The sequence below is a fragment of the Arthrobacter sp. 9V genome (assembly GCF_902506065.1).
GTDB lineage: Bacteria > Actinomycetota > Actinomycetes > Actinomycetales > Micrococcaceae > Arthrobacter.
This window is the reverse complement of record NZ_LR732912.1, coordinates 1-112,858: the sequence shown is the minus strand read 5'-3', so window position 1 is coordinate 112,858 and position 112,858 is coordinate 1. Positions and strand designations below refer to the sequence as shown.

At 62.6% G+C, this 112,858-nt stretch carries 110 protein-coding genes and 1 riboswitch; of the genes, 37 read left to right on the top strand and 73 right to left on the bottom strand.

Annotation, left to right across the window (positions count from 1 at the left end):
* Positions 1-80 precede the first annotated feature (80 nt).
* The 4 genes from BACI9J_RS00550 to BACI9J_RS00535 are packed head-to-tail and all read left to right on the top strand — an operon-like array spanning position 81 to position 5,507.
* On the top strand, positions 81-1,883 hold the full coding sequence (locus BACI9J_RS00550) for an SLC13 family permease (protein WP_159732243.1): 1,803 nt from the start codon (positions 81-83) through the stop codon (positions 1,881-1,883).
* A 46-nt stretch (positions 1,884-1,929) separates the two neighbouring features.
* Positions 1,930-3,642: an MFS transporter gene (locus BACI9J_RS00545; RefSeq protein WP_159732240.1), complete on the top strand. Its 1,713-nt coding sequence runs from the start codon at positions 1,930-1,932 to the stop codon at positions 3,640-3,642.
* Positions 3,639-5,165, top strand: coding sequence for a leucyl aminopeptidase (locus tag BACI9J_RS00540; RefSeq protein WP_159732237.1), 1,527 nt, complete (start codon positions 3,639-3,641; stop codon positions 5,163-5,165). Before BACI9J_RS00545 ends, BACI9J_RS00540 begins: the two co-directional genes overlap by 4 nt.
* A 45-nt stretch (positions 5,166-5,210) precedes the next feature.
* Positions 5,211-5,507, top strand: coding sequence for an SHOCT domain-containing protein (locus tag BACI9J_RS00535; protein ID WP_159732234.1), 297 nt, complete (start codon positions 5,211-5,213; stop codon positions 5,505-5,507).
* A 111-nt stretch (positions 5,508-5,618) separates the two neighbouring features.
* On the opposite strand, the gene BACI9J_RS00530 is transcribed toward BACI9J_RS00535, so the two are convergent.
* The 16 genes from BACI9J_RS00530 to BACI9J_RS00455 all read right to left on the bottom strand — a co-directional run bounded on the left by BACI9J_RS00530 (position 5,619) and on the right by BACI9J_RS00455 (position 23,691).
* The gene (locus BACI9J_RS00530; RefSeq protein ID WP_159732232.1) at positions 5,619-5,879 is read right to left on the bottom strand and encodes a GlsB/YeaQ/YmgE family stress response membrane protein; all 261 of its coding nucleotides are present in this window, start codon (positions 5,877-5,879) and stop codon (positions 5,619-5,621) included.
* A 74-nt stretch (positions 5,880-5,953) separates the two neighbouring features.
* Positions 5,954-6,832, bottom strand: a complete 879-nt coding sequence (locus BACI9J_RS00525) for a serine/threonine-protein kinase (RefSeq protein WP_236558261.1) — start codon at positions 6,830-6,832, stop codon at positions 5,954-5,956.
* A gap of 71 nt (positions 6,833-6,903) precedes the next feature.
* Positions 6,904-7,305 carry a hypothetical protein gene (locus BACI9J_RS00520; protein WP_159732226.1) on the bottom strand — a complete coding sequence of 134 codons (402 nt, stop codon included), beginning with the start codon at positions 7,303-7,305 and terminating at the stop codon, positions 6,904-6,906.
* A gap of 79 nt (positions 7,306-7,384) precedes the next feature.
* Positions 7,385-7,882: a MarR family winged helix-turn-helix transcriptional regulator gene (locus BACI9J_RS00515; RefSeq protein WP_236558258.1), complete on the bottom strand. Its 498-nt coding sequence runs from the start codon at positions 7,880-7,882 to the stop codon at positions 7,385-7,387.
* A 145-nt stretch (positions 7,883-8,027) separates the two neighbouring features.
* The gene (locus BACI9J_RS00510; RefSeq protein ID WP_159732220.1) at positions 8,028-9,074 is read right to left on the bottom strand and encodes an FUSC family protein; all 1,047 of its coding nucleotides are present in this window, start codon (positions 9,072-9,074) and stop codon (positions 8,028-8,030) included.
* Between the two features lie 186 nt (positions 9,075-9,260).
* Complete coding sequence (locus BACI9J_RS00505) at positions 9,261-10,529, bottom strand: hypothetical protein (RefSeq protein WP_159732217.1); 1,269 nt, start codon at positions 10,527-10,529, stop codon at positions 9,261-9,263.
* A complete protein-coding gene (locus BACI9J_RS00500; protein WP_159732214.1) occupies positions 10,526-11,041 on the bottom strand; it encodes a hypothetical protein in 516 nt (171 codons plus the stop codon). The genes BACI9J_RS00505 and BACI9J_RS00500 overlap by 4 nt, the downstream gene beginning before the upstream one ends.
* Before the next feature lies 1 nt (position 11,042).
* A complete protein-coding gene (locus BACI9J_RS00495; RefSeq protein WP_159732211.1) occupies positions 11,043-11,912 on the bottom strand; it encodes a COG1470 family protein in 870 nt (289 codons plus the stop codon).
* A gap of 144 nt (positions 11,913-12,056) precedes the next feature.
* Positions 12,057-12,512 (bottom strand): hypothetical protein, encoded by a 456-nt coding sequence (locus BACI9J_RS00490; RefSeq protein WP_159732208.1) that lies wholly within the window; start codon positions 12,510-12,512, stop codon positions 12,057-12,059.
* Positions 12,513-13,085: 573 nt separating this feature from the next.
* Positions 13,086-14,093 (bottom strand): lipoyl synthase, encoded by a 1,008-nt coding sequence (lipA, locus tag BACI9J_RS00485; protein ID WP_159732205.1) that lies wholly within the window; start codon positions 14,091-14,093, stop codon positions 13,086-13,088.
* A gap of 112 nt (positions 14,094-14,205) precedes the next feature.
* Positions 14,206-15,618 (bottom strand): L-serine ammonia-lyase, encoded by a 1,413-nt coding sequence (locus BACI9J_RS00480; protein ID WP_159732202.1) that lies wholly within the window; start codon positions 15,616-15,618, stop codon positions 14,206-14,208.
* 426 nt (positions 15,619-16,044) lie between these two features.
* The gene (gene glyA, locus BACI9J_RS00475) at positions 16,045-17,364 is read right to left on the bottom strand and encodes a serine hydroxymethyltransferase (protein ID WP_159732199.1); all 1,320 of its coding nucleotides are present in this window, start codon (positions 17,362-17,364) and stop codon (positions 16,045-16,047) included.
* On the bottom strand, positions 17,361-17,744 hold the full coding sequence (gcvH, locus tag BACI9J_RS00470; protein ID WP_159732196.1) for a glycine cleavage system protein GcvH: 384 nt from the start codon (positions 17,742-17,744) through the stop codon (positions 17,361-17,363). Before gcvH ends, glyA begins: the two co-directional genes overlap by 4 nt.
* Positions 17,745-17,826: 82 nt before the next feature.
* Positions 17,827-18,975 (bottom strand): glycine cleavage system aminomethyltransferase GcvT, encoded by a 1,149-nt coding sequence (gene gcvT / locus BACI9J_RS00465; RefSeq protein ID WP_159732193.1) that lies wholly within the window; start codon positions 18,973-18,975, stop codon positions 17,827-17,829.
* 11 nt (positions 18,976-18,986) lie between these two features.
* Entirely contained in the window at positions 18,987-21,860 is a 2,874-nt protein-coding gene (gcvP, locus tag BACI9J_RS00460) for an aminomethyl-transferring glycine dehydrogenase (RefSeq protein ID WP_159732190.1), read from the bottom strand.
* Positions 21,861-22,008: 148 nt separating this feature from the next.
* Positions 22,009-22,107, bottom strand: a riboswitch (glycine riboswitch).
* A gap of 75 nt (positions 22,108-22,182) precedes the next feature.
* Positions 22,183-23,691 carry a PucR family transcriptional regulator gene (locus BACI9J_RS00455; RefSeq protein WP_159732187.1) on the bottom strand — a complete coding sequence of 503 codons (1,509 nt, stop codon included), beginning with the start codon at positions 23,689-23,691 and terminating at the stop codon, positions 22,183-22,185.
* A 188-nt stretch (positions 23,692-23,879) separates the two neighbouring features.
* On the opposite strand from BACI9J_RS00455, the gene speB reads away from it, so the two are divergent.
* From speB to BACI9J_RS00425, 6 genes are all read left to right on the top strand, one after another.
* Positions 23,880-24,884 carry an agmatinase gene (gene speB, locus BACI9J_RS00450; RefSeq protein WP_159732184.1) on the top strand — a complete coding sequence of 335 codons (1,005 nt, stop codon included), beginning with the start codon at positions 23,880-23,882 and terminating at the stop codon, positions 24,882-24,884.
* On the top strand, positions 24,881-26,323 hold the full coding sequence (locus tag BACI9J_RS00445) for a purine-cytosine permease family protein (protein WP_159732181.1): 1,443 nt from the start codon (positions 24,881-24,883) through the stop codon (positions 26,321-26,323). The genes speB and BACI9J_RS00445 overlap by 4 nt, the downstream gene beginning before the upstream one ends.
* A gap of 86 nt (positions 26,324-26,409) precedes the next feature.
* A complete protein-coding gene (locus BACI9J_RS00440) occupies positions 26,410-27,921 on the top strand; it encodes an aldehyde dehydrogenase family protein (protein WP_236558253.1) in 1,512 nt (503 codons plus the stop codon).
* A gap of 29 nt (positions 27,922-27,950) precedes the next feature.
* Positions 27,951-29,234, top strand: coding sequence for a D-arabinono-1,4-lactone oxidase (locus BACI9J_RS00435; protein ID WP_159732178.1), 1,284 nt, complete (start codon positions 27,951-27,953; stop codon positions 29,232-29,234).
* 125 nt (positions 29,235-29,359) lie between these two features.
* Positions 29,360-29,836 carry a large conductance mechanosensitive channel protein MscL gene (mscL, locus tag BACI9J_RS00430; protein WP_159732175.1) on the top strand — a complete coding sequence of 159 codons (477 nt, stop codon included), beginning with the start codon at positions 29,360-29,362 and terminating at the stop codon, positions 29,834-29,836.
* 193 nt (positions 29,837-30,029) lie between these two features.
* Positions 30,030-30,944 (top strand): amino acid-binding protein, encoded by a 915-nt coding sequence (locus BACI9J_RS00425; RefSeq protein WP_159732172.1) that lies wholly within the window; start codon positions 30,030-30,032, stop codon positions 30,942-30,944.
* Positions 30,945-31,019: 75 nt separating this feature from the next.
* Here the strand turns inward: BACI9J_RS00425 and BACI9J_RS00420 are convergent, their stop codons facing one another.
* From BACI9J_RS00420 to BACI9J_RS00400, 5 genes are all read right to left on the bottom strand, one after another.
* Entirely contained in the window at positions 31,020-31,367 is a 348-nt protein-coding gene (locus tag BACI9J_RS00420) for a hypothetical protein (protein ID WP_159732169.1), read from the bottom strand.
* A 116-nt stretch (positions 31,368-31,483) separates the two neighbouring features.
* The gene (locus tag BACI9J_RS00415; protein WP_236558251.1) at positions 31,484-31,675 is read right to left on the bottom strand and encodes a hypothetical protein; all 192 of its coding nucleotides are present in this window, start codon (positions 31,673-31,675) and stop codon (positions 31,484-31,486) included.
* A gap of 183 nt (positions 31,676-31,858) precedes the next feature.
* Positions 31,859-33,232, bottom strand: coding sequence for an NAD(P)(+) transhydrogenase (Re/Si-specific) subunit beta (locus tag BACI9J_RS00410; protein WP_159732166.1), 1,374 nt, complete (start codon positions 33,230-33,232; stop codon positions 31,859-31,861).
* Positions 33,229-33,648 (bottom strand): NAD(P) transhydrogenase subunit alpha, encoded by a 420-nt coding sequence (locus tag BACI9J_RS00405; protein WP_159732163.1) that lies wholly within the window; start codon positions 33,646-33,648, stop codon positions 33,229-33,231. The genes BACI9J_RS00410 and BACI9J_RS00405 overlap by 4 nt, the downstream gene beginning before the upstream one ends.
* Positions 33,648-34,898: a Re/Si-specific NAD(P)(+) transhydrogenase subunit alpha gene (locus tag BACI9J_RS00400; protein WP_159732160.1), complete on the bottom strand. Its 1,251-nt coding sequence runs from the start codon at positions 34,896-34,898 to the stop codon at positions 33,648-33,650. The genes BACI9J_RS00405 and BACI9J_RS00400 overlap by 1 nt, the downstream gene beginning before the upstream one ends.
* A 184-nt stretch (positions 34,899-35,082) precedes the next feature.
* On the opposite strand from BACI9J_RS00400, the gene BACI9J_RS00395 reads away from it, so the two are divergent.
* Positions 35,083-35,694, top strand: a complete 612-nt coding sequence (locus BACI9J_RS00395; RefSeq protein WP_159732157.1) for an NADPH-dependent FMN reductase — start codon at positions 35,083-35,085, stop codon at positions 35,692-35,694.
* A gap of 127 nt (positions 35,695-35,821) precedes the next feature.
* Positions 35,822-36,205, top strand: coding sequence for a hypothetical protein (locus BACI9J_RS00390; protein ID WP_159732154.1), 384 nt, complete (start codon positions 35,822-35,824; stop codon positions 36,203-36,205).
* Between the two features lie 27 nt (positions 36,206-36,232).
* On the opposite strand, the gene BACI9J_RS00385 is transcribed toward BACI9J_RS00390, so the two are convergent.
* A complete protein-coding gene (locus tag BACI9J_RS00385; protein ID WP_159732151.1) occupies positions 36,233-36,934 on the bottom strand; it encodes an HAD family hydrolase in 702 nt (233 codons plus the stop codon).
* On the bottom strand, positions 36,924-37,274 hold the full coding sequence (locus BACI9J_RS24200; protein ID WP_236558246.1) for a hypothetical protein: 351 nt from the start codon (positions 37,272-37,274) through the stop codon (positions 36,924-36,926). The genes BACI9J_RS00385 and BACI9J_RS24200 overlap by 11 nt, the downstream gene beginning before the upstream one ends.
* Positions 37,275-37,355: 81 nt before the next feature.
* Here BACI9J_RS24200 and BACI9J_RS00375 point away from each other — a divergent pair, with 81 nt between their 5' ends.
* Positions 37,356-37,997 carry an NADPH-dependent F420 reductase gene (locus BACI9J_RS00375; protein ID WP_159732148.1) on the top strand — a complete coding sequence of 214 codons (642 nt, stop codon included), beginning with the start codon at positions 37,356-37,358 and terminating at the stop codon, positions 37,995-37,997.
* 194 nt (positions 37,998-38,191) lie between these two features.
* A complete protein-coding gene (locus tag BACI9J_RS00370) occupies positions 38,192-38,974 on the top strand; it encodes a VOC family protein (RefSeq protein WP_201296466.1) in 783 nt (260 codons plus the stop codon).
* A 56-nt stretch (positions 38,975-39,030) separates the two neighbouring features.
* Here BACI9J_RS00370 and BACI9J_RS00365 read toward each other — a convergent pair whose 3' ends face one another.
* Positions 39,031-39,915 carry a PaaX family transcriptional regulator gene (locus tag BACI9J_RS00365; RefSeq protein ID WP_159732146.1) on the bottom strand — a complete coding sequence of 295 codons (885 nt, stop codon included), beginning with the start codon at positions 39,913-39,915 and terminating at the stop codon, positions 39,031-39,033.
* A 261-nt stretch (positions 39,916-40,176) separates the two neighbouring features.
* Here BACI9J_RS00365 and BACI9J_RS00360 point away from each other — a divergent pair, with 261 nt between their 5' ends.
* The gene (locus tag BACI9J_RS00360; RefSeq protein ID WP_159732144.1) at positions 40,177-40,710 is read left to right on the top strand and encodes a hypothetical protein; all 534 of its coding nucleotides are present in this window, start codon (positions 40,177-40,179) and stop codon (positions 40,708-40,710) included.
* A 115-nt stretch (positions 40,711-40,825) separates the two neighbouring features.
* Here BACI9J_RS00360 and BACI9J_RS00355 read toward each other — a convergent pair whose 3' ends face one another.
* The 7 genes from BACI9J_RS00355 to BACI9J_RS00325 are packed head-to-tail and all read right to left on the bottom strand — an operon-like array spanning position 40,826 to position 48,978.
* On the bottom strand, positions 40,826-41,230 hold the full coding sequence (locus BACI9J_RS00355) for an acyl-CoA thioesterase (RefSeq protein WP_159732141.1): 405 nt from the start codon (positions 41,228-41,230) through the stop codon (positions 40,826-40,828).
* A 9-nt stretch (positions 41,231-41,239) separates the two neighbouring features.
* Entirely contained in the window at positions 41,240-42,598 is a 1,359-nt protein-coding gene (locus BACI9J_RS00350; protein ID WP_159732138.1) for an MFS transporter, read from the bottom strand.
* 2 nt (positions 42,599-42,600) lie between these two features.
* A complete protein-coding gene (locus tag BACI9J_RS00345; RefSeq protein WP_159732135.1) occupies positions 42,601-44,991 on the bottom strand; it encodes a bifunctional salicylyl-CoA 5-hydroxylase/oxidoreductase in 2,391 nt (796 codons plus the stop codon).
* Between the two features lie 14 nt (positions 44,992-45,005).
* Positions 45,006-46,688, bottom strand: coding sequence for an AMP-binding protein (locus tag BACI9J_RS00340; protein ID WP_159732132.1), 1,683 nt, complete (start codon positions 46,686-46,688; stop codon positions 45,006-45,008).
* Between the two features lie 58 nt (positions 46,689-46,746).
* Positions 46,747-47,619 (bottom strand): acyl-CoA thioesterase, encoded by an 873-nt coding sequence (locus BACI9J_RS00335; protein WP_159732129.1) that lies wholly within the window; start codon positions 47,617-47,619, stop codon positions 46,747-46,749.
* 3 nt (positions 47,620-47,622) lie between these two features.
* Positions 47,623-48,105: a cupin domain-containing protein gene (locus BACI9J_RS00330; RefSeq protein ID WP_026541145.1), complete on the bottom strand. Its 483-nt coding sequence runs from the start codon at positions 48,103-48,105 to the stop codon at positions 47,623-47,625.
* A gap of 18 nt (positions 48,106-48,123) precedes the next feature.
* The gene (locus BACI9J_RS00325) at positions 48,124-48,978 is read right to left on the bottom strand and encodes a fumarylacetoacetate hydrolase family protein (protein WP_159732126.1); all 855 of its coding nucleotides are present in this window, start codon (positions 48,976-48,978) and stop codon (positions 48,124-48,126) included.
* Positions 48,979-49,115: 137 nt separating this feature from the next.
* On the opposite strand from BACI9J_RS00325, the gene BACI9J_RS00320 reads away from it, so the two are divergent.
* A complete protein-coding gene (locus BACI9J_RS00320) occupies positions 49,116-49,514 on the top strand; it encodes a RidA family protein (protein ID WP_159732123.1) in 399 nt (132 codons plus the stop codon).
* 95 nt (positions 49,515-49,609) lie between these two features.
* Positions 49,610-49,957: an iron chaperone gene (locus BACI9J_RS00315; RefSeq protein ID WP_159732120.1), complete on the top strand. Its 348-nt coding sequence runs from the start codon at positions 49,610-49,612 to the stop codon at positions 49,955-49,957.
* An 11-nt stretch (positions 49,958-49,968) separates the two neighbouring features.
* Here BACI9J_RS00315 and BACI9J_RS00310 read toward each other — a convergent pair whose 3' ends face one another.
* The 12 genes from BACI9J_RS00310 to BACI9J_RS00255 all read right to left on the bottom strand — a co-directional run bounded on the left by BACI9J_RS00310 (position 49,969) and on the right by BACI9J_RS00255 (position 61,693).
* A complete protein-coding gene (locus BACI9J_RS00310) occupies positions 49,969-50,772 on the bottom strand; it encodes an IclR family transcriptional regulator domain-containing protein (RefSeq protein ID WP_159732117.1) in 804 nt (267 codons plus the stop codon).
* A 193-nt stretch (positions 50,773-50,965) separates the two neighbouring features.
* Positions 50,966-51,634, bottom strand: coding sequence for a 3-oxoacid CoA-transferase subunit B (locus BACI9J_RS00305; RefSeq protein WP_159732114.1), 669 nt, complete (start codon positions 51,632-51,634; stop codon positions 50,966-50,968).
* Positions 51,635-51,636: 2 nt separating this feature from the next.
* Positions 51,637-52,323: a 3-oxoacid CoA-transferase subunit A gene (locus BACI9J_RS00300; protein ID WP_159732111.1), complete on the bottom strand. Its 687-nt coding sequence runs from the start codon at positions 52,321-52,323 to the stop codon at positions 51,637-51,639.
* A gap of 13 nt (positions 52,324-52,336) precedes the next feature.
* Positions 52,337-53,551 carry a thiolase family protein gene (locus tag BACI9J_RS00295; RefSeq protein WP_159732108.1) on the bottom strand — a complete coding sequence of 405 codons (1,215 nt, stop codon included), beginning with the start codon at positions 53,549-53,551 and terminating at the stop codon, positions 52,337-52,339.
* Between the two features lie 79 nt (positions 53,552-53,630).
* Positions 53,631-54,074 (bottom strand): 4-carboxymuconolactone decarboxylase, encoded by a 444-nt coding sequence (pcaC, locus tag BACI9J_RS00290; protein ID WP_159732105.1) that lies wholly within the window; start codon positions 54,072-54,074, stop codon positions 53,631-53,633.
* Positions 54,071-54,874 (bottom strand): alpha/beta fold hydrolase, encoded by an 804-nt coding sequence (locus tag BACI9J_RS00285; RefSeq protein WP_159732102.1) that lies wholly within the window; start codon positions 54,872-54,874, stop codon positions 54,071-54,073. Before BACI9J_RS00285 ends, pcaC begins: the two co-directional genes overlap by 4 nt.
* Positions 54,867-56,288 carry a lyase family protein gene (locus tag BACI9J_RS00280; protein WP_159732099.1) on the bottom strand — a complete coding sequence of 474 codons (1,422 nt, stop codon included), beginning with the start codon at positions 56,286-56,288 and terminating at the stop codon, positions 54,867-54,869. The genes BACI9J_RS00285 and BACI9J_RS00280 overlap by 8 nt, the downstream gene beginning before the upstream one ends.
* A complete protein-coding gene (gene pcaG / locus BACI9J_RS00275) occupies positions 56,285-56,899 on the bottom strand; it encodes a protocatechuate 3,4-dioxygenase subunit alpha (RefSeq protein WP_159732096.1) in 615 nt (204 codons plus the stop codon). The genes BACI9J_RS00280 and pcaG overlap by 4 nt, the downstream gene beginning before the upstream one ends.
* A gap of 4 nt (positions 56,900-56,903) precedes the next feature.
* The gene (gene pcaH, locus BACI9J_RS00270; RefSeq protein ID WP_159732093.1) at positions 56,904-57,785 is read right to left on the bottom strand and encodes a protocatechuate 3,4-dioxygenase subunit beta; all 882 of its coding nucleotides are present in this window, start codon (positions 57,783-57,785) and stop codon (positions 56,904-56,906) included.
* Positions 57,786-57,838: 53 nt separating this feature from the next.
* Entirely contained in the window at positions 57,839-59,713 is a 1,875-nt protein-coding gene (locus BACI9J_RS00265) for a bifunctional sugar phosphate isomerase/epimerase/4-hydroxyphenylpyruvate dioxygenase family protein (RefSeq protein WP_159732090.1), read from the bottom strand.
* The gene (locus BACI9J_RS00260) at positions 59,713-60,618 is read right to left on the bottom strand and encodes a shikimate dehydrogenase (RefSeq protein WP_159732087.1); all 906 of its coding nucleotides are present in this window, start codon (positions 60,616-60,618) and stop codon (positions 59,713-59,715) included. The genes BACI9J_RS00265 and BACI9J_RS00260 overlap by 1 nt, the downstream gene beginning before the upstream one ends.
* A 304-nt stretch (positions 60,619-60,922) precedes the next feature.
* A complete protein-coding gene (locus tag BACI9J_RS00255) occupies positions 60,923-61,693 on the bottom strand; it encodes an IclR family transcriptional regulator (protein WP_159732084.1) in 771 nt (256 codons plus the stop codon).
* A gap of 205 nt (positions 61,694-61,898) precedes the next feature.
* Here BACI9J_RS00255 and BACI9J_RS00250 point away from each other — a divergent pair, with 205 nt between their 5' ends.
* Entirely contained in the window at positions 61,899-63,236 is a 1,338-nt protein-coding gene (locus tag BACI9J_RS00250) for an MFS transporter (RefSeq protein ID WP_159732082.1), read from the top strand.
* Positions 63,237-63,411: 175 nt separating this feature from the next.
* Here BACI9J_RS00250 and BACI9J_RS00245 read toward each other — a convergent pair whose 3' ends face one another.
* Entirely contained in the window at positions 63,412-66,030 is a 2,619-nt protein-coding gene (locus BACI9J_RS00245) for an FG-GAP-like repeat-containing protein (RefSeq protein ID WP_236558244.1), read from the bottom strand.
* Positions 66,031-66,376: 346 nt separating this feature from the next.
* Here BACI9J_RS00245 and BACI9J_RS00240 point away from each other — a divergent pair, with 346 nt between their 5' ends.
* Complete coding sequence (locus tag BACI9J_RS00240) at positions 66,377-66,613, top strand: hypothetical protein (RefSeq protein ID WP_017197342.1); 237 nt, start codon at positions 66,377-66,379, stop codon at positions 66,611-66,613.
* A gap of 23 nt (positions 66,614-66,636) precedes the next feature.
* Here BACI9J_RS00240 and BACI9J_RS00235 read toward each other — a convergent pair whose 3' ends face one another.
* Both BACI9J_RS00235 and BACI9J_RS00230 read right to left on the bottom strand, forming a co-directional pair.
* On the bottom strand, positions 66,637-66,924 hold the full coding sequence (locus BACI9J_RS00235) for a MoaD/ThiS family protein (protein WP_159732076.1): 288 nt from the start codon (positions 66,922-66,924) through the stop codon (positions 66,637-66,639).
* A 7-nt stretch (positions 66,925-66,931) separates the two neighbouring features.
* Entirely contained in the window at positions 66,932-68,080 is a 1,149-nt protein-coding gene (locus BACI9J_RS00230) for a WD40/YVTN/BNR-like repeat-containing protein (protein ID WP_159736285.1), read from the bottom strand.
* A 308-nt stretch (positions 68,081-68,388) separates the two neighbouring features.
* On the opposite strand from BACI9J_RS00230, the gene BACI9J_RS00225 reads away from it, so the two are divergent.
* On the top strand, positions 68,389-69,591 hold the full coding sequence (locus BACI9J_RS00225; protein ID WP_159732073.1) for a GGDEF domain-containing protein: 1,203 nt from the start codon (positions 68,389-68,391) through the stop codon (positions 69,589-69,591).
* A 35-nt stretch (positions 69,592-69,626) separates the two neighbouring features.
* Here the strand turns inward: BACI9J_RS00225 and BACI9J_RS00220 are convergent, their stop codons facing one another.
* Together BACI9J_RS00220 and BACI9J_RS00215 are read right to left on the bottom strand one after the other, a co-directional pair.
* Complete coding sequence (locus BACI9J_RS00220; protein WP_159732070.1) at positions 69,627-70,028, bottom strand: hypothetical protein; 402 nt, start codon at positions 70,026-70,028, stop codon at positions 69,627-69,629.
* 281 nt (positions 70,029-70,309) lie between these two features.
* Complete coding sequence (locus BACI9J_RS00215; RefSeq protein WP_159732067.1) at positions 70,310-71,233, bottom strand: LysR family transcriptional regulator; 924 nt, start codon at positions 71,231-71,233, stop codon at positions 70,310-70,312.
* Between the two features lie 183 nt (positions 71,234-71,416).
* On the opposite strand from BACI9J_RS00215, the gene BACI9J_RS00210 reads away from it, so the two are divergent.
* The gene (locus tag BACI9J_RS00210) at positions 71,417-71,770 is read left to right on the top strand and encodes a CBU_0592 family membrane protein (protein ID WP_201296465.1); all 354 of its coding nucleotides are present in this window, start codon (positions 71,417-71,419) and stop codon (positions 71,768-71,770) included.
* A gap of 7 nt (positions 71,771-71,777) precedes the next feature.
* On the opposite strand, the gene BACI9J_RS00205 is transcribed toward BACI9J_RS00210, so the two are convergent.
* Entirely contained in the window at positions 71,778-71,978 is a 201-nt protein-coding gene (locus BACI9J_RS00205) for a hypothetical protein (RefSeq protein WP_159736284.1), read from the bottom strand.
* Positions 71,979-72,134: 156 nt separating this feature from the next.
* Here BACI9J_RS00205 and BACI9J_RS00200 point away from each other — a divergent pair, with 156 nt between their 5' ends.
* Positions 72,135-72,641, top strand: a complete 507-nt coding sequence (locus tag BACI9J_RS00200; protein ID WP_159732064.1) for a universal stress protein — start codon at positions 72,135-72,137, stop codon at positions 72,639-72,641.
* A 339-nt stretch (positions 72,642-72,980) separates the two neighbouring features.
* Here BACI9J_RS00200 and BACI9J_RS00195 read toward each other — a convergent pair whose 3' ends face one another.
* From BACI9J_RS00195 to BACI9J_RS00180, 4 genes are read right to left on the bottom strand one after another with little or no spacing between them, the layout of a single operon-like run.
* A complete protein-coding gene (locus tag BACI9J_RS00195; protein ID WP_159732061.1) occupies positions 72,981-74,372 on the bottom strand; it encodes a GntP family permease in 1,392 nt (463 codons plus the stop codon).
* A gap of 23 nt (positions 74,373-74,395) precedes the next feature.
* Entirely contained in the window at positions 74,396-75,031 is a 636-nt protein-coding gene (locus BACI9J_RS00190; RefSeq protein WP_159732058.1) for a bifunctional 4-hydroxy-2-oxoglutarate aldolase/2-dehydro-3-deoxy-phosphogluconate aldolase, read from the bottom strand.
* On the bottom strand, positions 75,028-76,683 hold the full coding sequence (locus BACI9J_RS00185) for an N-acyl-D-amino-acid deacylase family protein (protein ID WP_159732055.1): 1,656 nt from the start codon (positions 76,681-76,683) through the stop codon (positions 75,028-75,030). The genes BACI9J_RS00190 and BACI9J_RS00185 overlap by 4 nt, the downstream gene beginning before the upstream one ends.
* A gap of 8 nt (positions 76,684-76,691) precedes the next feature.
* Complete coding sequence (locus tag BACI9J_RS00180) at positions 76,692-78,002, bottom strand: alanine racemase (RefSeq protein WP_159732052.1); 1,311 nt, start codon at positions 78,000-78,002, stop codon at positions 76,692-76,694.
* 132 nt (positions 78,003-78,134) lie between these two features.
* Between BACI9J_RS00180 and BACI9J_RS00175 the strand changes: the two genes are divergently transcribed.
* Genes BACI9J_RS00175 through BACI9J_RS00165 form a run of 3 tightly spaced genes read left to right on the top strand, consistent with a single transcriptional unit; the run spans position 78,135 to position 80,309 of the window.
* Positions 78,135-79,142, top strand: a complete 1,008-nt coding sequence (locus BACI9J_RS00175) for a sugar kinase (RefSeq protein ID WP_159732049.1) — start codon at positions 78,135-78,137, stop codon at positions 79,140-79,142.
* Positions 79,102-79,908: an IclR family transcriptional regulator gene (locus BACI9J_RS00170; protein ID WP_159732046.1), complete on the top strand. Its 807-nt coding sequence runs from the start codon at positions 79,102-79,104 to the stop codon at positions 79,906-79,908. The genes BACI9J_RS00175 and BACI9J_RS00170 overlap by 41 nt, the downstream gene beginning before the upstream one ends.
* Positions 79,905-80,309, top strand: coding sequence for a RidA family protein (locus tag BACI9J_RS00165; protein ID WP_017197328.1), 405 nt, complete (start codon positions 79,905-79,907; stop codon positions 80,307-80,309). The genes BACI9J_RS00170 and BACI9J_RS00165 overlap by 4 nt, the downstream gene beginning before the upstream one ends.
* Before the next feature lie 215 nt (positions 80,310-80,524).
* On the opposite strand, the gene BACI9J_RS00160 is transcribed toward BACI9J_RS00165, so the two are convergent.
* The 3 genes from BACI9J_RS00160 to BACI9J_RS00150 all read right to left on the bottom strand — a co-directional run bounded on the left by BACI9J_RS00160 (position 80,525) and on the right by BACI9J_RS00150 (position 83,735).
* Complete coding sequence (locus tag BACI9J_RS00160) at positions 80,525-81,253, bottom strand: polyprenol monophosphomannose synthase (RefSeq protein WP_159732043.1); 729 nt, start codon at positions 81,251-81,253, stop codon at positions 80,525-80,527.
* A gap of 138 nt (positions 81,254-81,391) precedes the next feature.
* Entirely contained in the window at positions 81,392-82,705 is a 1,314-nt protein-coding gene (locus tag BACI9J_RS00155; RefSeq protein WP_159732040.1) for an LssY C-terminal domain-containing protein, read from the bottom strand.
* A gap of 22 nt (positions 82,706-82,727) precedes the next feature.
* Positions 82,728-83,735, bottom strand: coding sequence for an NAD-dependent epimerase/dehydratase family protein (locus tag BACI9J_RS00150; RefSeq protein WP_442858624.1), 1,008 nt, complete (start codon positions 83,733-83,735; stop codon positions 82,728-82,730).
* A 220-nt stretch (positions 83,736-83,955) separates the two neighbouring features.
* Here BACI9J_RS00150 and treS point away from each other — a divergent pair, with 220 nt between their 5' ends.
* Positions 83,956-86,247 carry a maltose alpha-D-glucosyltransferase gene (gene treS / locus BACI9J_RS00145; protein WP_159732037.1) on the top strand — a complete coding sequence of 764 codons (2,292 nt, stop codon included), beginning with the start codon at positions 83,956-83,958 and terminating at the stop codon, positions 86,245-86,247.
* 76 nt (positions 86,248-86,323) lie between these two features.
* Here the strand turns inward: treS and BACI9J_RS00140 are convergent, their stop codons facing one another.
* The 6 genes from BACI9J_RS00140 to BACI9J_RS00115 all read right to left on the bottom strand — a co-directional run bounded on the left by BACI9J_RS00140 (position 86,324) and on the right by BACI9J_RS00115 (position 90,555).
* Positions 86,324-87,052: a hypothetical protein gene (locus BACI9J_RS00140; RefSeq protein WP_159732034.1), complete on the bottom strand. Its 729-nt coding sequence runs from the start codon at positions 87,050-87,052 to the stop codon at positions 86,324-86,326.
* A complete protein-coding gene (locus BACI9J_RS00135) occupies positions 87,049-87,564 on the bottom strand; it encodes an RNA polymerase sigma factor (RefSeq protein WP_159732031.1) in 516 nt (171 codons plus the stop codon). The genes BACI9J_RS00140 and BACI9J_RS00135 overlap by 4 nt, the downstream gene beginning before the upstream one ends.
* Before the next feature lie 139 nt (positions 87,565-87,703).
* A complete protein-coding gene (locus BACI9J_RS00130; protein WP_159732028.1) occupies positions 87,704-88,381 on the bottom strand; it encodes a hypothetical protein in 678 nt (225 codons plus the stop codon).
* Entirely contained in the window at positions 88,378-88,836 is a 459-nt protein-coding gene (locus BACI9J_RS00125; RefSeq protein ID WP_159732025.1) for a hypothetical protein, read from the bottom strand. Before BACI9J_RS00125 ends, BACI9J_RS00130 begins: the two co-directional genes overlap by 4 nt.
* Before the next feature lie 53 nt (positions 88,837-88,889).
* Positions 88,890-89,471 carry a GNAT family N-acetyltransferase gene (locus tag BACI9J_RS00120; protein ID WP_159732022.1) on the bottom strand — a complete coding sequence of 194 codons (582 nt, stop codon included), beginning with the start codon at positions 89,469-89,471 and terminating at the stop codon, positions 88,890-88,892.
* 73 nt (positions 89,472-89,544) lie between these two features.
* Positions 89,545-90,555, bottom strand: a complete 1,011-nt coding sequence (locus BACI9J_RS00115; RefSeq protein ID WP_159732019.1) for a YdcF family protein — start codon at positions 90,553-90,555, stop codon at positions 89,545-89,547.
* Between the two features lie 92 nt (positions 90,556-90,647).
* Between BACI9J_RS00115 and BACI9J_RS00110 the strand changes: the two genes are divergently transcribed.
* Entirely contained in the window at positions 90,648-91,328 is a 681-nt protein-coding gene (locus tag BACI9J_RS00110; protein ID WP_159732016.1) for a hypothetical protein, read from the top strand.
* 105 nt (positions 91,329-91,433) lie between these two features.
* Here BACI9J_RS00110 and BACI9J_RS00105 read toward each other — a convergent pair whose 3' ends face one another.
* The 6 genes from BACI9J_RS00105 to BACI9J_RS00080 are packed head-to-tail and all read right to left on the bottom strand — an operon-like array spanning position 91,434 to position 97,521.
* Positions 91,434-91,841, bottom strand: coding sequence for a rhodanese-like domain-containing protein (locus BACI9J_RS00105; protein WP_159732013.1), 408 nt, complete (start codon positions 91,839-91,841; stop codon positions 91,434-91,436).
* Positions 91,838-92,653 (bottom strand): IclR family transcriptional regulator, encoded by an 816-nt coding sequence (locus BACI9J_RS00100; protein WP_159732010.1) that lies wholly within the window; start codon positions 92,651-92,653, stop codon positions 91,838-91,840. Before BACI9J_RS00100 ends, BACI9J_RS00105 begins: the two co-directional genes overlap by 4 nt.
* Positions 92,654-94,291, bottom strand: a complete 1,638-nt coding sequence (locus BACI9J_RS00095) for a beta-N-acetylhexosaminidase (RefSeq protein ID WP_159732007.1) — start codon at positions 94,289-94,291, stop codon at positions 92,654-92,656.
* Positions 94,288-95,199 carry a carbohydrate ABC transporter permease gene (locus BACI9J_RS00090; protein WP_159732004.1) on the bottom strand — a complete coding sequence of 304 codons (912 nt, stop codon included), beginning with the start codon at positions 95,197-95,199 and terminating at the stop codon, positions 94,288-94,290. The genes BACI9J_RS00095 and BACI9J_RS00090 overlap by 4 nt, the downstream gene beginning before the upstream one ends.
* Entirely contained in the window at positions 95,196-96,185 is a 990-nt protein-coding gene (locus tag BACI9J_RS00085; protein WP_159732001.1) for a carbohydrate ABC transporter permease, read from the bottom strand. The genes BACI9J_RS00090 and BACI9J_RS00085 overlap by 4 nt, the downstream gene beginning before the upstream one ends.
* Before the next feature lie 43 nt (positions 96,186-96,228).
* Positions 96,229-97,521: an extracellular solute-binding protein gene (locus BACI9J_RS00080; RefSeq protein ID WP_159731998.1), complete on the bottom strand. Its 1,293-nt coding sequence runs from the start codon at positions 97,519-97,521 to the stop codon at positions 96,229-96,231.
* A gap of 291 nt (positions 97,522-97,812) precedes the next feature.
* Here BACI9J_RS00080 and BACI9J_RS00075 point away from each other — a divergent pair, with 291 nt between their 5' ends.
* Genes BACI9J_RS00075 through BACI9J_RS00065 form a run of 3 tightly spaced genes read left to right on the top strand, consistent with a single transcriptional unit; the run spans position 97,813 to position 100,956 of the window.
* Positions 97,813-98,178, top strand: coding sequence for a metal-sensitive transcriptional regulator (locus tag BACI9J_RS00075; RefSeq protein ID WP_159731995.1), 366 nt, complete (start codon positions 97,813-97,815; stop codon positions 98,176-98,178).
* Positions 98,179-98,227: 49 nt separating this feature from the next.
* Entirely contained in the window at positions 98,228-98,461 is a 234-nt protein-coding gene (locus tag BACI9J_RS00070; protein WP_236558239.1) for a heavy-metal-associated domain-containing protein, read from the top strand.
* An 8-nt stretch (positions 98,462-98,469) separates the two neighbouring features.
* Positions 98,470-100,956 carry a heavy metal translocating P-type ATPase gene (locus tag BACI9J_RS00065; RefSeq protein WP_159731973.1) on the top strand — a complete coding sequence of 829 codons (2,487 nt, stop codon included), beginning with the start codon at positions 98,470-98,472 and terminating at the stop codon, positions 100,954-100,956.
* Positions 100,957-101,094: 138 nt separating this feature from the next.
* On the opposite strand, the gene BACI9J_RS00060 is transcribed toward BACI9J_RS00065, so the two are convergent.
* Positions 101,095-101,367, bottom strand: a complete 273-nt coding sequence (locus tag BACI9J_RS00060) for a DUF2277 domain-containing protein (RefSeq protein WP_024818746.1) — start codon at positions 101,365-101,367, stop codon at positions 101,095-101,097.
* A gap of 157 nt (positions 101,368-101,524) precedes the next feature.
* On the opposite strand from BACI9J_RS00060, the gene BACI9J_RS00055 reads away from it, so the two are divergent.
* On the top strand, positions 101,525-101,788 hold the full coding sequence (locus tag BACI9J_RS00055; RefSeq protein WP_011776688.1) for a WXG100 family type VII secretion target: 264 nt from the start codon (positions 101,525-101,527) through the stop codon (positions 101,786-101,788).
* Between the two features lie 228 nt (positions 101,789-102,016).
* On the opposite strand, the gene BACI9J_RS00050 is transcribed toward BACI9J_RS00055, so the two are convergent.
* Positions 102,017-103,057 carry an EamA family transporter gene (locus BACI9J_RS00050; protein ID WP_159731970.1) on the bottom strand — a complete coding sequence of 347 codons (1,041 nt, stop codon included), beginning with the start codon at positions 103,055-103,057 and terminating at the stop codon, positions 102,017-102,019.
* 71 nt (positions 103,058-103,128) lie between these two features.
* On the opposite strand from BACI9J_RS00050, the gene BACI9J_RS00045 reads away from it, so the two are divergent.
* The 4 genes from BACI9J_RS00045 to BACI9J_RS00030 all read left to right on the top strand — a co-directional run bounded on the left by BACI9J_RS00045 (position 103,129) and on the right by BACI9J_RS00030 (position 109,335).
* Complete coding sequence (locus tag BACI9J_RS00045; RefSeq protein WP_159731968.1) at positions 103,129-103,677, top strand: CGNR zinc finger domain-containing protein; 549 nt, start codon at positions 103,129-103,131, stop codon at positions 103,675-103,677.
* Between the two features lie 282 nt (positions 103,678-103,959).
* Positions 103,960-106,689: a DUF7927 domain-containing protein gene (locus BACI9J_RS00040; RefSeq protein WP_159731965.1), complete on the top strand. Its 2,730-nt coding sequence runs from the start codon at positions 103,960-103,962 to the stop codon at positions 106,687-106,689.
* Between the two features lie 94 nt (positions 106,690-106,783).
* Positions 106,784-108,265: a SpaH/EbpB family LPXTG-anchored major pilin gene (locus tag BACI9J_RS00035; RefSeq protein WP_159731962.1), complete on the top strand. Its 1,482-nt coding sequence runs from the start codon at positions 106,784-106,786 to the stop codon at positions 108,263-108,265.
* 110 nt (positions 108,266-108,375) lie between these two features.
* A complete protein-coding gene (locus tag BACI9J_RS00030) occupies positions 108,376-109,335 on the top strand; it encodes a class C sortase (RefSeq protein ID WP_159731959.1) in 960 nt (319 codons plus the stop codon).
* A gap of 3 nt (positions 109,336-109,338) precedes the next feature.
* Here the strand turns inward: BACI9J_RS00030 and BACI9J_RS00025 are convergent, their stop codons facing one another.
* From BACI9J_RS00025 to BACI9J_RS00015, 3 genes are all read right to left on the bottom strand, one after another.
* On the bottom strand, positions 109,339-109,683 hold the full coding sequence (locus BACI9J_RS00025; RefSeq protein WP_159731956.1) for a hypothetical protein: 345 nt from the start codon (positions 109,681-109,683) through the stop codon (positions 109,339-109,341).
* 68 nt (positions 109,684-109,751) lie between these two features.
* Positions 109,752-110,336 (bottom strand): hypothetical protein, encoded by a 585-nt coding sequence (locus tag BACI9J_RS00020; RefSeq protein ID WP_236558237.1) that lies wholly within the window; start codon positions 110,334-110,336, stop codon positions 109,752-109,754.
* Between the two features lie 9 nt (positions 110,337-110,345).
* The gene (locus BACI9J_RS00015) at positions 110,346-111,686 is read right to left on the bottom strand and encodes an MATE family efflux transporter (protein WP_159731953.1); all 1,341 of its coding nucleotides are present in this window, start codon (positions 111,684-111,686) and stop codon (positions 110,346-110,348) included.
* 41 nt (positions 111,687-111,727) lie between these two features.
* Here BACI9J_RS00015 and BACI9J_RS00010 point away from each other — a divergent pair, with 41 nt between their 5' ends.
* Both BACI9J_RS00010 and BACI9J_RS00005 read left to right on the top strand, forming a co-directional pair.
* Positions 111,728-112,318, top strand: a complete 591-nt coding sequence (locus BACI9J_RS00010) for an antibiotic biosynthesis monooxygenase (RefSeq protein ID WP_159731950.1) — start codon at positions 111,728-111,730, stop codon at positions 112,316-112,318.
* Between the two features lie 64 nt (positions 112,319-112,382).
* Positions 112,383-112,817: a DoxX family protein gene (locus tag BACI9J_RS00005; protein WP_159731947.1), complete on the top strand. Its 435-nt coding sequence runs from the start codon at positions 112,383-112,385 to the stop codon at positions 112,815-112,817.
* Positions 112,818-112,858 lie beyond the last annotated feature (41 nt).

The following is a 112,858-nucleotide window of genomic DNA, read 5'->3' as shown; positions in this document are numbered from 1 at the left end:
TGAGGTGACCCTGCCGCGGGAACCCGGATCTAGTCTGAAAGAATGCTGGCCAAAGATCCTACGGGTTGCCGAAGGCACTCATGACAGACGTCACCGTCACGTTGCTGGTGCTGGTCGTGGTGATTGCTGCGTTCGTGTGGAACCGCCTGCCGGTGGAGGTAGTGGCGCTCGGAGCGGCCCTTGCCCTGTATGGCACCGGCATTGTGGGTTTGGACGAGACGTTCGCTGGTTTCGGAAGCGGGACCGTGGTGTTGATCGCTGCGTTGTTCGTGGTGGCGGAGGCCATTGATGCCGCAGGTGTAACCACGTGGTTGGGAAGCCTGCTGATCAGGTTTTCGGGGACGAGCCGGACCCGGCTGATGGTGTTGATGATGGTTCTTACGGCCTTGCTGACTGCGCTCATCAGCGTCAACGGGGCAGTGGCCGCGTTGCTTCCCATGGTGGTGGTGCTGGCCGTTCGCCTGGGCCGGCGGCCTTCCGAGCTGCTGATGCCCATGGCCTTCGCCGCACATGCGGGGTCTTTGTTGATCCTCACCGGTTCACCGGTGAACATCCTTATTCTCAACGCGGCCCTGGAAACCACTGGCAAGGGGATTGGATTCTTTGAGTTCGGCCTGGTGGGGCTTCCACTGCTGTTGGGAACCATCGGATTGACGCTGTGGCTGGGTCCGCGCCTGTTGCCTACCCGGACCCCTGAGGCACTCCCCAAGGATCTGGGCTCCCATGGTGAAACACTCATGAATCATTACCTGGGTGGTGGTGGCCTGAGCCGGCTCAGCATTCCAGCCGGTTCAGCGTTGGTGGGACAGCCGGTTGCGTGTCTTCAGGACGGGCACGACGGCGGCCACCTCCACCTCATCAGCGTGCAGGGGTCGGACGGCAAGCCGTCCGGCAACTCCTTGTTTGAACAGGGCGATGAGATTGTGGTGCGCGGTGGTCAGCAGACCATTGACGCCCTGGCTTCCCGGCACGGCCTGAAACAGGATGACGACGCCACGTGCGGACTCATCAGCAGCAGCTACGGAGTGGCCGAGGTTGTGGTTGCACCGAGGTCGAATCTGGTTGGCACGGAGGCCTACCCGGGCATGGTGACGGACAGCGGCGATCTTGTGGTGTTGGCTCATCACCACCCGGGTGAGCCGGAGTCATCGGGGCGCACTCTCATTACCGCTGGTGACAGGCTGCTTCTCCAAGGAACGTGGTCGGCCTTGGACCAGCACACAGTGGATCACAACGTCCTGCTGGTGGACTCGCCGGACACCATCCGCAGGCAGACCGTCCCGTTGGGGCAACGCGCCACACCTGCGCTGATCGTGGTGGGCGTCATGGTGGTCCTGCTGGCCACCAACCTCGTTCCTGCACCGGTGGCCGCGCTCCTGGCGGCTCTGGCCATGGTGGTTCTCCGCGTAGTTACTGTGCAGCAGGCGCACCGTTCCATGGCATGGACCACGCTCATCCTGGTGGCAGGAATGATCCCGCTGTCCACGGCGATCACTTCCACGGGCACTGCGGAAATCCTCGCTGAAGGCATGGTGTCCGTGGTGGGAGGCGGCGGACCCCTGTTGTTGTTGGTTGGGCTCTTCGCGGTGACCGCAGTCCTGGGGCAGTTGATCAGCAACACCGCCACGGCGCTGATCATTATCCCCATTGCCCTTTCCGTGGCCCAGGAGTCATCCATCAACCCTTACGCCGTGCTGATGTGTGTGTCCGTGGCCTCCTCTGCTGCCTTGCTGACGCCGGTGGCAACTCCGGCCAACATGATGATCATGCAGCCGGCAGGCTACCGCTTCGGCGATTACTGGAAATTCGGGCTCGCGATCATGGCCCTCTACGCAGCTGTGGCCATCTTGCTGGTACCGGTGTTCTGGCCGCTTCAGAACTAATAACCAAGAAACCCACGCAACCAACAGAGCACACCAGGAGCAAGACATGGCCACTGATCAAACCACCAAAGCAACCCCACCACCCGTCAAGGCAGCTTCTTGGCTGCCCCTGATCGTGGTGGTCCTCACCCAGATCCAGGCGTCCTTCGCCGTGAACGCCCTGACGGTTTCAATGCAGGGCATCACCACTGATCTGGATACCGCAGCAACATCGGTGGGAACCGCCATCACCGCCGGAACGTTTTCGATGGCGGCCTTCATCCTGTTGGGAGCAAAGCTGGGGGCCCGGTTCGGAACGCGAAAGGTGTTCCAGATCGCCGTCGCCATCCATGCCGCCGCCATGGCAGGTGTGGCTCTTAGCCTTAGTCCGGCCATGCTGTTCATTGCCCAGGCGTCTTCGGGCGCTGTGATTGCGCTGATCGCACCGGCCCTCACGGTCTTTATCGCCACGAATTACAAGGACCAGCAGCAAGCCAAAGCCATTGGACTCCTGGCCGCTGCCATTCCGGCAGCGGGTGTCCTGGCCCTGCTGGTTGCCGGCTGGTTCGCAACTACCATCGGCTGGCGCTACTCATTTGGCCTCATGGTGGTCCTTGGCGCCATCAACCTGCTGCTGAGCTTCAAGCTCAAGACCGTGCCTGCACAACCGAAGCTTAAGATCGACTGGACCGGCTCCATCATCGCCGCAGTGGCCGTTATTTTCCTGAGCTTCGGTTTCAGTGGTTTGTCTGCGTGGGGAACCTGGTTCGCCACCAACCAAGCCCCCTTCGACATCCTGGGACTCTCGCCCGCGCCGCTCCTGATCCTTCTCGGAGCCATAGCCGGGCAGGCGTTCTTCATGTGGATCCGGAAACGCCAGGACGCCAAGCTGCCGCGCATCTTTGACCTCAGGGTTCTAGCCTCAAGCTCGGAGCTCGCTGTCACCGCTTGCATGGCCATCATGCTGTTCGTGGGAACCGCAGCGAACTTCCTGATCCCCCTGTACATGCAGATCGTGCAAGGGCGTTCCAGCATTGAGACCTCGTTCTCGATCATCCCTTACACCCTGTCCATCTTCCTTGCGAGCACCTTCGTGGCGTTCCTCTACGACAAGTTCCCGCCACGCATCATCGCCCAAGGCGGCTTTGTGGTGGTGGCCGGCGCGCTGGTCCTGCTCGCCTTCACCATCCGCAATGACTGGGGCCAGCTGTTTGTGGTGCTGGGCCTGATCCTCCTGGGGCTGGGTCAGGGCGCAATCGTCGCGTTGGTGTTCAATACGCTTCTCAGCGCCGTTCCGCGCGAGTTGGCCGGCGACGTCGGAGCCTGGCGCGGATTGGTCCACAACCTCTCCGGCAGTGTGGGCATCGCGGTGGCGAGCGCGTTCGCCGTCGGAATGCTGTCCAGCCTGATCGCCAGCGGTGCCGCGGCGCATCCCGAAGTATCGCAGGAGTTGATTTACAAGGTGAACGTCAACGAGGCCGACTTCATGACCAACGCCCAAGTGGAGGGCGTCATAGGTGACCGGGTGAGCAGTCCTGCCGAGCTGGCGGCCGCCATAGAAGTCAATGAGGAAGCACGGCTTCGCGCGTTGCAGATCTCCCTTCTTGGGTTGTCGGGGCTTGCCTTGCTGGCGATTGTCCCGGCGGGCCGTATGCCTGGCCGGATGAAGGGGGACCTGCCTGAGCAGCTCGAGCCGGACGATCCGGATGCCATCCCGGAACCGGCAGCTCACAGCGCCACCACAGCGGTACCTACAACAACAGAACGGGTGAAACGGTGAACCACGAACCTTACAAACTGATCCCTGAAGGTTTTACAGCTGTCCCGTCCATTGAAGGTGACGAGCCGGAGCTCCACTTTGTGGACGGCTTCGATCAGCTCGATGCCATAGGCGTGCTTGTCCCCTCCGAAGGGGACGTCCCGGCGTCCGTCGGCCTGCACCGGGAAGCCCTTGAAAGTGCGGGCTTCGACGGGAAACCCGGAAGCACGCTGCAGTTAGCCAACGCCTCGGGGACCCTGGTGGTGGCCGTGGGTGGTGGTAAGCCCGGCTCACTGGACGCCGATGGTAGGCGTAAAGCTGCCGCGGCCCTTGTCCGCGCCACCCAGCGGCACGCGCGCATCGGGTTCGAACTTTCCGATACTGAGGGAATCGATGCGGAGCAGCTGGGTCAGGTCTTGGCTGAGGGGGTGCTGCTGGCGCGCTACAGCTATGAAACGCTGAAGAGCAAGAGCAAGCAGGCGGCCCTGCGTGAGGTGCAGTTCCTCGCCCCGGGCCTTGACTCTGCACCCGAAGACAGGGCAGCCGCGGATCGGGGCCTGACCACCGGCCGGGTGAAAGTCCGGGCCACCACCATAGCCCGGGACCTGTGCAACGCACCGCCCAGCCACCTCACCGCCGCCGGTTTGGGTGAGGTGTCCCAGGAACTCGGCAAACGGTTTGGTTTCACGGTGGAGGAGTTCGACAAGCAACAACTGATTGACCTCCGCTGCGGCGGTCTCCTTGGTGTGAACGCCGGCAGCGCGCAGGAACCCCGCATGATCAAGCTCAGCTACAAGCCGGAGGGCTCCCCCACCGGCCACCTCGGCCTGGTGGGCAAGGGCATCATGTACGACTCCGGCGGTGTCAGCCTCAAACCCAGCGACCCCATGCACCTGCTCATGAAAATGGACATGGGAGGGGCGGCGGCAGTCCTGGCCGTCTTCACTGCCCTGCGCGATCTCGGCTGCACATCCGCCGTCACCGGATTCCTGATGTGCACGGACAACATGCCCTCCGGTTCGGCGTACAAGTTGGGAGACGTCCTCACCACCCGAAGCGGACTCACCATCGAGGTGAAGAACACCGACGCCGAAGGTCGGCTGGTGATGTGCGATGCCCTGACCTTGGCGGTGGAAGACAAGGTGGACGGGATTGTTGATATCGCCACCCTCACCGGCGCCGCACTTATGTCCTTGGGGCAGCTCACTGCACCCGTGTTCGGAAACGATCAAGGTCTTGTGGATCGCGTTCTGGCGTCCGGCAACCGTGCTGACGAGCAAGTGTGGCAGCTTCCGTTGGAGCGGGCTTACCGTCCCCAACTGGATTCCGATGTTGCCGACATCTCCAATCTGGGCGGACCCTACGCGGGTTCCACCACTGCGGCATTATTCCTGGCCGAGTTCGTTGGGGAGACTCCTTGGGCTCACATCGACATCGCGGGAACCATGCAGTCCGACAAGGACGACGCATGGCGAAGCAAAGGGGCCACCGGCTTCGGCGCCCGTCTCCTGATCGATCTGGCCCTCGGCTACTCAGCCGGATAGCCACTTCGTCCAGAAGCCTCTACGTCCAAAAGAAGGGATTCCACCATGGGTTTATTCAGAACCGCCGGCCGTGCCGCCGTCGTGGGTTCAGTATTCGGCCGCGTTCAACGCCGGCAACAACAACGCTTCGCCGCGGAGGACGCTGCGGCGGCAGCTGCCGGCACGCATTTCGCGCCGGAACCACCAACGACGCCGGCGCCTCCGCCGCCTGTACCGGCCGCCGTCGTGGATCCAACAGATCACATGCTCGCCCAACTCAAGCAGCTCGGGGAACTGAAGGGCGCCGGAGTGCTCACTGACAAGGAGTTTCAGGCGCAGAAGGCCCGGATTCTGGGCCGCTGACCGAAGGGTGGCGTCGACTGAGGTGGCGTGGACTGAGGTGGCGTGGCCAGACAGCAAAGAGGCCCCAACGCTGCAGAACGTGCAGCGCGGGGGCCTCTTGGGCTTGGGCAGTTACGCCCTCTTGCGGGTGAACAGTCCCCAGATGACGAGGACCAACAGTGCGCCACCGATGGCGAGCAGCCAAGTGGACAGCGACCAGAACTCGTTGATGCCCACCTTGAAGATTGCGCTGCCGATCCAACCACCCAGAACGGCGCCCACGACGCCGAGGAGGATGGTGGTGATCCAGCCGCCACCCTGCTTACCGGGCATGATGGCCTTTGCGATGGCGCCGGCAATCAAACCCAAAATGATCCAACCGATGATTCCCATTTTTCATTCTCTCTTTCATGAAGGAGGCCCCAGTTCGGCACAAGGAAGCGTGCCGCTATCTGCCTGATTGTTGGCTACCAGCTGAGGCGTCGGAGCATGCCGACGGCTTGGCTGGCAGACGGCCTGCCGGCAGGCCGGGGGTCGGTCATGGCGTGAAGCACCATGGACCAACGCCGCCGCACCGTGCCGGGAAGTCGGGGTTCCCCAAGAGTCCTTGCCACCATGGACTCCAAGGGTGTGCCTGGGAACGCTTTGGTTCCGGTCAGGCATTCGAGCGCAACCAAACCCAGTGAGTAGATGTCGCTGGCGGTGGTGGATGCTCCGCCGCATACCTCTTCGGGGCTGAGGTAGTGGGGTGTGCCCGAGGACGAGTTGGGCGCAGCGTGGCGTCCGTTGAGGGCGATTCCAAAGTCGGCCAGTTTCGCGATTCCCGGCCCGTGCGGGTCGGAATCGAAGTCCACCAGGATGTTGCCGGGCTTGATGTCATTGTGGACTATTCCCCTGCGATGAATGTGGGCCAAAGCCCGGGCAATGTCAGTCATCCACGCAGCCGTTTGTTCAGGCGAGGCGGGGTTGTGCTGCATGATCCCGCGCAGGTCCTTGCCACCCACCAGCTCCATCACCACGTAGTCGCGGCTTTCCTGATGGTGATCTCCCGCGTCGCCGGTCTCACCCGAGTCCAGAACCTTGACAATATTCTTGTGCCGCAAACGTCCATGGATATCCAGCTCACGCTGGAAAGGAGCGTTATCCGCGGAATCCGTTGACCTGAAAATCTTGACCGCTACGGCCCTGGCGGTAGCCAGGTCCCAAGCCTCGTTGACGTAAGCCTCCGAGCCGCCGCCCAGTTGTGCGCCGAGCCGATAGCGGCCTCCAAGGACCACGTGGGGCTGGCTGGCATTCGAAACTGAAGCTGCAGTTACGGTTGTGGCGGCTGCAGTTGCGGTTGCCATGTCCCTTGCACCGGCGCGATCAGTACAGACGGCCCCGCGATCAGCGCGGACAGCCGCCCGTTCAAGGAGCGTCACTGTAGGAGGGAGTCAATTTCGGCGGCCGGGACTCCGGTCACCTCGGCCAGAGCGTAAGGGTCGACGCCGGCGTCGACCGCTTTTTTGAACGCCAGCTCCAGCGTGTTGTGGGCGATTGCCAGTTCGTGCTGAAGGCTTTGGCGGCGAAGCGCCGCAATCCACACGCCGCTCACGGGGTCCAGGGCGTCGATGTCCATCCGAAATCCGCACCCGCATGCCCATTCAGGCCACATCGGTTCTACAGCCACCCACTGCATGGAGTCGTAGGATGGACCGGCGGAGATGGCCATATGGGAGCCACAGTGGACGGGTCCCTGGGGAATTACTTTTTCCGTGACAATGTCCACGGTGTTTTCAGCCACTGGTGTGGAGCTTGGTTCACGCAGCGCGACTGTCATCGTTCTCTCCCACACATTCCCTAGTAAGTAGCTTGGCTATCTAGTTATATGTGTACTTAGTACTTAAGTCCAGTCCGCGTTACGTGGCCACGCTGTCGATCGCACTGCGCATACGCCTGAGGAAGTCCACCACCACTGCCGATTCCTCGGGATTCAGGGCCCCCGCAACTTCCATCATCCGGGCATGCATATCCCCCAAAGTGCTGCGGACTTCCTGGTCCGAGCCCGGGGTGGTCTTGAGAATAAGGGCTCGCCGATCGGTGGGGTGCGGCTCGCGAGTGACGTAGCCGGACCTGACCAGGCGGTCCACCAATGAAGTCATGGAAGCTGAGGTCATGCCCAAGCGGACCGTCAACTCTTTGGGGCCCACGTCTCTCCCCGCTCGCTCAGCTTCGAGCAGGTACCTCAGGGCCAGGAGGTCTGTTTCACCCATCCCCATGGATGCCTGGGTTCGGCGCCGCATGTCAGCCTCGGCCGAGCGGTAGTCCCTGAGGGCATTCAGCACGTCCACAGCACCCATCTGCTTGCGGCTTTCAAGCCCGTACCAATAGCCCTGACGTTCACTTTTGTCGCTCATCACCAGTCCTTTGGTAGACATGTATCTTGCTTGTCTAACCAATTGATACTAGGTGATTTGTTCCCGCGACGCTGACTTGCCGGTTTGGTGAGGTGCTAAGCGACCGTTTTGGTGGGGGTGCTAAGCGACCGTTTTGGTGGGGGGGCTAAACGCCCGGTTTGGTGGCCCGCAAGCGTCGCCAAACAGCCGGAGCCACCACCACTGCAACACCGACGACGGCACCAATGACGGTCTCGATGATGCGGTCGCGCAGCAACAACGCAGGGTCAACAGGCGCGGCCAGCAGCGTGGCGATCAACGCCAAGGGCGTCACGAAGACCTGCGCCACGAAGTACTGACGGGCGATGAACATCTCCGCCCCGAACTGGCACGCAGCGATCACCAAAACCATGGCCCACGGCGCAGGGTTCAACCAGAGAATGCCGGCCAGCAACACCAGCCCGATCACCGTTCCCGCGATCCTTTGGATACCACGGCTCACCCTGTGCCGGGTGGAGTGGCCTACCAGCGGAACAACAGCAGCCACCATGGCCCAGTACGTGTGCCCGAATCCGAGCCGCTCCCCCACCAACGTTGCGATTGTTCCCGCCAGGCCCGCCGCCACCAGGTAGCCGCCGCCCTCAAGCCAGATCGCCCGGCGCTCAGCTGCAGTGTGACGGATGGGCGGCGGGCGCTTCCAAGGAGTCCGGTGGCTTTTGAGGACACGTGATGACATACCGATCAGCAAGCAAAAGACCGTAGTCCCCACCGCCACCAACATGGCTTCCCAAAGCGGGGGTTGAGCCGGGATCGAGGCAATGGCAGCGAAGGCAAAGATGTGAAAGAGCGAGCCGCCGGGACGGAGCCGCCAAGCTGCCACCACCACGGAGCAGCCACCGGCCACCACGGTGGTAGCCGCCGTCAGCAGCCAGGAATACGCGGCACCGTCGATGCCTCCGACTTGCGCCAGACGAGCCGTGAGCGTGGCCAGAAGAATGATGAAAAGCATGAAGCCGCCGGCGCGCACCTGGCTCCGGAAACGCACGCTGTGGGGTTCGTTGCGGCCATAAATTCCGGTGAACGCACCAAACGACGCAAACACGGCCAGGTCCAGCCGTCCCAGCAGCGTCAACGTAATCAGCGGGACAAAAACGCCTACAGCGCAGCGGAGTGCGGGATGGTGGTCCTTGTTTCCAGGACCCATCGTGAACATTTCCGCTACAGCCTTCAAGGGGCGGCTCGCCTTTCGTCGCAGGATCAAACGTACGACGGCGGCACTGGCGTCCGCTTCAAGGTTACGCCCGGCGTTTAGGGCTACCCGGTAATTATGGGCGGATAGTGCCCCTCATCACGTGGAGGGGCACTATCCGTGACGTACTGCTGCAAATCGATGGAGGGATCAGAACCGGGAGGGTGCGCCCGTCACGGGGCTGGCTGCCAGCGGGTTGGTGGCGATGTCAGTAAGCCCCGCAGCTGGCGTGTAAGTGGGGGCAACTGTCTCGGACGACACCACCTTCGTGCCGGCCGTTCCATCGCCCAACGTGATGGTGAGCGTGTTGGCGCCGGGGTTCCATACCAGGCTGGAACCGCTGGTGTTGTTCCCTGCAAAGGTAAGGGCTGTTGAGGTGTAGTCACCTCCAAGAGCCACGCTACCAATCCTGAGAGTGGAACATCCTGCGCCGGAAACCGTGAGGATGCTCCCGGCGCTGATGTTCACCGCCACCTGGCTGCTGCCGTTGCCGTTCTGGGTCAGCGTGGTGTTGTTACTGGTCCAGGCGCTGCAGATCGTGTTGGCGGCCAGGGGTTCGGAGAACGTCAAGGTGACTTTGTCACCCGTGCCGATGATTCCTATCCCGCTGGTACCACCGCCGTTAGTCAACAGGACACCCGTGACAGTAGGCGACGAAACGTCCTTGGTGGAACTCGCCGTGCCCGCAGGCCCGGTGTTTCCGGCCGCATCCGTTGCCTTGGCCGAGTATGTAATAGTGCCGGGACTGAAAGCAGTCATGTTCACCGGCGCGGCGGTCCAGCTTCCGGACCCGTTGGTGGTGAGAGTTTGAGTCACCGGCAGGGCTCCTCCACCCGTGATGGTGAGAACCACCGTTGAGTTGGCTTCTGCGGCGCCGCTGACCGGAACGCCGGCCACGTTGCCCTGATGGACGTAGACCGGAGCCGTCACCACTGGCGCCGGCGGCGGGGTGGTGTCCGTGACAGGTGTTGTACCAACGCTGCGTGTGCTCTCGGCGCCCTGCCAAAGGGAGAGCAAAGGTGTGACGGTGTAGAACCAAGTCCCAGCGGGAACGCCTGTTTCTACACAACTCAGCGCTGCAACAGTTGCGCTGCAACCGCCCGTTGCCTGAACCCTTGTACCGCCGGTTGCGGAACCGAAACGTGCAATGCTGTAGCCGGTCACGGACCGTCCTGCCGCCGTCGTGCTTGCCGTCCAGGTGACTGTGACGTTAGTACCGGAAACCGCGGTGATGGGCTTACTGCCTTGGGCCAGGGTGTCGGCCTTGGCCGCGCCGGAGCCAGCGCTGACCGACCCCCAGAACGCCATGGCAGCGGGCCCTCCCCAGGAAATGAGAAGGAGTCCCGCCACGATCAACGCAATGCGGTTCCAGCGGCCAAAAGTGGCGCTGGGGTGGGCTGGCCAGTGTTGCGGGCTCATTTCCGTACCTCCAGCGTGACGGGAACCGTGAACTGGGCACCTTGGCACGCCGAAACAGATGCCGTGCTCATATTTGCTGCCCCCTGAAGCGTCAGAAGGATGGAACTGTTCGCCTGGATGATCACCGGCGGGGTCAAGGGTGTTGGCGGCGGCGTGAACGTTACCCCAGTGGTGGTGCAGCCGGGGTGTGCTGCATCGGCGGTCACGGGGCCGTTAGCGGCGAGGCCATAGATGGTGACGGCGTGAGGATTCGGGTTTGATGCCCGGAGGATGACATCGGCAGTCCCTCCCGGAGCCAGGCTGGTTTGCAGCGTGTCGCCCGGGACGAGCGCGACCACAGTGACGGTCTGCATGGTGCCGTTGGCGGCTGATCCACTTCCGGTGCCTGCGGTGGCCCAGTAGGCGTACGCGGTTCCTGCACCGCCCAAGAGGCAAAGCGCCGCGGTGGCGGCCACTGTTCGAGCGAGGCGTCCGCTGCTGTGATTGCGCGGGATTCGGACTGTCGTCTTCATGTCAGTTCGCCTGTCCCGTGCCGGTGAAAACGAGCTGGATGGTGGCGCCTTTGCAACCATCCTGGAGCTGGGCGGTGTCCAGCATTTTGAGCTGTGGCCACTTCCCTTGCGGCACGTTCAAGCTTGAAAGTGAACGGTTGCCCGGCTCAACAGTGAGGGGGTATGCGCCCGTGTATTGGGTGAGCTGGTAATCCGCCGCCGTGCACGGAAGGTTGGCTGCCACAGCCGCTGGAGTCCGAACCACCTGGCCGATCGACACGGACAAATTTGTTACCGCGATGCTCTTGTTGTTGGTGTTGTTGATCTGCAGATCCACAGCCCGCGAAACCCCCGGCGCCAGCAGCCCGCTGACGGACCCTGAAACAGCTAAAGTTCGTTTGACCTCCAGGACCTGCAACTGCCCCGGCGCTGCGTTGGAAACCAATGTCCCGCTGGTGGCTTTGACGGTGAAATCAGTCTTTGTGGCCGGCGTGGTGGTGGCCGTGGCTATGGTCAACGTCACCTGCGCGGTGGAACCGGAGGTGAGATTGACCGACGACGGCGACTGGCTGGCAGTCGCACCTGCCGGCAAACCCGCCACCGTGAAGGTTACGGGCCCAACGAACCCCGCTGTCGACGTCGCTGACACCGTGAACGTGGCGGACTGTCCTTGGTCGACGGTTCGGCTCGAGGGAGACAGCACTGCCGAGATCCCGGCGGGCACCTTAGCGGCGCTGACTTGGTTGCCCTGGGCTCTGCTCTGCCCGTTGCTGGCCGCCAGGGTCGCCAGGGTCGCCATGGGAATCATCGCCACCACCATGGCGAGCAGCAGCGCGCGCAAGGGAGGTCGCACTCGATGAAACGGTGTGTCGCGCTCTGGGCGGTGGTCCATGGAAGCTCTTTTCGGACATTGCTTGCGTGCGTTGAAAACGTCATGGAAAACGACTTTGGGAAGAGAATTGGCAAGCCGGGGGCCACCACTCGCAAGGTGGCCCCCGGAGCTTTCAGGCGGCTTTCATATGAGGAAGCCGGCGGCCTAGAGGCTGCCCACCGTGACCGTCACGATTGCGGACTTGCAGGCGTCCTGGTTGGCGGTGGTGCTGTCGTTGAACTTGAGCACGCCGCTGCCCACCGATGTTCCGGTGGATCCGGCCGCAACGGGGCTGTTGGTGGTGACGGCAGTGACGTCGAACCATGTGGGCAGGCAATCGGCCACGCTGGTGGTCACGCTGGCGCTGAGGGTTCCCACCACGGTGCTGGACGTAGTGGAGTTATCTGCGGTGTAGGAAACGGGGACCGAGTTGCCCGGAGCAAGCCCGCCAGCGAATGTGGCGTGGAGGGTGACCGTTCCGCCGCCTGCGGAGTTGGTGGCTTGGCCGCTGCCCGAACCCGTAGTGGTCCAGTAGGCATAGGCAGCTCCGCCGCCAACTGCAACCAATGCCACGCCGGCGACGGCTGCTGTGATCCGGCTCTTCTTGGAAAGCTTGCGCATGGTAAGACTCCTTGGTTGATCTACGTCCCGGGGAGCCGCAACGGAACCCCCAGCATCCGATCCGTTGTTGTCGGATGAAGCGATGCCACCAATAGTTCAATCCCGGCAAGCCCCATGGCTATGGTTCGGGCTACCTCAATTTTTCATTCGAACATTGACCGGGAGATACCCACATGCTGGATGCGAGTACTCATTTTTTTCGCTGAAACTACTTGGTGGGTCAGTTTCGATCCCGGTATTGGCGGGACCGGAAGTACTCGCTTTCGGGCGAGCTGTCCAAGGAGTGGACAAGGCTCTTACCCCGGCAAGGGAAGGGGATCTGGCCGGGGTGCGTGAACATTGTGCCCGTCTTGAGCAAAAACTGCGCTGGTGTTCGAATGCTTCGGCTTCATGACGGACGCCCGTAAGTTAGCGCCCGACGGCGGCCGGTCACCCTGGAAAGGCAACCAGCCGCCGTCGTACTACTGCTGTTCTTCTTGGCGCGCACCCTTCACGGGACGGCTGCGGGAGCGCGTCCAAGGAGTCCTTGGAGTTCTTGGCTTTGTGCTGCTTTAGCTGCATGGCTGTGCTGCTTTAGCTGTGGGCGGCGAGGATGGTGGAGGCTTCCTGGCGGGTGGTGCCGGAGGACTCGATGTGTGCCAGGGCTGCGGGGATTTCCCAGCCCTTCTTCCGCATGGCCGTGGCCCACAAACGCCCTGCACGGTACGAGGACCGCACCAACGGACCCGACATCACACCAAGGAACCCGATTTCTTCGGCCTCGTTCTGAAGGTCCACGAACTCCTGCGGCTTGACCCAACGGTCCACCGGCAAGTGCCGCTCGGACGGGCGCAGGTACTGGGTAATGGTGATCAAATCACACCCGGCCGCGCGCAGGTCCCGCAACGCTTCGGAAATTTCCTCGCGGGTCTCGCCCATGCCCAGGATCAGGTTGGACTTGGTCACCATACCCAAATCCCGGCCCTGCGTGATCACGTCCAAGGAGCGCTCGTACCGGAACGCCGGACGGATCCGCTTGAAAATCCTCGGCACGGTCTCCACGTTGTGCGCGAACACCTCGGGCTTGGAATCACAGATCGCCGCGATGTGCTCTGGCCTGCCGGAGAAGTCCGGGATCAACAACTCCACCCCGGTGCCGGGGTTCAGTTCATGGATCTTCCGGACCGTTTCGGCGTACAACCACACACCCTCATCGGCGAGGTCATCACGGGCCACCCCGGTCACGGTGGCGTACCGCAACTGCATCGCCTGGACACTGCGGGCCACCTTGGTGGGTTCGAACATGTCCACCGGGGACGGCTTGCCGGTATCGATCTGGCAGAAATCACAGCGCCGCGTGCACTCGGACCCGCCGATCAGGAACGTCGCTTCCTTATCTTCCCAGCACTCAAAAATGTTCGGGCACCCGGCCTCCTCACACACCGTGTGCAGGCCTTCCTTCTTCACCAGATTCTTGAGCTGAACAAACTCCGGCCCCATCTGAACCTTGGCCTTGATCCACTCAGGCTTACGTTCAACCGGGACCGCCGAGTTACGCTGCTCAACGCGCAGTAACTTACGGCCTTCAGGTGCGAGTGTCATGACGTTCTTCCTTGTAGGTCTGCAAAATTATTGCGTTGCGGGGCCTTCTGTTCGTGTCTTTCATGCGTTCCGGGGCGCAGAGAGGGCCCAACAACGCATGGTGGCGCGCCGCTCAGCATTCGACGACGTTGACGGCAAGTCCGCCCATGGCTGTTTCCTTGTACTTGTGGGACATGTCCTTGCCCGTTTCACGCATGGTCACGATCACCTCATCCAACGAGACCCGGTGCGTACCATCACCCCACAACGCCATCTTCGCCGCGTTGATAGCCTTCGCCGCAGCAATCGCGTTCCGCTCAATACACGGGATCTGCACCAACCCCCCGATCGGATCACACGTGAGCCCCAGGTTATGTTCCATCGCGATCTCCGCCGCGTTCTCCACCTGACCCGGAGTACCACCCATCACCTCAGCCAACCCGGCAGCAGCCATCGACGACGCCGACCCAACCTCACCCTGACAGCCCACCTCAGCCCCCGAAATGGACGCCTGCTCCTTATACAACACACCCACAGCACCGGCGGCGAGCAAGAACTTCACCACCACATCATCCCGATCCCGCTGAGAAGCCTTGTCCATGCCCGGCGCATAATTCAACGCGTAATACAACACCGCCGGGATAATCCCCGCAGCACCATTGGTCGGAGCCGTCACCACCCGGCCACCCGAAGCGTTCTCCTCATTGACCGCCAAAGCGATCAGATTCACCCACTCCTGCCAATACTTCGGATCGTTCCGGTCCTTATCCTCCTTCAGCAACCGCTCCAACCAATCAGGAGAACGACGCCGGACCTTCAAACCCCCAGGCAACACACCCTCACGCTTCAATGAGGTTTCAACACACGCCTCCATCACCGACCAGATATGGAGCAGACCCTCCCGGATCTCCTCCTCACTCCGGGACGCCCGCTCATTGATGAACATGATGTCCGAAATGCCCAAACCCTTCGAAGCGCACCGGCCCATCAACTCCGCCGCCGTCCGGAACGGCAACGGCAACTCCTTCTTCGACTCCTCCAACTCCTGCTGAGCCGAGTTCTCCTCACCCTCACGGACAATGAACCCGCCACCGACCGAAAAGAACGTCGCCTCCCTGAGAACATTCCCCTCAGCATCAGAAACCGCGAACTTCATCCCGTTCGTATGCCGCGGCAACACCGTCAACGGATGCAGGATCATGTCCTCCACCGCATACGCCACCTCCACACCCCCGCCCGAAGCACCAGCCAGGTTCAACACACCCGTCTCAGCAATCCTCGCGAGCCGCTCCTCCACCTCGTCAGGCAGGATCAGCTCGGGGTCGAAGCCCTCAAGTCCGAGCAAGACGGCCGTGAAGGTCCCGTGTCCCTTGCCGGTTGCAGCCAAAGACCCGTACAGGTCAACCCGCAAACCCGCAACGGATTCGAGAACCCCGGACTCCCGAAGCTCACGTGCAAACACGGCACCAGCCCGCATCGGCCCCACAGTATGGGAACTCGACGGGCCAATACCCACAGAGAACAGATCAAAGACCCCAACGGCCATGGTCATTTCCTAACGACGTATAACGAATAGAACCCGCCCCGCCCCCAACAAACGGAGCGGGCCCTCAAACCCATTGCCCCCATTTCGGGGGTTCCCTGCCAAACATGCCGTGCGCACGGCACTTCCCGCAGCGAACCCCCGAATCGGCCGCTGCACTTGGGGTCGACCGGAGCCCGCGGAGGATGCCAACCCCAATGGGCCGGACCGGCACACCCGCGAACCCGCAAACCCACGAACCCACGAACCCGGATGCCCACTCCGTCCCGCATAACCCCCATTTCGGGGGTTCCCTGCCAAACATGCCGTGCGCACGGCACTTCCCGCAGCGAACCCCCGAATCGGCCGCTGCACTTGGGTGCGACCGAGCCCGCGGAGGATGCCAACCCCAACCGGCCAACCCGCACGACGCGGCCCCGAGTAGACGCCTCAGCCGAGGTCTGCGACTCCCGGGTACAGCGGGTGCGCTTTCGCGAGGACGTCGACGCGGTGCCGTAGACCGGAAAGGTCCGTGTCGGCGTCGGCGATCAGTACTTCGGCGATGATGTCCGCTACCTCGTGGAAGGCTGCTTCGCCGAATCCGCGCGTTGCCAGGGCCGGGGTGCCGATCCGGAGGCCGGAGGTGACCATGGGCGGGCGGGGGTCGAAGGGGACGGCGTTGCGGTTGACGGTGATGTCGATCGCGGCGAGGCGGTCTTCGGCTTGTTGGCCGTCTAGCTCGCAGTTGCGCAGGTCCACGAGGACCAGGTGCACGTCGGTCCCGCCGGAAACCACGGAGATGCCCTTGGCGGCGACGTCGGGCTGCACCAAGCGCTCGGCCAGAATCCGGGCCCCGGCGAGGACACGTTCCTGACGTTCGCGGAACTCTTCGGAAGCGGCGATCTTGAACGCAACGGCCTTACCCGCAATGACGTGCTCCAGTGGCCCGCCTTGCTGGCCCGGGAATACGGCCGAGTTGATCTTCTTGGCGATGTCGGCGTCGTTGGAGAGGATGATGCCGCCACGGGGACCGGCGAGTGTCTTGTGCGTGGTGGACGTGGTGACGTGCGCGTGCGGGACGGGCGAAGGGTGCAGACCCGCGGCCACGAGCCCGGCGAAGTGGGCCATGTCCACCATCAGGTAGGCACCCACGGAGTCGGCGATCCGGCGGAATTCAGCGAAGTCCAGCTGCCGCGCATAAGCGGACCAGCCGGCCACGATCAGTGCCGGTTTGTGCTCCTGTGCCAAGGCCTCAACCTCGGCCATGTCCACCGTGTGGGTATCCTCACGGACGCCGTAGGGGACCACGTTGTAGAGCTTGCCGGAGAAGTTGATCCGCATGCCGTGGGTGAGGTGTCCGCCGTGAGCGAGGTTCAAGCCCATGATGGTGTCGCCCGGCTTGATGAGGGCGTGCATCACCGAGGCGTTGGCCTGGGCGCCGGAGTGCGGCTGCACATTCGCGTACTCGGCGCCGAACAGGGCTTTGATGCGATCGATGGCCAGCTGCTCGATCACGTCGACGTGTTCGCAACCACCGTAGTAGCGCTTGCCCGGGTACCCTTCGGCGTATTTGTTGGTCAGCACCGAGCCCTGGGCCTGCATCACGGCCACGGCGGTGTGGTTCTCGGAGGCGATCATTTCCAGGCCGTCGCGCTGGCGACCCAATTCGTCGTCGATCTTCGCAGCGATTTCAGGATCAAGCTCGGACAGCTGGGCGTCCAACGACGCCGACACCACCTGCTGGTACTCAGTTACAGTTGCCGGGTTCACAGTTCTCCACCGTTCTTTGAAGCGTATTCTTCGGCCGACATGAGCGGCCCTTCCTCCGTGGCGGCCACCTTGAACAACCAGCCGGCGCCGTAGGGATCGTTGTTGATGAGGGCGGGATCGCTGACAACGGCGTCGTTGATCTCGGTGACCTCACCTGTCACGGGCGAGTACAGGTCAGAGACCGACTTGGTCGATTCCACCTCGCCACACGTCTGGCCTGCAGTCACAGTGGAACCAACTTCGGGCAGGTCCACGTACACAATGTCGCCCAAGGCGTCAGCGGCAACCGCCGAAATCCCAATCCCTACAGGCCCGTCACCATCAACGGCAACCCACTCGTGCTCAGCCGAGTACTTCAGCTCGGCAACTACTTTGCTCATTCGCATTCCTTCTTTCTGAGAGTTTTGTACAGCTGATGCCCTTAAGAGGGCGTCATTAGGGCGTTATGTGTACACAAACTCCCTATTTTTGGCGCTTGTAGAACGGCAGCGGCACAACTTGGAACGGCTCCGCTTTGCCGCGGAGGTCCACCTCTACGATGGTGCCCGGCTCGGAATGCTCGACGTCGACATACGCCAACGCGATCGGGTAACCGAGCGTCGGGCTGGGCTGGCCGGAGGTGACTTCGCCAATCAGGGAACCGTCCTTGAGGACCGAGTAGTGGGCTCGGGCGGCGCGGCGCCCGGTGCCCTTGAGGCCCACGAGCTTCTGGCCCAGCGTGGTTCCGACTCCGGCGGCCTTGATGGCGGTGAGTGCGTCGCGGCCAATGAAGTCGCTTTCCTTGGCGAGGGAAACCACCGGCCCAAGGCCCGCGGTGTAGGCGTTGACGTGGCGGGAGAGCTCGTTGCCGTAGAGGGGCATTCCGGCTTCCAAGCGCAGTGAGTCGCGGGCTGCGAGTCCGGCTGGGATGAGTCCGTGGCCTTCGCCGGCTTCGAGCAGCGCTTGCCAGAGCCCGGGGGCGTCGAGGTTCGGGACGTAGATCTCGAAGCCGTCCTCGCCGGTGTATCCGGTGCGGGCCAGCAGCAGGTCCCGGGTGCCGCCGTCGAACGTCATGGATACCTCAACCGCCGCGTAGTACTTCAGTTCCGTGACGAGTGCGTGCTGTTCTGCCGGGACGAGACCCAACAGGATCGCTTCGGCGTTGGGGCCTTGCACGGCAATCAAGGATGTCTCGGCGGCAGCATCTTCCACCACCACGTCGAACCCGGAGGCGCGGGCCATCAACTCTGAAGCAACCACCTTCGCGTTGCCCGCATTGGGGACCACCAGGTACTTGTCCACGCCGTCCTCGGGTGAAGGGCGACGGTAGGTGATGAGGTCATCGATGATGCCGCCATCGGCGTCGCAGATCAGCGAGTACTTGGCCTTGCCAACCGCCACAGCGGACAACTTGCCCACCAGTGCGAAATCCAGGTACGCAGCAGCGTCGGGACCGGAAACCCAGACTTCGCCCATATGGGAGAGGTCGAACAAGCCTGCGGATTTGCGGACTGCGTGGTGTTCGGCGAGCTCGGACTCGTACTTGAGGGGCATCTGCCAGCCGCCGAAATCCGTGAAGGACGCGCCGGCTTTTTTGTGTTGCTCATAGAGAGCTGTGTAGTTCTCAGACATGTGGGGAGTCCTTAGTTTTCAAAGTCAGCTGTGTTGTCCTCGAACGCTTCGAGGGGCGGGCAGGAGCAGACCAAGTTGCGGTCTCCTGCGGCGCCGTCGATCCTGCCGACCGGCGGAAAGTACTTGTCCTGCTTCAGGTGATGGACGGGGAACGCGGCCTGCTCACGCGGGTAGTCGCGGTCCCAGCCGGAATTTACGACGGCGGCAGCTGTGTGCGGCGCGTTGCGCAGCGGCGACTTCTCAACAGTGATATCACCGCTGGCTACCTGCTCGATCTCAGCACGGATGGTGATCATGGCCTCGATGAAACGGTCGATCTCGGCCAGGTCCTCGGACTCCGTGGGTTCCACCATCAAGGTGCCCGCAACGGGGAACGCGAGGGTGGGGGCGTGGAAGCCGAAGTCGATCAGGCGCTTGGCCACGTCTTCGGCCGTGACACCGGTGCGGGCGGTCAGCTCACGGAGGTCCAGGATGCACTCGTGTGCCACCAGTCCGCCCTCGCCGGTGTACAGAACGGGGAAGTGCTCATCCAAGCGGGACGCGACATAGTTGGCCGCAAGAAGCGCCGACTTGGTGGCTTCCGTCAAACCCTGGCCACCCATGAGCTTCACGTACGCCCAGGAAATCGGCAGCACACCGGCCGAACCGTAGCGGGAGGCCGAGATGGCAACACCGTGCCCTTCCTCATGCGCGGCTTTGTTCGCGTCGCCCGGCATGAACGGAGCCAAGTGCGCCTTCGCAGCAACAGGACCGACGCCGGGTCCGCCACCGCCGTGCGGGATGCAGAAGGTCTTGTGCAGGTTCAGGTGGGACACGTCGCCGCCGAATTTGCCCGGTTGTGCCAAACCAACCAGCGCGTTCAAGTTGGCGCCGTCAACGTACACCTGGCCACCGGCTTGGTGGATCGCGTCACAGACTTCGCGGACGTCGGCGTCGTAGACACCGTGCGTGGACGGGTACGTGATCATGATGGCCGACAACACATCGCGGTGGGCCTCGATCTTGGCGGTCAAGTCCGAGTGATCAATGGTGCCGTCAGCAGCCGTAGCCACCACAACAACCTTCATCCCGGCCAGCACAGCGGACGCCGCGTTGGTGCCGTGGGCCGAGGCCGGGATCAGGCAGACGTTGCGCTGCTCGTCGCCGCGGGACAGGTGGTAGCCGCGGATCGCGAGCAAGCCGGCCAGCTCGCCCTGGGAACCGGCGTTGGGCTGGATGGAGACCTGGTCGTAGCCCGTGATCTCTGTGAGGTCCGCTTCCAGGTCCTCGATCAGCTCGCGCCAACCCGCTGTCTGATGCTCCGGTGCGAACGGGTGGATGGACGCGAACTCCGGCCAGGAGATGGCTTCCATCTCCGCGGTGGCATTGAGCTTCATGGTGCACGAACCCAGCGGGATCATGGTGCGGTCGAGCGCGAGATCCCGGTCAGACAGCTTGCGGATATAGCGCAACAACTGCGTCTCGGAACGGTGCGTGTTGAACACCGGGTGCTGCAGGAAATCGGACGTGCGGACCACGTCAGCAGGCAATTCGAACCCAGAGGCGTCCCCAACTGGGCCGGCACCAAAGGCGACGGCCACCGCGGAGAGGACCTCCGGCGTCGTGGTTTCATCAACGGAAACGCCAACGGTGTCCGCGTCGATGAGGCGGAGGTTGATGCCGCGGGCTTCGGCGGCGGCGATGACTTTGTCTGCCTTGCCCGGAACACGCACGGTGAGGGTGTCGAAGAAGGCCTCGGAGACGAGTTCCCGGCCGGCTTTCTTCAGGGTGGCGGCCAAAACGCGGGCGTGGCCGTGGACGGTTTCGGCGATCGCCTTCAGGCCTTCCGGACCGTGGTAAACGGCGTACATGGAGGCCACAATTGCCAGTAGCGCCTGGGCGGTGCAGATGTTGGACGTGGCCTTCTCGCGGCGGATGTGCTGCTCACGTGTCTGGAGTGCCAGGCGGTAAGCGGGGACGCCGGCGTTGTCCTTGGACACGCCCACGATGCGGCCGGGAAGCGTGCGCTCCATGCCTTCGCGGACGGCCATGTAGGCAGCGTGCGGGCCGCCGAAGAACAGCGGAACACCAAAGCGCTGCGCGGTTCCGACGGCGATGTCCGCGCCTTGTTCGCCCGGGGGCGTGATGAGGGTGAGCGCCAGCAAATCGGCGGCAACCGTGACCAGCGCGCCGCGTTCCTTCGCGGAAGCGATCACGCCGGAGTGATCGAACACGCGGCCTGAAACGCCGGGCTGCTGCAGGACGATACCGTTGATGTCGCCGTCGGGAAGCCCTGCCGAAAGGTCAGCAATTTCGACCTCGAAGCCCAGCGCCTCGGCGCGGCCCTTCACAATGGCGATGGTCTGCGGAAGGAGGTCGGCGTCGAGGACCGTCTTGCCGTCCTTGGCCGTTTTGTTCTTGTTGGCCCTGCGCATCAGCAGCACAGCCTCAGCCACGGCGGTGGCTTCATCCAGCAACGAGGCGTTGGCTACGGGAAGCCCCGTCAGGTCCTGCACCATGGTCTGGAAGTTCAGCAGCGCTTCAAGCCGGCCCTGGGAAATTTCCGGCTGGTACGGGGTGTAGGCCGTGTACCAGGCGGGAGCTTCGAGGATGTTGCGGCGGATGACCGGGGGCGTCACGGTGTCGTAATAACCCTGGCCGATCATCTGGACAGCGGTCTTGTTTTTCGAAGCGAGCTTGCGGAGCTCGGCGAGGACCTGCACCTCGGTGAGGGCGTCCTGCAACTTCAGGGCAGTTTCCTGGCGGATGGAATCGGGGACGGCCACGTCAACCAGGCCGTCGACAGAGTCGTAGCCGATTGCCTTGAGCATGGTGTCAACGTCGGCTTGGCGGCGGGCGCCGATGTGCCGGTCCGCGAAGGCGGTGGGGGTTGATTGAACAGTCAAGAGGAACTCCATGATTCAGGCGCCCAGTGAGCGCCGCGATGATGTGGGTTCCTCCCCGCTCTGTATTGGACCTGAGAGATTCCGCAGAAATACTTTCCTGCTTGCACCGTCGGTGAGTCCGGTTGCCCGGACTGCTTTCCAGAGTTGCCTAACCGCGGCGGTACATGGGCCTGAGAGATTCCTGGGGAGGATTTGCTCCTACGGCGCCTGACTGGATGTACCGGCAGGACTCTCCCGCCGCAGATCAAAAGCGTTGCATCACCATGGGTGACACGCTTCACACCATAGCGGGTTGTTTTGAATAAGCGCAAGCAAGGTGCGGCTACTGATGCATGGCTTCATGGATCTGCAACGCGAACCATAACTGGGCAACGGTGGACGTTTCTCCCATGTCCAGCCCCGTCAACTCGCCGATTTTCCGCATCCGGTAGATGATGGTTTGCCGGTGCGCGAAGAGCGCTGCCGCAGTTTTTTGCCACGATCTCTGCGAGTCCAAATACGTCCTCAACGTGAGAATCAGGTCGCCTTCCTGGCCCTGTTCGTAGTCGAAAATCGGTCCCAGAAGACGCCTGACCAGCGCGGCCCCTTCCTCGAATCCGGTGAGTCCCAGCCATGACGGCCCCTCCGCGTAACGGGCCAACCCCAGCTTGTTGGCACGGGCCGAACCGAGAGCCCAGAGGGACTCCTGCAACGCGCGTTGGATAGTGGACACGGCTGCCGGCGCACTGATCCCAATCGAGGTTTGCAAGCCTGCGCAATGCACCAGGACATGGTCCGGCACATCCGCGGGGACCACCACATGGAGCCGGTTGTTCCGCTTCAAGGACGCCGACGCAACCCCGTGCCGCCACAGTTCGATATGCACGTCAGCCAACCGGCCGCCGTCGTCCGCAGTGGAAGCGGCCGCGGTCATGGTGGCGAGCAGGAAATCCTGCGGCGGGACCTCAAAAACGGCCAATCTGCTCTCCATCTCAGCAGCGCCCAAACGCCCGTCCATGGCTTGCAGCAGGAACTCGCCGGCCAGCCGGTGACGGCCTTCCAGCGACAAAACAATACGTGAAAGCTGCAGTCCCAGCACGGTTGCGGCGTGGAGGAGCACGACGGCGTCAGGGTGCGGTTCGCTGGTGGGCAGCACCACCAGGAGCGCGTTGGCGTGGGTGGGAATGTCCATAGTCAGCACGTGCCGTCCACGGATGCGGTGCCATTGGAAGTTCTTCCCGGCCAGGCCCACCTGCCCGGACATCGGGGCCCATTCTTCGGCGAGGAACACCGGGAGGGACTGGCCGTCCGGATGCCAGGGATGGAGGCAGCGCCGGTCCACTACGAACAGTTCCGCGTCGAGTTCGGTTGATAGCCGCTGGACCAGGCTTTGCCAGTGGTCTTCGGAGGCGCCGGCAGTGCGCATGAGATCGTAAACGCGGGCCGTCTGACGTAGGCGGCGGGACTCTTCGAGCAACGAGGACTCGGCCACTGAACGGGCAATCGCTATGAACGGCAGCGGGTACGGGATGTTGATCAGGGGCAGCGGGAGACGGTTGCAGGCCTCCAGGAACTCATCCGTGAGGGGCGGGGCATGCATCTTTTCGCCGATGGCCAACGCGCTGGCACCGCTGTCCATCAGGGCTTCTGCGAGCGCCACCTGCCCTTGGGCATCAGCAGGAATGGACAGTCCGTTGGTCATCATAAGCTCCCCGCCGGTGACCCATTCCCATAGCTTGGGCAGGTCTGAGGTGTGGGCCCACGTGATGCGGTTGTCCAGTCCGGCGGATCCAGCGGTGAGGGTGAGTCCGAGCTGCGGCTCCGCGATGAGTTCAGCGACTGTAATCGCCATCTCTTGCCCCGATTCCTGCTGTTCGTGGCCGTTCGAGCCGCCGCATTTAGCGGCTCTTAGACATTCGTCTAAACGGCTCGGCCATTTGTAGCCAATGTACCGCTATCCGGGGTGATCCGCGTCACCAACAATGGAATTACCTACTTCCCGCTCAACGGCGAGCACCCCTCACCCCCAAGGATCCGGCAATGACAACGCACAAGCCCATCGGCCCTGTCGCCGCAACCAAAGTCCCCCGGTATGCAGGCCTCGGTACCTTTGCCCGCCTCCCCCAAATCGACCGTGTCCCGGACTACGATATTGCGATTGTGGGCGTACCGTTCGACGGCGGAACCTCCTTCCGCCCCGGCGCCCGTTTCGGTCCTGCCGCAGTCCGTGAAGCCTCCCGCCTCCTGCGCCCCGGCTACCATCCGGAACTGGACGTTGAACCGGTGTACGAGGCCCAGGTGGTGGACGCCGGCGACATCGCGTGCACTCCTTACGACATCACCCGGGCAGTCCGCGAGATTGAAGAGCAGGCTTTGCCCCTGATCAGCGAGGACAAGCGGCTCATTTCCATTGGTGGCGACCACACCATTGCCTTGCCCATGCTGCGGGCGCTCAACACAGTTCACGGCCCCGTGGCACTCCTGCACTTCGATGCCCACCTGGACACCTGGGACACCTACTTTGATCAGCCGATCACCCACGGAACCATCTTCCGCCGGGCATTCGAGGAAGGACTGCTGGTGGAAGACAAGTCAATGCACGTAGGCATCCGCGGCCCGGTTTATGACCGCAACGATTTCCTCCGTGATCACGAATTCGGGTTCCAGATCATCCGTTGCTCGGACCTGGATGTGATCGGTGTTCCGGCAGCCATCCAGCGGGTGAAGGACAGGCTGGGCGATACCCCGGTATACGTGTCAATCGACATCGATGTTCTGGACCCGGCCTTCGCACCCGGCACGGGCACGCCGGAGATGGGCGGGCTCCACTCCCGCGAACTCCTGGCGTTGCTCCGCGGACTGAACGGGATCAACATTGTGGGTGCCGACGTCGTGGAAGTCGCTCCGGCGTACGACCATGCGGACATCACCACCCTCGCCGCCGCCACTCTGGTCTTCGACCTTTTGGGCCTGATGGTGAACCGCAGCAAAGCAGACGCCACGGCGGTTCGCGAACTCGCTTCAGCATCCCGGAGTGCATCATGAGCACCGCGCCCGTTACAAGCGAGGTTCCCCGGCTGGAGGACAAAACCATCCAGCCCATCCCGGCCAATGAGCGGCACGGCAAAGCCCGGGACCTCTTCACTATCTGGTTCGGCTCCAACATCATGATCATGACCATCGTGACCGGCGGCCTCGCCACCACGGTGTTTGGCTTGGGCTTCGTTCCGGCCGTGGTGGGCATCGTCATCGGCAACGTCGTGGGCGGTATCTTCATGGCGCTGCACTCCGCCCAAGGTCCGCAACTGGGTGTGGCCCAGATGATTCAGACCCGTGGCCAGTTTGGCTCCTTCGGGGCCTTGTTGATCGTAGTCATCGTCGTTGTTATGTACGTGGGTTTCTTCGCAGCCAACCTGGTGTTCGGCGGCGAAGCTATGGCCGCCGTCAGCCCGGGTATCAGCGTTGACGCCGGCATCATCATCATCGGCGTGGTCAGCGTGATCGCCACGATCTTCGGATACCGGCTCATTCACGCTTACGCTCGCGTTCTAAGTGTCGCCGCCGGGTTGGCCCTGTTGCTGGCCTTCGGATGGATCCTGATGGTTCACGGCTTGCCGGGCAACTTCCTGGAGACGGGCAACTTCAACTGGGTGGGCTTCATGGGCACCATTTCCGTCTCAGCCCTGTGGCAGCTTGCCTACGCGCCGTACGTCTCTGACTACTCGCGCTACATGCCGCAAGGCACGGGCTCTGCCCCCGCTTTCTGGGCTTCCTATTCGGGATGCGTCCTGGGAACTCTCTTCCCCATGATCCTTGGTGCTTTGGTGGGTACCCTCGCGGTCTCCATGAGCACCGGCGACGTCGAAATCGTGGGCAGCCTGGGGGCACTGCTCCAGCCGTGGACCCTGATCATCGTGGGCATCTTCTGCCTGGGCGTCGCTGCCTCGAACGCCATGAACCTGTACTGCGGCGTCCTGTGCACCCTCACCATCGGGCAGACGTTCAAGCCCTCCTGGTTGCCCCGCGCCAAAACCCGCAGCATCGCAGCAGTCATCCTGTTCGTGGTGGCCGTCTCCATTGCCCTGTTTGCCCGCGACAACTTCATCCTCTTCTACACCAACTTCCTCTCCTTCCTCATGTACGTCCTGGTTCCCTGGACGGCCATCAACCTGGTGGACTACTACCTTCTGCGGCACGGCGACTACCGGGTTGAAGACTTCTTCAAGCGCGACGGCGGTGTGTACGGGCGGTTCAATTGGGTGGCCATCGGTTCCTACATAGCAGGCGCCCTGATCCAGGTTCCCTTCTCAGCCACCACCATCTACACAGGCCCCCTGGCTGCGGCGATGGGTGGAGTGGACATCTCGTGGATCGTTGGGCTCGTCGTGGTAGCTCCCCTGTACTACGTGGCAGCCCGGGTGTTCCGGAAGAAGGCAGAACCTGCCTCCTTTCCCGCAGCTGCACTTACCCCTGACCTGATCTGACCAGGCCTGATCCGACCAGACCCTCACCTGCATTTCCCCTGAACCTCCCTGCCCCTCCCCTGAACCTCCTCTGAAAGCGAAGCATCATGACCACCCAGACCGAACAGTTCACCGTCCGGCGCTCAGACGCCCACAGTTCCCTCTCCCTGCAGCTCCCTCTGCCTCTGCCTCCGGCGGGGCATTTCATCAACGGTTCCTTCGTCCCTGGCTCCACGGGCCTGCTGATCGACGTGGTGGATCCCACCACGGAGCAGGTCATCGCCTCCGTCCAGGCGGGAACCGCCGGTGATGTGGACGCCGCCGTTGCTGCCGCCGTCGTGGCCCAAAAAACCTGGGGTGTCACCACCCCGAAGGAGCGCGCGGACGTCCTGAACCTTATTGCGAACATCATCGAGGAGAATCGGGAAGCGTTCCAGGCAATCGAGTCCGCCAACACCGGCAAGCCGCAGGCCGTCTCCGAGGACGATGTCTCCAGCACCATCGATACCTTCCGCTTCATGGCCGGTGCCTCACGCACGCTTACCTCCATGGCCGGCGGTGACTACGCCACGGGCCACACCTCGGTGATCCTGCGCGAACCCGTGGGCGTGGTGGGTGTCATCACGCCGTGGAATTACCCGCTGCTGATGGCTGCATGGAAGATCGCGCCCATCCTCGCGGCCGGCAACAGCATCGTCATCAAGCCCTCCGAGCAGACCCCTTTGACCACGCTGAAACTGGCGGAAGTGCTGGCCGGCCGCATACCTGACGGCATCCTCAACGTGGTCACTGGCCGCGGCCGGACCGTTGGACAGCGCCTTTCCGAGCACCCTGACATCGCACTGGTGGCCCTGACAGGCAGTGTGGTCAGTGGCCAGGCCGTGGCCGAAACCGCAGCGAAATCCGTCAAACGCGTCCACTTGGAACTCGGGGGCAAGGCTCCCGTTGTTGTCTTCCCCGACGCCGACCTCCGCGCCGCAGCTGCCGGTGTCCGGAACGCCGGCTTCTGGAATGCCGGCCAGGATTGCGGTGCCGCCTGCCGCGTCCTGGTTCATGAGTCCGTGGCCGAGGAGTTCACGGCGCACCTGGTCCGGGAAGTCAGCACCTTGGTGCTCGGCGCGCCGGACGCCGGAGACGACGTCGAAATCGGCCCCATGATCTCCCTCCCGCACTTTGAGCGGGTCAAGGAAGCCCTGGCTGAAGCACGCCAGGCGGGCCTCACCATGGCTATCGGCGGATCCGCGCTGGAAGGTCCCGGCTACTTCATCGAGCCCACGGTCATCAGCAACGTACCGGCCGGAGCGCACATCGCCACACATGAGATTTTCGGGCCAGTGGTCACTGTGGAAACCTTCAGCAGCACCGAAGAGGCAGTGACCCGCGCCAACGAGAGCCCCTACGGTTTGTCAGCCTCGGTGTGGACCCGCGATTCAAGCCTTTCCCTGCGCATCCCCAAGCAACTGGACTTCGGCACCGTGTGGGTCAATGCGCATCTTGTCCTGGCATGCGAGGTACCGTGGGGCGGATTCAAAGGTTCCGGCTACGGCCGTGATCTCTCGCTCTACGCCCTCGATGACTACTCCCGTACGAAGCACGTCATGATCAACCACGGCGCATAAGCGTTCAAACAAGCAACGGAGCTTTTGTTATGACCACCAATGTTTCGCGCGTACCTGCCGCCGCCACCCCCACGGCCCCCTTCACCACGGACACCACGTGGACAAACTGGGGCGGGAACCAAAGTGCGACGCCAGCCTTCACCGTTCGGCCCGGGAATGAACAAGAAGCGCTCGACGCCGTCCGGTTCGCCATCCGTGAAGGCTTGCCTGTGCGGGCGGTCGGCTCGGGGCACTCGTCCTCGCCTTTGGTTCAGACCGGCGGGGTCCTGATGGACATGTCCGGGCTCTCTGCCATCACGGGGACTGACCGTGCAGGGCGCCGCGCCCGGGCATTGGCGGGCACCACCATCAACGCCTTCGGGGATGCCTTGTGGGAGAAGGGTCTGGCGCTCAGCAATCAGGGCGACATCGACAAACAGCAGATCGCAGGCGCACTGGCCACCAGCACCCACGGATCCGGCAAGGCTCTGGGCAGTTTCTCCTCCAAGCTGCGGTGGGTGAAGCTGATCAACGGTTTCGGCGAGATCGTGGAAATCGGCGAGGGCCAGCTCCGCGAACTCCGCGCAGCGCAGACAGCACTCGGGACGTTGGGGATCTTCCTGGAAGTGGAACTGGCCGTGGAGGACAGCTACTACCTGCAGGAACAGATCACCTACCCCACGTGGGCGGAAACCACATCCACCTGGCAGGCAGACATTGATGACAACCGGCACTACTCCTTCCTCTGGTGCCCGGAGGATGACTCCTGCGAGCTGCTGGACCTCCCCGGTTCACCCGATCACAGCATGGGTGGTCGCAGCTACACCAAGCGGTACAACGTGGCCTCCGTCCAGGACGAAAGCCAGTTGTCCGCCGTCGAAGGTTCCCGCCTGGACCGCTCTTACCGGATCTACCCGGGCGGCTTCACCACGCAATTCCATGAACTCGAATACTTTGTCCGAAGCGAAGATGGTTTGGTGGCCGTCGAAGCCATCCAGGACCTGATCCGCAGCAAGTATCCCGAGCAGAAGTACCCCGTGGAGGTCCGCTGGGTGAAGTCCGACGACGCCTACATGTCCCAGTTCCAAGGCCGCGACAGCACAGTCATCACGCTCACCACCGAGCCCGGGACCGATTACTGGCAGTTCTTCCGGGACGCCGACGCCGTGCTGCAGGAATTCGAGCCACGCGCGCACTGGGGCAAGATCCATTTCATGACCCGTAGCCGCCTGGAACGCCTCTACCCGGAGTTGGACACGTTCATCCAGGTTCGCCGGGAGTTCGATCCCCGCGGGATGTTCCTCAACGACCACACGAGGTCCCTGCTCGCCTGACCATCTCTCACATCCCAAGCCCTTCCCCCAAACCATCTCTCACATCCCTATGACAAGCCCTTGAAACCCCGGAGTGGTAGTTTGATCACTGCTGAGACACCCCGCACCCAATCGGAGGACCATCCATGCTTAAGGGTTTCAAGGACTTCATACTTCGCGGCAACGTGATCGAGTTGGCCATCGCCGTGGTCATCGGCAGTGCGTTCACCGCCCTCGTTACGGCCTTCACAACCAACATCATCAACCCGGTGATCGCCGCCGCCGGTGGCATGAATGCGGACGGACTCGGGTTCAGGATCTGGGAAAACAACCCCGCCACGCTCGTCAACATCGGCGCTGTGCTGACGGCGCTCGTAACCTTCGTGATCACCGCAGCGGTGGTGTACTTCATCTTCGTGGCCCCGATGAACAAGATCAATTCCTTGGTCAAGAACCGCCTCTCCACTGAGGAGCCCGAGGAAGAGCCACTCCCTGCAGACACTGCCCTTCTGGCCGAAATCCGCGACCTCCTGAAGGAAGCTGCTGCCCACCGCGCCGCCGATCGTTCCTCAGATCTGGACTCGGGCCTCTCCACCGACCTCGATTCCGACCGCACGCGCTAGGGAGCGCCCTCCCCAAACTCCCAAGCGTTCAGGTCCAGCTGCGCGCTCCTTCCCAATTGCACTCCTTCCTGTTGCTCAGTGGCACCCGGCATCCTCACCGCGAGGGTGCCGGGTTCCCATGTTTCATCGGCCTGACCCCGGAACGTGACGCAAGGGCAACGGGATTGAAACAGGGGCAGGGCAGCATGAAAACATGAAGCCCAATCCGAGCACTCCCGTCACTGCGGACCTCCTCTGTGATGTCTGCGGTCAATTGCCCGAAGCTTCCAAGGCGCGGCTCACCCTCGCTAACATCGCGGTGATGCTCCCCATCGAACTGCTGGTTCATGCGGCAGTGGTTGGAACCCACCTGCCATACGTCGCGAAGGTCCTGCTGCTGGCGGTAACCGCTACTGTGTTGGTCATCTGGGTGGCCGAACCATCAGCCGCCAAGGTACTTCGACGATGGCTTCATGCGCCGGCACTCCGTCAACGGCACAAGCTGCATCTGGCTCCTGCCCTGTGGCGCGCCCGAACCGTCCTATTGGACCAGCCAGGCTCCCTCCAGAGGATCACCCAAGCCCTGGCCAAGTTGGACGCCAACATCCTTAGCCTCCACGTCCACCCGATGATAGGAAATGGCTCCACCTCAGGCTTCTCCGCCGACGCAGCCCACGGCGACCGGGTCATGGATGAGTTCGTGCTCTCCACGCCGGGCGAAGTCACCGAGCAGGAACTGCTGAAAGCACTGCACGACGGCGGCGGGCATGAGTCACACGTTTGGCCCACCACTGCTTTGGCCATGGCCGACGGCCAAACCAAGGCCCTGAGTCTCGCCACGCGCATCGCGGGGAATCCAAAGGAGCTTCCGTTGGTCGTCGCAGAGCTCCTGTCCGCAAAAGTGGTCCCCTTTGATCCCGAAAGCCCCACGTCGAAGGCGACCACCGCCGTCGGGCCTTCCGCTGAATTCCTCAAAATCCCGACGGCGTGGCATGGCCCGCTGCTCTTCACCAGACCCGGCGAACCATTCTCACCCGCTGAATCGGCACGAGCACACAGGTTGGCGGAGCTCGCGGAAATCCTGGCGCACACCCCTGCTGACTCCTGTAAAACCACTGGAACGATGTAGCGTCAACGACACAAACCAACTCTTGCCAGTCCCGAGACGGGCAGGAGCGCGGCGAACGTCAGCCCGGCCGCCGGTTCAGTCCTCGTCGATCTTTTCGAGAAGCTTTCCCAAGGCCTCACGAATATCGTCGTAGTCGTACTGGCCCGCCCTGCTCTCAGCGGAGATCACACCGCAGCGGTGGACCTTCTTGAAGTCGCCGATGGGGAACTTGTAGTGGCCCTTTTGGTCTTCCGGGTGTTCGTCGTCCACGCCCAGGAACCACTGGGAGTACTCGGCGTGCCCGTGCTTGTCCAGAAAGGCGTTCTCATCCTTGGTGGTGGGGGCGTGCTCGCTCCAGTCGTCGCGGGTGTCCTTGACCACCTTGCCATCATGAATCAGGTGCTTCGCATGGTCAAAAGCCTTCTTATTGAGTTTCACTGTCATGGCGCAACCTCGCTTGGATGTGGCTGGCTATCGGCAATTTGTGCACCCAGCTTAGGACCCCCGCGGAGCCTTCGGAAGCCCGGCGCCAACAGCAGGGACGAGACGTGTTCAAGTAATCAGTTCATGAGCCGGACCCAGAGGCCGGCGCCGCGTTCCTTCATCACCAGCCGCCTTTGTATGGCCCCCGTTTGGGCAAGCCATAACACCGTTCCGTCAGCAGTCACCGCTTCCACGAGCCCCTCGTCCAGGACGTCGTTGCCTTGCCAGATCTGGACAGTGTGCCCAACCAGCGACCTCCAATTGGTCACCCTCTTGCCCCGTGCCGGGACGAAGCACGACCCAAACAGCGAATCTTTCTTACCATTCTGCAACTGGATGACTCCTCGCCTGCTGTACAAAGCATTCCTGAAAAGGTTTCTGTACAAGACGAGTGCCATCACTGCCCAGTCCATGACGGAAAATCCGAGCCTGAGCGAAGAGAGATACGTCTCCTATAGCGCCTTCACAGCACCCAGCACCTTCGTCAACGAGTCTTTTGCATCACCAAACAGCAGGGTGGTTTGAGGTTCGTACAGCAGTTCGTTCTCGATGCCGGCAAACCCGGGGCGCATGGAACGCTTGAGGAACACCACCTGCCGGGCGTCGGCGACTTCCAGAATAGGCATTCCGTAGATCGGTGACCCCGATGTGGTCTTAGCCGCAGGATTCACAACATCATTGGCGCCCACCACCAAGGCGACGTCGGTGGTCTTGAATTCCGAATTGATCTCGCTCATTTCCTTCAAGGACTCGTACGGCACATTGGCCTCAGCCAGCAGCACGTTCATATGGCCCGGCATGCGTCCGGCCACAGGATGGATGGCGAAGTCCACCTCAATTCCCCGCGACTCCAACGCCAAGGCAAGCTCAGCAGCAGTGTGCTGACCTTGGGCCACGGCAAGGCCGTATCCCGGAACGATGATCACCCGCTGCGCATAACCGAGCAATACTGCTATGTCCTCCGCGCTGGAGGATCGTACGGGCCGCTCACTCACGGCGGTGGAGCCGGCGGTGGATCCGCCTTTGAAGGCTCCGAACATGATGCCTGCAACGCTGCGTCCCATCGCGGCCGCCATGGCCCGGGTCAGGATGGTACCGGAAGCCCCCACCAGCGTGCCGGCCACCACCAGGAGAACGTTGCCCAGAACTAGTCCGGACGCCGCTACCGCCAGTCCAGTAAATGCATTCAGGAGCGAAATGACGATCGGCACATCAGCGCCTCCCACGGGAAGCACCAGCAGGATTCCGGCGCCAAGACCCAGAAGAAGCAGGACCAGAGCCAACAGCAATGAGCCGTTCAGGATCACCGCAATTCCGGCACCCACGGCAGCCAGCAACACTACGGCCATCAGAGCGGGCAAGCCTGGAAACGTCACGGGCCGGGTAGTCATGAGCCCCTGAAGCTTGGCGAAGGTAACCCCGGACCCGGCAAAGGACACCGCACCCACCAGCAATGTGAAGACGATTGCCACTCGAACCCACGGATCTCCCGTGTGCGAGAGTTCCAGCAACGCCACCAAAGCCGCAGCGCCACCACCAACCCCGTTGAAGAGGGCCACGAGCTGGGGCATCTGCGTCATTTGAACGCGGCGGGCCACCGGCGCAGCGACGCCCGAGCCAACAGCTATGGCGCCAAGAATCCAAGGAATGTTGTCCAGTTCCACGGAGACAAGCACCGTCACCACGGCCAGCAGGGCGCCGAATGCGCCGATCAGATTGCCTCGCCGGGCAGTCCGGGGCGAGTTCAGGCCCTTCAGCGCAAGAATGAAGCACGCCGCCGCGCCAAGATACAGAAGCGCCGTCCACGTGGGATTCAGAAGCGTCATTGTGGTCGCCCCTTTCTAATTCCCGCGGCACCGGTTCCCCCAAGAACGCCCGGATCACCAGCGACTCCGGAACCTTTGACTTCCCGAGCACTTCCGGACTCGCGAGCGCCTCCACCCTCTCCGGCGTTCGACGGCGGCCGTTGCCGTCCGCGGAACATCTCCAGCATCCGGTCGGTCACCACAAAACCGCCGACGAGGTTGGCCGTGGCAAGGACGACAGCCAGCAGGGCGACCGCCAAAACCCAAGGATCAGCGGCCTGTCCTGCCACGATGATGGCCCCCACCAAGATGATGCCGTGGATGGCATTGGCTCCGGACATGAGCGGCGTATGCAAGGTGCTGGAGACCTTGGAAACAACCTCAAAACCAACGAACACCGCCAGGACTGTAATGGTTAGCAGGCTCATGCCGTCCATCAGCGCACTCCTTCACTGCCCGATGCGGGACAGCCGGGTGGGGGAGCTCCGGGTTGCGGACCGCCGGCACTCCCGCTGGCAACGGGCGCATTCTCTCCCCCGAGCGCCGCTAGTGCCGCGAGCGCTTCAGCAGTGGGCGCATGCCGGACCTGGCCGTCGTGGGTGAGGCATGTTCCGGCCAGAACTTCATCTGAGAAGTCCGGGGAAACCGCTCCGTCCCGTGTCATGAGGGCCAACAGGTTGGCTACGTTCTTCGCGAACAGGCGTGAGGCGTCAGCGGGCATCGCCGATGCCGCGTCTTTGATGCCCACGAGTGTGACCGTGCCCTGACCATCACCGGTGGGAATGGGGATGTCCTGGCCGGGGATGCTCCCTTCCACGTTTCCGCCGGATTCTGCCGCTAAATCCACCACCACTGAGCCGGGCCGCATCCCTTGGACCATCTCGCGTGTCACCAAGAGCGGGGCGCGCCTTCCGGGTACGGCGGCAGTGGTGATCAGGACGTCGGCTTGGGCTACGTGCGGTGCCAAAAGGGCCCGCTGCAGGGCTCCCCGGTCCGCACTGAGTTCCCGGGCGTACCCGCCTGAAGCTTCTGCTGTTTCGAGGTCCAGCTTGATGAATGTTCCTCCCATGGATGCCACTTCGTCTGCCGAGGCGGGCCGGATGTCGTTGGCGGATACCCGGGCACCCAGCCTTTTGGCGGTTCCGATGGCTTGCAGGCCAGCCACCCCGGCGCCCAGCACCAGCACCCGGGCGGGTGGGATGGTCCCTGCTGCCGTCATGTACAGCGGGAAAAACCTCGGGAGCCGCATGGCCGCCTCGAGAACACAGCGATAACCGGCCACCAGGGCCTGCGAAGTGAGCGCATCCATGGACTGGGCACGCGAAATACGCGGAACCAGTTCAAGGGCGAAGGAAGTTATTCCTCCAACGGCGAGCGCCCGGACGGTGGGCAACTCCGAGGATGGCGAGCCTAGACCAATGGTGACCGAACCGCGTTGGAGGGCTCCCGCCGTCGACGGTTCCAGAGGACGCACGTGGCAGTAAACATCAAGGGCTCCGAGGGCCAGCGAGTTCACCACCGAGGCGCCCGCCGCAACGTAGTCAGGGTCGCTGTGGCCGGATGCCAGACCCGCACCGGACTCCACCTCAACGTCAAGGCCCAGCCCCACCAGTTGCTTCACCGTTTCCGGCGTTGCGGCAACACGTCGCTCACCGTCGAGCGTCTCGCGCCTTATGCCTGCCTTCACCCGCCACCCCTTTTCCGGAACCCTCCAGAACTCAGTTGGCATGAGTCTATGACTGCGAGGGGCCGGGCGGGAGTAGGGGCTGCGCTATGTGCATAAGTCCACTAGGGTCGGTGGAAGCTGGGGACAACCAGCCACCACCGTCGACGAGCCGGTTCCGGCCGTGCCGTCGGAAAGGAACGCCACTATGGACACCTTCAAAATCGGTTACTTCGTCGGAAGCCTGGCGAGCAATTCCATCAATCGGGTCCTCTCCAAGGCTCTCATCAGCGTGGCGCCGCCGGAACTGGAGTTCCATGAAATCGCCATCAAAGACCTTCCGCTGTACAGCTCGGATTACGACGCCGATTTCCCGCAGGCGGGCCGGGATCTGAAGGACGCAATCGCCGCTTCGGACGGCATCCTGTTCATCTCTCCGGAGTACAACCGCTCGATTCCGGGCGCCTTGAAGAACGCCATTGACTGGGGTTCACGCCCGTGGGGCACCAACTCTTTCGCGCGTAAGCCCACAGGAATCATCGGCGCCTCGCCGGGCGGTATTGGAACGGCCGTGATGCAGTCCTCCATGCGCAGCGTTTTGAGCTTCCTGGACGCGCCGCAGCTGAATGCGCCTGAGGCTTACATCCGCTTCGTTGCGGACGCGTACGACGACGACGGTTCAGTTACGGACGAAGCAACGGCCGGGCTGTTGCGCCACTATATGGAGGAATACAGCGCGTTCGTTCAGCGTGTCCTCGCCGCCAACGCACCGGGCCACATTGGCGATCCGGAACCGGATTCGGCCAAGCTCACGCGGTAACGCCGCCTCGGGTGCCGCTCGGCTTGCGGGCGGCACCGGGCAGGAGGTGTCGGCAAACCGTTCACAGTCCTGGCTTAGTCAGTATGCTTACTATATGAGGAATCATGCTAGTAACCCAGGAGGAACGATGCTTCGCAGATTAGCCATGACCACCCTTGCCTTGGTTCTTTTCACCGGGGCCACTCTCTCCACAACGGTGGCAGCCAACGCGGTAGTAGGTGCACAGGGCAGCGTCGCCGCCACCACCACGCCGTCGCCGGAACCCAGCAACCCCTCCGGTCCATCCACCGCCACACCAACCGCTGAGCCGACCACCGACGTCTCGAATCCTGCCGGGACCGGGCCGGCCAACCCAGGCACCAGCGAGACGGAACAGCAGGAGCAGACGCGCACCGACGTCGTGCCCTGGGTTCTGGCGGGAATCGCGGCGCTAATCATCATCGCGTTGATTATTTGGACCCTGCGGAATCGCCGCGGACGGGACAAGGGCATCAGTGACGAGCCGCGCTAGCCGCGAGGTCGGCCCCGGCGGCGAGCGCTAGGCGCCCCGTAACCCCGACGTCAGCTTGCCGATAATGCTGGCCTCCAAATTCTCCAACAGGTGCCGCGGATTGTCATAGACTTCCGCGGCACCGGCGTCGCGCAGTTCCGCTTCACTGATACCCCCACAAGTCAGGGCGATCACAGGAACGCCGATTGCAGCGCCGGCCTTCACGTCCCATACCGCATCGCCAACAAACACCACATCCTCGGGGCTGAGCCCAAGCTTCTCCAGGCACGCCTCCAAAATGTCCGGGGCAGGCTTGCTCTCCTTGGCATCATTGGAGCTGGTCCACGCATCAATGGAAGACCCGGCATCAAGAAGGTGCCTGCTCACTTCAAGGTCGCGATCCTGCGCAGATGAGGCCAACCCCACGGCCAGCCCTGCATCCGAACATGCAGCCAGGAGGTCGCGGGCAGAATCAAAGGTGCGCAGCGACGGCCAGAAAGTTGAGAAGACGGCCCCATGCGCGGACTTGAGGTCTTCCTGCATGTCCTCCGTGCAGTCCGGAACCAAGCTCTGGATGAGCCGGTCGCCTCCCATGCCCACGCGCCGATGGATGGCGGACATTTCGATGTCCAGGCCTTCACGTCGGAACGCCTGCCACCAGGCCATGGCGTGGAAGTAGCTGGAATCGATCAGCGTTCCATCAACATCGAAGAGAACGCCGCGCTTCTTTTTTGCCCCGTCATCTGCCACAGTTGACCACCTTTGCTTGAGCCTGGGCTTGCGCCTGTTTTTGGGCTAACTCCTGGGCTTGCATGCCTTGCGCCGCCAGCGCCGAGTCGATCACAGGTTCCTCCAACATCAGTACGGCGTACCGCTCAGCCGAGGCGGGCCGAAGCAGCCCCGTTCCAGCCACCTCCCTGATGGCAGCAACTCCCTCGACCGCCTCATCCATGGTGGAAAACTGCTTGGACAGGCCCATCAACACGTCATCGCCGTCCACCATCAAAATCCGAAATTCCCCATCGGGCGTTTCAACCAGTTCCAAATGTCCGGCCATCGCTACCTCCCCGTCTTCGATGCCAACCAGCATAGTAAGACTACTTAGTATAGCCTTTCGGAAATATTGCGTAACGCGGGAAATAGGCGGCTGCAACTTCTTGTTGGCCCAAATATGACAACAATCGGAATCATCGGTGCAGGACACATTGGCAGCCAAGTCGCCCGTAAAGCAGTGGAACTTGGCTATGACGTGGTCATCAGCAACTCCCGGGGGCCTGAAACCCTCAGCGAGCTGGTGACCGAACTCGGGCCGCGCGCCCGGGCCGCAACAGCAGGCGAGGCAGCAGCGGCAGGCGATTTCGCCGTCGTAACTGTCCCTCTGAAGAACTACAAGGACCTCCCCGTTGAGCCGCTTGAAGGCAAGATCGTGATCGACACCAACAACTATTACTGGGAGCGCGACGGCCGCATTCCGGAGTTGGACAACGGCGAAGCCACCACCTCGGGACTGCTCCAAAAGCACCTTCCCACGTCCAAGGTGGCCAAGGGCTTCAACCACATTTTCGCCAAGGACATCACCACTGACGGCACCCCTGCAGGCACCGCCAACCGTCGGGCACTCGCCACCGCGAGCGACTTCCCGGAAGCTGCCGAACTCGTCACCAAGCTCTACGACGAGTTCGGTTTTGACACCGTCAATGTGGGGCCGCTGGAGGACAGCTGGCGCGTAGAGCGCGACCGCCCGGCCTACGTCATCCGCCAGAACGCGGACGAACTCCGCGAGAACCTCGCCAAGGCAACGCGCACCGTCTAACCCGGAACGCACGACGGCGGCAGGCGGCTTTCGCTTGCCGCCTCACGAGTCTGCGGGTGCCGTGATTTGTGGCCGAAAGCGTGTCACGAATCGGGATCAGGGCGCACTGTATGGGTGGCTGCCTCTCCGAACGCCTGGCGCATCGGGCATACGGGGAGGCAGCTGCCCCAAAGCGCCCAAACCCGAGGAGTTCCATGTCCACCAAAATCTCGAGCTGGCCCGCAGCGACGCCCATGTGGGTGGACCTGGGCGTAGACAACCTCGCAGCAGCCAAAGGCTATTACGGCGACCTCTTCGGATGGGATTTCGTGGACGGCGGCCAAGACTCCGGCGAGTACTCGCTTGCACACCTCGGCGGGCGGGCGGTAGCGGGCGTAGGGCCCAAGCCGGCCCCTGAAGCGCCGAGCGTATGGACCACATTTCTGGCATCGGACAACGTCAACATGACCGCCCAAAAGATCCATGCAGCTGGAGGAGAGCTTATTGCCCCTCCCTTCGATGTCATGGAATCCGGCCGGATGGCGTTGGCAATTGACAACGTGGGCGCCACCTTCGGCGTGTGGCAAGCAGGCACCCACATCGGCGCTGAACGGGTCAATGAACACGGCGCGCTGTGCTGGAACGAACTCCACACCCGTGACTTCGCCTCGGCCAGGGCCTTCTACTCCGAGGTCTTCGACGTCAGCTACCAGGACGTTGCCGAAGAAGGCCTCGTCTACTCCACCATTCGGAGGCCACTGGACCGCCGGGAAGTGGGCGGCGTGCAGCATGACACCGGCCTTGCTGCCGGCATCCCCAACCATTGGCTCGCCTGGTTTGCCAGCGATTACGTCCAGGGCACGGCGGATAGGGCCGTGGAGCTCGGGTCCCGTCTTCTGATGCCCGTCACCGAGAGCCCACTGGGACGCATGGCCATCATTCAAGCACCGCAGGGTGAAGTGTTCGGCATCATCGACGCACCCCGCATCGGCGAGTAGCGGGCTCAGGCGGCAGCCGGGCTCAGCGGCGGCCGGGTTCAAGGCCGCCGCCGGGCTCAGGCCGCAGCCGGGTTCAAGGCCTCGGCAATGACGTCATGCGCATGGGCTGCGGCAAGGGGAGCCGCCAGGCGATGAACCGCCTGGAAGGTCCTGCGCACCGCCGGCCCATGCCACTCGGGCGGAAGGTAGTCCGTGGGGAGGTTTGGATCCCGGTATGGAAACTTACGCCACATGGTGAGCATGGGAATGTAATAGCGGAAGGCGTCACGTCGCAGCTCTTCGGTGGATTCAGCCAGGGCAGCCTCCGGATCGCTGCCCACAAGCTCGGTCCACTGCTGCTCCGCGCCCTCGTAGAGCTCAAGAAATTCGGTGAACTGCTCATCGAGTTCTTTGAGGTCCCACCACTCGGAAATCTTGGGCCGCATGGGGCCATCAAAGACGTAGTCGCTCCGGAAAAGGTCCACGAATTCGATCAGCCCGCTGGCAGTGAGCCGCTCCCGGGCCTGCTCCAACTTCTGCGCGGGTGCGATCCACACGCCGTTGGCTACTGAGCCAAAGCCAAGGGCGAGCAACTCCGACCTCAGCTGGTGCCTGCGATTTCGCATGGATTCCGGCACCGAGAAGACCGCCAGCACCCATGTATCAACCGGCGCGGGCTGCTCCGGCGCGAAGATCCGCCGGTCACCTTCCCGGAATACATCGCTGACGGACTCCGCAATCTTGTACTTGGCGATCCCGCCCTCGCGGACGCTTTTTAGGACACCTTTGGCCTTGAGCCTGGAGACTGAAGACCTCACGCCCGGAGCATCGTACCCGAGTGAGCCCAGCATGGAGATCAGTGCAGATACCGGCAAGGCGTCGCCGGCATTCCGCCCGTAGAGGCCAAAAATGGTGACGAGTAGTTGCTGGTGGCGCACCGGGGGTGCCGGGACGGCGAGCATCGAAGGGTCCTCATTTCCGCGCCGCAGTTCCGGCGCCAGTCCAGTTCATCATAGGCATGGCGCCAGTCCCCGCCGAGTTGGCACTTAATGCCCCATAATCGGGGGCAACATGGGGATTAACTGGAGTGTCGCGGGATGCCGGGCTCTTGGGAGACCTCCGAACTAGCCGCTTCATAGTAAGGATGCTTACTATAGAACCACGCTGATTCGAGGTTCATCGCCTCGGAAGGTCCTTTCCGTATCAACGATAGGAAGCAAATCATGGCAGGAAATCTCGTAGCCCGCTCCATTCACGACCTCACCGCCGCGGCATGGTTCGGCGGCTCCCTGATGGGTGCCATCGGACTCAACGGTGCCGCCGCAGAAGCCAAAGACCCCACCGAGCGCACCCGCCTCTCAAGCAAGGGCTGGGGAAAATGGGCTCCCGTTCAGACAGCAGCTTTCGCCGGACACCTGGCCTCGGATCTGGCCATCGCCTGGGAAAACAAAGGCCGGATTGCCAAGCAGGACAGCGTCGCCGCAAACACTGTATACAAAACGGTGGTGACCTTGGCTGGAGCCGCCGTCACCTTGTATGCAGGTGTTGTAGGCAAGAAGGTTGATGAGCTCTCCGAGGAAGGCGCCAAGGGTGCCACGGAACCGCGCGCCGGCGCATCGGATGAGTTGAAGAGCGCCCAAACCCAGCTGAAGGCGCTCCAGTGGGCCATTCCGGCATTCGCTGCCTGGGTGATCATCCTTGGCGCCAAGCACGGAGAGATGCAGCGGCCCAAGAACATCCTTAAGGGCCTGCGCTAGCCACACCCCGCCCCACACGCCGAGGCCGGAACCGCCCCGCCCCACACGCCGAGATGGCAGTTAATGCCCGTCCCAGAGGCAAACATGGTCATCATCTGCCATCTCGGCGGAGGGGTTAGGACTCCTGTGCAGTCTTGACGGCGCGGACCAGATGCTCCGGCCAGGGCTGGGCAGTGGCCGTTCCGTTGGGGACGTGCACGGTGGTGACGGTCCCGTACGCGGCCACCTCACCGGCGTCGGACGCTACCTCAAAAGACATGGTCATGGAGGTCCGGCCGAGTGCGCTGATCTTCACCGTGGCGGTGATCCGCTGGCCGAACCACAACTTGGCCTTGTAGTTGATCACTTGCTGCACCCGCGGAGCGCTGGGGAAGTAATCGGGCAACTCCAGCGAACGGAAGAGCTCGGCCTCAGCAGCCTCAACCCAGCGCAGGATGGCTGAGTTGTGCTGGTGCCCGGAGGCGTCGGTGTCCACCCACTCCACCGTTCGCTCGACGCTCGCCTCCGGAAACCTTTCCACGATTGCTCCTTAGCGCGCGCTCAGCGCGACGTCGTCAGGATCAACGTCGACGGCGGCAATGGGCGCCTCGGGCTGTGGCTTGGGAATCATTGCCACAGCACCGGCGGCCAGTACTGCAATGCCGGCGAAGATGGCGAAGTTGGCTTCGAAGGGGAGCTTCGAGCCCGCGATCCAGCCACCGATCAACGGACCTGAAATAGCACCCAATCGGGCGAAACTCAACGCCCAACCTGTTGCCGTGCCGCGGACCTTGGCCGGGTAGTAATCGGCGATGTAGCCGGTGAGGACCAGCGATGTGGAGATGGAACCCACACCTGCGAATGCCACGAACAGCAGGTTGACCACCATGGTGTTGGGGAAAACCAGCAGCATGATGCCCAGACCGCCCAGGATGTAGAAGACCACCAGGATGAGCTTCTTGCCGTACTTGTCTGCAGCGCGCCCCAAGAGCAGGCCTCCGATTGCGGAAGCCAGGCTGAAGACCAGGAGGAACGTCAGGGACGAGCCGAGGTCATAGCCGGCCTTCTTCATGATGCTCGGCAGCCACGTGTTCAGGCCATAGACAAGGACCAGGCCGCAGAACAGTGAGATCCAGAAGAACACGGTGGAGCGCAGGTACTTGCGGGAGAACATGGTGGTGATGGTTTTCCACCATGGGTCGGCTTGGACGCCGGCTGCCGGGGCCACAGGAACAACAGGCTTGTAGTCGGCGATGTTCAGCTTGGCAGCCAATGCCTTGGCCTCGGACTTCCGGCCCTTTGACTCCAGGAATTCCAAGGACTCGGGGAGGAACTTCCAGATGATCGGGAGCAACACCACCGGCGCAGCGCCGATCGCAATGACTGCACGCCATCCCCCCACGGGCAGGACAAACAGGGCAGCGAGTGCGGCAGCCACAATACCCAGCGAGTACCCGGAGTACATGAGTCCATAGTTGTAGGACCGCTTGTTCGGTGCCGAGTACTCGATGGTCAGGGCTGCTGCCACCGGAATGACACCGCCCATGCCCAGCCCGCCGATCAATCGGAAGATGCCGAACAATTCCGGAGTAGGCGCCCACGCTGCGCCGGCCTGGGTAATCGTGAAGATCACCATGGACGCCAAGAGCATTTTCTTGCGGCCCACGAGGTCGCTGAGCGTGCCGATGAACAGGGCGCCAATAAGCATGCCGATCAAGGCATATGAGCCTAGTCCCCCGAGGGCCAAGGGGCTGAGGTTCCATTCCTTGTACTCGGCAAGTGCGGGAAGGATGGCTCCAAGGACGCCGACGTCGTAACCTTCGGCGAGGATCGCGAGCCAGCAGCAGAACAGCACCAGGCCGGTGGTCTTCTTGGGCACGTTCCAGTTGTTGACGGGTGCGGTGGCCATGGCTACTTCACCAAAACCGATGCCGTGGCGGACTCGGGCGTCCAGCGCAGGTGGGTGTTGGATTCCTGGATGTCCGCCTCCTTGAGCAGGGACAGCCGCGGACGGACGGCGTCAGTGCGCGAGCTCGGTGGCTTGCGCCGGCCGGCGCGGAACTGCGGGATCCAGTCAGCGCCGGGCCCCTGGTATTCCTGTTCGGCGGCAGCATGCAGCGTCCACTGGGGATCGTAGAGGTGAGTGCGGCCCAGAGCGATAAGGTCTGCACGCCCGGCGAGGAGGATCGAGTTCACGTCGTCGTAGGTGGAGATGGCGCCGACGGCGATCACGGCCACGCCTGCCGGTGCGGCAACTTCCTGACGAATACGGTCGGCGAACGGCGTCTGGTAGCTGCGGCCGAAGGCGGGCTTCTCTTCCTTGGCAACCTGTCCGGTGGAAACGTCCAGGCCGGCAGCGCCGTGCTCAACAAAGGCGCGGGCGATTTCCACAGAGTCATCCGACGTGTTGCCACCCTCGATCCAGTCCGTGGCGGAGATGCGCACCGTCACCGGCTTGCCGACAGGCCAGGCCGCGCGGACGGCGTCGAACACTTCCAACGGGAACCGCAGCCGGTTCTCCAAGCTGCCACCGTATTCGTCCGTCCGTTTGTTGGACACCGGCGAGAGGAAGGAGGACAGGAGGTAGCCGTGGGCGGCGTGGATTTCCAGGAGGTCGAAACCTGCCTGGTCGGCACGGACTGCGGAAGCGACGAACTCGGCCTTGATGGCATCCATGCCCGCGCGGTCCAGCTCCACAGGCGTCTGGTTCTGCGGGCTGTACGGCAGCGCCGAAGGGCCGACGGCGGTCCAGTTGCCGGACTCGAGTGGCTGGTCGATGCCTTCCCACATGAGCTTCGTGGAGCCCTTGCGGCCGGAGTGACCCAGCTGGGCACCGATCTTGGCGGTGGAACGGCCGTGAACAAAGTCCACGATTTCTTTCCAGCTGTCACGCTGCTCGTCGGTGTAGAGGCCGCTGCAGCCGGGAGTGATGCGGCCTTCTGCGGAAACGCAGACCATTTCGGTCATCACCAGGCCCGCACCGCCAAGGGCCTTGGAACCGAGGTGGACCTTGTGGAAGTCGCCCGGAATACCGTCCGTGGCTGAGTACATGTCCATCGGGGAGACAACAATCCGGTTCTTCAGCTCCAACCCGCCAATGCGGAACGGCTGGAACATGGCCGGGGCCACCTCTGTCAGTCCCTGGGATTGCGCAAAGTCGCGGTCCACGGCGTCGGCGAACTCGGGATCGCGCAGGCGCAAGTTTTCCTGGGTGATGCGGCGGCTGCGGGTGAGCAGGTTGAATGCGAACTGGGTGGGGTCCTGGTCCTTGTACTGTCCGATCCGCTCGAACCATTCAAGGGATGCCTGGGCCGCGCGCTGTGTGGACGCCACCACGGGCCGGCGCTCGGTTTCGTAGGCTTCCAGCGCGGCTTCGATGTCCGCGTGCTCGTGCAGGCAAGCGGCCAATGCCAGCGAGTCCTCCATGGCCAGCTTGGTTCCGGAGCCGATGGAGAAGTGCGCTGTGTGGGCAGCGTCGCCCAGCAGCACCACGTTGTTGTGACGCCAGCTCTCGTTGCGGACCGTGGTGAAGTTGATCCACTTGGAGTTGTTGGTGAGTACCTCGTAGCCGTTCAGTTCCTCGGCGAAGATCTCCCGGATCTTGGCAATCGCCTTCTCATCCGAGACACCGGGAGGGAAGACGTCGTTGGCGGTCTCATCGAAGCCGGCAGCGTGCCACACGTCCTGGTGCATTTCCACGATGAACGTGGAGCCCTCGTCCGAGTACGGGTAACCGTGGATCTGCATGACGCCCCACTCGGTTTCCTTGACGAAGAACTTGAAGGCCTCAAACACCTGGTTGGTTCCGAGCCACATGAACTTGTTGGTCCGCGGATCCAGGTTCGGCTTGAAGGAGTCAGCGTACTTGGCGCGGATCTGCGAGTTGATGCCGTCCGCGGCCAACACGAGATCGTAGTTGGCTTCGAGTTCCTCGACGGCCGGGGCAAGCGTGCTGAAGCGCACGTCCACGTTCAGTTCGATGCAACGGCGCTGCAGCAGCTCCAGCAATTCCTTGCGGCTCATGGCGGCGAAGCCCTGGCCGCCCACCGTGATCATCTGGTCGCGGAAGTGGATGTCGATGTCGGACCAGCGGGCGAAACGGCGGCTCATGTATTCAGCCACCACCGGGTCAGCATTGCCGATGCCACCGAGCGTCTCATCGGAAAACACGACGCCGAAGCCAAAGGTGTCGCTGGCAGCGTTACGCTCCCAGAGGGTGATGTCGTGCGACGGGTCCAGTTGCTTCATCAGTGCTGCGAAGTACAGGCCGCCGGGGCCGCCTCCAACGATTGCGATCTTCATGGTGTTGCTCCTTCTCAGGCCTGGCTCTGGCCGGCGGGGGTAAGTTGTTCGGTCTGGCTCGCGTTCGCCTTCATGAGGCCGTCGCGGAGCTTGAAATGTTGGAGTTTCCCGCTGGGATTGCGCGGAAGTTCGTTGACGAAGCGCACGTCCCGGGGGTATTTGTACGGGGCGATGGTCTGCTTCACGAAGTCCTGGATTTCCTTGCGTTTGGTGGCATCGCCGGTGACGCCTTCGCGCAGCACGACGAACGCGCAGACGATGCTGCCGCGCTCTTCGTCCGGAATCCCGATGACTGCGTTCTCCACCACATCCGGGTGCTGGTCGATGGCCGTTTCAACCTCGGGTGCGCCGATGTTGTAGCCGGAAGAGACAATCATGTTGTCCGAGCGGGCCTGGTAGGTGAAGTACCCGTCAGCATCCATGGAGAACGTATCGCCGGTGACGTTCCAGCCGCGGACCACATAGTTTGCCTGCCTGGCATCATCCAGATAACGGCATCCGGTGGGGCCGATAACGGCCAGCCGGCCAATGTTTCCAGGGCCGAGCTCGTTGCCATCATTGTCCAGGATGGTGGCGCGGAAACCCGGCACCGCTCGACCAGTGGTTCCGGGGCGGATGTCATCCCCTGCCGCGGAAATAAAGACGTGCAGCATCTCTGTGGCACCGATTCCGTTGACCAGGCGCAAACCAGTGGCTGCCTGAACGGCTTCCCATGTTTCCTTGGAAAGGTGCTCGCCCGCGGAAACTGCCATGCGCAGGCCGCGGAGCAGGTCTCCCCTGTTTTCCTTGAGGATGGCCCGGTAGGCGGTGGGTGCCGTGAAAAGGATGGTGGCCCCGGCCCTGGAAGCGTGCTCGGCCAGTTCAACCGGTCCGGCCTTTTCCGTGAGGAGCGAGGACGCGCCGAACCGGAGCGGGAAGACCACCAGGCCACCCAGCCCGAAGGTGAACGCCAACGGCGGGGAACCCGCGAACACGTCATCGGCGGTAGGCTGCAGAATGTACCGTGCAAAGGTGTCTGCGTTGGCCAGGATGTCCCGATGGAAATGCATGGTCACCTTCGGCACGCCGGTGGTGCCCGACGTCGGGCCCAGCAGGGCAACGTCGTCAGCGGCGGTGTCCACAGCCGTGAACTTGCCACTCTTGTGCCCGCAGCGCGAGGCGAGGTCGCCGTCGTCGTCGAATCCGTTGCCGGCCCCGTACGTCAGGACGGTGACCTCATCACCGGCGGCCACCAAGAGTTCGTCCACGAACCGGTGGTCCGAGATAGCCACTACCGGCTTGGTGAGGCCGATCAGGGTGGCCACCTCCGTGGAGCGCAGCATGGGCATGGTGGTGACCACCACGGCGCCGGCCTTCAGCACACCAAGCCAGGCGGCCACGATCCAGGGGTTGTTGGGCCCGCGCAGCAACACGCGGTTGCCGGGCACGACGCCGAGGTCTTCGGTAAGGACCTGGGCCACCTGGTTGGAACGCTGCTGGAGCTGACCATAGGTCCACACAGAGCCGTCGGGTGTCCACAGGGCGGGGCGGTCAGCGCCGAACTGTTCAACAGCGTCGTCGATCAGCACGGCAGCAGCATTGAGCCGCTCGGGGTAATGGAGTTCAGGGAGGGTGAATTCAAGCGCAGGCCAGGTATCGGCGGGCGGCAGGTGGTCGCGGGTGAACGTGTCCACGTGGGCCGATGGCATCATGCTCATGGCCGTTCCTTTCAGTGGTGCGTCGTTGAAGCTGATGGTTGGGAGGTACAAAAGCTGTTCAGGCGCCGGCACGGATCATGCCCTCTTGGGCCACCGTGGCGAGCAGCCTTCCTTGCCGATCAAAGAAGCGGCCCATGGCGAGGCCCCTGTTGCTTTGGCCGGAGATGGCATCCTGGGCGTACAGCACCCAGTCGTCGGCGCGACCGTCGCGGTGGAACCACATGGAGTGGTCCAGGCTGGCGGTGGCGAGTCCCGGGCTGGACCAGTTGAGGCCGTTCACCCGGAGCAGTGGCTCCAAAATCGTGTAATCGCAGACGTAAGCCAACGCCGTGCGGTGGATGTCGGCGTCGTCAGGCAGGGCATCGAAAGCCTTGACCCAAATGGCCTGCTGCGGAACCGAGCCACCTTCCAGTTCGATATATACCGGACCGGGAATATGGCGCATATCGAAGCTTCGGCCCGCAGACCAGTACTCCGCTGCTTTGCCGTCCACGCCATCCAGTGCTTCCGCCGCTGACCTCAGCGATTCAGGCTCGACGGCGGCAGGAGCCTCGGGCTGGAAGTCCGGTCCGTTCTCGGGAACCTGAAAGGAACCCATCGCGGCATATACAGGCTTTCCGTTCTGGAAGCCCCGGACCGTGCGGGTGGAGTACCCGCGACCATCCCGCAAGCGCTCCACTTCGTAGCGGACACTGGAACCGATATCCACAGGGCGCATGAAGTAGCTGTGCATCGAGTGCAGAGTCCTGTCAGCATCAACGGACCGCATCATTGCGGCCGCAGCCTGTGCCACCATGTCTCCACCGTAAGCCTTGGGCCACGGCACGTACTGGGTGGTTGCTTCATAGGCTTCGTCGAAGACCTGCGGCTCTGTTTCCGTCAGTTCGACAGCCCGAAGGAAGGTCTCTGAGGTGAGGGTTCCAGTGATCATGGTTTAGGCCCGGCGGTAGTCGGCGAGGGTTTCGTCGGCCACGTCCTCGAGGTTGACCACGAGGTTCTCCGGCGTGCGCGCGGTGAGCCAGACGAGTTCCTCGGTGACGGACATGTTGGCCTCAACGTGCGGCATGAACGGCGGCACGAAAACCCAGTCGCCGGCCTTCATATCCAGGAACTCGGAGTAGTTCTCGCCGAAGTAGATCCGGCCGTGCCCCCGGAGTACGTAGCCGCCTGTTTCGGCCTCGCCGTGGTGGTGCGGGAGGGAGCGGTACCCGGGGGTGTTGGACACCTGGCCGAACCAGATCTTGGTTGCCGGGGTGTGCTGGATGCTCACACCGGAGACGCGGATGCAGTCGCCGGACTGGGCCGTGTTGGTGTCTTCCGCGCCGGCACGGGTGACGACGGGGACAACCTTGCCGTCCGCCTGGGCGTAGATGGAGTTGTCGCCTTCGAGGACGTATTCGGTGGTGCTCTGGCTCATGGGGGTTCTCCTTTGTTGTTAGACGGTTGCTGCAGCGTGCGCGTGGATCCTGAACCGGTTTTCCAGCCGGCCGATCCCGTCGATTTCGGTGGTCAGGACGTCGCCATCCTTGAGGAAGCGCGGCGGGGTCATTCCCATGCCCACTCCGCCGGGCGTTCCCGTGAGGACGAGGTCGCCGGGGCGCAGGACGGTGAATTGCGAAATGTAGGACAGCAGTTGCGCGGGGCCGAACACCAGGGTGCTGGTGTTTCCCTGCTGCACAAGCTCGCCGTTGACGTAGCCGCGGACCTCGAAGTCTTCCCCGGCTTCATCCGCGGTGACCATGACCGGACCTACAGGGGTGCTGCGGTCCCAGGCTTTGCCTTGGAACCACTGCAGCGTCCGGCTCTGCCAGTCACGCATGGAGACGTCGTTGGCAACCGTGTACCCGGCAATCGCCTCACGGGCCTGGTCTTCATCCGCCCGGTACAGCTCGGAACCCACGACGACGGCCAGCTCGGCTTCCCAGTCGACGCGGACGCTGCCGTGGACTTCCACAGCGTCGTCCGCACCCATCAGGGTGTCCGCATACTTGGCGAACAGCGTGGGGTACTCCGGCAGCTCCCGGCCCATCTCCTGAATGTGGTCACCGTAGTTCAGGCCGCAGCAGATCACCTTGCCGGCGCGGGGAAGGAGTGGTGCAAGATCGGCATCAGCTGCTCCGATGATCTGCTGTTCCTTGGATGCGGCTGCTCCTTCCACCACAGCGCGCCAGTCCGGCCGGGCCAACAGGTCACCGACGTCCAGTGCGGGCAGCGTGAGGTAAGAGTCGGCGCCCGTGGCGAGTGCCGCCGTCGTACTTCCTCCGGCCGTGCGCAAGGTGGCTAGTTTCATTACGGTGATCCCTTCGAGATTTTGTGATGTGTCGACTTTTTTACGATCGTCACATATGCTCAACGTAGCACGGCGGAAATGATCTGCACAGAGGCTTCCCAAAAGTTTTTGCAGTTGCCACAACGAGGAGGAACAGCATGAGCCACACAACGATCAACCCGGAATCGCTGCCCAAACCATCAGGGTTCGCACACGGAATCCTGGCCGGCAACACCGTTTTCCTCGGCGGGCAGACGGCCCTGGACAAGAACATGAAGATCGTCCCCGGCGGGATCGTGGAGCAGTTCACGCAAGCCTTCTCCAACGTGATCACCACGCTGCGCGAGGCCGGCGGACAGCCCGAAGACCTGGTCAACGTCACTATCTACCTCACGGACGTGGACGACTACATGGCCAACGGCCGCGAAATCGGACGGATCTGGCGCGAAATGGCCGGCTCGCAGTACCCCGCCATGGCCGGAATCGGCGTCACGCGCCTGTGGCAGAAAGAGGCCCTGATCGAAATCCAGGGCATCGCGGTGATCCCGGAGCGCTAAACACTCTGGAGTTTTTGTACAGCTAATGCCCCTTAGAAGCGGGTTTAGGGGCATTTGATGTACAAAAAATCCCGACTTGGGCGCAGGATTGGGCAATGGGAACCGTCACCGAATATCTGGAAAGCGTCTCTGCCGGCAATCGCGGCATTCTTGAGCGGATTGTGGGGATCGCCCGCGAGCTCGCGCCGGACGCCGAAGAAGGCGTCAGCTACGGCATGCCTGCGCTGCTGGTTGATGGCAAGGGCCTGGTGAGCGTGCTCGAAACCAAGAAGCATCTGGCGCTGTACCCATTCAGCGGGCAGATCCTGCCGGAAATGTCGGAGGAGCTTGGCGGTTACTCGTGGTCTCCGGGGACGCTGCGCTTTTCTGCGGACAACCCCGTGCCGGACTCCATGGTGCGCCGGATCTTGGAGACGCGGCTGGCGGCAATCCGGAGGAAGTAGTTTTCGCCAAGCTAATGCTTGGCTGAAACGTCCTGCGAGATGGCGTGGGCAGTTGCCACCACTTCGGCACGCACTGAATCCAGGTACTTCGCCGGATCCGGCTGGGCAGCCACCGCCTGGGCCTGCAGGGACACGTTGATGGCCGCCACGTTGTCGCCATTGTTGTGATTCCACACCGGCGCTGCGATGGACATCAGACCGATTTCCAGCTCCTGGTCGAGCAGGCACCAGCCTTGCGCACGGACCTGCTCGACGGCGGCCCTCAAGTCGGAGGCGCTGGCGACGGTCCGCGGGGTAAGGGCTGTCAGTTCGGCCTTGGCCAGGTAGTTTTCCAGCTTGGCCTGGGGCAATCCGGCGAGCAAGACGCGGCCCATGGACGTTGCATAAGCCGGGAAGCGCGTGCCAACGGTGATGCCCACGTTCATGATGCGTTTGGTGGCCACCCTGGCAACGTAGAAAATGTCCGGCCCATCCAGCACTGCGGCGGAGGTGGACTCCCCCAGCTTCAGGCTCAGCTGTTCCAAGTGCGGCTGTGCCAGCTGGGGCAAAGACAACGCCGACAAATACGAGTAACCGAGCTGCAGCACCTTGGCAGTGAGCGCGAACGTCTTGCCATCCGTACGGACGTAGCCCAGCTCCACCAAGGTGTGCAGGAAACGGCGGGCAGTTGCGCGCGTCAGGTCCGTGCGGGCCGCCACTTCGCTGAGGGTCATCACCGGGTTGTTCGCGTCGAACGCCCGGATCACCGACAGCCCACGCGCCAGCGACTGCACATACTGGTCGCTGGCTTGCGGGGTAACTGCGGAGTCGGTCATGGATACCAATCCTAGATTGCGTTGCCGGGCCGGACGTTGCGAGGCCTACTCTGCGCCCTCAACACGGGACCAACCACGCAAAGCGGGCCCCACAACGCGAAGGCCGGACGTTGCGAGGCCTACTCTGCGCCCTCAACACGGGACCAACCACGCAAAGCGGGCCCCACAACGCGGAGGCCGGACGTTGCGGGGCCTACTCTGCTTTCTTCAGGGGCAGGGGTACCAGTTCCTGGATTTCGTCGAAGGTGCAGCCGAAGGTTTCGCGCACGGTGACGCCGTCGGGTCCTGTCAGGAAGACAGCCTTGTCCGTGTACACCCGAGTCACGCAGCCGACGCCGGTGAGCGGGTAGGTGCACTGCTCCACCAGCTTGGACACGCCCTCGCGCGTCAGCAAAGTCATCATCACAAACACGTCCTTGGCGCCTGTGGCCAGGTCCATGGCCCCACCGACGGCGGGGATCGCGTCCGGTGCGCCGGTGTGCCAGTTGGCGAGGTCACCCGTTGCGGAAACCTGGAAGGCGCCGAGAACGCAGATGTCCAGGTGTCCGCCGCGCATGATTGCGAATGAGTCGGCGTGATGGAAGTACGAGGCCCCGGGAAGTTCGGTGACGGGGATCTTGCCGGCGTTGATTAAGTCACCATCGACGTCATCCCCAACAGCGGCCGGGCCCATGCCGAGCATCCCGTTCTCCGTGTGGAGGGTGATGTTCTGCTCCTCGGTGAGGTAGTTGGACACGAGTGTCGGCTGGCCGATGCCCAGGTTCACGAAGGATCCGGGGACGATGTCGCGGGCCACCAGTTGGGCGAGTTCGTCGCGGCCCAGCGGCTTTTCGGAGGTCTGGATGCTTGTTTGGGTGCTCATGATCAGGCCACCTTTTCCTTAGTTCCGGCAGAATCGACGCGGACCACGCTGTTGACGTAAATCCCGGGGGTCACCACGTTCTCCGGGTCCAGGGAACCGGTAGGCACAATCTCCGAGACCTGCACAATAGTGTGCTTGGCCGCAGCAGCCATGATCGGGCCGAAGTTCCGTGCGGTCTTGCGGTAGATGAGGTTGCCCTTGCCATCGGCCTTGAGTGCCTTGATCAGCGCGACGTCTGCGTGGATCGGAGTCTCGAACACCTGCCATTTCCCGTCCAGCAACCGGGTTTCCTTACCTTCAGCCAAGGTGGTGCCGTATCCGGTGGGCGTGAAGAACCCGCCGATTCCGGCGCCGGCAGCCCGGATGCGTTCGGCCAGGTTGCCCTGCGGAACCAACTCCAGTTCGATCTCGCCAGCGTGGAACTTGGCATCGAAGTGCCATGAATCGGACTGCCGCGGGAAGGAACAAATCATCTTGCGGACCCGGCCTTCCTTGATCAGCAGCGCGAGGCCCTGGTCGCCCTGGCCGGCGTTGTTGTTCACCACGGTCAGGTCCTTGGCGCCGCAGTCCATGAGGGCGTCGATCAGTTCGAACGGCTGCCCGGCGTTGCCGAAGCCGCCGATCATCACGGTGGAGCCGTCCTTGATGCCGGCGACAGCCTCGCCAACAGTGTCAATAAAATTCAGCATGATCCAACCCTTCTTATGCCGACGCGCCGGCAGTGACGTTCTCCAACACAACGGCCAAACCCTGTCCAACACCGATGCAGATTGCCGCAACGCCCCAACGCTGCCCGGACGCCTGCAGGGAACGGGCGAGCGTACCAAGGATGCGGGTACCCGAAGCGCCCAGCGGGTGGCCCATCGCGATTGCGCCACCGTGCCGGTTCACAATGGACGGGTCAATCCCCCACGCGTCGACGCACGCCAGCGATTGCGCGGCAAACGCCTCGTTAAGTTCGACGGCGCCAACTTGGTCCCAGCCGATGCCCGCCTTCGCGAGGGCCTTGTTCGCGGCCTCCACCGGAGCGAACCCGAAGAACTGGGGGTCATTGCCATGCGCACCACGGCCGGCGATGCGGGCCAACGGCTCCATGCCCAGCAGCCCAGAAGCAGCCTCCGAGCCGATCCACGCCGCCGAAGCACCGTCAGATAATGGCGAGGCATTCCCGGCGGTGACCGTACCGCCGTCGGGCCCGTCAGACTCAGGACGGAACACCGTCTTCAAACCGCCCAGCTTCTCCGCCGATGAGCCGGCACGGATGCCCTCGTCGCGGACCAGATCCGTGCCCGGAACCTGCGTCACCAAAGAATCGTAGAAGCCTTCGTTCCACGCAGCATCAGCCAGGTTGTGCGAATCAGCCGCAAAAGCGTCCTGCCGCTCCCGGGTGATGCCGTACTTCTCCCGCAACCGTTCGGTGGCTTCGCCTAAGGAGATGGTCCAGTCCTTGTTCATGGCAGGGTTCACCAAACGCCAACCCAACGTGGTGGACGCGAGCGTCATGTCACCGGCCGGGTAGGGCTTGGAAGTCTTCGGCAGGACCCACGGTGCTCGGGACATGGATTCAGCCCCGCCCACCAGCATGAGATCGGCGTCTCCGGCATTGATCTGACGGGAAGCGATAATCGCCGCATCCAAGGACGAGCCGCACAACCGGTTGACCGTGGTGCCGGGGATGGAGACGGGCAGGCCGGCGAGCAGGGTGGCCATGCGCGCGACGTTGCGGTTTTCTTCGCCGGCACCGTTTGCGTTGCCGAACACCACCTCGTCGATCCGGTCGACATCCAGGCCGGGCGCACGCTTAACGGACTCGCGCACCACGTGGGCAGCAAGGTCATCGGGACGGACGGCAGCCAGGCCGGAGCCGAACTTGCCAAAGGGCGTGCGCACGGCGTCGTACACAAAAGCCTGATTCATGGGTTTTCCTTCGTTCTCTCTACCCAACTGAGTAACAGTTCAAGCCGTTTTCAGCGTTCAGAACGACCTGAAGTGCGACTCAGTTGGGTTGGTTGGCGTCGATCTCGGCGAAGACTTTTTGGGCCGTCTTGAACGCCGAGTTGGCCGACGGCACGCTGCAATAAATTGCGGTCTGCAACAGGATCTCTTTGATCTCTCCCCTGCTCAGGCCGTTGTTGAGGGCTGCCCGGATATGCATGGCCAGCTCCTCCCAGTGACCGTGCGCCACCAGGGCCGTGAGGGTGACGGCGGACCTCATTTGCCGGCTCAGGCCCGGCCGCGTCCAGATGCCACCCCACGCGATCCTGGTGATCATGTCCTGGTAATCGTCGGTAAAGGAGTCCTTGGCAGCGTTGGCGCGGTCCACGTGGGCATCGCCCAGCACTTCGCGGCGGACCGCCATCCCGGCGTCGTAAATGTCCTGCGCGGTGGCGTCAGGCTGTACGGCGCCGTTGCGTTCGGCATCGCCGGAAACAGTACTCACAGTCCGTTCTCCTTCATGAAGTTGCGCATCAGTTCAGCCACGACGATTGGCGCCTCGGCCGGCGCGAGGTGACCCACGCCGTCGAGCGCTGCAACCTCAGCGGTACCGCCACCCGCGCGGATACCCGCGGCAACCGTTTCGGCGATCGACGGCGGTGCAACAGAATCCTCGACGCCGGCAATCAGCTGCGTGGGGACGGTGATGCTGCCGAGCTGCTCACGGACGTCGAAGGCGGCGAGGGCTTCGCAGCAGAACGCATAGCCGAAGCGATCAGCGTCCCGGAGGGCGTGCAGGAGGCGGCTGCTGATCTCCGGCTGGCGATCCATGAACCCCGGACCGAACCAGCGTTCCGCCGAGCCTTGGATCATCACGGGTGTGCCCAGTTTGCGGACCGTTTCGGCGCGCTCCAGCCAGCCTTCGGGGGTGCCCAGCTTGGCACCACTGCACTGGACGGACAGGCTGCGAAGGCGGTGGCCGTGCTTGATGCCGAGCTGCAACCCGGTGGCCCCACCGAGCGAAACACCCGCATAGTGAAAGGACGCACCCGGCGAAACAGAGTCAACAAGATCGACGACGGCGTCCGCGAGTTCCGCAACATCGAAGCCTTCCGTGACGGTTGGCGAGATGCCGTGGCCGGGGAGGTCCCAGCCGATGACGTCGTAGTCATCACCGAGGAGCGCCGCGGCTTCGGTCCAGAGAACAGTGGACGTACCCAGCGACGGACCTACCACCACGAGGGGTTTGGCTCCGAGTTCGCGCTGCGGGGAGAGCAGCACGGCTTTGACGGTTGGCTTAGCCACGAGGGGCTCCCTTCGTTGGGGTTCCTGCATAGTTGGGGTAAGCGGCGAGGATCCTGCGACTGATCTCCTGAGCCTCGCCAAGGTAGCTGGCGGGGTCCAGGAGTGCCTCAAGTTCAGCATCGGAGAGCTTGTCCGCGGGCACCGTTTCGCGCAGGAGTTTGCTGTAGATTCTGGACTGTTCCGCGGCGGGAGCCTTCAGGGTTTCGTCGACGACGCCCTGCAGCTTCTGCTTTCCGTCCTCACCGAGGAGAGGCGCGACGGCGGCCGACACACCTTCGCTGAGCAGCAGCGGTCCCGAGATCTCCAGGTTCCGACGCATCGCATCAGGGAAAACACGGAGGCCTTCGGCGAGCTCGCGAAGGTGTCCTGCAGCCCCGAGCGCCAGCGCCAGCAACTGACGCAAGGCCGGCCATTCGCTGTGCCAGGCACCGTCGGGTCGCTCATCGTTGAAGTTTGCCGCGGCAAGGTGCAGTTGCGATGCGAGACCGGGTGCCTGCAGTGCGGCACTGCGGATCAGCACTGACAGCACGGGGTTCTGTTTCTGCGGCATGGCTGAGGAAACGCCACGGCCGGCAGCCAACGGTTCGCCGAGTTCGCCCACTTCCGGGCGGCTCAGGAACAACAGGTCCGCGGCGATCTTGCCGAAAGAATCCAGCAATGCGGCCAGGACATCCCCGAGGGCAGTTACTGCCAGCCGGTTGGTGTGCCACGGGGCGGGAGCGGGTGCGAGGCCGAGCCGCGCGGCCAGGGAGTCGGCCAAGGTGAAGGGCGTGGAGCTGGTGCCCGCCGTGAGCTTGGTCCCGGAGGCCAGCGTTCCACCGGCCCCGCCAAACTGAACCGGCAACTCAAGTGACTCCAAACGCGCAGCCGCAGCCGCGACGCCCTGGAACCATTGCGCAACCCTGAGCCCGAACGTATACGGGAGTGCATGCTGCGTCAGGCTCCTGCCCACGCACAGCGTGTCCGCATGCTGCCCCGCCAAGGTGGCCAGCGCCGTCGTCGTGCCTTTAACCTCTGCCAGCAACGAAGAAACGGTGCGGTTGGCCACGAGCATGAGGGCGGAGTCGAGGACGTCCTGGCTGGTCAGCGAGGCGTGGACCGCTGTAGCGGCGCCAAGGCCGGAGGTATCCAACTCCCGGACGCGGGCGCGCAAGTCACCCAGCAGCGGAATCACCGGGTTTCCGCCGGCTTGTCCACGTTCGGCCAGGGAGGCCGCATCATAGGAGTCGGCGTCGGCGGCTTCGGCCACCACAGCGGCGGATCCGGCGGGTGCTAGTCCCGCCTCCTCGAGAACGGCAGCCCAGGAGGCTTCGACGTGGAGGATTGCCGCGATCACGGCACGGTCACCGGTCAGCTTTGCCACAGCGGGCGATGCCGAGACCGGGCTGAGGAGGCCGAAGTCGCCGTCGGTCATGCCTGGTTTTCCCTTGCTGAGTGGTCCGCGTTGACGCTTGTTTCCAGCGAACCGTCCCGCTGGAAGTCCAGGAAGACAGTTTCATCGCCGCCCTGGAGGCGGATGTCCCACGTGAGGCCGCCGTCGGGGTCACGGCGGGCAATGAGCGTCTTGCGGCGCTCAGGATCCAGCGAGCTCAGCAGGGGATCCTTGGCCAGCGCTTCCTCGTTCTCCGGCAGGTACACGCGGGTGAAGAGGCGGTTCATGAGGCCGCGGGCGAAGACGGCCACGGAGATGAACGCCGCTGCGCCGGGAGCCGTGGGGCCGGGGTTGACCGTGGTGAATGTGTACACGCCGGAGTTGCCCACGGAGCTGCGGCCCCAACCGGTGAACGTGTAGCCGTCGCGGACCAGGGAGCCGGTGCGCTGGACGATGTTGCCGTCGGAATCCGGCTGCCAAATCTCCAGGATGGCATCCGGAATGGTGCTGCCGGAGCCGTCGTAGACCGTGCCTTGGAGACGGATGCTTCCCGGACTGCCCGGTGCGAGGAGTTCGTTGTCCTTAGCGAACGGGAGCGCGTAGCCATAGAACGGGCCTACGGTTTGGCCCGGTGTGGGTGTCAGCTTGCTCATGTGCCTACTCCTCGTCCCCGGCGTCGCCGTATGCTTCGTTTTCCGTCCAGGTCCGCTTGGAACCGGTGAGGATGATGTCCCACTTGTAGCCGAGCGCCCATTCGGGGCTGGTGAGCTCGTGATCGTACTCTGCCACCAGACGGTCGCGGGCGTCCTGGTCCACGATCGACTGGTAGATGGGGTCCAGCGGGAACAGCTGATCCCCCGGGAAGTACATCTGGGTGACGATCCGCTGCGTGAACTCCGAGCCGAACATGGAGAAGTGGATGTGGGCCGGACGCCAGGCGTTCAGGTGGTTCTTCCACGGGTACGCGCCTGGTTTGATGGTGGTGAAGCTGTACGAGCCGTCATCGCCGGTGATGCAACGCCCGACGCCGGTGAAGTTGGGGTCCAGCGGGGCGGGGTGCTGATCGCGCTTGTGGATGTAGCGTCCGGCGGCGTTGGCCTGCCAGATTTCCACGAGTTGGCCGGCAACAGGCCTGCCGTCGCCATCAAGGACGCGGCCTGCAACGATTATGCGCTCACCTTGGGGTTCGCCGTTGTGCTGGATGGTCAGGTCCGACTCCAGCGCGTGAACATCCTGGTGACCGAACGCCGGCGAGTAGAGCTCAATGGTCTCCGGGTCCGCGTGGTGCAGGCTCTTGGTGGGGTGCCGGAGGATGCTGCTGCGGTACGGCGCATAGTCCAACCGCGGCATGGTCTCCGGTCCGCGGCCGTTCTTCAGTGCCTCCGCGTAGCGATCCCCGATGCCCTTCATCTCAGCGCTGAGATCCGCTTGGGTTTCCACCTTTTTGGGGGCAGCCTGCGCGGCATGCGCGGCATGTGGCTCAGCGGGCGGCACGAGTTCCTCAGATTCGAGCGCCTGTGCTGTCTGTTCGTGTGGCACGGCCGGCTCCTTTCGGTTGACGGTTCTTGTTGGTTTGCGGGGCGGCAGTGGGTTTACACCCGGTGGAGCGAGTCGTATTGGACGGCGTGACGCACCGGGGCGTTGGGCGCCCCGTAACCGTCGTAGTTGCCGCGGCGCTCCACCATTTCGAAGAAGACACTGCCCACAGTGGCGGTGTAGAAGTGGAGGAATTCGCCGTTGGCGTCCCGGTCATACAAGAGGTTGAGCTCCTTGAGTGTGGCCAGGAATCCAGGTTCAAGATCGAACCGGGCATCCAGGTCCTCGTAGTAGTTGGCCGGAATCTGCAGGAACTCGAGTCCTCTTTCTTGAGCGGACCGGGCAGTCCCCACGAGGTCGTCCACCGCGAAGGCGATGTGTTCCTGATACGTTTTGCGTGCCTTTTCCTGCGCCTGCTGCGCCGGAGCCAGATTCAGGACCAGCCGGACCGCACCGTTGCTGGTCTCCATCACCTGCGAGCGGACCAAGCCGCTGGGGCTGGGAACCTCGGCGAACGGCTGCGGTTCCAGTGCCAAGGCGCTGGTGTAGAAGAGGACGGCTTCGTCAAAGTGCTGCCATGGTTGGGCGAGGTTGACGTGGTCAATCACTGCGTTCCGGGCGCTGGAGGGGTGCTCCAGCCCCTCGCCGAACTCGTGGGTCCACGCCGCGGTTCCATCCGGGCTTCCCTGGCAGAGGAAGATCTCGGTGGAGTCCGGCGCGGAGATGCCTTGGAACACTTCCTCGTCCGCCTGGACCTTGCGGGCCACCACCGGCGCCTTGAGTTGCTGGGCGCGAGCGGAGGCAATCACTGGAGAGTCGACGTCGAACCCCAACGCCGCGATAGCCGGCTCGGCGTGCGAGGCCGCTTGCTCGTTGATGATCACGCGGGCTTGGCCCATGGTCCAGAGCTGGACGTCCTTGGTGCGGTGCCGGCCCTCGAATCCGAATCCGAGTTGGCCCAGTAACTTCTCCAGCTGCGCGGTATCGTCAGCTTTGACCTCGGCGAAGTTGAAGCCCGCGGGCTCGTTCACCTTGGGCAGGGTGGCAAGTTCCATGGGATAACGACGGCGGGACGGGCTGACGTTGCCGGCTTCACTTTGGGTAGGGCTGCTGGCCAGCCATTTGGCGCTCTGCTCCTCAAGCCAGATCAGGGAGCGCATGGCGTCCACGGCCGTCCGCTCGGTGTCCGATTGGCGGAACACGTCATTGAAAACTTCCAGGGAGACCGGGCCCGTGTAGCCGGCACGAACCACGTGGCCCATGAACTTGGCGAGCTCAAACTGTCCCTCACCGGGGAAAACGCGGTAGTGGCGGCTCCAGGAGAGAACGTCCATGGAAAGTTTGGGGGCGTCGGCAACCTGCACGAAGAAGATCTTCTCGGCGTTGATCTGCTCAATCGGCGCTGTGTCCCAGTCGCGGGACAGGATGTGGAACGAATCCAGGCAGGTGCCAAGGTTCGGGTGGTCCACCATGTCCACCAGGCGGTAGGCGTGCTCATAGTCATTGACGTACTTGCCCCAGGCGAGTGCCTCGTAGGCAACTTTGACGCCGTGATCCCCGGCAAGCTCAGCGAGCTGGGCCAGCTGTTCAACCCTGAGGTCATCATCATCAATGGTGGCAGTGGCCACGTTGGAGCACACCAAAATGGTGTCCATGCCAAGGCGCCCCATCAGGTTGAACTTGGCCTCGGCCCGCTTGAGGTTGGCCTTCAGCAATTCCGGGGTGACGCCGTCGAAATCGCGGAACGGCTGGTAGAGGTCCAGGCCCAAGCCAAGATCGGCGGCCATTTTCCGTACTTCTTCAGGGCTGAGCGGCGAAGTGACCAGGTCCTGCTCGAAGATTTCAATGCCGTCGAAACCCGCAATAGCGCAAGCCTGCATCTTCTCTTTCAGCGTGCCGGACAGGCAGACCGTAGCTACACCGGTGCGCATCAGTTGGCCGCCTTTGCAAGCTGGGGTGCTGCTGCGTCTTCCGCTGCAATCAGCTCAAGGAAGTGCGCCCGCATCCGATCCCGGTCAGCTTCTCGTCCTGTGATGAGCTGGAAAGCGTCGGCCGCCTGACCAACTGCCATGCGACCGCCGTCGAGGACGTCGCAGCCCTTGGCGCGGGCCTCGCGGACCAACTGCGTTTCGATGGGGCGGTACACGATGTCCGCTACCCAGTGCCGCGGTTCCAGCAGCCCAATGTCAAGGGGAAGACCCGGATGGGCTGCCATGCCGATAGGGGTGCAGTGCACCAAGCCGTCCGCGAGGGGCATGATTTCGGGGAGCTCGGCCGTGCTTCGCGGTGTGACGGTGGCTTCCGGGAAGAGCCCGCCGAGTTCAGCGGCCCGCTCCGCAGCCCGGGCCGGATCCATGTCCACCAGGTCCAGCGTGCTGACGCCTGCTTTGAGGAGGGCGTACGCGACGGCCGAACCCGCACCACCCGCGCCCAGCTGGACCACGCGGTCCAGCTTTGCCTCGGGGAGCCCGTCGGCGAGCGCCGAGCCGAAGCCGGAGAAGTCTGTGTTGTGGCCGATCAACCGGCCTTCCTGGATCAGGACCGTATTCACGGCTCCCAGGCGACGGGCGTCGTCGGAAACTTCATCAAGGTGTTCAAGCACCAACTGTTTGCACGGGTGGGTGATGTTCAGGCCGTTGAAGCCCATGCGCTGGGCTGCGGTGAGGAGATCACCGACGGCGGTGGCCGGCAGCGCCAGTTCCAGGAGGTCGAGGGGGCGGTACAGCAAGCGCAGGCCCTGCACATCGGCTTCGCGTTCGTGCATGGGCGGCGTGAGCGAGGGCATGACGCCTTCGCCTATGAGGCCCACCAGAACGGACTCGGCTCGGTTGCTCATCCTAAAGCTCCTTTGACTTCAGCACCGCGGGCATTGGGCGCTTTCTGAGGGCGCCGCCTGGCCGGGTGTTATTTAGATTACTACAGATGTTCATAATCCGCACTCATGTTCTTATCGCGAACAAATGACCTGCGGGGGGTGCTGCATGGGGTGGTCCATGCGTTGCGGGGCCTGCTTTGCGTGCCTACGCGTGAGTTTGGGGCGCAAAGCGGGCCTCCCAACGAGGGGGTTATGCGTTGCGGGGCCTGCTTTGCGTGCCTGCGGGCGAGTTTGGGGCGCAAAGCGGGCCTCCCAACAAGGGGTGTCAGCGCCGGGGCAGCCGGGCCGAGAGTTCAGCCGCAGCCTCCTGCAGTATGGGCACGTGGGCGATGAGTTCCTCCATGCTCATCCGGAAGACGGGGACAGCCGTTGCGAGCGAGGCGAAAGCGTGGCCCTGCGAATTGAGGACAGGAACAGCGACGGCGCGCATGCCGATCTCGTTTTCCTCATCCATCACTGCGTAGCCCTGCCGGCGCACCTGCTCAATTTCCGCCCGGAAGGCGTCGCGGTCCGTGATGGAGCGCTCCGTGAGTGCATCCAGGGGAAGCTCCTCCAGCAGGCGCTTCCGTTCAACCTCCTCCTCGAAAGCCACAATGGCCTTGCCCACGGACGTGGTGTGCAGCGCCCCGAGGTGGCCGGGGTCGCTGGTCACTCGGAATGTCTTGGGACCGTCCACCTTGTTGACGGTCAAATGATGATTGCCATCGCGGACCGACAGGATGGTGGCCTCATGCGTGTGTTCGGTGACCCGCTGCAGGACGGGCAGTGCCGTGGCCGCGAACCCGTGGTGATTCGAGACCCGCTGGCCCAGCTGGAACACGCGCAAACCAAGATGGTAGCGGCGACCGTCGGGCTCGTAATCCACAAAGCCGTCTCGTGTCAGTGAGCCAAGCAAGCGGTACGTGGTGCTGAAGGGCAGGCCGGCACTCCTCGCCAGATCTGCCGCGCTGGCGCCACGCGGCTCGTCGCCCAGCAGCACCAACAAACCCAGGGCTTTGCCGACCATGTCGGTCTTTGTGTCTTCTTTCACACTCATAACTCGATGCTTTCACATAGTGAGAGCTATTTCTAGATGGTGGTGAGTTCTCTTGACAAGTGACCCCACTCACAGCCATCATTGCTGTATTGCACAAGTAGCTCTCACCATGTGGTTACTTTCGGGTTGATCCGGCCGCACCTCGCTCTGGTCTTCCCTCAGAAGCTAGATCCGCGACATCGTCGTCACAGAAGGAACTCCCTCCATGAGCCACACAATGCCGTCAGCGACGCCAGGCACTGAAACCACCACTGGTACTCCCAAGAAAGCCGCACTTGCCAGCTTCCTGGGCAGCGCCGTCGAGTACTACGACTTCTTCATCTTCGGCTCAGCCGCAGCCCTGATTTTTCCGCACGTCTTCTTCCCCTCCGCAGATGCCAACGCGGCCATCATGTCCTTCGCCACCTTCGGGTTTGCGTACATTGCCCGGCCCGTAGGCGCAGTGATTCTGGGGCACTTCGGCGACAGGATCGGCCGGCAAAAAGTCCTCATGTTCACACTGGTTTTGATGGGTGCGGCCACGTTCGTGATCGGTTGCCTCCCCGACTTCAAGACCATCGGCTGGTGGGCCCCCGTCCTCCTGGTTCTCGCCCGACTCTGCCAGGGCCTCTCGGCTGCAGGCGAGCAGGCAGGTGCCTCATCCATGACACTGGAGCACGCGCCGGACAACCGCCGCTCCTTCTTCACCTCGTGGACCCTTACCGGTACCCAAGGCGGCCAGATCCTGGCGGCCCTCGTCTTCATTCCCGTGGTGGCCCTGCCGGACGAAATCAAGTACGGAATTGGTTGGCGCATCCCGTTCTGGCTCAGCGCCATTGTGGTCATGGTGGCCTACTTCATCCGCCGCACCCTGCATGAGCCGCCGGCCTTCGCCGAAGCCAAGAAGAACAATGAGATCTCCAAACTTCCCGTTGCCGACCTCCTGAGGCTGCACTGGCGCGATGTCCTCCGCGTGGTCTGCTGCGCCTTCATCGCCGCAGTAAGTACGGTCTTCGGAACATTGGCCATCAAATACGCGCAGGATGTAGCCGGGGTCAACAGCACCATTACCCTCTGGCTGGTGGTTGTAGCCAACGTGGTGGCCCTCGGAACACAGCCGCTGTTCGGCATGCTGGCGGACAAAATCGGCCGGAAGCCCGTCTTCATCTACGGAGCTTTTGCCAGCGCAGTCATGACTCCGGTCTTCCTGCTCACCCTTGAAGGCGGCAATGTTCCGCTGATGTTCGTAGTCTCCGTGGTGTTCTTTTCCTTCGGTTACGCGGCTGCCAACGCAGTATGGCCGTCCTTCTACGGTGAAATGTTCAGCACCAAAGTCCGCTTCTCCGGATTGGCTATCGGCACCCAGCTCGGCTTCCTCATGGCAGGCTTCGCCCCGGCAATCGTCACGGCCCTGGGTGGAACAAAGCCCGGCGGATGGGTTCAGATCTCCATTTTCACCGCGGTGATCTGCGTAATCGCAGCCGTCTCCGCCATGACGGCCCGGGAATCAGCCAAGACTCCTACTGCCGAACTCGGCCTGCACCCGCGAAACCAGCACGTCTAAACCTGTCGCTCCTTCCCGGTTACCTGGTTTGGAGTACGGAAATGCCCGGAACGTCTCCTGACGTGCCGGGCATTTCGCTGTTCGCAAGCCAGGTGCGGCCGGGGCAACTGTGGAGGAGCGCAACCAGGGAGGAGCGCAACCAGGGAGAAGCGTCCCAGCTGCCGAGGCTAAAGCCCTACCGCGGGTCCAGCACCACCGTCTGGAACGCACCTTGGCCGGTGCCGACGTAAAGGAACAATCTTCCGTCCCCGGCTACGCCAACCACGGAAGGATTCCCTGTTCCCGTGAAGCCATTCCCCAGGGCAGCAAAAGTGGTGAACATGTTCCAGCCCGATCCCAGGGACGTCCTGGCCAGGAAGCCGCCATTGCCATTGCCCGGGTAGAGCCACAGCGCACCATCAGTTCCGCGGGCCATGATGTCTTCGGTGCCATCGCCGTCGAAGTCACCGCCCTGCATGACGGAGTCGAAGACGTTCCAGCCGGTGCCGATCTGCCGCCACGGCTGGAAACCGCCGGCTCCGTTGCCCGGGTAAAGCCACAGCTTCCCATCGGCAGCCCGTGCCACGAGATCCGCTTTGCCGTCCCCGGAGAAATCACCCGGTGCGAGCATCTGCGTGAACCCTTGCCAGCCTGTGCCAATCTGCTTGCGGGCCAGGAACTGGCCGCGTCCATCCGTTGGATACAGCCACAGCACCCCGTCCGAAGTCCGTGCCACGAGGTCCGGGTGACCATCGCCGTCGAAATCTCCGGCACTGAGTACGGAGGTGAACGCAGCCCAGCCCGAGCCCACCTGAACCCTCGGCAGGAATCCACCGGAACCGTTGCCGGGGTAAAGCCACAACACGCCGTTGGTGCCGCGCGCCAGAATGTCCGCGACAGCATCGCCGTCGAAATCTCCTGCCTCCCACACCTGGCTGAACTGGTTCCACCCGGCACCAATGGCCAGTCGATCGGCAAACCCTGAGCCGCTGCCAGGGTAGAGGCGCATGGTCCCGGAGGACGTCACCGTCAGGACGTCCGACTTCGCATCACCCGTGAAGTCCTGCCCGCTCACAATGTCACCCACGGTGTTCCAACCGCTTCCGACGGCGACGCGCGGCGCGAAACCGCCCCAACCGTTGCCGGGGTAGAGATAGAGAGTGCCGTCGCCTGCCCGGGCAAGCAGTCCGGCGCCGGCGCCTCCAAAGGAGCCGTCGGAAGTGATGCTGGTAAAGCCGGTCCAGCCCGAGCCGACCTGGGACCATGCGCGGAATCCGCCTTGGCCATCACTTGGATACAGCCACAGGCTGCCGTCGGGCTTGATGGCCATGAGGTCGGGCCGGGCGTCGCCGTCGAAGTCTCCCACGCCGATGAGGTTTGAGAACCCCTGCCAACCGGAACCAACCTGCCGCTTGGCGAGGAAACCGCCGCGGCCATCGCCCGGATACAGCCACAAGACACCGTCGCTGGTGCGCGCCAGGACGTCCCCGCGGCCGTCACCGTCAAAGTCTGAAATGCCGGTGATGGCGTCAAAGACATTCCACCCCGAGCCCACCTCACGGGGGTTGTTGAGCCTGTTGCCGGGCAGCCCCGCGTACAGCATCAGCGAGCCGTCCGCTTCGCGGGAGAGGACGTCGCTGAGCGTGTCGCCGTCGAAATCGCCAACGGAGAAGCGGATCTTCGCCGTGAGCTTCGGGTCGGCAAAGATAGTGACCGACGCCGATGTGGCAGACACCGAATTGATGCTGACCTGGGTGCCGGTATAGGTAGTGAAAGTGCTGCCGGCCTGCCATGCGTGGTTGGTGGCGTACCAAGGTTCCGGGAACGGCTTGGTGGACGGCATGAGGATCAGCGATGAAGCGACGGTGGCTCCGCCGCGCTGGACGATCTTGACGCCCCGGTTTCCCGATGGCTTGCCGGAATCGTCGAGGTAACTGTCGTAGCCGGCGGCCTGCCGCAGCTCAAGGTAGTAAACCTCTTTACTGATGGGATCGGTGAACTTGATGGCACGCTGGGCTTCGGTTCCGCCCCAGGGTTTGAGCGTGTAGGTCTTGGCACCCGTAGCGACGCCAACGTCGCGGATCTCATCTCCACGGCCCAGCCCCGCATAGTCCCAGAGCGAACTGCTCACCACAGGCGATTCGAATTGGGCGGCACCCATGATGTCCGTGGTGTCGCCGTACTCCCGGATGTAGCAAGAGGGATCCGTGAAGCGGCCGCTGCCGTCAACCCCGACGTCGGACACTCCACTGCCGCACTGCAGCGCGTCCGCGTGCATCAGGCCGATGACGTGCCCGAATTCATGACTCATCACGTTGTTCGTGAATCCGCTGATTTGGGGCAGGAGGACACGGCCGCTGTAACTTCCGCTGCTGTACCCCGCCCCGAGGGCGTTTCCGGAGAGTGTGGATGTGGGAATGAATATCACCAGCGCCGTGTACGGGCTTGCCGACCAATTCAGCTCGCTGGTGATGGTGGAAATGATGGTGCTGTAGCTATCGGTGGACTTCGCCTTGGACTGGTGTCCGGCAACCTTGGTGTTCACCGTCATGGACAGCTTGTTGGCTGTCATCGCCTTCCAGTAGTTGCTGGTAGCGGCCACCGCTTGCTCGGCACCAGTCATGGATACCGTGTTGGTGTTGTCCGCCAACTTGGCCGTGACCAGCCGTACCCGGATGTCGCCGCCGGGCCCCGCTGCAGCTGCGCCGGCGTCGGTTCCGGCATTTGTATCGGGTCCGGTATTGAATGGTGTGGCCCGCTCCGGGGGATTTTCGAACGTATGCTCCGAGTGCGGCGTCCCCTCCACGAACTGCACGTTCGGATTCTCGGGCCCGGGCAACGGCACCGCCGTCGCGGGGGTCTGTACGAAAAACAGGCCGGTAGCAAACACCACCAAACCTGTAGATAACGCGATTGATCGCCGAAGCGCACCCATTCGATCTCCCTGAGCCGGAGCCTGTGGTTCCTGTGAGTCTCAAGAACCGAGATCAGGCTACAACCGGGTAGCCGGACAGACCGGCAGGCGGGGCTGTTCACGTGGAAACCCAACCATCCCGGAATGCTAACGGGACCCTAACCGGGCCGAAATACCGTGGCAACATTGCCCCGCCACACTGGAAGAGCCGGCAAGTGCAGGCACCAGCTCCAGCCAGGAGGACACCATGCTGAAGGAAGCCACCACTCACACAACACGTATACGCGCGATCAGCCAGCTTCACCGCGGGGACGAAATCGAAGCCCGCCTGTCCGTAGGGCCTGCTTACGACGACGTAGTGATCCGCCGGGGACGAGTCCAGGAAACGGCGCCGGGAATCGGGGTGGTGTGGATCATGGACCATGCCTCCGGAATGCGGAAAGCCATCAATACCGATGAATGCAGTGTTTGGCGTGTCGCCTGATCCGGCTCGACCCCAAACCCTCCTTAGCCGCCGGCCACGGATTGGATGATCAAAACCTCCTGACCGGCCGCAACCTCCGTATCCAGACCTTTAATACGCCGGATCTCATCACCGTTCACGTAAATATTCACGTAGCGGCGCAGCGCACCGGTTTCATCACGCAAACGCCTGGCCAGCACCGGATAATCTCCGGTTACCGAGTCCAGCAACTGTCCAACGGTCACAGCCCCGTCGGCGGACGCAGTCAGATAGGACTGTCCGCCGACCAGTGGCTGCAGGACGCCAGGCAACAGGACCGTAAAGTCAGCCACAACGGGCCTACCCGGGCACCGGGGCGCTGGCTTTTGCTTCGCTGTCCGTGGGAATGCCAACCACCACGGCGGCGCGCACGCAGAGCACATCCGGCAAGTGAGCTGCCACTTCAGTAAAGGTCTCCCCTTCGTCAGCGCTGGCATACACGGCACCCCCGCGGGTTCCGAAGTACACGCCGGCGGGCTCGGCGGTGTCCACGGACGCTGCGTCCCGGAGCACGGCGTTGTACTCGTGGTCCGGGAGGCCTGTGTGCAGTTCCTTCCACGTTCCACCGGCGTCGTCCGTGCGGTGAACACTGAGTTTGCTGTCCGGCGGGATGCGTTCGCCGTCCGCCTTCAAGGGAACCACCCAGGCCGTTCCCTCACGGCGAGGATGCGTCAGCATGACGAAGCCGAAATCCGCCGGCAGTCCGTCCGCGATTGAGTCCCAGTTCTCACCGCCATCATCCGTCCGGTAGACGCCATGATGATTCTGCGCGTACAAACGGTCCTCGACGGCCGCATCGGCAGCGATCTTGTGAACGCACTGACCGAACTCGGGGTTGGGATCGGGCATGAAGTACGCCGAAATTCCCTTGTTGCGTGCCTCCCAGGAGGCACCGCCGTCGAGCGATCTGTAGACGCCGCCCGTGCTCATGGCGATGTGAACCTTCTCCCCTGAAGGGTCAACCACAATGGAATGCGCGGCCGCTCCGCCGTAGCCGGCACCCCACTCGCTGCGGTGGGGGTGGTCCCAAAGCCCCCGGTTCAGCTCGAAGTGTTCACCGCCGTCGGTTGATTTCCACACAGAGATCGGCTCGCAACCGGCCCAGACAACTCCCGGGCGGGACTCGGCGTCCGGGTATATCTGCCAGATGCGCTCCAACGCGGCGTCGGTGCCATCCGGAAACTTGATGGAACCCTGCTCCGGCTCGGTCCAGGTGAGGCCAAGATCGTCCGAGTGGGCCACTGTGGGACCCCAGTGCTCGGACCGGACACCCACCATGAGTCGTGTTTTGCCGTCCCGTGTATCTATCCCGATGCTGGGAATCTCACTCATCAGGAAGTGCGGGCCGGAGAGGGACCATTCTTTGCGGTCCGCGCTGTTTGCGAGCCACAGGCCTTTCTTGGTCCCGATCGCGATGATGTAACTCTCTGCGGTAGCCATGAACCCCATGGAACCATCAGGGCGTGTGGGTGGCAACGATTTTTTCGGCGTATGTGGATAGTCCGTTGTCCGAGCAAGAGGGACCCTTACGGTTACAGTGCGGCCCAGCACCGAATCGTGACGCGAAAATCGAAAAAAGTTTTTTGCGGCTTCTGGTGGCCGTTGTCCGCTGCACGAAGAAAACGTGCTTGACTGTGGTTTTGCGGTCAAACGAGCCGCCACAACTTATTGGGGGATTGAATGTTTTGCGAGGTCAAAGAGCCATGAGGCCGTTAAGAAGGAACTCCGCGGTGGTCAGCCGGTAGCAGGACTGAGCCATGATTGCAGTCTCTTTGCAAGAGGGAGCCATTGTCTTGGACCCCTTCTCCGTGAGGATGCTTCTGGGGGTGGTCACGTTAACGCTGGTAGTTCTGTCCCATGTGGCATCCCGGCGGTTGCGGTCCGCATGCACCGATTGGTGGCGCCTTGCCCTGATCCTCTTCTTTGCCGGCAATTTTGCGTTCCTGCTGAACGGAACCTCCTTCCTGCCCTGGGCCAATCCACCGGGCAAAGCGCTGGTTGTGGCCGGAGCCTTCAGCATTTGGGCCGGCGCACGAACTCTTCGGGGCCACAAAGTCAGTGGGTGGCAAGCCACGCCGGCACCACTGATCACTTTCCTGACATCAGCTCTGGACGACGCCGAATCCAGCCTGTGGTCCGGCGGTTTGGTCTATCTGGCCATGACTGCGGCGGGTCTTGGCATGGCCGCTGCAGAACTGTGGTTTGCGAAGTCCCCTCAGTCCCGGGCGATCAGATTCCTCGCCCTCATCGCTGGACTTACATCCCTGTACTACCTTGGCCGCGCCATGACGTTTGTGCTGGAGGGTCCGGATGGAAGTTTGTTCCGGACGTTCTTCAGTTATGCGCCGTCGGCCCTGACGCACGTGATTCTCCTGGCTTCGTTGTCCTTCACCATCAACGCGCTCAGCAACAGCCACCTGATCAAAAGGCTCCGGGAACGCGCCGAACGGGACCATCTGACCGGGCTGCTGAATAGGGGCGCTTTCATGAGCCTGGCCGAAAAGGAGCTGGCAGGTCCGGCTTCCCGCCAGGGTGCAGCCCTGGTCCTGGCGGACCTCGACCATTTCAAGGCCATCAATGACGAGCACGGGCATGCCGCCGGGGACGCCGCTTTGTGCGCTTTCGCCGAGGCTTGCACTACGTCGGTGAGGTCGACGGATCTTGTGGGGCGCTACGGCGGCGAAGAGTTCATCCTTTTCCTACCGGGCGCAACGCAACAGCGGGCCGAGGCCATCGCCTCGGAGATCAGCCGCCGCCTGTCCGCCATGGCAGACCCGGACGGTTTGCCCTACCCCACGGTCAGCTATGGTGTGACGTCCACCGGCGCCCAGGTTCCGGATCTGAAATTCATGATCAATGTGGCAGACGCTGCGCTGTACAGCGCCAAAGCCCAGGGGCGGGATAGGGTAGTGGGCGCGGATTCAGTGGACCCGCTGCCTACGATTCATCGAGGGCCGTAGACACGGACATACGAAGTCAGCGTTGGTCGGGCCAGCTACAGGACGCACCCCCGGAGGCTGTCCGTGGTTCCCTTTCCATGACATCCCACATCGGAGGGGCCGATGTTGATCGTTTTGTCGGGGCTGAAGACACCCATTGAGAACGACCCGTATCCGATTCGAGGATCGTTCAGAATCACTTTAAGGGCTTCCCTGGCCACACGCTTGATTTCATCCTCGTCGTAGCTGTCGGCCGTGACCGACAGCGTAATGAACGTCCCCGAGGTATTGGCGTTGACGTGCGGATCTACGGTGATGACACCTGGGATGGGCTCAACATCCTCGATTAGCGCTGCTTCGATGGAGGCGGCCTTTTCTTCGTAGCCGCAACCCGACAGTGAGAGGGCTGTACTTGCAAGGATAAGGGCGACGAAAGGCAGGCGAAGGCGTCGAGTCATGGGGCTAGTCTTCCCTAGTGTGGGCGAACCCCATCCCTCATCTCCGTGTTTCTCGAAATCTACGTGCTCGAACCGCTAGGGATATAAGACGTCACATTGGACGGAGTAAAGCGCATTGTCGACGCCATTGATCACCCCGTCACTGCCGGAGCTGAACGATGGCTATGAGAACCGGGCGAGACCATCCGCCGCGCGATGGGACCGGCTGCCCCACCAGGCGGGTACCCCAAGCCCCCGGCGGCCCCACCAGGCGGGTACCCAAGCCCCCGGGCAGGCCCGCTTCAGCCGCTTGAACGGGTATCGAACGCAGCCGCCGATTCCCGGAGCAGTCGGGCCACTGTGTCCACGGGCAGGCTCGCCGCTTTTCGCCGGTCGAAGCGGCGCAGCGCGATGTGCCGGGTTCCCAAACCGGGAACGTCCAGGATGTCCACTTGGTCGTGGACCACGCCCGTCAGCGCCAGGGTAGGCACAATGGCCACCCCCTCCCCGGCAGCAACCAGTGCCAGCGCGGTGAGTGTGTCGTGGTACTGGTGAACGGTCTCTATCCGGGTTCCGGTGGAGTGGCGGAGGCGCCCCAGCACTGCCGTGTTGGCTGCCGACGGCTCCACTCCCAGCCATGGCAAGGGCAGCCGGCTGAGGTCGATGTTGTCTGTACCGAGCAGGCTTCCTGCAGGCACCACAAGTTTCCATGGCTCGTCCAGCAAGGGTTCCTCCACCATTCCGGCGGCCATGGGACGCTGCTCTGCCGCCGTCGAGTCCTGTTCAATCACTACGGCATCGAGTTGACGTTGACGGAGCAGCCGCATCAGCGCGGGGAAACTGTCCTCAACGATCTGGATCTGCAGTTGAGGGTACTGACTGCGCCATTCGGGAAGACGCGGAATCACCACTGTGCGCATGAAGCTGGTGAAGCCGCCTACCCGGACCACTCCCGCGATGTTGACTTCGCTTTGCATACGGGCGCGGGCAACGTTGAGCGCTCTTTCTATCTCTTCCCCTGCCTCCGCCATAGCCAGTCCAGCGGGTGTGAGCACTGAGCCCTTGGGGGTCCGGAAGAGTAAGGCCTGGCCAGCTTCGTTCTCGAGTTTGCTGAGTTGTTGCGACACCGCGGAGGGTGTAATCCGCAGTTCATCGGCGGCTGCAAGTACGCCGCCGGTACGGGCCACGGCGAGCAGAACCAGCAGCCGGCGCGGGTCCATTTCCATGTTAAGCGCTCCTAAACATGGGATTCAGAATAATGCAATTGAACTAAAGGGGTAAGTCCCTCAATATTGACTCACAAGCACGATTCAGTCACGCAGCATCGACCCCCGAATCAAGCCCCCCATCCCGGACCTCCGGCCGCCCGTCGGCTTCATCCGGATGCCCAAAAACCTGAAAGGACTCCCATGGAACTGCTGTTCGAAATGGCCGGTTGGGCCGGCGCAGTAGCAATGCTCGGCGGCTACATGGCGGTGTCCATGGGATGGTTGCAGGCCGGCACCACTTTTCAGACCGTGAATCTTTTTGGCTCTTGCGCCTTCATCATCAATGGCACGCTTCATGGAGCGTGGCCTTCGGTGGTCACCAACGTAGCCTGGTTCCTGATCTCAGCCGTGGCGCTTCTGCGGATGAGGTCCAAGCTCCGGACTGCTGAGCCCGCACGGATCCCAACCGCGGCGCAAGAGAGCCCCTCGCTTGCCCCGGACACCGCTGCCCAGGTCATCGTTGCAGCGGCCCGCCCGGCCGCCGGCTGCGCATAGAGCGCGATCAGTCCACAAACTCCGACTGTGTTTCTATGAAGTCCCAATCCGCCACGGTCAGCACACCACTGACCTTGTCCGGATGGGGTCCGCCCGCTTCGGCAATATGCTGCACTACCTGGAGCGGTAGTTCATCGGCCCGCAGGTTTTCGCGCAGCCACTCTTTGCTGTCCAGGTGCAGATCGAGCCACCACATGAAGATTTCCATCACGGACCACCTTTCTTCGGGTTAACGGTAGGCCGGGGCGGGTGTCTCTACAAGGGTCCACGGCCCCGCCCGCCTGATCCTTGATGGAGGTGCCGCTCCATGACTGATGCGCCAAACACGCTGTTCTTGGACACGCCGCAGAGCAACAATAGGGGTATGGCTGCAGAAAGTTTCAGCGGGCGGATTCCCTTGGTTGTGGGCGTGCTGCCGGACCAGCACGTGGAGGTCCTGCAAACTGCCAGGACCTTGGCCGAGCAACTCGGCGTGCCGCTGGTTTGTGCTTATGTGGACGAGGCCAGTTACCTCGTGGAGTGGGATCCTTCGCGCGAAACGCACCGGATGTCACTGCACCCCGAAAAGGATGACAAGGATGTGGCGGCTGTCCGGGATGATCTGGGGCAGGCTATTGCGGAAGCAATGGATGGGGGTTCGGCGGATTGGACGTTGCGTTTGCTCGCCGGCGATCCCGCGAGGGCCTTGGGCCGTTTGGCCTCGGACATCCATGCCTCAATGATCATCGTGGGATCTCCGGAGCCCGGCTTGGGCCACCGGATTTCCGAAGCCCTGAACGGCTCGGTGGCGGCCTGGTTGAGCCATCATCAACGGCGTCCGGTGCTGATTGTGCCCCAAAAGAAGAGGCACGAGGCGGCCCATAAAAACTAAAGCGAAAGTACTTATTCGAGGTGGTGGCGAAGGCGTCGCCCGGCACGTAGAGTAATGAGTGCAGGACGGCGAGAGCCCCTGCTCAAAGGCCGCTCCGGAGTGCGTATCCCCCAATAACGCACTCCGGAGCTCTTTTGTTTAAGCGACTCAACCTCGCCTGTGCGGGCCTGCGAACCGCGTTCCGCCACCACCTTCTTTGACAACACAACGGCCCCGGCACACCCTTTATCAGGCGTGTCGGGGCCGTCGTCAATTCATAGTGGGTGGTGGCGGTACGGCTCACAGAAGAGCACGACGCCGGAACCCGGTTTGGGTGCCCGAAGGTCACCTAGCGGAAGGTCACCTCACGAACGTGTACAACAAAGCTGCCATCCCGAAGCCCACAATGGACAGCACGGTTTCCAGGACGGTCCAGGTCTTCAGGGTGTCCTTGACTGACATATTGAAGTACTTGGAGATGATCCAGAATCCGCCGTCGTTGACGTGGCTGGCGATGATGGAGCCGGAAGAAATGGCCACTACGATCAACGCGAGCTGAGGCTGTGAGTACCCGGAGGCAAGGCTGGGTGCCAGGATACCTCCGGTGGTCACGATCGCTACGGTGGCCGAGCCCTGGGCGATGCGCATGCCCGCGCTGATCACGAACGCGGACAGGATGATCGGAAGGCCGGCCTGGGCCAGTGAATCCGCTACGGCCTTGCCAACACCGGTGGCCGAGAGCACCGCACCGAAGAACGCGCCTGCACCAACAACCAGCAGGATCATGCCCACAGGGCGCAAGGAGGAACCGGTGATTTCGCTGAGTTCGGCGGAGGTCATTCCGCGGCGGATTCCCAGGAGCCACATGGCCAGGAGTACGGCGACTGTCAGTGCGATGGCCGGGTTGCCGAAGAACTGGAGGATGTCGCGGAAGGTACCCGCGGGGGCGAAGATGTTGCCGAAGGTGCCGCCGAGGATGAGGATCATGGGCAGCCCGATAGCCAAGAGGACCAGCCCAATGGAGGGTTCCTTGCCCTTGGCAGTATCGGATTCAGGAACGATCCTGTCCTCCGGGACTGAAACCATCACTCGCTTGCCAATCCAGGTGCCCCACAAAATACCGGAAGCGAACCATGCGGGGATGCCGCAGATGAGACCCATGAGGATGATCCAGCCAAGGTCCACGTGGAACAGTCCGGCGGCAGCGACGGGTCCCGGGTGCGGAGGCAGGAATGCGTGCGTCACGGAGAGGCCGGCCAGCAACGGCAGCGCGTACAGTGCAAGCGACTTGCCGCCACGGATCGCGGCAACATAGACCAAGGGCGCAAGGACGAAGATGCCGATGTCGAAGAACACCGGAATACCCAGGACGAAGCCGGTGATGCCCATGGCAAGCGGGGTGCCCTTTTCGCCGAAGATCTTCACCAGCCTTCCGAGCAGCACCTCAGCACCGCCGGATCGTTCAAGGATGGCACCGAGGACCGTGCCGAGGCCGATGATCACCGTAATGTGGCCGAGGATGCCGGCAAAGCCCTTTTCAATCAGGGCGTCGCTGCTCTTGGTGGCTGAGCCCACCAAGGCCTCCACGGAGATCCCGCCTACCAGTGCCACGATCACACCGGTTCCCACCAAGGCAATGAACGGTTCGAGCTTGACCTTAATGATCAGGAAGAGCAGAAGGGCTATGCCGGCGCCTGCCAGGAGGAGCAGGCCGGCGGTATCGTGCCGCAGCCATTCAAGAAATTCATTCATGGACGTTTCTTTCTGGGTGAGTCCTACTTGAGGGTGCCGGTGAAGGCTGCGGCACGTGCCGCGATGTCTGCCCAGTCACCTGCGGCGACTGCTGCGGGCGGGACTACGCTGGTGCCGCAGCAGACTGCGGCAGCACCGGCGTCGAGGTAGCTCTTGGCGTTGGAGGCGTCGATGCCTCCCGAAGGCAGCAAGCGGATCCCCGGGTAGGGGCCTTGCAAGTCCTTCAAATACGCCGGGCCGAGCTGCCGGGCGGGGAAAATCTTGACGGCGGCCGAGCCCAGGTCGAGCGCTTGTGCCACCTCGGTTGGGGTCATGGCTCCGAGGCTGAACGGGATCCCGGCGGCCGCAGCGACGGCGGCCACCTCGGGCCTGAGGCCGGGCGTTACCAGGAATTGCGCGCCGGCGTCGATCGCTGCCCGGGCTTGGTCGGCGGTCATCACGGTGCCGATTCCGACGGCGGCACCATGTTCGGCTGCCGTGTCAGCGGCGCGCTGAACATGCTTGAGCACGTCCGGGGTGGTGAACGTCAGTTCAACACTGCGGATGCCGCCGTCGGCCAATGCCCGGCAGAGGTCCGCGGCGTCCGTGATGGACGGGGCGCGGACCACTGCAAGCGTGCGGTCGGCTTCAAGCTGCTGGAGGAACTGTTCGGGGGTCATTGTTGTCCTTCTTTGGTGAGTCCGTCGTTGCTGCGACGCAGGGCACGGCCGGCTCGGGCACCGGTTGGCCGACCGCCGTCGATCGCTGCCGTGCCGTTGACGAAGACGTACTGGATGCCGCTGGCGGCCTGGCGGGGGTTCTCAAAAGTGGCTTGGTCACGGACGGTTTCCGGATCGAAAAGTACGACGTCGGCGGCGAACCCTTCGCGGACAAGTCCCCTGTTGTGGAGCTTGAGTCGCGCGGCAGGACGGCCACTGAGGTGATGGACCATTTCCTCAAGGGTCAAGAGTCCGAGGTCCCGTGAGTAGTGGCCGAGGTAGCGCGGGAACGTGCCCCAGGCGCGGGGGTGCGGTTTGGCACCGACCAGGAGTCCGTCGCTGCCGCCGGTGTGGGTGCGGTGCTTCATGATTGCCTGGACGTTTTCCTCGTGTCCCACGTGCTGGAGGATGCCGGTTCCAAGACGGTCTTCGGTGAGGATCTGCGCGAAGACGTCGAACGGCTCCTGGTTACTCGCAGAAGCGATGTCCCGGATGGTTTTGCCCACGTACCCTGCGAGCGCAGGGTTCTGCACTCCGCTGATTTCCAAGGTGTCCCACTCTGCAACTACGCCGTGGCAACCGTCGGAGCCGTAGATCTCCACGGATTCGCGGATACGTGCCCGGTCAGCCGGATCTGCCAGCCGCGCCAGTGTAGCCTCGGTTCCGCCGGAGGATGCCCAACTCGGGAGAATGGCGCTCAGGGTGGTGGCCCCTGGGAGGTAGGGGTAGGTGTCCAACGTGATGTCCACACCCTGATCCAAGGCTTCGTCGATCAACTCGAGGAGTTCCCCGGCGCGGCCCTTGTTTTCTGCGAAGTTCATGGTGGCGTGGGACAAGTGGAGCGCGCAGCCGGTCTCGCGGCTCAGCCCGATCATCTCCGCGTAGGCACCTAATGCGCCTTTGCCGTAGGAGCGATGGTGCGGTGCGTAGAAACCACCGAGTTCGCCCACGGTCCGGCAGAGCCCCGCCAGTTCCTCGGTCTGTGCGTACATGCCCGGCGTGTAGGTCAGGCCCGAGGACATTCCCACGGCACCTTCCTCCATCGCCGTGCGGATGATGTCCTGCATCTGCTGCTGTTGCCCGGGCGTGGGGTCACCCTCGGCGAAACCCATCACCATGGCCCTGACGGTTCCTTGGGGAACAAGGTAGGCGGCGTTGGTGGCGATGCGGCCTCCGTCCTCAACCGCGTCCAGCCTGTCCAGGTACTCGCCCACGGTCCGCCAGTTCCAGTCAAAATCGGCCGGGTTGTCATTCCAACCGGCAATTTTCTCGCGGACACCCGCCAAGGTGGCATCATCAACGGGGGCGTAGGACAGGCCGTCCTGGCCCAGCAGTTCCGTGGTGACGCCTTGGCTGAGCTTGGCGTAGTGGTCCCTATTAATGAGGAGCTGCAGGTCAGAGTGTGCGTGCATGTCGATGAAGCCGGGACTCAGGACCAGGTCTGTGGCGTCAATGACCCGGTCCGCACCGGTTTCCGCCGCAGCAGAACCAGCGGTGAGGGTACCGGCGTCGGCGACGACGGCAATCACCGCACCGTCCAACAGGACGTCCGCACGGCGGCGGCCCGCTCCGGTTCCATCCACCAAGGTGGCATTGCTGATGAGGGTCTTCATGGCTGGTCCTAGAAGAAGGTGTGGATGAGGTTGACGACGGTCTGGTCACTGCCCGGCGCGCTGTCCGCCAGAACCGGGATGACGGTCCATTTGTCGAATGCCGTGCAGGGGTGGGACAGGCCAAGCCGGATGACGTCGCCGGGGTTCACCGTGGTGGTGTTTGCGTCGTAGGTCATGAAGCTGTGTTGATCGTTGACCGAGGTGATTTCGGCGCCAATCAGCGGTTCCATGGGGCCACCCAGGCTCGGGCCGATGAGCTGCGGCTCGGGCAAACCTTCGTCAAACGGGAGGTCGCGTTTGCCGGCGTCGAGGATGGCCAGGCCGGGTTCAGTTTGGGAAACGACGCGTGCCCAGCCGTACATTCCGGCGGTAAAGGGCTGATCGCCTTCGCGGGAGAACGGCGAGATTCCGCGGTAGAAACCGTCGTCGTGGATGATGTAGGCGCCGCTGCGGATCATGAGGTCCACCGCGGGTTCACCAAATTCGGCACCGGTGCTGATGGCGGGCGAAAGGACAGTGACCACGTCATCGAAGTACGCGCTGCCACCGGCCGTGATGATCACTTTGCTGGCGCCGTACAACCCTGCGGCGAGCAGTTCCTCATGAAGCAGCCGCATTGCGGCGAGGTAACCGCGAACGGCGGCTAGCCCGGCGTCGTCGGCTGTGTGCGCGAGCGAGCCTTCATAACCGCTGACGCCTACCAGCCGCAGGTTGGGCGATTCCGAAATGGCCTGGGCAATCTCCAGGGCCGCGTCCACAGAGCGGGCGCCGGTCCGGCCTCCGTGGGCGCCGAGTTCCACCAGCACGTCCAGCACGGAATCGCTGCCGGCGAGCGCCCGATTGATGACATCCACGGTTCCCAGGGAATCTATCCAGGAAAGGATGGTGGTGTCCGCGGGCTGACTGGCTACCCATTGAATTGCGTGCGGATCAGTGAGGCTGTTGGCCAGTTGGAGGTTCCGCACTCCGAACTCGCGGGCCACGCGGAGCTGTGCGAAGTTCGCCAGGGTGATGCCCCATGCTCCTCGGTTGAGCTGCTCCGTCCAGAGCTGGGGAGACATGGTGGTCTTACCGTGGGGAGCCAGAAGTACCCCGTGCTGGGCGCACCATTCAGCCAAACGGTCAGCGTTGCCATGGAGCGCGCCGGCGTCCAAGGTGAGCAGCGGTGTTTGGAGGTCGGCCAGCGTGTGTTCGGCGGCGAGGAAGTCCGCGTGGGTGGCCCCGTTCGCGGTTGCGGGCACAGCTTTGTGGCGCCAGTCGAGTCGGCGCTCAGCGAGGCCCGCCACGGCGGATGCCGAGATGGCTTCGGAAGTGTTCACGCGTTTGGTTCCCTTCACAATGCCGCGTTGCGTATTTTGCAACGCTGGTTGCAAACCTGATGGTGATATGTCTAACATGGTGGCGGATCGAGAGTCAAGGCCGCTGAGAAGCGCACAACTAGTGGGAGAACGATGCTTTCAGCTGTATGCGTGGGCGAAACCATGGCCATGCTTACCCCTGCCCACGCCGTCCCCCTGCACTTGGCAACCGAGCTCCACTTCGGGATCGGCGGCGCGGAATCCAACGTCGCCATGGGGCTCGCAGCCATGGGCTTGGACACGCACTGGGTCAGCCGGGTAGGCCACGACGGCTTCGGCACGCGCATCCTCCTCGAGCTTCAGGACCACAACGTAGGAATCTCCGGCGTGGAAGTGGACGAGTCCCTGCCCACCGGGCTCTACGTGAAAGTCCCCGCCCAGGACTCAGACCCCGACGGCGGCAGCTCGGTTCTGTACTACCGGCAAGGTTCCGCGGCCTCGGCCATGGGACGGGACACTCTTTCGAATCCAGCCGTTTCTTCACTGCTGGAAAACGCTGCACTGATTCACCTGAGCGGGATCACCGCCGCCCTCTCCCCCCAGTGCCTTTCACTGCTCGAAGCCATCCTGACCATGCCAAGAAATGGCCGGACCATCAGCTTCGACGTCAATTGGCGCGAGGCCCTCTGGGCAGGCCAGGACCGTTCCGTCCTGCAGCGGCTGGCGAACATGGCCGACGTCGTGCTAGTTGGAAAAGACGAAGCCGAGCACGCCTTCGGCACCACTGACGAGACCGAACTCCGCAGCATGATGCCCGATCCGCAGGTGCTGGTCATCAAAAACGAGGCCATCAGCGCCATCTCTTTGGACCGGACCGGCACCCGGGAAGAGGTGCCTGCACTGTCTGTAGCCGTGGTCGAGCCCGTTGGCGCGGGTGACTCGTTCGCCGCCGGGTACCTCAGCGGAATGCTGTTCGGGCTCGGCCAAAAAGAGAGCCTCCGCCGCGGGCATGTGGCCGCGGCCTGCACCCTGACGGTCCATGGTGATCGCGGCCCCCTACCCAAGGCCGGAGAGCTTGCCGCCATCCTCGATTCTTCGGATGCGGCCTGGGCTGCTATCCATGTTGAAGACGGACAATTCAACACCAGAACCGGAGCGTGACACCGTGAGCCAAAGCCTCATGCGGGCCATCGACCTGCTCGGCGAACTCGCCGCCAAACCCGCAACCCTGGACGAGCTCGCGTCCAAAGCCGCCGTGCACAAAACCACGGTGATGCGACTCCTGCATGCCATGGAAGAAAAACGCTTCGTGGTCCGCGACGAAGATCAGCGTTTCATGCTTGGTTCCAAGCTCTTTGAACTGTCCTCGTTGGCCTTGGAACAGCGGGATATCCGCAAGGTGGCGCACCCGCACCTTGCCGATCTCAACGGCCGCACCGGGCACACGGTCCACCTCGCCGCCTTTGAAGGAAATGAGGTGGTGTACATCGACAAATTCGAGTCGCACCACCCCGTCCGCATGTACTCGCGCATCGGCCTGACTGCATCACTGCACTCTGCCGCTGTGTCCAAAGTCCTCCTCGCCGACATGCCGCGCAGCCGGCAGGAAAAGATCGCCGCGGGGCTGGACTACGTAAAAGTTACCGAGAACACCCTGACCTCGCCGGAAGCCTTGCTGGCCGAACTCGAGCAGGTCAAGGAACAAGGCTGGGCCCACGACAACGCCGAGCACGAAGCGTTCGTGCACTGCATTGCGGCCCCCATCCGCGACGCCAGCGGCGCTGTTGTAGCCGCAGCCTCTTGTTCGGTACCGGTAGTGATGCTCAGCTATGAAGGCTTGCTCGAGCTGCTGCCCCACCTCAAAGCCAGCACCGAGGCCATCTCCAACGACCTCGGCTGGATCAGCCACGAAAGGAACTCAGCATGAGTGAAAAGACCGTAGTACTGACCGAAAACGCCCCCGCCCCGGCGCACGTATTCTCGCAGGGCATCAAGAAGGGCGGCATGTTCCAGGTCTCCGGCCAGGGCCCCATGGACCCTGCCACCAACCAGTACATCGGCGAGGGCGACGTCCGCGTCCAGACCCGCCGGACCCTGGAGAACGTCAAGGCCATCCTCGAAGCCGGCGGATCCTCCGTTGAAGACGTCCTCATGTTCCGCGTGTACCTGACCACCCGCGATGATTTCGCGGCCATGAACGAGGTCTACGGCGAGTTCATCCGTGAAAACGTGCCCAGCGGCCAACTGCCCAGCCGCACCACCGTGTTCGTGGACCTGCCGCACGAGGTCATGCTGGTGGAGATCGACGCCCTGGCAGTGACTGCCTAACCCTCGTTCACATCCCACGGGCTTCCAGCGATCGCTCGCTCACATAAAGCTCGACGGCGGCACTCACCTTGAGTGCCGACGTCGAGCTTTCCGGGTGGCTGGCTTGGCGAGTGGTGCCGTCACCACCCACTTTGAATCTGACCCTCCCCGACACGCCGAGAATGACGGCGTGTCTCAACTTCCTTGGGCTCAAACTTGGTGGTGGCCGCACGCACCTACTTTTGAAACCGGAGCTTCCACGGCGTGAGCGCGGACTCCAACTGCTCGCGAAGATTCATCTTGGAAGCACCCTCGACGCGTTCTTCAAAGTGGATGGGTACTTCGGCGATCTTCAGGCCTTGCCGGGCCGCTCGGTAGTTCATCTCAACCTGGAATGAGTAGCCGTCACTGCGGACAGACGCGACATCAATCTGCTTCAGTGCAGAAGCCGTCCACGCCTTGAAACCCGCTGTTGCATCTTTGACCTTCAAACCCAAGATCGCGCCTACATAAAAGTTGGCCCAAGCTGAGAGCGCCTTGCGGTGCCACGGCCATTCCGCGGCCGTGGACCCCCCTGTGACATAGCGCGACCCGATCACCAGCGCAGCGCCGGAATTACGGACCCGGTCAAGCATTGTGGGAATTGCCGACGTGGGGTGGGACAGATCTGCGTCCATTTGGATGACAACGTCGGCGTCTTCCGTCAGAGCGCGGGTCATTCCGGCCACATAAGCCCGCCCGAGCCCATCCTTTTCTTTCCTATGCAGAACGGACACCGTTCCCGTGGATTCCGCTGCCAGTTGGTCTGCCACCGCGCCTGTGCCATCGGGGGAGTTGTCATCCACTACGAGGACACTGAGATTCGCGATCCCAAGTGCATCGAGCTGGGCAACGAGAACGGGCAAGTTTTCCCGCTCATTGTAAGTAGGCACAACAACGGTGATTTTCGGATATTCAGCAGTCAAAACGTAGGTCCCCAATTCGGTTTTCGGATCTGGCCCGCGCGTGGTGCAGTAGTGTGCACGACGGGCCAAGCCAGTCTATTGATTCAACTCCGACAACCTAAACGGCTCGTGTTGCCCAGGAGCAGCCCCCAAAGAGGGTCAGGAAGCCACGCGCCTGCTGACCACCGACGCCGGGACCGCCGGGACGCGCTGCCGCTTGGCGTACACTCTGGCCCGTTGGCTGGACAGTGCCAGGAGCACCAGGATGTCCGTTGCCAACCCGGAGAGGCCGGCTTCGAGGGTGATATTCGCACTGCCCGTGGAGTAGTCGATTGCCTGGACAAGGATGGAGATGGAACTCAGTGCCATGGCAATCACGCGTGCGCCGTTGCTGCCCAGGAAAATGCGCCAGGCAAGGAAAACTTCACCCAGCCCGAACACCAGGACCACGCTGGCTATCAAGGCGATGGCCGCCGTCGTGCTTTCCGGGTCTGAAGCGTCGTAATCCACGGTGAGTCCGGAGATATCACCGCCGGAGGTGAACAACGTGATCGCCAGGACCAGGGCAGCCACCGCCCTCGCCACCACCAGCGCCGCGCCCATGATGATGGGGGCCGGCCGCCGGTCCCTGCTGTCGGTCCGGTCGGGCGGCTGGTCGGCGGGAACCCGCACGCGGTGGGCGTCGATGATCGGCAGGTCGCCGTCGGTGGAAATGGAGTCCCCGCCTCCGTTGCGGGTGTGATACCCGGTGGAGAAGTCCTCAATGACCTGGACCGTAACGGCTGGTTCGGCGGCCGAGACGGTGGAAACGATGTGGTCCCGTTCCACATCGGTGTTCTGCTCAATCTTGTGCGTGATCTGGAGGGTAAAGAGGGAGAAACCGACGCTGCGATCGTAGGTGCCGGCCGCGAGCCAATCCACTTTGTGGCCACCCGGGAGGAGCCAGCCCTCGGGGCAACGCCAGAAGCGGACGTGGTGGCGTTTGCCGGGGGTGTTGTTGACCTCTTGCTGGTAGGCGAAATCCTGCTGCCGATCGAAAAGGTACAGGGGGCTCACCGGCGCCTCCGTATAACTTTGCCGGAAGATGGTGGAGCTGATGATGCGTCGGCTGCTGGCGAAGGTGACGTCGTCTGCCATTGTCCAACCGGCGGCCCTCATGATCGCGTGGATCTGGGGTTCGGTGCCCAGCAAGGCGACATTGACGGGGTCGCCCAGCAGTCCGTCGCTGGTCCGCGCGCGGCCAATAAAGTAGCCCGGTACGTAAATGGTGGTCAGGATCCGGTGCAGCCGGGGCAACAGCAGGTACGCGAGGAACGCCCAGAACACCACCGAAAACCACAGCTGCCCCCAGCCAAGGTGAAAACTCTCCCCCACCAACAGGAAAGCCAGCCACACGGCCGCTGCTCCGCCAAGGATAAAAAATCCGTGGTCCAGCCGGCTGTCTGTGGCTTCCTTGTTTTGTGCTTTGTACATGTAGCTCCCCCCTGGTAGCCCCTTAAGCTTCAGGCTTGGGATGCTGCTTGTACATGCCTTGGACCAGCAGCTTTCCGTTGTTGATGAGCCACTGCACGGATTCGTACACAGCCTGCTCAGGTTCGTAACGGGGCGCGTACCCAATCAGGGAGAGAGCCTTCTGGATGGATATGCAGTGGTTGCGGTTGAGATGGGCCCAGCTGGAATCGGCAAATTCGGGTGCGGTGATGTGCCGGAAGTCCTCCCAACTTACGGTTTCCATGCGTGGCTCCTGCCCGAACCAGGCTGCGGCGATGCCCACGTACCCCCGAACCGTCAACACGCTGGGAGCAACAATGTTGAAGTCTTCCCCGGCTGCCGCATCCCTGTTTTCAACGGCTTTCTCAAAGGCTTGCGCGACGTCGTCGGCGTGCACGTGGTGCATCAATTCGGTCCCGCTTCCGGGCACCTGGAGTGTTTGCCCGGAAGCGATGACCTGCCACACGGCAGGGTCGAGGTTCCCCAGTGGCCCGATCGGAAACCACCCTGGCCCCACGATGTGTCCGGGATGAATCGAGGTTGTGATCAAACCACCGGAGGCAGTCTCTTCCTTGAGCATCCGCGCGATGTCCCGCTTCCGGATCCCGTAATCATCCAAGGGCTCCGCGGCGTGGGAGTCCTCGCTGATGGGCAACTTCAAACTGACCCCGTAACGCCAAATGGAGCCGCAGTGCAGCAGATGCCCCATCTTTCCCCGCAGGCTTTCCACCAGCGCAGTGGCTGATTCGAGCGTGAAGCAAATGAGGTCAATTACGACGTCGGCACCCAGTTCGGCCACCCGATCACCAAAGATGCCCTCGCGGTCCTCCTGCTCGCGGTCCGCCGTAACCTGGCGGACCTGCTGCCATTCGGGGGCATCTGTATAGGGCGGACGGTTGCCACGGCTGATGTTGATTACCTCGTGCCCGGCACGCACAAGCCTGGGCACCAGGAAGGATCCAATATGCCCGCTGCCGCCGATCACTGCGATTTTCAAGGGTTCTCCGATCATCACCTGCCACGGTACTCAATGATCGTCCGTAACCGATAGGGCGGGGGTGCCCAACGTCAAACCCGGCACATAATAACGAGACTTACTTGTTCCCGGGTTAGACAAACGGCGGGCTCCCACGACTAGCATGAATAGTCCGGGCACGCCCGGGTACGTGACCTCTTGAACGACCCCCTCGGACGGTCGGCGTTGACGCGGCGACCACGTAAAGGAGAAAACTGTGCGGGAGCCTGCAGTCAACGCGAGCGTGTCAGGAATCAGCGAAACTTCGGAAGAAAATCCGGAGGAGACGCCACAGGAAACGCCCGATGAAACCGCAAGCGAACCGGCGGAAATCACCTTTGATGAACAGTTCTATCCGGCCCGGCCCAAGGCGTTGCGGCCGATTGCCCGGCGGCGGCAGTTCTTTGCCGCCCGGCCCTCCTTGGAATTCGACGGACTGAATTCCACCTATGTGGACTGGCTCAGGAACCAGTCAATGCTGGGTGACGCCAACACCATGGCCCGGCAGTTGTCCGGGCAGGCCAGCATGTGGCAGAACTCCTACGCCCGGCCCAACCCGAGGGCTGCCGTGGAACGCGCCCCCGTGTGGTTCACGGCCTACCCGCTGTCCTTCATCACCAAGGACGGCCAGTCCTTCCTGTCAGCTTTGGGCGATCCCGCTCTCTGGGACGCGTTCAGCAAGATCGGCATCAGGGGGCTGCACACGGGCCCGGTCAAGCTGGCCGGCGGCATCCGTGGGTGGTCGCAGACGCCCAGCGTGGACGGTCACTTTGACCGGATCAGCATGGCTATTGACCCCGCTTTCGGTACGGAGGAAGAGTTCCGCCAGATGTGCGAGGTCGCCAATGAACACGGCGGCACGGTCATTGACGACATCGTCCCCGGGCACACCGGCAAGGGGGCGGACTTCCGCCTCGCCGAAATGAACTTCCGGGACTACCCCGGCATCTATCACATGGTGGACATCCCCGAGGAGGACTGGCACCTGCTGCCGGATGTCCCCGAGGGCGAGGACTCGGTGAACATCAGCCCCGCCGCTGAGGAGGCCCTGCAGAAGGCCGGCTACATCATCGGTCGCCTTCAAAGGGTCATCTTCTACGAGCCCGGCGTCAAGGAAACCAACTGGAGCGCCACCAAGCCCATCATCGACACCACGGGCAAGAAACGCCGCTGGGTCTATCTCCACTACTTCAAGGCCGGTCAGCCTTCCATCAACTGGCTGGACCCCACCTTCGCCGGGATGCGCCTGGTGGTGGGCGACGCCCTTCACTCGTTGCTGGACCTCGGAACAGGTGCGCTCCGGCTTGATGCCAACGGCTTCCTTGGCGTGGAGAAGAGTGCCGAGGAAGAACCGGGCTGGTCAGAGGGCCACCCGTTGTCCGAGGCCGCCAACCAGCTGATTGGTTCCATGATCCGCAAAGTGGGCGGGTTCTCCTTCCAGGAGCTCAACCTCACTATTGACGACATCAAGACGCAATCCGAGTCCGGCCCGGACCTGTCCTACGATTTCATCACCAGGCCCGCCTATCACTACGCCTTGGTCATAGGAGATACGGAGTTCCTGCGACTGACCCTACGGCTTTCCATGGAGATCGGCGTGGATCAGGCGTCGTTGGTTCATGCCCTCCAGAACCACGATGAACTGACCTACGAGCTGCTCCACTTTGCCGCAGGGCACAGGGACGACGTCTTTGAACTTGCCGGCGAGGAACTCACCGGCGCAGAGGTGGCGGAGAAGGTCCAGAACACCATGCGGGAACGGCTCACAGGTGAGAACGGGCCCTACAACGCGGTCTTCACCACCAACGGCATCGCCTGCACCACGGTCAGCTTCATCATGGCCGCCCTGGGCATCAAGGATCCGGATGCCATCACCAAGGAGCAGGAAGCGCAAGTCCTGGACGCCCACGTGCTGTTGTCCATGTACAACGCGTTGCAGCCCGGGGTCTTCGCCCTGTCCGGCTGGGACCTCACGGGCATCACAGCCATTGACCGCGAGACCGTCCGCGAGCTCACCTCCCAGGGTGACACCCGCTGGATCAACCGCGGCGCACACGATCTCATGGGAACCAGCCCGGACGCGAAAACCTCCCTGGCCGGCATGCCCCGAGCTCGAAGCCTGTACGGTCCGCTGCCCGATCAGCTGGAGGACCCCAACTCCTACGCCCGGCGGCTCCAGCGGATCCTCACGGTGCGCGAAGAGAACGGGATCGCCACCAGCACGCTGCTGGATGTGCCGGACGTTTCGCACCGCGGGCTGCTGGTGCTGGTCAATCAGCTCGCAGACGGCGCACTGCAAGTCACGGTCTTGAACTTCTCGGACCAGGACATTGCCGGCAGCATCCAGTCCTCGCACCTTGTGCCCGGTGCTACCGTCCAGGATTTGTTCTCCGGCGAAGACGTGGGCCAGGTGGATGATCTGTGCAGCTTCTTCCTCGAGTTGCCCGCTTTCCAAGGCACGGCACTCCTGCTGAAGGACCCGGTAGTGGAGGACGAAGTTACCGAATAGACAGTACGACGTCGGCACTTAGGGTGAGTGCCGACGTCGCGCTTTGGCGTCTGTTCGCTGAGATTCGGGTGAGAGATCAGGGGCGCGGGTCCCAGCTTTGGGCCAGGAAAGCTCCGCCGCCCGGGAAGCACTCGCTCAAATCAGTGTCGCCGGGTATGGAGCCTCCCCCGAAGGCGAATTCGTCGCCAATATTGATAACCGTCCCGTCGGGCAGGACTACCCCCGATTCCATGACACGTGTACCGAAGGGGAAGATGAGGCCGCCCGCAGTATCGTCCACGCTCACATTGGCGAGACAACCGCGACTGTTCAAGCCAAGTTTTCCTGAACTTAGTGCATCCATGAAGACATGCACCTCTTCGTCTGTGGAGACGGCTGCCTTGTTGTCATTGTCGCCGGCGATAATCCTGGCGTTCCCCGTTGCTGCCTTCAGTCCTGTGATTTCGGGGAGCGGGGCTCCGCTTGAGGGAGATGTTTCAGGCGTCGAATCCAGCTGGCTGACCGTCGGGGCGGCTTGCGACGTTGGCGGAGACGTCATGGAGGACGTCACCACTACCCCGGCAACCACAGCTGCAGCTGCAACTGCCGCGGCCAGCAACCCGATTCCTGCCGTCAACCGCACACGGCGCCGCGCAGGCTGTTGATGAAAATCCGTGACTGACCCACCTACGGTGATGTGCTCGGCTTCAGTGTCCATGACTGCCATGCTCTTCTGCCGGCTACGTGCCAGCTCACCTTCGGTAACCACCAGGGCCGGGTCTGCCGCGATCAGGCGTTCAGTGCCGGGAGCTTCATTCCTTTTCATCGCTGCACATCCTCTGTGGTTTGTTCCGGCCGAAGGAGCTCGCTGAGTTGCTTCCTTGCCCTGTGCAGGCGCATCCTGACGGCCGCGGCCGTGACGTTGAGCAGGTCCGAGACCTCAGCCGAGATGAATCCGTCCCAGTAGGTCAGGAGGAGGACCTCGCGCTCCTCAGGCTTGAGCCGCCCCAGCGCTTCCGTCACCACGCCGTCGTCGGTTCCCAAGTCAGCTGTCCGCTGCCGCTCCAACTGCTGCGTAAGGTTCTGGGAACGGACGGTTGAACGGTAGTGGTTCCGGAGAACATTCCTGGCGATGCCGAATACCATCAGCACAGGTAGTTCCTGGCCCTGCCGGCACTTTTCCCACGCGATCCGGAACACTTCCGCGGTGAGGTCCTCCGCTATTGACGCCCCCCCCGTTCGCCGCCGGAAGTAGCGGTACACCTTGTCGTGGCACGCCGTGTGGGCTGCCAGGAATTGCTTTTGCCTGACCGACTCCACGCGTTCCCCCTGCTCCATTTGCACCCTCATGCCCAGTTAATGTCCGGCAGTCAGGAATATGTAACGGGTTCCCGGAAAACCCTCCCCGAGTTGGCAGATAACCCCCATGTTTTTGGGAAACATGGGGGTCAAGTGTCACCTCGCGGGCACCATTCCGCTAGCCGTGGTTACGGCGGGCCTCTACATGCGTGAAGAGCAGCCAGCTCAACCACACACCCAGAAGGATCGCGGCACCCGGCAGCAGGTCCACGGGCGCGAGTTCCCTCCCGGCGGGAAGCACTCCGAAGCCGATCCCCACAGCGCCGGCCACCACAACCAGGCTGATGGCATCCGAAGCTACTTCAACGGACCGGCGCTTCACCAGTTTGACCAGCAGCTCGCCAGCCATGATCAGCACGATTGCGGCCCCCATTCCCAACGGATAGGCACTGAAACCCGGCACCAAGTCCTGGGACACCGCCCACACCATGAAGGTCAGCAGACCCGCGAAAAGGGCAAGTGAGGTAATGAGCGAGGCAGCGATGGTCATGGTTGTCATTGGCCGGTCTATGTCATGGCGCTTCCGGGGAATGTAGTCCCATGCGCCCCGAGTTAGCTTGGAACTCATCCACCCCGCAATCACCACCAGCACCAGCGGGACCAAGATGGGCGTGACGTAGTTGTTGCTGACCGCCCAAAAGAATGCCAAAAGTGCTGTGTAGACCTGCGGGGTGGCGACTATCCCCAGCCACCAGCCCGTGAGGAATTCCCTGCGGGCTCCGGGAAGGTCAACAGGATGGACTAGGAACTGGGTTTCCGGGTCCGGCAATTGCACTTTTTCTTCAATGGGATTCATGACGTCCTCCACGGGACCTGCTCGATGTAGGGCGGGCGGAGACCCGCTCTGGCGATTTCGTAGACCTTCTGACGCGCCACGCCGAGTTCACCCGCTACGGTTACCGCGCTGTATTGGTCCAGGAGTTCTGCGACTGCTGCCGATCTGACGCCGGACGCCCTTGAGTTCAGGTGCGCTGCAAAAATGCTGACTTCGGCTGCGAGGAGAGCCACGGCGAGGGGGCCGCCAAACGGCTCTGCCCAACCCGGCTTGCCCTCAGCGGCAGCGACATAGAGGGCGTCCCCACAATCAGCGATCACGGCGCTGACCTGATCCGGGGTGATGCCGCGTTCGGTAAATCTGGTGGCCGCCGCATCCCGGGAGCCATCATCCGCAGGCCGGTGTCTGAGAACCTGCTGCCATTGTGGATCGGTAAAGTCGGCAACGGGGTTGTCACCCCGGGGTTGACTGCTCATGCCACCCATAATGCGCTCCACTGTGGGTGGCGTCAACCCCAGGGTGACAAAAATCAGTGTGCGTCAGCCGTCCGCGCGGTGTTCGTTCGGGCGCCGGCCCGCGCACTGACCGCACCAACGTCAATCCAGTACCGGCGAAAAGGGTGCCCGTCCTCATCTCTCCGCACATCTTCAAGCAGCCCGCCGCAACGCTCAATGGTCTTCACGGAAGCTATATTGTTGTCATCGCACGTCAGCAGTACGCGGCCCGGTTTCCCTTTAGTAGCCAACTGGGCCAGCAGCTCCTGCAGCGCCCAGGAAGCCGCCCCTCTTCCACGATCAGAGGGCCGAATTCCGTAGCCAATGTGTCCGCCGGAGTTCAGGAGGGCAGGAGTCAGGTGGTGACGGAACGCTATGGAGCCCACGTACCTGGAACCCTCCGTTATCCAGCGGAAGGTGCAAGGAACAATTCCGTCCTTCCCGGGAGCATTTTCAGCGTCCAACAGCTTGCCGATCCAGTGGGCAAAGCCCTCAGGACTGGTGACATCATCTGCCATGAAGACCGCAGCACCGTCTTGGTGGGCGCCCGCCCACTCCCGGTGGGACTCCAGAAATGACTGATGGTAGGAGGGGTCTGGAGCAACGAGGGTAAACATGGACCGACCCTACCCGGACACGATGTCCGGACCCCACCGCCACGCTTTAGGCCGCTGTTTCCAGAGACAGGTCCTACACCACCGCGGAGTTCATCAATGCCACCGTGATGAGCAGGGCAACCCCGAACATCGGCAGGCAGAGAATGATGTTTGTCAGGCGGTTGTCCCTCATCACCGCCACGAACTCCCGGAGGAAGGCACTTGGCACGAAATACCTGGCCGTAGGAGCACCCACAACCTCGGCGTTGATTTTCTGGCGACGGGACAGGAGGGCTGCGCGCAGTACGTGGTAGTTGTTGGTGCATACCAACACCGGACCATGAATGCCCTTGTCGGCAAGCAATGCGACGGAGTACGCAAGGTTTTCCCGGGTGGTGGTGGCCTTGTTCTCCTCCAACACATCGGTAGCAACCGCCCCCTTCGCCACCAAGTAATCCTTCATGGCGGCGGACTCGGGCCGGGGTTCATCCGGGCCCTGGCCCCCGGAAGGTACCAAAACCGGCTTGGCGGGAGTGCCGCCGTCGTAAATTTCCAAAGCCTTGTTCAGGCGTGCGGCGAGCAACGGCGGGACCTTGCCATTGATCAGGCCGGAGCCCAGGACAATGACGGCCGCCGGGTTGGGGCTGAAACGCATCCGTGAATACACCAACGCGTATCCCAGAAACACCACAAACGCGCAGCCCAGATAGGCGCAAAGGAAGAACGCCAGAGCGGCGATGCCAGCCAACACCGGCTGGCCGCTCAGCACGAATAGGAACGCGATAACCGGGGCGAGGAATACTGCAAGACCGACGGCGATGGGCAGGAAGCTGGTGATCCCCGGCCCTTCTCTGCGGACCATGGTGACGCCGTTGGCCATCAGGAAGCCCGCGAAGACGAAGATGCTCACCACCGGAACCACCAACACCACAAGGTTCAGCCATTCGAACCACGGGTTCAGGTCAATGAGAAACTCCAACACTGCCTGCAGGAGGAACCACGCCGCCACCAACAGGAACACGCCATTGCGGAGCCTGCGCCTGTCCGACTGGAACGAGGCAAGGAAGAGCCCCGCAAAGAGAAGTCCAAGGACCAGGTTCAGCATGCTCCAAGCCTATGCGCTGTATCCGATCGGGCCCTCCCCTGACCGCCCGTGGTAAATTCGATAGGCGAAAAAACGCAAACAAGGGGTTGATCATGAGCGCTGCACGAATTCTGCGGACGCGGCATCTCAAAGCGATTGCAGCCTCGCTGTTGCTGGTTTCGGTAACCGGCGGGCTCTCAGCCTGCCGCGAGGAAAAGAAGCCCGCTCCCGCCTCCTACCCTGCGGTTAACTGGCAAGGATCTGCGCCCGACGCAGCCATCGAGTCCGATCCATGGGTCATCGCGGCCCGAAAGTCCCTTGAGGCCCAGGCCGTCGCACAGAACATCACAGACTTCACGTTGCCTGAGTTGGTGGAGACCACCAGCTTGGGCCTCCGGATTCGTCTTTCCAGGCACCCCCTGAACGATGTCCAGCAGAAACGGCGTCCGGACATTCGCCCGGGACCGGATCCCTTCCTCCCCATGGAGGTCAAACCCGGCCCGGCCGCCGGCACCGCCGAGGTGCGGGGTTGCGTGGTACGTTGGGCATCCGAAACAGGTGACGTTCCGGATGAGCTTAGTGCCTCCGGCGTGATGTTCCGGATGGAACACCTTGCCGCAGGGCAGCTACGGATCAGCAGCGTGGTCACTCTTCCGGACCTGGACTGCAGTACCGCCACTCCGCCTGTCGCCTTGTTCTCGCCTGCTCCCGAACCGTCCAACGTCACCGACGCTCAGGACATTGTCCGGGCGAAAACAGCCGAAATAGACCCCGAGTACATCAAACCCGCCTAGCCTCCGGACGGCTCAGCGTCACGTAACGGCAAATGCCAGTCCGCTGTTGACCCACCCGTGAATCAGTACGAAAACGGCCATTTCTCCCCGTTTCACCCAGGTTTCCTAGTGCGATGTTGGTGCCGTCACCAACGGATCCGGCGTACTGGGGACAGTCCCCGCAGCGGTTTCCACCGGGAGCCCGTTTCTGATCCAGTACTCAATGCCACCGATCATTTCCTTCACCGAGTATCCGAGTTCTGCGAAGGCGAGCGCGGCGAATGTGCTGCCGTTGCAGCCCGGACCCCAGGAATAGACCACAACTTGGGAACCCTGTGGGACTAGTTCCAGTGCGAGGGCGGGTATTTGAGCCGTTGGAATATGTACTGCTCCGGGAATATGTCCATGGTCCCACGATGATTGGCGGCGCGTGTCCACCACAACCAGGGAGCCGGACCGGGACTCAGCCACCTCCATGACGTCGATTTCGCACTGCAGCTTGGCTCGGAAGAAGTCCGATGCACTGATGTTCATGCGAGCTTCGCCAGCTTGGCACTTGCCCGCCGTGAGCCCAGCTTGGCGGAGATCCGGAGGCTTGTTTCAGCCGCCATGGGCCCCACTTCCCGGACACGCTTGGCTGTCATCCGGGAGGACAACGAGGACACAGAGAGTGCGGCAACCACGTGATCATCGTGGCCGAAGATGGGGGCGGCAACACAACGGACTTCCGGTTCATTCTCGCGGTCATCAATGGAATAGCCGCGGCGCCGGATAGCTTCAAAGTCTGCCCGGAGCAGGGCAGGATCCGTAATGGTCTTCTCCGTGAGGGGCTCCAGGTTTCCGGCAAGGATCGGTCCCACCACTTCCTCAGGACTGAACGCGAGCATGGCTTTCCCCACTGCAGTGCAGTAGGCAGGCATGGTGGCACCCACCCTCGACGCCATCCGGACGGTGGCCTCGTCCTCCACCTTGTCCAGATAGACCACGTCATGCCCGGACAGCACCACCAAGTGGCACGTGCTTTCCGTGGCACGCATGAGGGTTCGAAGTTCACCGTTGGCCACACTGCGCAGATCCACGCGGTCAAGGTATGACTGCCCCAGCCGCAGGCAGCCGTGGCCCAGGCGGAACCTGCCTGTCTCGTGGTCACGCTCCAGCAGGTTTTCCTCCAGCAGGGGTACGGCCAACCGCAGCAGTGTGCTCTTGTTCAGGCCCGAAAGCCGGGCCAGTTCCACGAGCGCCAGCCCGTCACCGTTTCCTGGTTCCTCGGCAACAACGGTCAACAAAGCCAACGCCTTGCGAAGCGATGCCGAGGAATTACGGGCATCCTTGCCTTCAGTAGTCACTCAGTTCCTCACGAGCTGCTCGGCGTCATAGTCCCGTTTCCAACCCTCCACGCCCGGCCGTTGCTGCCACGGCGCAGGCCCGGCCAATGGGCGGTATTCCACGCCCATGGCCTCAAGCCTTGCAAGATGCGCCCCAGTGAGACGGGTCAGGAACTCATGGTAGTCCCGGCTCTCCGGCTTGGACCAGAACACTTCGGAGATCGCGCTGAGGCGCGGAAACGCCGCAAACTGCACGCGGCGGGGTGAATCCAGGTGTTCGCTCCATATATTGGCCTGTGCGCCGAGAAGACGGCCGGGGAGTTCCGCGGCGTCAACGCCCGGCAACGGCTCGAATTCGTAGACAGCCTGCAGCGTGGTCACGAACCCCACAGGAATGGGTTCACCGTCACCATCAGCTTGGCGATGGTCGAGGTACAGCTTGTGCTCGGGGCACATCACCACGTCGTACCCCTTTTTCAGTGCATCGATGCCGCCCTCATATCCCCGCCAGGACGCTACCAACGCTCCGTCCGGCAGGCCGCCGTCGCCGATTTCATCCCACACAGATGTGGCGCGGCCGTGATGCTTCAGATGCTGCGCCAGTTGTCCGACGAACCAGCTGTGCAGGCCGGAAACGTCGTCCAATCCCAGTTCGACGGCCGTGGCCCGGGCATGCGGGCTGGCTTGCCACTGGGTCATCGGGACTTCGTCGCCGCCGAGACTTATCCACGGGGAGGGGAAGATCTCCACTACTTCGTCCAACACGTTCCGATAGAACTCGAGCGAGGTTTCGGACACCTCCAGGACAGTCTCGTTGATACCCCATCGCGTCCACACCTCCACAGGTGCTGAACTGCCGGCCGGGGCCGCGCCGAGCTCCGGATACGCGGCGATGGCGGCCTGGCTATGTCCCGGAACGTCGATCTCCGGGATGACCGTGATGTGCCGGTCCGCGGCGAAGGCCACTATCTCGCGGAGATCATCTTGTGTGTAGAAACCTCCATGCGGGCGGCCGTCGAAAACCCCTGCCCGCCACGAACCCAGCGAGGATTCACGGCGCCATGCACCGATTTCGGTCAGCTTGGGATAGCGGTTGATCTGGATCCGCCAGCCCTGATCGTCCGTGAGGTGCAGATGCAGGACGTTGAGTTTGTGCATGGCCATGACTTCGATGAAGCGGAGCACATTGTCCTTGGGCATGAAGTGCCGTGCGACGTCCAGCATGGTTCCGCGGTAACCGAAGCGCGGCTTGTCCTCCACAGAAACCCGCGGTACAGACCAAGAGGCATCTGCGGCGACGGGAGCCTGACGCAGCGCGGCTGGTCCCATCAACTGAAGAAGCGTCTGGGCACCATAAAACGCGCCTGCAGCCCCGCCTGCAAAGATCACGACGGCGTCACTCACCTCCAGGCTGTATGCCTCGGCTCCTAACGTGGGGTCAAACAGGAGGCGGATGCCGGCTTCACTGGCTGATGCAGGGTCAACATCCCAACCAGTCGCTGCCCCTAAGGCCCTCGCGAGCCAACGACGAGGGCCGTGCAGTTCGGGATCGGCACCCAAAGTGGTGTCGGCGTCGAGCTCCAACTCGCCGGAGCCCGCGGAGAAAGACCACGGCGCCGGGACCAACTGGTGCGGCACCAACCGGTGGGCTGCGCTCATCCTTTCACCGCCCCTGCCAGTCCGGACACGAGCTTGCGCTGGACAGATACGAAGAAGATCAGCACAGGAATGGTCATAATGACCGAGCCGGCCATGATGGCTCCCCAATCGTTTTGGTCCGGCTTGAAGAACGTCAGCAATGCCATGGGCAGAGTCTGGTTCTCCTGAGCCGAGATGATGAAGGTCTTGGCGAACAGGAAGTCATTCCAGGTGGAAATGAACGAGAACACCGAGCACGCCACCACCCCCGGCGCCACCAACGGGAACAGGATGGAACGGACAAACCGGAAGCTGCTGGCACCGTCCAGGCGGGCGGCTTCTTCAACTTCCAGTGGAACAGCGGCCACGAAGCCACGCAGCATCCAGATGGCGAACGGAATGCTGAAACCAACATGCACCAGCACCAGCGAACCCAACTGGTTCAGGCCCACCAACGGGATGGCCTCGCCGGCGTTGCGGAGCAGGAAGAACAGCGGAATTGTCAGCGCTTCAACGGGCACCATCTGCGAAACCAGGATGATGATCAACAGCTTGGTCCGCATCTTGAAGTTGTAGCGGGTCAGGGCCACAGCTGCGAGGAACGCCAGGATGGTGGAAAGGACTACCACCACCAAGGCCACGATCACGCTGTTCAGGAAGTACTGCCCAAAGTTGTTCACACCCAGGACGCGCCCGAACGAGTCCAGCGACGGTTCCAGCGTGTACGGCGCCGCGTCACCGGCGTCGAGCGCTGTTTTGGGTTTCAGCGCGGACAGCACCATCCAGAACAGCGGGAAGGCAACAATCAGCGCGATCACAATGGCGGCGGCATCGGCGCCGAAGCGTCGTTTGCCCTGCTTTCGTAGCTTTTGCGGGGCGTCAACCTTGGTATTTCGGCGGGACACTGATGAAACGTCGACGGCGGTCATAGGGCTTCGCCTGTTCTCTTAAGGATCCGGAGGTAGACCAGCGTGATGATCATTAGCAGGGCAGTCATGATCACGCCGAGCGCGGAACCCAGGCCGTAAAGGCTCGCCGCGAACGCTTGCTGATATCCGTAGACGTTCAGCACCAGGTTCTGCCCCGCGATGCCGCCGCCGTTGGTCATGATGTAGATCTGCGAGAAGATCTTGAAGTTCCAGATGATCGACTGGATGGTCACCACGATCACGATTGGCCTGAGCATCGGGAGCATGATGCTGCGGGCGATGCGGGGCATGGACGCACCATCAATCCGCGCAGCCTCAATGACCTCCGTGGGGATGGCCTGAATACCTGCGTACACGGTCACCAGGACGAACGGGAACGAGCACCACACCACTTCGCTGGCGACGAGCCCGAAAGCCGACCATTTGTCATAGGTCCAGGAGTAGCCCTCAAACTGCGTTAGTCCGATTGCCACCAAGGACTTGTTGACCAAGCCCAAGGTGGGCTCAAACAGGAACAGCCATACCGCACTGCCCGTGACTGCCGGGGTGGCCCATGCGCCGAGGGAGACGACGAACAGCATCGATCGGACCCATGGACGCAGCCTGGTGGCAAGCACTGCCAGCGAACTACCCACCAGCAACGTGAAGACGACGCAGGCGGTGGCAAACACCACCGTGTTGCCCAGGACGGTCCAGAACTGCGGATCAGCGAATAGCTTCTGGTAGTTCTCCAAGCCCACGAAGTTCAGGGGTGCTTTGCCGCTGACCTGCGCTTGACGGTAATCGTAGAGGGAGACGTTGATCAGCTGGAAGATTGGGTACCCGAGCAGCGCGATGAGGACGATGAAAGCCGGGGCAAGGTAGAGCCAGGGCTCCAGTCCGCGCTTTCCGTTGGAGAAACGCGAGGACTTGCGTGCCGCCGTCGAATCTTTGCTTGGCGCGCCGCCCTGAGGCGCCTCGGGCAGGACGGGGGTGAGCGCTGTCATGATGCGCCTTTGGTTGTTGGACTTTGTGAAGGGGCGCAGTGCATTACTTGGACCCGAATGCCGTGTTCATTGCCGTTGCGGCCTCGGTGGTTGCGGCGTTGACGTCAGCCTTGCCCGTGACCACCTTCTGGTACAAGCCCGTGAAGACACCTTGGGCGTCAATGGTGGACCAGTTTTCCGTGACCGGGACAAACTTGGTGCCGGCGCCGAGGGTGTCGATGAACGGTTCAACCTGCTTGTTGTTCTCCGCAACGGACTTCTGGACGTCGCTGAAAGTAGGGAGGTTGCCCATGGAATCGAACATCTTCTGCTGATACTTCTTGCTGGCCAGGAGCTTCACGAAGTCAGCGGCGAGGGTGCGGTGTTCGCTGCTATTGAACACGCCCAGGTTATTGCCGCCAGCGAAAGCCGGAGCAATGGAACCAGCGGTCTTACCGGGAACCGGAACCACAGCGAACTTGTCCTTGATAGCGCTGGCTGCCACAGCCTTGTAGTTGAAGTCGCCGCCGATGGTCATGGCCGACTTACCCGCGATGAACTGCTGGACGCTGGCGTTGCCGCCGAACTCCGCGCAGGTCTGTGCCGGGCAGATGTCATCTTTCAGGAGGCGCGTGTAGGCGGCTACGCCTTCGCGTGACTCCGCGGAATCCAGCCCTGAAACGAACGTGTCGCCTTCCTTCGTCGCGATCTCGCCACCGTTGGCCCACAGGTACGGCATGGCGGAGAACTGCGCGGCGCCACCGACGGAGATTCCCAGCAACTCCGGGTTCGCTGCACGGACAGCGCGGGCCACTGTTTCTACCTCATCCAAGGTCTTGGGGACCTCAAGGCCGAGCTGCTGCAGGAGGTCGGTGCGGTAGTACAGGGCACGAACGCCGACGAACCATGGCACTCCGTAGTTCCTGCCGTCGATCTCGGTAGTGTCCAAAATCTTGTCGTCCAGGTCCTTGCCTTCATCCCAGGACTTGATGTCCTCAGTGACGTCAGCCAAGCCACCGGATGCCACATAGCTGGCGAGGTCCGTGTTGCCGAACTCGGCCACATCCGGAGCGCTGGAAGGATCGTTGAAGGCCGCCTTGAATCGTTCGGCGCGGCTGTCAACGGGAATGTACTGCACGTCGATCTTGGCACCGCTGTGTGCAGCTTCAAATTCAGTAACGGCTTCCTTGACCACTGCCGACTTGGGATCCTGGTTGACCTCGGAGAAGAGCCAGACGCGGACAGTGCCCGTCTGTTCGTCCGAGCTGGAAGCTGCGTTGTTAGAGGTGGGTGGAGCGCAAGCGGTCAAGGCGAGGGCTGCGATTGCTATGGCCGCGGCGGAGCGTGCGAGTTTCAAGTGTCCTCCATGGAGAAAGTGGCTTCCGCGGGACTTCCCCCTCCGCGGCTATGAGACCAAACACTATGAACGCCCGGGTGTGGGGCGGAAGCACATTTGGCAAAAGGTTTGCATTGCAAAACAAGAATCCAAATTTCCAACGTTTTGGTCTATACCTAGTCGCTTTTTTGGTCTAGTCCTTTGATCATTGACCGGCTACCTCGTTCTCTAGTTGGCTGCCACTTTGTCGGCCCCTTAAATACCCCCTAGGGGTACTTGACGCATACCCCCTATGGGTATAAGTTCTAAAACATGAGCACGCCAGACCTGAGCATGAGCCATCCGGATGCACCCATCATCGAGGTGGACCTGGAGCGCGCGACGCACCACGGGTACACCAGCAACAAGGACGCGTACCTTAAGCGCCTGAAACGGATCGAAGGGCAGGTCCGTGGTATAGCCCGCATGGTGGAGGATGACAAATACTGCATCGACATCCTCACCCAAATAGCCGCGGCCACCAAGGCCCTCCATGCCGTGAGCCTGGGACTCGTTGAGGAGCACATCGGCCACTGCGTCGTGGGTGCCGCCTCCGAGCCCAACCCCGAAGCCCGCGCCGAACAGATCGACGCCAAAGTGAAGGAGGCCACCGATGCCATCGGGCGCCTGCTGCGGTAATTCCGCCAACAACCACCACACCATCCAACTCATCACCAAGGAGACAGCCATGAGCCAGACCATCCAGACCAACGTCAACGTTTCGGGCATGACCTGCGGGCACTGCGTTTCCAGCGTGAGCGAAGAACTCGAATCTCTGAACGGCGTTGAAAACGTTGCAGTAGAACTCAATCCCGGCGGCCTGTCCACCGTGACCATCACATCAACCAAGGAGCTCTCGCCGTCTGAAATTGGCGAGGCCGTGGCAGAAGCCGGCTACCTGGTGGTAGCCAACGAAGCTTAGGAGTCGTCTTGAGTAGCCAGGAGACTTTCAACCAACCCGCACAAAGGGTGATCGAACTGGACATCGAGGGCATGACCTGCGCCTCGTGCGTCAATCGAGTGGAACGAAAACTGGGCAAACTCGAAGGTGTGGAAGCCAGCGTAAACCTGCCCCTCGAATCTGCCCACGTCACAGTCCCGGCAACCGTGACCGACCAGCAAATTGTGGACACCGTCAATGCGACAGGTTACAAAGCCACCGTCCGCCGCCCCCCGGCGCCCCACACCCGCCCGACCCACCCCCAAACCCACACGGCCCACGAACACATCCCCACCACTCACGAAGTCCACGGCCACACTCCCACAGGCCATGCCGCCTCTGCGCACGGAACGGAGCTGAGTGGCCACGACGCCCCAGGGAGCGGCACCGCCGGTGCCGTGCGGCAGCATGCGTCTAAGGGAGGAACGACCGAGCATGCCGAGCATGGCACCGGCGGTGCCGCTCACGCCGAGCACCCGCACTCTGATCACATGGCCCACGGCCCGGCAGCCTCAACGCTGCGGCCGCGCCTGATCGTTGCGGCGCTACTCACCATTCCGGTGTTCGCCATTTCCATGATCCCTGCCCTCCAGTTCGCCAACTGGGGATGGGTTGCCGGCGCGTTGGCCTTACCGGTGGTGAGCTGGGCGGCTTGGCCTTTCCATAGGGCGGCTGCCGTTAATGCCCGGCATTTCGCTTCCACCATGGACACTCTCGTCTCCATCGGTGTCATTGCGGCATACCTCTATTCGGCGTGGCAGTTGTTCGCCGATCCCCGCATGACCGAGCATCCCGGTATGGAGGGCATGGGCGGTGGACTTTACTTCGAGGTCGCAGCCGTAGTCACAACCTTCCTGCTTCTGGGCCGGTACCTTGAAGCAAACGCCAAAGCCAAGGCCGGGAATGCGCTCAAGGCTCTGTTGAACCTTGGTGCCAAGGATGCAACCATCCTGGTGGACGGCGTTGAGCAGAAGATCCCTGCGGATCAGCTCCTTGTGGATGACGTCATTGTGGTCCGCCCTGGTGAGAAGATCGCCACCGACGGCCTGGTCACGGACGGGGCGTCCGCCGTCGACGCTTCATTGGTCACGGGCGAATCGGTGCCGGTGGAGGTTGGACCGGGCAGCTTGGTGACGGGCGCTACCATCAACACCTCGGGCCGCCTGCTGGTCCGGGCCACCCGGGTGGGATCTGATACGACTCTCGCTCAGATGGGGCGGCTGGTCAGTCAGGCGCAGACGGGAAAAGCGCCTATTGCGCGGCTCGCGGACAGGATCAGTTCTGTCTTCGTTCCGATTGTGCTGGTCATCGCCCTGGTCACTTTTGTACTGTGGCTTTTCTTCTCCGGAGACCTCAATGCGGCTTTCACCGCAGCCGTTGCCGTTCTGGTCATCGCCTGCCCCTGCGCCCTGGGTCTGGCCACTCCGGTCGGTTTGTTGACGGGGACGGGCCGCGGGGCTCAACTGGGCATCCTCATCAAAGGCCCGCAGGTTCTTGAGGATACCCGCCACGTGGACACCATCCTGCTGGACAAGACGGGTACGGTCACCAGCGGCAAGCTCGCTGTGGATCACACCCTTGGCCTGAATGGTTACGCGTCGGAAACCGTCCTCGCCTTGGCGGGCGCTGTTGAATCGGCTTCTGAGCATCCCATCGCGCACGCCATAGCGGCTGCCGCGCAAGAGGCCATGCCCGACGCCGGGACCCTAGCTGGTGTTGACAACTTCAGTTCCGCTCCGGGCGGCGGCGTGAAGGGAACGGTTTCGCTTGATGGCACCTTCAGGACTGTGGTCGTCGGGCGGTCCGGTTGGCTGGAGGAGAACGGCATCCCACTGGATTCAAACCAACGGGAAGCTCTTGCGGCAGAGGAAAACGCTGGCGCAACAGCCATCTGGGTTGCGGTGGACGGCCAAGCTGCAGGGATCGTGAGCCTGAGCGACACCATCAAACCGGGCTCAGCAGCGGCAATCCAAAAGTTGAAGGATCTGGGAATCCGACCCATCCTGCTGACCGGAGACAATGCCGCAGTAGCCGCCCAAGTGGCTGCCGCCGTCGGAATTTCGCCGGAGGATGTTTTCGCCGGTGTCCTGCCGGAGGGGAAAGTGGAGGCAGTTCGGAAGCTTCAGGCTTCGGGAGCCACGGTTGCCATGGCCGGCGACGGCGTGAACGATGCCGCAGCTTTGGCCCAGTCGGACCTTGGTATAGCGATGGGTTCGGGAACTGATGTTGCTATTGAGGCTTCGGACCTTACCGTGATGGGCAGTGATCTGGGTCAGCTGGTGCAGGCGATTGAACTGTCGCGCAGGACATTGTCCACCATCAAGACCAACTTGTTCTGGGCCTTCTTCTACAATGCCATTGGCATCCCGGTGGCAGCGCTTGGATTCCTGAATCCCATGATCGCCGGCGCAGCAATGGCAGCAAGCTCGGTGCTGGTGGTTGCCAACTCGCTGAGGTTGCGCTCGTTCGGGAAGTAGAACCGGCTAACTGGCAGTTGCGGGTGTTCTGAAGCCTCAGAGCACCCGCTATTGCTTTCTGCCGACAGCTCTCGGCCTAATGCCTGAGCGCTGACGCCTGACGCCTTACGTCTGACGCCTGGTGCCGGACCGCTGAGGCTAAGCAGCCCCGAACCGGACCGCGGCCCGGGCTTTCGCTTTGGCGGCTTCCTCGTCGCGGTTCTTCGCCGGGGCATGGCTCACCAAGGAGTCAAGGAGATGCTGCGTAATATGCGCGATCTCGTGGACAGCCTCCGCGAAGGCTTCTTCGTTGGCCTTGGATGGCTTGGTGGATCCACTGATTTTTCGCACATATTGCAGGGCAGCGGCCTCCACTTCGGCGCTCGTGGCGTGCGGTTCAAAGTTATGCAGGGTCCTGATGTTGCGGCACATAACCCCATGCTAACTATGGGCAGTGCTACATGGGGAGGGGTGCCCATCGACGCTTTTTGGATTCCCGGGATAGGTTTTAGCTATTGGATCTTCCGGATGAGCCGGAGGCCGCTGGGGATGCCGAAGAGCTCGGGTCCGAACAATGAAGGAGAATCTCATGGCTATTTGGGGTGCAGATGTTGATCAGCTTCGTCAGCTCGGTAACAAGCTGAAGGCTGGTGCTGAGAACATCGAGCAGCAGCGTTCACAGCTCAAGGGTGCACTTGACGGCACCGACTGGAAGGGCCCGGACGCTGACAAGTTCCGCGGCGAATGGGACAGCCAGCACGCTTCGAACCTGAAGAAGGTTGCCGATGCACTTCGCGAAGCCGGCGATCGCGCTCAGAAGAACGCTGAGCAGCAGCAGCAGGCCTCCAACTAAGACAGTTGGGAAAACCCCGGACGCAGAAGCGTCCGGGGTTTTCGCTGTTTAGGGGCAGTTGGAACCCGGTGTTGTTCGCCTTCGCAGCCGTTGATTAGGGAGTATTTCGAACAAGCCCCGGAGCAGCGGCCTGTTGCAGCGGCGGCAGCAGGCTGGAGCAGCCGCCTGTTGCAACCCCGGAACAGCGGGCTGGAGCAGCGCGGCTACAGCGGCTTGGTTACTCCGGCGCTAGTTGCCCGGAAGCTTGGTTGCCGGGCCGGACGGGACGGGTTCAACGTCATTCGGATGGTCCAAAGCGCGGGCAGCTTCCTGGGTGGCACGGGCTGCCCTGCGATCTCCCCGCAGCTCATCGACGCGAACCAGGACTACGCCGCCCACAATGAGGAGACCGCCCAGCAGTTGAATCGGCCCCGGGAGTTCACCCAAGAGCAGCCACGCCCAGATCACGGCGAAAAGCACTTCGGTCAAGGACACGAATGAGGCAACCTTGGAGCCGAGGCTGCGGGCAGCCATGATGCCGGTAACGTACGCCAGGACTGTGGCCAGGATGATGAGCCCGACGGCGGAGACCCACCACGGGGTGGTCCACGGTCCGAGCGTTGTGTCTGCGGTGCTGAACGTCATGGGCAGCAGGCCCAGCAGGCCCACGAGCCATATGACCAGCGCGCCCACCAGGAGACCGCCTGAGGCGAGCACCAAGGGCGGGAGAGTGTCGTTCTCCTTCGCGGTGATGAAGAAGTAGATCACCAGGCACACGGCAGCGGCCATGCCCCAGAGGACGCCAACAAAGTCCACCTTCACGGCACCGGTCAGATCAAGAACCAGAACCAGGCCGCCCAGGGACAACAGGGCGCCGGCCGCAGTGAGTGCGCGGGGCCGGCGTCGGCTGGCAATCCAGAGCCACAGCACAATCATTACCGGGGCCAGGTATTCGAGCAGAAGAGCTACGCCCACGGACAAACGGGCCACGGCATTGAAGTAGAAAAGCTGGCAGCCTGCCACTCCTATTAGCCCGAAAAGCAGGATGGTGAGCCAGTTGTCCTTGAGTTGGTGCCAGCGGCCACGCAGGACCACGACGGCGGGAATCACCAGTATCAGTGCGGCACCGGTGAGGCGCACGGCAACTGCGGCGCCGGGTGACCAGCCGGTCTCAAGCATCGATTTGGCGAACGAGCCGGACGTGCCGAAAACAGCCGAGGAAAAAAGTGCGATGCCGAGTCCTGATGCCAGGAAACTCTTTGCATCAGCCTTCGTCGTTGGAGCTGACACAGCAGCCTCCTGTCAGGAGTAAAGTGGGCTTATGGTCATGACAGTACTCCCGGAACATGTAAGGAGTCAAAGTGCTTTTTGCGCCTGACACCGAGGTAGCCCTCCGCAGCACCGTCAATCTCATCAACACTGCCGCCAACGGTGAAGAAGCGCTGGCTACCGTGCAGGACCTCAACTCCTTTCTGGATGCCGAAGAATTCACCGGTTCGCGGGTAAACACCCCAGCGGAGTTGGACAGCGTCAAGATTTTGCGTAGCGAGCTGGCGGCCCTATGGAGCGCCGACGAGGACACCGCGGCGAAGTCCGTCAACAAGCTGCTTGCCGATGCAAAAGCACTCCCGCAGCTTGTGAAGCATGACCACTGGGACTGGCACCTCCACGCCACAACCCCCGAAGCACCCCTGGCAGACCGAATGGGCACCGAAGCCGCCATGGCCATTATCGATGTCATCCGAAGCAAGGAAATGGACCGCATGCGCGTGTGCGCAGCGGACGATTGCGACGCCGTCGTCCTGGACCTCAGCCGCAACCGCTCCAAGCTCTATTGCGACACCGGCAATTGCGCCAATCGCGCCCATGTCGCGGCGTATCGGGCAAGAAAGGCCGCTGAGGGCGAGTAATACCGTGATACCGACGTGGAGGCTGGCTCCTTTTGAGGTCTCTCCGGGTCAACGCGTCACCGCCCCTCCGACGGACCGTAGCAGTTCTAGCCGGCCCCGCATACAAGCTCTTCCCAGTCCCTAAACCACGACTTCCCCACCCCTAAGCTCCAATGTGATCAGCGTCACATAAAGTCCTGCATCACGATTTCCGGGCTGACCGCACTTACTCCTCAGTAACGGCAAAAGGGCAATCCTCCCCAGAAGGGTTGATCCGGTCAGGGAATGATGAAAAGGGACTCCATGCGGAAGCATTTCGAGCACAAACGTGCCCACGATCCAGACGGGCAGAGTGAAGGCAAAGGCAGATCTCTGCTGACGCTCATTGCGTGCGTGCTTCTCATAGTGGTGGGCATGACCGCTTACGGCGTGGTCAAGGCTCCTACACCAGCGGTCGCCCTGCCGGGGTCCCCCGGCGTGACTCACCCTGGCACCCTGATCTACAGCGAAGACTTCTCCAACCAGAGCGCGGCCACCGCACCGATTCCGCTGGGTTCGTATACAGGTGGTGCTGCGGCTCAGACCGAAAAATACACGGCAGATGCCGCTTGGCTTCCCGGAGCCCAAGCATGCAACGGCTGGATCCTCAGGCAAGGCTCCCCCGTGCCCCTCAATGGCGGAACTATCACCAACAATGATCAATGCGGCCGGAACACTGCGTTCACCATCCTGGGCAACATGGCCTTCGCCATGGGGAAGTACCAGGGCATGACCGACGCACAGGCCGCCCAGAACCAGATTCTTAGTGAATACACCAACAGCACAAACGGCGTTCAACCCGCAGGCCTGCAGCTGCAGACCACCAAGAACACCATTCCCACCATTGCCGGTCACTACTATGCAATCTCAGGAATCTTCGGCGAGACAAACTGCTTCTCCAACCACGCCAGCCAGGAATTCTCCATCCTGGTAAATGGCGTCCCCACGGTGGTGGGAACCAATTTGGATCCTTGCACCGACCCCAGCCGTCAACTGATCGTGGTTGACAACACCAACTTCAGCGTAGCCAAGCTTCAGTCCGCGGCCATCCAAGTGCCCATTACCGGCACCACACCCACGCTTGGCATCCGCGTGAGGAACCTGACGGCGACAGGCAGCGGAAACGACGTCGGATTCGATCTTCCGCAATTGGTGGACGTTACGCCGCAGCTGGATAAAGCCTTCAGCCCCACCAGCATCTTCCAGGGCCAGAACACCACCCTGACCTATACAGTCACCAACACCAGCGATCTGATGGCCAAGAATGGCTGGCACTTCGTTGACACGCTCCCCACTGGCCTCACCGCAGTTGGTCCGCTGGGTGGCACATGTGTCCGCACCGCGGGCACTGTCTCCGGCCGCACGGTGGACGTCACCGGAAACCTCGCACAGGGCAGCGCCTCGTGCACCATCACCGTAACCGTCACCAGCAACACCCCCGGCGTTTACAACAACTCCGGGTGCCTGGCCAACGACGGCACGGCGATTCCCAACTGCACCAACAACTTCCCCACGATCACGGGTCTCTACTCACCGGGAACGGCACCTTTGACCGTCCGGCCGGTAGTGGACCTCTCCATCACCAAGAGTGCCAACATCACCGCCTACATTCCGGGCCAGCCGATCACATACACGGTTGTAGTCCACAACAACGGACCCAGCGACGCTGTCAACTCAGTGTTCACCGATCCGCTGCCCGCATCCGTCACCGGTGCAACATGGACCTGTGCCGTCACGGTCGCAGGAACCTCAAATCTTCCGCCGGCCGGACCCACAGCCTGTAACGCTCCGAGCGGCACCGGCAGCATATCCGGCACCGTCAGAATCAACGTTGGCGGAACCCTGACGTACACCGTCAAGGGCACTGTTGCACCGGGCACCACCGGAACCATTACCAACACGGCCACCATCGCACCCGCGACGCAGACGGCTGTTCCCAACATGCCCGGTGGTGGAATCGTTCCGGTTCCGGGATCAACCACCATGGTTCCCACTGTGGATCCGGCCTGCCCGCCCCTGCCCGGGGTTGGCTGTTCCGCAACCGTAAACACCCCTGTGGATCCGCAATGGACCATCGCCAAGACCGCTACGGTTGCCGGCACGGCCTCGAACGGCCAATGGGTGAAACCCGGCGACACCATCACTTACACCGTGACCGCCACCAGCAACCGCGGCCAGATCAATAACGTTGTCCTTACTGACAACCTTGCCGATGTCCTGGATCAGGGCACGTTCGTTCCGGGATCCGCAGTCCTGACCGTCGGCACCGCGGCGCCGGTCGCCGTCGCCAATCCTGTGGCTCCGTCCACCACCCTGACCACCCAGCCGTTCACACTTCCGGCCGGCCAGACTGCCGTGCTCAGCTACAAGGTCACCGTCAAGGCAGACGCTTGGAGTGCGCAACTGGTCAACGTTGTCACTGGCGCCGGCAGCGTAACACCCGTCCGCTGCGCAACCAGCACCGCACCGTTGGCACCGGAGTGCACCACAACCCATCTGACACCGGCAAAGATCCTCATCGAAAAGCTTGGTGAATCGTCCGGCGAGGAATGGGTTCCCATGGCTGGCTCTACCTGGGCCATCCACAACGATGCGGCCGGAGCTCCTGGGGCAGCAAACACCAGCCTCACGGTGGCTCCCATCCCATCCCAAACCGGCCAGTTCCAACTTGAGGGCATTCAGCCGGGCGTGTACTGGCTCGAAGAGACTGCAGCTCCGGATGGCTTCAACCTGCTTGCCGAAGCCGTGCAGTTCACCGTGGCTCCCAACGGTGCCGTGACGCTCGGCCAGGGAAGCGGCGGCGGAGTCGTGACAACAAGCGACACCGACGCAAACGGCATCTTCCTTGTCACCGTCCGCGATGTGCCTGCGCTGAAGATGCCCGAATCCGGCGGCACCGGCTGGTGGCCGTTTGCGGCCGCAGGAACGTCACTGCTTCTGGTGGCCATGGTCCTTACCGCCAACAGCGCCCGGCGCACCCGTAACCACCCATAACTTTCATTCCCCGGCCTGCAGCAAAAGCGGCAGACCCAACCCCAGTAAATGTTCACTCCGAGCATCGCATCACCACCCCATGAAAGAGGAAAAAGTGAGTAATCAAAACTCCGGGCGCCTTTGGAAGGCCGCCGCCACCACCATTGCCGGAGCGGTTCTGGCAATGTCCTTCACCGCCGCCCCGGCTTCGGCCGCCCCGCTGGTCGACGCGGACCAGATCGGTTCCATTACCGTCCATAAGTTCGAACGCCCGGATACTCCCAGCGGCCTGCCCAACAACGGCACGGCCGTGGACACCACCGGGCTGACCGCTCTGGCCGGCATCGAATTCACCATTCAGCAGGTCAACGCCATCGATCTGTCCACGAATGCCGGTTGGGACGCTGCCCATAACCTGAGCAGTGTCTTCACTCCTGCCAATCCTGAAGGTTCCATCACCGGTGCCGGATTCTCCTTGGGAACCAGCCAGGCACAGGTCACCGACGCCGCCGGCACTGCCACTTTCGGCAACCTGCCCGTGGGCCTGTACCTGGTAACGGAAACCAATTACCCCGCAGGCGTAACGCCCTCCGCACCGTTCCTGGTTTCAGTGCCGTTGACTGACCCTGACAACAAAGACAACTGGCTCTACAACGTCCACGTCTACCCCAAGAACTCCATCACGGGCGCAGAGAAGACCGTCACGGACGCCCCTGACGTCAAGCTTGGCGATCAGATCGACTTCACCATCACCGGCGATATCCCCAACGAAGCAGTCATTGACGGCTACAAGATCGTGGACAAGCTGGATGCGAAGCTGACCTACCTTGATGCCACCGCAACGCTGGTTGACGGCACGGTCATCACCGAAGGCACTCACTTCACCGTTGCATTTGACGCTGCCACCAACACGGTCTCCGTCGTATTCACCCCTGCTGGCCTCGCAGTGCTGGCCGCCCACAACACCACCAAGGTGCAGGTTGTTGTAAACACCACCGTCAACACCATCGGTGAAATCGAGAACGAGGCACTGGTTTACCCGAACTTGGGCAGCTTCAACACCCTTCCCGGCCAGCCCGGCGGCCCCATTGTCACTCCCCCGGTTGTCACCAAGTGGGGCGAAATGACCCTCCTGAAGACCAATGAGAACGGCGCAGCCCTTGCCGGCGCTTCCTTCTCGGTCTACGCCAACCAGGCGGATGCACTGGCTGGAACCAACGCTATTGTCCTCAACGGCCAGAGCACCTTCACCGTAGCTGCCGATGGAACCTTGACCGTCTCCGGCCTGCGTTACTCCGACTGGGCCAACGGCGCTGCAGTCCTGCCCGGTTCAGCCGATTTCCGCACGTACTACCTGGTGGAAACCACGGCACCGGAAGGCTACGAACTGCTCGCAGAGCCGATCTCCTTCCTGATCAACTCCGCCAGCACCTTGGTAGGTGTTGACGTTGAGGTCAAGAACATCCCGTCCAACGGCGGCTTCGAGTTGCCGCTCACCGGTGGCGTGGGAACCGGTCTGCTGTACGCAGCCGGCGCACTCCTGGTGACCGGAGCCGGACTCCTGTTCGTCCGTTCACGCCGCAGCACCAACAGCTAGTCACTGCCAACCTGCAAAGGTTCGCAGTCTGAACACCAAAGCGGGGAAGAACGCCGAACACGCGCTCTTCCCCGTTTTGTTCCCCCGGAGCACAAATCCCCAGGACTCTCATGTCAAAGCACCAAGACTCCAAACAGCGGCCGAAGCGAAGGTTCCGCACCGCATGGAGCGCCCAACGCATCATCATCGTTGTAGTCGCAATTCTGGGCGTGGGAGTGATGCTCTATCCCACCGCCGCCGCATGGTTCTCGGACCGGGTACATGCCACGGAGATCAGCGGCTATGTGGACAGCGTGGAGAACCTTTCACCGTCCGCCCAGAAGGCCCTTCTGGATGGGGCCCGGCAGTTCAACAAGGACCTGCCCTCCGGTCCTCTTCGCGATCCGTATTCCTTGAACAACAGCGGCGAGAAGACCGTGGTCGGGGCCGGTTCGGACGCTTACAAGAAGATGCTCGACGTCGGACCGGGCGGCATGATGGGACGCATCAGCATCCCCTCCATCCACACGGACCTGCCCATATTCCACGGCACGGATGAAGAAACGCTCTCCAAAGGCGCCGGGCACTTGTTCGGCTCAGGCCTGCCGGTTGGTGGAACGGGCACACACAGCGTCCTGACTGCCCATTCGGGCTTCGTAAACGCCACTCTCTTCGACGACCTGAACCAAGTACGCGAAGGCGACGTATTTTCTGTAACGGTGCTCGGCGAGTCGTTCTATTACAAAGTGAACCAGATCAAAACCGTGCTGCCGGAGGAAACAGATGATCTCCGTAAGGTCCAGGACAAGGACTACGTCACGCTGGTGACGTGCACGCCCACGGGAGTCAACAGCCACCGGCTTCTAGTACGCGGCGAACGCGTTGACGCCCCACCCACTGGTTCCGCGCAAACAGTGCCCAGCCAAGCATTGGACCCGGGTTTCCCTTGGTGGGCGTTGGCCCTCGTTGGCACCGCGGCCCTCATGGTAGTGGTCACCCAGCCCCGCAAGAACAGGCCGGGCGCGAGCCGTGCAGAAGCCCGGCGCGCCCACAAAAAAGCGCTCCCCCACCCAAAAGGAGGAAGCGCCTGAAGGCTAGTGGCCGGCGTCGTGCGTTTCAGGACCGTCGTCCGGAGCGCCCGGCCCGCCGTGGCTGGGACGCTTGGAACTGAGGTTGACGCCGGAACCCTTGCCAAGGTGATCGGCGTTCTCCTTATGGCTCATGGAAAGCATGGCGGCCACAACGAGGCTCACAATGAACGCGATGCCCGCACCTGTGAAGGCGAGATCAAACCGCGGGGCCTTTGCGCTGCCGCCGGATGCGAAGATCAGCACGGCAACAAAAGCCAGCACTGCAAAGAACGCGGAGAACATGAGGGGTCCCTTGACCGAGGTCCGCATCTTGCGCGGTTCTCCTGGTGTCTGGTCTGCCACGGTCATTCCTCCAATGATGGCGGTTGGTCTCCGCCGGTCAGCAAAAGTTCTACAACCAGTAGAACGTCCAGCTACTAGTTTACGGCCTCTGGCGAAGCGCCGGGAGCAGAAGGTTGGGCCGGTCCGGCGGCAGCGGTTTTGGCCTCATGCCGCAGTGTCAACCCGGACAGAATCCACAGCACGCCTGAAATGATGGCCCCGCCGCCGGCCACGCCCAACAGCGCATGCGCGCCCAGCGATGTGAAGAACGGCAACAGCACTGCAGTGCCCACAGAGATGACGCCGGAGACGAGCCAGTCGCGCGCCAGCACATCCCGCTTCCGGAGGCCATGAACAACCTCAAGGAGTCCCAGCACCAGCAGCGCAAGCATGGCCGAGACGGCAACGCCCTCGTCAGATTGCGTGACCAAAGCTCCGACGCCTCCCAGCGCTACAACCACAGCAACAGCAACAGGCAAAGCGCGGGACATCCACACAGCCGCCGAGGTGGCCAACAGATACAGTCCCACGGACCACGCCAGGACGTGCACCGACGGAACAGCCCAGAAGATGGTGACGGCACCGAAGACCAGAGCAACCGCGGCGCGGATCAGCACAGGTTTCCAGAGTCCGGCCGCAGTGGCAGAAGGAGTCTGGGCAGGAGTCGCTGGGAGAGTCACCCGTCCAGTTTAGTGCGAACCCAGCACCATCCATTTATCCGTCCGCGCGCGCAGCCCCAAAGTCACCCCGCGGGCCAGCATGTAGCCCAGCGCAAACGCGGCCCACAACCACAGGAGCCCAGCCTCGCCGTCGGGCTTTAGCTGATGGATCGCCACCAGTAACGGCAAATACACGGCAAGATTTACGACGCCGGCAATCGCCAGGTAGCGCGCATCGCCGGCGCCGATGAGTACTCCGTCCAGGACGAAGACGTAACCTGCCAGCGGTTGTCCTACGGCGAGGACCCAAAGCGCGACCGTGAGGGCGGACCGGACGCCGGCGTCTGAGGTGAACAGGTAACCGGCCCACGGCGCTGCGATTGCCAAGAACAGGCCTGTGATCACACCGAACCCGAGGCCCCAGCGGATCATGGTGCGGGTCAGTTCGCGGACGCGTTGGGCGTTCCTGGCACCCAGTTCTTTGCCGATCAGTGCTTGCGCAGCGATCGCCAGCGCATCCAAGGCGAAGGCCAAGAAGGAGAAAATAGTCATGGCCAGCTGGTGCGCAGCCAGATTCACCGCCCCTTGTGCGGTGACCACCAGGACTGTGGCCAGGATGGCCAGGCGGAGGCTCAGCGTACGGAGCATGAGCCAGGAACCAACCTTGGTCATGGCTCGGATGCCGTGCCAGTCGGGCTTGAGGGAAACCCCATGCTGGCGCGCATTCCGGCCCACCATCACCAGGTAAACGGCGGCCATGGCCCATTGCGCGATGCTCGTGCCGATCGCGGAGCCCGCCACGGACATGTTCAATCCGTAGACGAAAAACACGTTGAGGGCGATGTTCACCGCGAAGCCCACGGTTGCCACAATCAGCGGCGTTCGGGTGTCCTGCAAGCCGCGAAGAACGCCGGTTCCCGCGAAGATCAGCAGCATCGCGGCCAGGCCAGGCATGGACCATCGCAGATAATCGACGGCGAATTGCTGCACCTCCCCTGTCGCTCCCATGAAACCGACCAACGGTTCGGCCGCCACGAAACCAACCACGGCGAGCGCTGATCCGAGCAGCAGAGCCAGCCAGACGCCGTCGCGCCCTGCCGCCAAAGCCTTCCCCAGCTTGCCGTCGCCGATCGCCCGGGCCACTGCCGGCGTCGTGGAATAGGCCAGAAAAACCATCAGCCCCACAGCAGTGTGCAGGATGGTGGATGCGAGGCCAACGCCAGCCAGCTGGTCGACGCCGAGGTGCCCCACAATGGCGGAGTCAGCCAGAAGGAACAGGGGCTCGGCTATGAGCGCGCCGAAAGCGGGGACGGCCAGGCGCAGGATCTCGCGGGCGTTGGAGCGGGTGGGTGTGGTTGTGGTTTGAGGCACTAAACAAGCCTAGTCCGCCGCTGGCCGGGTACATTTGGGCCGTGTCACATGAGCATCCCGTCACCGTTTCCGTCGCCCGCACCATCCTCCCCGGGTACACCAGGCAAGCCAATGCCTGGGCTCATGCCGGCCAGGAGCTCGCCCGTGAATGGCCCGGATACCTAGGCTCGGGCTGGGTGCGCAATGGAGTGGATTCCACTGAATGGCACATGCTGTACCGCTTCTCAGATGCCGATTCGCTGCAGCAATGGGAGGACTCGGAGGAGCGCCGCTGGTGGATCGATAGCGCCAGGGACATGATGGAGACCACCCGGGTGGAGCGGCACACGGGGATTGAGGGCTGGTTCTCACGGCCCGGGGATGTCTCGGTGGTTGTTCCCGAAACTGTGGTGCCGCCGCGCTGGAAGCAAGCCGTCAGCATTTTCCTGCCGTTCTTCCCGCTGAGCCTGCTGGCCAATTTCCTTCTGCACCCGTTGACCCAGGACTGGCCACTGGTGTTCGCGGTGCTGTTGAACATTGTGATTTTGACGCCGTTGATGACCTACATCTTCCTGCCCATCACCACCAGGCTGCTGCAGCCATGGCTTCAGGCGAAGCCGCGCAGGAGGCGCGGGTTCAAGGCTGATGGCTGAGGCATTTGTCATAAAAAGCCTCTTTTAGTTGACTCTTCAACCAATCTCCGCGAGGCTTGAAGACATGAACAAGTCCAGCTTGACCACCACAGCCCTGACCGTCCTGCGCGTTATCGCAGGATTTCTCTTCGCCGCGCACGGTTGGCAGAAGTTCAACGAATTCACCATCGCCGGCACGCAGGCCTCGTTCGCCCAGATGGGCGTGCCCGGCGCTTCCGCAGTTGCCCCGGTAGTGGCAACCCTTGAACTGGTGGGCGGCATTGCGCTGATCATCGGCTTCCTGACCCGCGTTTTCGCCGCCCTCCTGGCAGTCAACATGCTGGGTGCCCTGTTCCTGGTGCACGCACCGGCCGGCGTTTTTGTTGGCAACGGCGGATACGAACTGGTGCTGCTCTTCGCCGGGGCCGCTCTGGCCCTCGCACTGGCGGGCGCCGGCAGGATCTCCGCCGACGCCGCCCTCTTCGGCCGCTCGGGCTCCAAGCTGCGCGTCCTCGCTTAGGCCACCGAGCGCCAGCACCCACCACCCACCACCCGCCGAGC

Excerpts from the sequence above, each read along its gene's own strand:
- BACI9J_RS00550 (WP_159732243.1), top strand. The coding sequence starts at position 81 with ATGACAGACGTCACCGTCACGTTGCTGGTGCTGGTCGTGGTGATTGCT.
- BACI9J_RS00545 (WP_159732240.1), top strand. The coding sequence starts at position 1,930 with ATGGCCACTGATCAAACCACCAAAGCAACCCCACCACCCGTCAAGGCA.
- BACI9J_RS00535 (WP_159732234.1), top strand. The coding sequence starts at position 5,211 with ATGGGTTTATTCAGAACCGCCGGCCGTGCCGCCGTCGTGGGTTCAGTA.
- BACI9J_RS00530 (WP_159732232.1), bottom strand. The coding sequence starts at position 5,879 with ATGGGAATCATCGGTTGGATCATTTTGGGTTTGATTGCCGGCGCCATC.
- BACI9J_RS00525 (WP_236558261.1), bottom strand. The coding sequence starts at position 6,832 with ATGGCAACCGCAACTGCAGCCGCCACAACCGTAACTGCAGCTTCAGTT.
- BACI9J_RS00520 (WP_159732226.1), bottom strand. The coding sequence starts at position 7,305 with ATGACAGTCGCGCTGCGTGAACCAAGCTCCACACCAGTGGCTGAAAAC.
- BACI9J_RS00515 (WP_236558258.1), bottom strand. The coding sequence starts at position 7,882 with ATGAGCGACAAAAGTGAACGTCAGGGCTATTGGTACGGGCTTGAAAGC.
- BACI9J_RS00510 (WP_159732220.1), bottom strand. The coding sequence starts at position 9,074 with ATGTTCACGATGGGTCCTGGAAACAAGGACCACCATCCCGCACTCCGC.
- BACI9J_RS00505 (WP_159732217.1), bottom strand. The coding sequence starts at position 10,529 with ATGAGCCCGCAACACTGGCCAGCCCACCCCAGCGCCACTTTTGGCCGC.
- BACI9J_RS00500 (WP_159732214.1), bottom strand. The coding sequence starts at position 11,041 with ATGAAGACGACAGTCCGAATCCCGCGCAATCACAGCAGCGGACGCCTC.
- BACI9J_RS00495 (WP_159732211.1), bottom strand. The coding sequence starts at position 11,912 with ATGGACCACCGCCCAGAGCGCGACACACCGTTTCATCGAGTGCGACCT.
- BACI9J_RS00490 (WP_159732208.1), bottom strand. The coding sequence starts at position 12,512 with ATGCGCAAGCTTTCCAAGAAGAGCCGGATCACAGCAGCCGTCGCCGGC.
- lipA (WP_159732205.1), bottom strand. The coding sequence starts at position 14,093 with ATGACACTCGCACCTGAAGGCCGTAAGTTACTGCGCGTTGAGCAGCGT.
- BACI9J_RS00480 (WP_159732202.1), bottom strand. The coding sequence starts at position 15,618 with ATGGCCGTTGGGGTCTTTGATCTGTTCTCTGTGGGTATTGGCCCGTCG.
- gcvH (WP_159732196.1), bottom strand. The coding sequence starts at position 17,744 with ATGAGCAAAGTAGTTGCCGAGCTGAAGTACTCGGCTGAGCACGAGTGG.
- gcvT (WP_159732193.1), bottom strand. The coding sequence starts at position 18,975 with ATGTCTGAGAACTACACAGCTCTCTATGAGCAACACAAAAAAGCCGGC.
- BACI9J_RS00455 (WP_159732187.1), bottom strand. The coding sequence starts at position 23,691 with ATGGCGATTACAGTCGCTGAACTCATCGCGGAGCCGCAGCTCGGACTC.
- speB (WP_159732184.1), top strand. The coding sequence starts at position 23,880 with ATGACAACGCACAAGCCCATCGGCCCTGTCGCCGCAACCAAAGTCCCC.
- BACI9J_RS00445 (WP_159732181.1), top strand. The coding sequence starts at position 24,881 with ATGAGCACCGCGCCCGTTACAAGCGAGGTTCCCCGGCTGGAGGACAAA.
- BACI9J_RS00440 (WP_236558253.1), top strand. The coding sequence starts at position 26,410 with ATGACCACCCAGACCGAACAGTTCACCGTCCGGCGCTCAGACGCCCAC.
- BACI9J_RS00435 (WP_159732178.1), top strand. The coding sequence starts at position 27,951 with ATGACCACCAATGTTTCGCGCGTACCTGCCGCCGCCACCCCCACGGCC.
- mscL (WP_159732175.1), top strand. The coding sequence starts at position 29,360 with ATGCTTAAGGGTTTCAAGGACTTCATACTTCGCGGCAACGTGATCGAG.
- BACI9J_RS00425 (WP_159732172.1), top strand. The coding sequence starts at position 30,030 with ATGAAGCCCAATCCGAGCACTCCCGTCACTGCGGACCTCCTCTGTGAT.
- BACI9J_RS00420 (WP_159732169.1), bottom strand. The coding sequence starts at position 31,367 with ATGACAGTGAAACTCAATAAGAAGGCTTTTGACCATGCGAAGCACCTG.
- BACI9J_RS00410 (WP_159732166.1), bottom strand. The coding sequence starts at position 33,232 with ATGACGCTTCTGAATCCCACGTGGACGGCGCTTCTGTATCTTGGCGCG.
- BACI9J_RS00405 (WP_159732163.1), bottom strand. The coding sequence starts at position 33,648 with ATGGACGGCATGAGCCTGCTAACCATTACAGTCCTGGCGGTGTTCGTT.
- BACI9J_RS00395 (WP_159732157.1), top strand. The coding sequence starts at position 35,083 with ATGGACACCTTCAAAATCGGTTACTTCGTCGGAAGCCTGGCGAGCAAT.
- BACI9J_RS00390 (WP_159732154.1), top strand. The coding sequence starts at position 35,822 with ATGCTTCGCAGATTAGCCATGACCACCCTTGCCTTGGTTCTTTTCACC.
- BACI9J_RS24200 (WP_236558246.1), bottom strand. The coding sequence starts at position 37,274 with ATGCTGGTTGGCATCGAAGACGGGGAGGTAGCGATGGCCGGACATTTG.
- BACI9J_RS00375 (WP_159732148.1), top strand. The coding sequence starts at position 37,356 with ATGACAACAATCGGAATCATCGGTGCAGGACACATTGGCAGCCAAGTC.
- BACI9J_RS00370 (WP_201296466.1), top strand. The coding sequence starts at position 38,192 with ATGTCCACCAAAATCTCGAGCTGGCCCGCAGCGACGCCCATGTGGGTG.
- BACI9J_RS00365 (WP_159732146.1), bottom strand. The coding sequence starts at position 39,915 with ATGCTCGCCGTCCCGGCACCCCCGGTGCGCCACCAGCAACTACTCGTC.
- BACI9J_RS00360 (WP_159732144.1), top strand. The coding sequence starts at position 40,177 with ATGGCAGGAAATCTCGTAGCCCGCTCCATTCACGACCTCACCGCCGCG.
- BACI9J_RS00350 (WP_159732138.1), bottom strand. The coding sequence starts at position 42,598 with ATGGCCACCGCACCCGTCAACAACTGGAACGTGCCCAAGAAGACCACC.
- BACI9J_RS00345 (WP_159732135.1), bottom strand. The coding sequence starts at position 44,991 with ATGAAGATCGCAATCGTTGGAGGCGGCCCCGGCGGCCTGTACTTCGCA.
- BACI9J_RS00340 (WP_159732132.1), bottom strand. The coding sequence starts at position 46,688 with ATGAGCATGATGCCATCGGCCCACGTGGACACGTTCACCCGCGACCAC.
- BACI9J_RS00335 (WP_159732129.1), bottom strand. The coding sequence starts at position 47,619 with ATGATCACTGGAACCCTCACCTCAGAGACCTTCCTTCGGGCTGTCGAA.
- BACI9J_RS00330 (WP_026541145.1), bottom strand. The coding sequence starts at position 48,105 with ATGAGCCAGAGCACCACCGAATACGTCCTCGAAGGCGACAACTCCATC.
- BACI9J_RS00325 (WP_159732126.1), bottom strand. The coding sequence starts at position 48,978 with ATGAAACTAGCCACCTTGCGCACGGCCGGAGGAAGTACGACGGCGGCA.
- BACI9J_RS00320 (WP_159732123.1), top strand. The coding sequence starts at position 49,116 with ATGAGCCACACAACGATCAACCCGGAATCGCTGCCCAAACCATCAGGG.
- BACI9J_RS00315 (WP_159732120.1), top strand. The coding sequence starts at position 49,610 with ATGGGAACCGTCACCGAATATCTGGAAAGCGTCTCTGCCGGCAATCGC.
- BACI9J_RS00310 (WP_159732117.1), bottom strand. The coding sequence starts at position 50,772 with ATGACCGACTCCGCAGTTACCCCGCAAGCCAGCGACCAGTATGTGCAG.
- BACI9J_RS00305 (WP_159732114.1), bottom strand. The coding sequence starts at position 51,634 with ATGAGCACCCAAACAAGCATCCAGACCTCCGAAAAGCCGCTGGGCCGC.
- BACI9J_RS00300 (WP_159732111.1), bottom strand. The coding sequence starts at position 52,323 with ATGCTGAATTTTATTGACACTGTTGGCGAGGCTGTCGCCGGCATCAAG.
- BACI9J_RS00295 (WP_159732108.1), bottom strand. The coding sequence starts at position 53,551 with ATGAATCAGGCTTTTGTGTACGACGCCGTGCGCACGCCCTTTGGCAAG.
- BACI9J_RS00280 (WP_159732099.1), bottom strand. The coding sequence starts at position 56,288 with ATGACCGACGGCGACTTCGGCCTCCTCAGCCCGGTCTCGGCATCGCCC.
- pcaG (WP_159732096.1), bottom strand. The coding sequence starts at position 56,899 with ATGAGCAAGCTGACACCCACACCGGGCCAAACCGTAGGCCCGTTCTAT.
- BACI9J_RS00265 (WP_159732090.1), bottom strand. The coding sequence starts at position 59,713 with ATGCGCACCGGTGTAGCTACGGTCTGCCTGTCCGGCACGCTGAAAGAG.
- BACI9J_RS00260 (WP_159732087.1), bottom strand. The coding sequence starts at position 60,618 with ATGAGCAACCGAGCCGAGTCCGTTCTGGTGGGCCTCATAGGCGAAGGC.
- BACI9J_RS00255 (WP_159732084.1), bottom strand. The coding sequence starts at position 61,693 with ATGAGTGTGAAAGAAGACACAAAGACCGACATGGTCGGCAAAGCCCTG.
- BACI9J_RS00250 (WP_159732082.1), top strand. The coding sequence starts at position 61,899 with ATGAGCCACACAATGCCGTCAGCGACGCCAGGCACTGAAACCACCACT.
- BACI9J_RS00240 (WP_017197342.1), top strand. The coding sequence starts at position 66,377 with ATGCTGAAGGAAGCCACCACTCACACAACACGTATACGCGCGATCAGC.
- BACI9J_RS00230 (WP_159736285.1), bottom strand. The coding sequence starts at position 68,080 with ATGGGGTTCATGGCTACCGCAGAGAGTTACATCATCGCGATCGGGACC.
- BACI9J_RS00225 (WP_159732073.1), top strand. The coding sequence starts at position 68,389 with ATGATTGCAGTCTCTTTGCAAGAGGGAGCCATTGTCTTGGACCCCTTC.
- BACI9J_RS00220 (WP_159732070.1), bottom strand. The coding sequence starts at position 70,028 with ATGACTCGACGCCTTCGCCTGCCTTTCGTCGCCCTTATCCTTGCAAGT.
- BACI9J_RS00215 (WP_159732067.1), bottom strand. The coding sequence starts at position 71,233 with ATGGAAATGGACCCGCGCCGGCTGCTGGTTCTGCTCGCCGTGGCCCGT.
- BACI9J_RS00210 (WP_201296465.1), top strand. The coding sequence starts at position 71,417 with ATGGAACTGCTGTTCGAAATGGCCGGTTGGGCCGGCGCAGTAGCAATG.
- BACI9J_RS00205 (WP_159736284.1), bottom strand. The coding sequence starts at position 71,978 with ATGGAAATCTTCATGTGGTGGCTCGATCTGCACCTGGACAGCAAAGAG.
- BACI9J_RS00200 (WP_159732064.1), top strand. The coding sequence starts at position 72,135 with ATGGCTGCAGAAAGTTTCAGCGGGCGGATTCCCTTGGTTGTGGGCGTG.
- BACI9J_RS00195 (WP_159732061.1), bottom strand. The coding sequence starts at position 74,372 with ATGAATGAATTTCTTGAATGGCTGCGGCACGATACCGCCGGCCTGCTC.
- BACI9J_RS00190 (WP_159732058.1), bottom strand. The coding sequence starts at position 75,031 with ATGACCCCCGAACAGTTCCTCCAGCAGCTTGAAGCCGACCGCACGCTT.
- BACI9J_RS00185 (WP_159732055.1), bottom strand. The coding sequence starts at position 76,683 with ATGAAGACCCTCATCAGCAATGCCACCTTGGTGGATGGAACCGGAGCG.
- BACI9J_RS00175 (WP_159732049.1), top strand. The coding sequence starts at position 78,135 with ATGCTTTCAGCTGTATGCGTGGGCGAAACCATGGCCATGCTTACCCCT.
- BACI9J_RS00170 (WP_159732046.1), top strand. The coding sequence starts at position 79,102 with ATGTTGAAGACGGACAATTCAACACCAGAACCGGAGCGTGACACCGTG.
- BACI9J_RS00165 (WP_017197328.1), top strand. The coding sequence starts at position 79,905 with ATGAGTGAAAAGACCGTAGTACTGACCGAAAACGCCCCCGCCCCGGCG.
- BACI9J_RS00155 (WP_159732040.1), bottom strand. The coding sequence starts at position 82,705 with ATGTACAAAGCACAAAACAAGGAAGCCACAGACAGCCGGCTGGACCAC.
- BACI9J_RS00150 (WP_442858624.1), bottom strand. The coding sequence starts at position 83,735 with ATGATCGGAGAACCCTTGAAAATCGCAGTGATCGGCGGCAGCGGGCAT.
- BACI9J_RS00140 (WP_159732034.1), bottom strand. The coding sequence starts at position 87,052 with ATGAAAAGGAATGAAGCTCCCGGCACTGAACGCCTGATCGCGGCAGAC.
- BACI9J_RS00135 (WP_159732031.1), bottom strand. The coding sequence starts at position 87,564 with ATGGAGCAGGGGGAACGCGTGGAGTCGGTCAGGCAAAAGCAATTCCTG.
- BACI9J_RS00130 (WP_159732028.1), bottom strand. The coding sequence starts at position 88,381 with ATGAATCCCATTGAAGAAAAAGTGCAATTGCCGGACCCGGAAACCCAG.
- BACI9J_RS00125 (WP_159732025.1), bottom strand. The coding sequence starts at position 88,836 with ATGAGCAGTCAACCCCGGGGTGACAACCCCGTTGCCGACTTTACCGAT.
- BACI9J_RS00120 (WP_159732022.1), bottom strand. The coding sequence starts at position 89,471 with ATGTTTACCCTCGTTGCTCCAGACCCCTCCTACCATCAGTCATTTCTG.
- BACI9J_RS00115 (WP_159732019.1), bottom strand. The coding sequence starts at position 90,555 with ATGCTGAACCTGGTCCTTGGACTTCTCTTTGCGGGGCTCTTCCTTGCC.
- BACI9J_RS00110 (WP_159732016.1), top strand. The coding sequence starts at position 90,648 with ATGAGCGCTGCACGAATTCTGCGGACGCGGCATCTCAAAGCGATTGCA.
- BACI9J_RS00105 (WP_159732013.1), bottom strand. The coding sequence starts at position 91,841 with ATGAACATCAGTGCATCGGACTTCTTCCGAGCCAAGCTGCAGTGCGAA.
- BACI9J_RS00095 (WP_159732007.1), bottom strand. The coding sequence starts at position 94,291 with ATGAGCGCAGCCCACCGGTTGGTGCCGCACCAGTTGGTCCCGGCGCCG.
- BACI9J_RS00090 (WP_159732004.1), bottom strand. The coding sequence starts at position 95,199 with ATGACCGCCGTCGACGTTTCATCAGTGTCCCGCCGAAATACCAAGGTT.
- BACI9J_RS00085 (WP_159732001.1), bottom strand. The coding sequence starts at position 96,185 with ATGACAGCGCTCACCCCCGTCCTGCCCGAGGCGCCTCAGGGCGGCGCG.
- BACI9J_RS00075 (WP_159731995.1), top strand. The coding sequence starts at position 97,813 with ATGAGCACGCCAGACCTGAGCATGAGCCATCCGGATGCACCCATCATC.
- BACI9J_RS00070 (WP_236558239.1), top strand. The coding sequence starts at position 98,228 with ATGAGCCAGACCATCCAGACCAACGTCAACGTTTCGGGCATGACCTGC.
- BACI9J_RS00060 (WP_024818746.1), bottom strand. The coding sequence starts at position 101,367 with ATGTGCCGCAACATCAGGACCCTGCATAACTTTGAACCGCACGCCACG.
- BACI9J_RS00055 (WP_011776688.1), top strand. The coding sequence starts at position 101,525 with ATGGCTATTTGGGGTGCAGATGTTGATCAGCTTCGTCAGCTCGGTAAC.
- BACI9J_RS00040 (WP_159731965.1), top strand. The coding sequence starts at position 103,960 with ATGCGGAAGCATTTCGAGCACAAACGTGCCCACGATCCAGACGGGCAG.
- BACI9J_RS00030 (WP_159731959.1), top strand. The coding sequence starts at position 108,376 with ATGTCAAAGCACCAAGACTCCAAACAGCGGCCGAAGCGAAGGTTCCGC.
- BACI9J_RS00025 (WP_159731956.1), bottom strand. The coding sequence starts at position 109,683 with ATGACCGTGGCAGACCAGACACCAGGAGAACCGCGCAAGATGCGGACC.
- BACI9J_RS00005 (WP_159731947.1), top strand. The coding sequence starts at position 112,383 with ATGAACAAGTCCAGCTTGACCACCACAGCCCTGACCGTCCTGCGCGTT.